At 68.5% G+C, this 114,778-nt stretch carries 97 protein-coding genes, 1 tRNA gene and 4 pseudogenes (1 of these 102 cut by a window edge); 63 read left to right on the forward strand and 39 right to left on the reverse strand.

What is annotated here, in order from left to right:
- Positions 1-91: 91 nt before the first annotated feature.
- From ACLJO0_RS40080 to ACLJO0_RS40095, 4 genes are all read left to right on the forward strand, one after another.
- Entirely contained in the window at positions 92-772 is a 681-nt protein-coding gene (locus ACLJO0_RS40080; protein WP_410585032.1) for an alpha/beta fold hydrolase, read from the forward strand.
- A gap of 480 nt (positions 773-1,252) precedes the next feature.
- Positions 1,253-1,675 (forward strand): hypothetical protein, encoded by a 423-nt coding sequence (locus ACLJO0_RS40085; protein ID WP_410585034.1) that lies wholly within the window; start codon positions 1,253-1,255, stop codon positions 1,673-1,675.
- 17 nt (positions 1,676-1,692) lie between these two features.
- Positions 1,693-2,019 (forward strand): sensor histidine kinase, encoded by a 327-nt coding sequence (locus ACLJO0_RS40090; protein ID WP_410585036.1) that lies wholly within the window; start codon positions 1,693-1,695, stop codon positions 2,017-2,019.
- A 34-nt stretch (positions 2,020-2,053) separates the two neighbouring features.
- Positions 2,054-2,302, forward strand: a complete 249-nt coding sequence (locus ACLJO0_RS40095) for a sensor histidine kinase (protein ID WP_410585038.1) — start codon at positions 2,054-2,056, stop codon at positions 2,300-2,302.
- A gap of 873 nt (positions 2,303-3,175) precedes the next feature.
- Here ACLJO0_RS40095 and ACLJO0_RS40100 read toward each other — a convergent pair.
- Positions 3,176-3,940, reverse strand: a complete 765-nt coding sequence (locus tag ACLJO0_RS40100) for an SDR family oxidoreductase (protein WP_410585040.1) — start codon at positions 3,938-3,940, stop codon at positions 3,176-3,178.
- 3 nt (positions 3,941-3,943) lie between these two features.
- Positions 3,944-4,837 (reverse strand): NAD(P)-dependent oxidoreductase, encoded by an 894-nt coding sequence (locus ACLJO0_RS40105; protein WP_410585042.1) that lies wholly within the window; start codon positions 4,835-4,837, stop codon positions 3,944-3,946.
- Positions 4,838-4,958: 121 nt separating this feature from the next.
- Between ACLJO0_RS40105 and ACLJO0_RS40110 the strand changes: the two genes are divergently transcribed.
- Both ACLJO0_RS40110 and ACLJO0_RS40115 read left to right on the forward strand, forming a co-directional pair.
- Positions 4,959-8,204, forward strand: coding sequence for a BTAD domain-containing putative transcriptional regulator (locus ACLJO0_RS40110; protein WP_410585044.1), 3,246 nt, complete (start codon positions 4,959-4,961; stop codon positions 8,202-8,204).
- A gap of 238 nt (positions 8,205-8,442) precedes the next feature.
- Positions 8,443-9,270, forward strand: coding sequence for an APH(3'') family aminoglycoside O-phosphotransferase (locus tag ACLJO0_RS40115; RefSeq protein ID WP_410585046.1), 828 nt, complete (start codon positions 8,443-8,445; stop codon positions 9,268-9,270).
- Between the two features lie 698 nt (positions 9,271-9,968).
- Here ACLJO0_RS40115 and ACLJO0_RS40120 read toward each other — a convergent pair.
- Positions 9,969-10,868: a hypothetical protein gene (locus ACLJO0_RS40120; RefSeq protein WP_410585048.1), complete on the reverse strand. Its 900-nt coding sequence runs from the start codon at positions 10,866-10,868 to the stop codon at positions 9,969-9,971.
- An 805-nt stretch (positions 10,869-11,673) separates the two neighbouring features.
- On the opposite strand from ACLJO0_RS40120, the gene ACLJO0_RS40125 reads away from it, so the two are divergent.
- Positions 11,674-11,871, forward strand: a complete 198-nt coding sequence (locus ACLJO0_RS40125) for a hypothetical protein (protein ID WP_410585050.1) — start codon at positions 11,674-11,676, stop codon at positions 11,869-11,871.
- Positions 11,868-12,376, forward strand: a pseudogene (locus ACLJO0_RS40130) (transposase); the annotation flags it as partial. The gene ACLJO0_RS40125 and the pseudogene ACLJO0_RS40130, both read left to right, overlap by 4 nt.
- 199 nt (positions 12,377-12,575) lie before the next feature.
- Here the strand turns inward: ACLJO0_RS40130 and ACLJO0_RS40135 are convergent.
- Together ACLJO0_RS40135 and ACLJO0_RS40140 are read right to left on the reverse strand one after the other, a co-directional pair.
- Positions 12,576-12,815, reverse strand: coding sequence for a hypothetical protein (locus ACLJO0_RS40135; protein WP_410585377.1), 240 nt, complete (start codon positions 12,813-12,815; stop codon positions 12,576-12,578).
- Positions 12,816-13,024: 209 nt separating this feature from the next.
- Positions 13,025-13,097: transfer RNA gene (locus ACLJO0_RS40140), tRNA-Ala, on the reverse strand.
- A 268-nt stretch (positions 13,098-13,365) separates the two neighbouring features.
- Here ACLJO0_RS40140 and ACLJO0_RS40145 point away from each other — a divergent pair.
- Positions 13,366-15,519 (forward strand): RICIN domain-containing protein, encoded by a 2,154-nt coding sequence (locus ACLJO0_RS40145; RefSeq protein ID WP_410585052.1) that lies wholly within the window; start codon positions 13,366-13,368, stop codon positions 15,517-15,519.
- Between the two features lie 104 nt (positions 15,520-15,623).
- A complete protein-coding gene (locus ACLJO0_RS40150; protein WP_410585054.1) occupies positions 15,624-16,178 on the forward strand; it encodes an HdeD family acid-resistance protein in 555 nt (184 codons plus the stop codon).
- Here ACLJO0_RS40150 and ACLJO0_RS40155 read toward each other — a convergent pair.
- Positions 16,165-16,890, reverse strand: coding sequence for a hypothetical protein (locus ACLJO0_RS40155; RefSeq protein WP_410585056.1), 726 nt, complete (start codon positions 16,888-16,890; stop codon positions 16,165-16,167). The two genes, ACLJO0_RS40150 and ACLJO0_RS40155, sit on opposite strands and share 14 nt — an antisense overlap.
- 25 nt (positions 16,891-16,915) lie before the next feature.
- On the opposite strand from ACLJO0_RS40155, the gene ACLJO0_RS40160 reads away from it, so the two are divergent.
- From ACLJO0_RS40160 to ACLJO0_RS40190, 7 genes are all read left to right on the forward strand, one after another.
- Complete coding sequence (locus ACLJO0_RS40160; RefSeq protein WP_125796083.1) at positions 16,916-18,571, forward strand: FAD-dependent oxidoreductase; 1,656 nt, start codon at positions 16,916-16,918, stop codon at positions 18,569-18,571.
- Positions 18,568-19,989, forward strand: coding sequence for an ATP-binding protein (locus ACLJO0_RS40165; RefSeq protein WP_410585059.1), 1,422 nt, complete (start codon positions 18,568-18,570; stop codon positions 19,987-19,989). The genes ACLJO0_RS40160 and ACLJO0_RS40165 overlap by 4 nt, the downstream gene beginning before the upstream one ends.
- Before the next feature lie 139 nt (positions 19,990-20,128).
- Positions 20,129-21,217, forward strand: a complete 1,089-nt coding sequence (locus tag ACLJO0_RS40170) for a hypothetical protein (protein WP_410585061.1) — start codon at positions 20,129-20,131, stop codon at positions 21,215-21,217.
- Positions 21,217-22,371 (forward strand): toxic anion resistance protein, encoded by a 1,155-nt coding sequence (locus tag ACLJO0_RS40175; protein ID WP_125785646.1) that lies wholly within the window; start codon positions 21,217-21,219, stop codon positions 22,369-22,371. The genes ACLJO0_RS40170 and ACLJO0_RS40175 overlap by 1 nt, the downstream gene beginning before the upstream one ends.
- Entirely contained in the window at positions 22,368-23,993 is a 1,626-nt protein-coding gene (locus tag ACLJO0_RS40180; RefSeq protein ID WP_410585063.1) for a VWA domain-containing protein, read from the forward strand. Before ACLJO0_RS40175 ends, ACLJO0_RS40180 begins: the two co-directional genes overlap by 4 nt.
- A complete protein-coding gene (locus ACLJO0_RS40185) occupies positions 23,990-24,583 on the forward strand; it encodes a hypothetical protein (protein WP_410585065.1) in 594 nt (197 codons plus the stop codon). Before ACLJO0_RS40180 ends, ACLJO0_RS40185 begins: the two co-directional genes overlap by 4 nt.
- 148 nt (positions 24,584-24,731) lie before the next feature.
- The gene (locus tag ACLJO0_RS40190; protein ID WP_410585067.1) at positions 24,732-25,826 is read left to right on the forward strand and encodes a peptidase inhibitor family I36 protein; all 1,095 of its coding nucleotides are present in this window, start codon (positions 24,732-24,734) and stop codon (positions 25,824-25,826) included.
- Between the two features lie 24 nt (positions 25,827-25,850).
- On the opposite strand, the gene ACLJO0_RS40195 is transcribed toward ACLJO0_RS40190, so the two are convergent.
- Positions 25,851-26,645, reverse strand: coding sequence for an LmeA family phospholipid-binding protein (locus ACLJO0_RS40195; protein WP_410585069.1), 795 nt, complete (start codon positions 26,643-26,645; stop codon positions 25,851-25,853).
- A 45-nt stretch (positions 26,646-26,690) separates the two neighbouring features.
- Positions 26,691-26,945, reverse strand: coding sequence for a hypothetical protein (locus tag ACLJO0_RS40200; protein ID WP_026467456.1), 255 nt, complete (start codon positions 26,943-26,945; stop codon positions 26,691-26,693).
- Positions 26,946-27,120: 175 nt separating this feature from the next.
- On the opposite strand from ACLJO0_RS40200, the gene ACLJO0_RS40205 reads away from it, so the two are divergent.
- Positions 27,121-27,825: a class I SAM-dependent methyltransferase gene (locus tag ACLJO0_RS40205; RefSeq protein ID WP_410585071.1), complete on the forward strand. Its 705-nt coding sequence runs from the start codon at positions 27,121-27,123 to the stop codon at positions 27,823-27,825.
- Here the strand turns inward: ACLJO0_RS40205 and ACLJO0_RS40210 are convergent.
- Both ACLJO0_RS40210 and ACLJO0_RS40215 read right to left on the reverse strand, forming a co-directional pair.
- Positions 27,812-28,441: a hypothetical protein gene (locus tag ACLJO0_RS40210; RefSeq protein WP_410585073.1), complete on the reverse strand. Its 630-nt coding sequence runs from the start codon at positions 28,439-28,441 to the stop codon at positions 27,812-27,814. The genes ACLJO0_RS40205 and ACLJO0_RS40210 overlap by 14 nt on opposite strands.
- Positions 28,442-28,448: 7 nt before the next feature.
- Complete coding sequence (locus tag ACLJO0_RS40215) at positions 28,449-29,930, reverse strand: M20/M25/M40 family metallo-hydrolase (RefSeq protein WP_410585075.1); 1,482 nt, start codon at positions 29,928-29,930, stop codon at positions 28,449-28,451.
- A gap of 85 nt (positions 29,931-30,015) precedes the next feature.
- On the opposite strand from ACLJO0_RS40215, the gene ACLJO0_RS40220 reads away from it, so the two are divergent.
- The gene (locus tag ACLJO0_RS40220) at positions 30,016-31,179 is read left to right on the forward strand and encodes a HEAT repeat domain-containing protein (RefSeq protein WP_410585077.1); all 1,164 of its coding nucleotides are present in this window, start codon (positions 30,016-30,018) and stop codon (positions 31,177-31,179) included.
- Positions 31,180-31,188: 9 nt separating this feature from the next.
- On the opposite strand, the gene ACLJO0_RS40225 is transcribed toward ACLJO0_RS40220, so the two are convergent.
- Entirely contained in the window at positions 31,189-32,226 is a 1,038-nt protein-coding gene (locus ACLJO0_RS40225; protein WP_410585368.1) for a DUF222 domain-containing protein, read from the reverse strand.
- Positions 32,227-32,501: 275 nt separating this feature from the next.
- On the opposite strand from ACLJO0_RS40225, the gene ACLJO0_RS40230 reads away from it, so the two are divergent.
- The 4 genes and pseudogenes from ACLJO0_RS40230 to ACLJO0_RS40245 form a co-directional block, all read left to right on the forward strand.
- Positions 32,502-32,954, forward strand: coding sequence for a hypothetical protein (locus tag ACLJO0_RS40230; RefSeq protein WP_410585079.1), 453 nt, complete (start codon positions 32,502-32,504; stop codon positions 32,952-32,954).
- Between the two features lie 7 nt (positions 32,955-32,961).
- Positions 32,962-33,729: an inositol monophosphatase family protein gene (locus ACLJO0_RS40235; RefSeq protein ID WP_410585081.1), complete on the forward strand. Its 768-nt coding sequence runs from the start codon at positions 32,962-32,964 to the stop codon at positions 33,727-33,729.
- 213 nt (positions 33,730-33,942) lie between these two features.
- Positions 33,943-34,428: an NUDIX hydrolase gene (locus tag ACLJO0_RS40240; RefSeq protein ID WP_410585083.1), complete on the forward strand. Its 486-nt coding sequence runs from the start codon at positions 33,943-33,945 to the stop codon at positions 34,426-34,428.
- 216 nt (positions 34,429-34,644) lie between these two features.
- A pseudogene (locus ACLJO0_RS40245) lies at positions 34,645-34,848 on the forward strand (GNAT family N-acetyltransferase); the annotation flags it as partial.
- A 298-nt stretch (positions 34,849-35,146) separates the two neighbouring features.
- Here ACLJO0_RS40245 and ACLJO0_RS40250 read toward each other — a convergent pair.
- On the reverse strand, positions 35,147-35,611 hold the full coding sequence (locus ACLJO0_RS40250) for a VOC family protein (RefSeq protein WP_410585085.1): 465 nt from the start codon (positions 35,609-35,611) through the stop codon (positions 35,147-35,149).
- Positions 35,612-35,699: 88 nt separating this feature from the next.
- On the opposite strand from ACLJO0_RS40250, the gene ACLJO0_RS40255 reads away from it, so the two are divergent.
- Complete coding sequence (locus tag ACLJO0_RS40255) at positions 35,700-36,728, forward strand: NAD-dependent epimerase/dehydratase family protein (protein ID WP_410585087.1); 1,029 nt, start codon at positions 35,700-35,702, stop codon at positions 36,726-36,728.
- A gap of 57 nt (positions 36,729-36,785) precedes the next feature.
- Here the strand turns inward: ACLJO0_RS40255 and ACLJO0_RS40260 are convergent, their stop codons facing one another.
- Positions 36,786-39,137: a LuxR C-terminal-related transcriptional regulator gene (locus ACLJO0_RS40260; RefSeq protein WP_410585089.1), complete on the reverse strand. Its 2,352-nt coding sequence runs from the start codon at positions 39,135-39,137 to the stop codon at positions 36,786-36,788.
- A complete protein-coding gene (locus ACLJO0_RS40265) occupies positions 39,134-40,276 on the reverse strand; it encodes a molecular chaperone DnaK (protein ID WP_410585091.1) in 1,143 nt (380 codons plus the stop codon). Before ACLJO0_RS40265 ends, ACLJO0_RS40260 begins: the two co-directional genes overlap by 4 nt.
- 295 nt (positions 40,277-40,571) lie before the next feature.
- Here ACLJO0_RS40265 and ACLJO0_RS40270 point away from each other — a divergent pair, with 295 nt between their 5' ends.
- The 5 genes from ACLJO0_RS40270 to ACLJO0_RS40290 all read left to right on the forward strand — a co-directional run bounded on the left by ACLJO0_RS40270 (position 40,572) and on the right by ACLJO0_RS40290 (position 46,979).
- A complete protein-coding gene (locus ACLJO0_RS40270; RefSeq protein ID WP_410585093.1) occupies positions 40,572-41,678 on the forward strand; it encodes an IniB N-terminal domain-containing protein in 1,107 nt (368 codons plus the stop codon).
- Between the two features lie 121 nt (positions 41,679-41,799).
- The gene (locus tag ACLJO0_RS40275) at positions 41,800-43,566 is read left to right on the forward strand and encodes a dynamin family protein (RefSeq protein WP_410585095.1); all 1,767 of its coding nucleotides are present in this window, start codon (positions 41,800-41,802) and stop codon (positions 43,564-43,566) included.
- A 31-nt stretch (positions 43,567-43,597) separates the two neighbouring features.
- Positions 43,598-44,806 (forward strand): GTPase, encoded by a 1,209-nt coding sequence (locus tag ACLJO0_RS40280; protein ID WP_410585097.1) that lies wholly within the window; start codon positions 43,598-43,600, stop codon positions 44,804-44,806.
- 68 nt (positions 44,807-44,874) lie between these two features.
- Entirely contained in the window at positions 44,875-46,440 is a 1,566-nt protein-coding gene (locus ACLJO0_RS40285; protein ID WP_410585099.1) for a long-chain-fatty-acid--CoA ligase, read from the forward strand.
- The gene (locus tag ACLJO0_RS40290) at positions 46,440-46,979 is read left to right on the forward strand and encodes a TetR/AcrR family transcriptional regulator (RefSeq protein WP_410585101.1); all 540 of its coding nucleotides are present in this window, start codon (positions 46,440-46,442) and stop codon (positions 46,977-46,979) included. Before ACLJO0_RS40285 ends, ACLJO0_RS40290 begins: the two co-directional genes overlap by 1 nt.
- Positions 46,980-47,058: 79 nt before the next feature.
- Here ACLJO0_RS40290 and ACLJO0_RS40295 read toward each other — a convergent pair whose 3' ends face one another.
- Positions 47,059-47,460: a PPOX class F420-dependent oxidoreductase gene (locus ACLJO0_RS40295; RefSeq protein WP_396555649.1), complete on the reverse strand. Its 402-nt coding sequence runs from the start codon at positions 47,458-47,460 to the stop codon at positions 47,059-47,061.
- A gap of 141 nt (positions 47,461-47,601) precedes the next feature.
- On the opposite strand from ACLJO0_RS40295, the gene ACLJO0_RS40300 reads away from it, so the two are divergent.
- The 5 genes from ACLJO0_RS40300 to ACLJO0_RS40320 all read left to right on the forward strand — a co-directional run bounded on the left by ACLJO0_RS40300 (position 47,602) and on the right by ACLJO0_RS40320 (position 53,443).
- Positions 47,602-48,819, forward strand: a complete 1,218-nt coding sequence (locus tag ACLJO0_RS40300) for a glycosyl hydrolase family 8 (RefSeq protein WP_410585103.1) — start codon at positions 47,602-47,604, stop codon at positions 48,817-48,819.
- Between the two features lie 270 nt (positions 48,820-49,089).
- The gene (locus ACLJO0_RS40305) at positions 49,090-50,058 is read left to right on the forward strand and encodes an ABC transporter substrate-binding protein (RefSeq protein WP_410585105.1); all 969 of its coding nucleotides are present in this window, start codon (positions 49,090-49,092) and stop codon (positions 50,056-50,058) included.
- Entirely contained in the window at positions 50,045-50,959 is a 915-nt protein-coding gene (locus ACLJO0_RS40310; RefSeq protein ID WP_410585107.1) for an amino acid ABC transporter permease, read from the forward strand. Before ACLJO0_RS40305 ends, ACLJO0_RS40310 begins: the two co-directional genes overlap by 14 nt.
- Positions 50,952-51,719, forward strand: a complete 768-nt coding sequence (locus ACLJO0_RS40315; RefSeq protein ID WP_125796055.1) for an amino acid ABC transporter ATP-binding protein — start codon at positions 50,952-50,954, stop codon at positions 51,717-51,719. The genes ACLJO0_RS40310 and ACLJO0_RS40315 overlap by 8 nt, the downstream gene beginning before the upstream one ends.
- Complete coding sequence (locus tag ACLJO0_RS40320; RefSeq protein WP_410585109.1) at positions 51,716-53,443, forward strand: aminotransferase class V-fold PLP-dependent enzyme; 1,728 nt, start codon at positions 51,716-51,718, stop codon at positions 53,441-53,443. The genes ACLJO0_RS40315 and ACLJO0_RS40320 overlap by 4 nt, the downstream gene beginning before the upstream one ends.
- A 333-nt stretch (positions 53,444-53,776) precedes the next feature.
- Here ACLJO0_RS40320 and ACLJO0_RS40325 read toward each other — a convergent pair whose 3' ends face one another.
- Positions 53,777-54,949, reverse strand: coding sequence for a macrolide family glycosyltransferase (locus ACLJO0_RS40325; RefSeq protein WP_410585111.1), 1,173 nt, complete (start codon positions 54,947-54,949; stop codon positions 53,777-53,779).
- A gap of 278 nt (positions 54,950-55,227) precedes the next feature.
- On the opposite strand from ACLJO0_RS40325, the gene ACLJO0_RS40330 reads away from it, so the two are divergent.
- From ACLJO0_RS40330 to ACLJO0_RS40355, 6 genes are all read left to right on the forward strand, one after another.
- Positions 55,228-56,724: an alpha/beta hydrolase gene (locus ACLJO0_RS40330; protein WP_410585113.1), complete on the forward strand. Its 1,497-nt coding sequence runs from the start codon at positions 55,228-55,230 to the stop codon at positions 56,722-56,724.
- Between the two features lie 84 nt (positions 56,725-56,808).
- A complete protein-coding gene (locus tag ACLJO0_RS40335) occupies positions 56,809-57,711 on the forward strand; it encodes an ABC transporter ATP-binding protein (RefSeq protein ID WP_410585115.1) in 903 nt (300 codons plus the stop codon).
- Positions 57,708-58,439 (forward strand): ABC transporter permease, encoded by a 732-nt coding sequence (locus tag ACLJO0_RS40340; RefSeq protein WP_410585117.1) that lies wholly within the window; start codon positions 57,708-57,710, stop codon positions 58,437-58,439. The genes ACLJO0_RS40335 and ACLJO0_RS40340 overlap by 4 nt, the downstream gene beginning before the upstream one ends.
- A 20-nt stretch (positions 58,440-58,459) precedes the next feature.
- On the forward strand, positions 58,460-59,089 hold the full coding sequence (locus tag ACLJO0_RS40345; protein ID WP_410585119.1) for a hypothetical protein: 630 nt from the start codon (positions 58,460-58,462) through the stop codon (positions 59,087-59,089).
- Entirely contained in the window at positions 59,086-59,409 is a 324-nt protein-coding gene (locus tag ACLJO0_RS40350; protein ID WP_034320046.1) for a transcriptional regulator, read from the forward strand. The genes ACLJO0_RS40345 and ACLJO0_RS40350 overlap by 4 nt, the downstream gene beginning before the upstream one ends.
- A complete protein-coding gene (locus tag ACLJO0_RS40355) occupies positions 59,396-60,718 on the forward strand; it encodes a DNA polymerase IV (protein ID WP_410585122.1) in 1,323 nt (440 codons plus the stop codon). The genes ACLJO0_RS40350 and ACLJO0_RS40355 overlap by 14 nt, the downstream gene beginning before the upstream one ends.
- A gap of 168 nt (positions 60,719-60,886) precedes the next feature.
- Here ACLJO0_RS40355 and ACLJO0_RS40360 read toward each other — a convergent pair whose 3' ends face one another.
- Entirely contained in the window at positions 60,887-61,306 is a 420-nt protein-coding gene (locus ACLJO0_RS40360; protein WP_410585124.1) for a hypothetical protein, read from the reverse strand.
- Positions 61,307-61,423: 117 nt separating this feature from the next.
- Here ACLJO0_RS40360 and ACLJO0_RS40365 point away from each other — a divergent pair, with 117 nt between their 5' ends.
- On the forward strand, positions 61,424-62,560 hold the full coding sequence (locus ACLJO0_RS40365) for a CapA family protein (RefSeq protein ID WP_410585126.1): 1,137 nt from the start codon (positions 61,424-61,426) through the stop codon (positions 62,558-62,560).
- Positions 62,561-62,617: 57 nt separating this feature from the next.
- Here ACLJO0_RS40365 and ACLJO0_RS40370 read toward each other — a convergent pair whose 3' ends face one another.
- Positions 62,618-63,643 carry a family 2 encapsulin nanocompartment cargo protein polyprenyl transferase gene (locus tag ACLJO0_RS40370; RefSeq protein WP_410585128.1) on the reverse strand — a complete coding sequence of 342 codons (1,026 nt, stop codon included), beginning with the start codon at positions 63,641-63,643 and terminating at the stop codon, positions 62,618-62,620.
- Positions 63,644-64,128: 485 nt separating this feature from the next.
- Between ACLJO0_RS40370 and ACLJO0_RS40375 the strand changes: the two genes are divergently transcribed.
- Together ACLJO0_RS40375 and ACLJO0_RS40380 are read left to right on the forward strand one after the other, a co-directional pair.
- A complete protein-coding gene (locus tag ACLJO0_RS40375; RefSeq protein WP_410585130.1) occupies positions 64,129-64,893 on the forward strand; it encodes a hypothetical protein in 765 nt (254 codons plus the stop codon).
- A gap of 13 nt (positions 64,894-64,906) precedes the next feature.
- Complete coding sequence (locus tag ACLJO0_RS40380) at positions 64,907-66,115, forward strand: DUF6923 family protein (RefSeq protein WP_410585132.1); 1,209 nt, start codon at positions 64,907-64,909, stop codon at positions 66,113-66,115.
- 1 nt (position 66,116) lies between these two features.
- Here ACLJO0_RS40380 and ACLJO0_RS40385 read toward each other — a convergent pair whose 3' ends face one another.
- The 5 genes from ACLJO0_RS40385 to ACLJO0_RS40405 all read right to left on the reverse strand — a co-directional run bounded on the left by ACLJO0_RS40385 (position 66,117) and on the right by ACLJO0_RS40405 (position 74,766).
- Complete coding sequence (locus tag ACLJO0_RS40385; protein ID WP_410585134.1) at positions 66,117-67,133, reverse strand: autoinducer 2 ABC transporter substrate-binding protein; 1,017 nt, start codon at positions 67,131-67,133, stop codon at positions 66,117-66,119.
- Between the two features lie 461 nt (positions 67,134-67,594).
- Positions 67,595-68,815 (reverse strand): glycoside hydrolase family 88 protein, encoded by a 1,221-nt coding sequence (locus ACLJO0_RS40390; RefSeq protein ID WP_410585369.1) that lies wholly within the window; start codon positions 68,813-68,815, stop codon positions 67,595-67,597.
- A gap of 94 nt (positions 68,816-68,909) precedes the next feature.
- Positions 68,910-70,295 carry an FAD-binding oxidoreductase gene (locus ACLJO0_RS40395; protein WP_410585136.1) on the reverse strand — a complete coding sequence of 462 codons (1,386 nt, stop codon included), beginning with the start codon at positions 70,293-70,295 and terminating at the stop codon, positions 68,910-68,912.
- Positions 70,296-70,442: 147 nt separating this feature from the next.
- Positions 70,443-71,678: a hypothetical protein gene (locus ACLJO0_RS40400; RefSeq protein WP_410585138.1), complete on the reverse strand. Its 1,236-nt coding sequence runs from the start codon at positions 71,676-71,678 to the stop codon at positions 70,443-70,445.
- A gap of 136 nt (positions 71,679-71,814) precedes the next feature.
- Positions 71,815-74,766: a BTAD domain-containing putative transcriptional regulator gene (locus ACLJO0_RS40405; protein WP_410585140.1), complete on the reverse strand. Its 2,952-nt coding sequence runs from the start codon at positions 74,764-74,766 to the stop codon at positions 71,815-71,817.
- Between the two features lie 144 nt (positions 74,767-74,910).
- On the opposite strand from ACLJO0_RS40405, the gene ACLJO0_RS40410 reads away from it, so the two are divergent.
- Entirely contained in the window at positions 74,911-75,567 is a 657-nt protein-coding gene (locus tag ACLJO0_RS40410) for a hypothetical protein (RefSeq protein WP_410585142.1), read from the forward strand.
- A gap of 43 nt (positions 75,568-75,610) precedes the next feature.
- Positions 75,611-77,182: an alkaline phosphatase D family protein gene (locus tag ACLJO0_RS40415; protein ID WP_410585144.1), complete on the forward strand. Its 1,572-nt coding sequence runs from the start codon at positions 75,611-75,613 to the stop codon at positions 77,180-77,182.
- 80 nt (positions 77,183-77,262) lie between these two features.
- On the opposite strand, the gene ACLJO0_RS40420 is transcribed toward ACLJO0_RS40415, so the two are convergent.
- Together ACLJO0_RS40420 and ACLJO0_RS40425 are read right to left on the reverse strand one after the other, a co-directional pair.
- Positions 77,263-78,267: a winged helix-turn-helix domain-containing protein gene (locus tag ACLJO0_RS40420; RefSeq protein ID WP_410585146.1), complete on the reverse strand. Its 1,005-nt coding sequence runs from the start codon at positions 78,265-78,267 to the stop codon at positions 77,263-77,265.
- 54 nt (positions 78,268-78,321) lie between these two features.
- The gene (locus ACLJO0_RS40425; protein ID WP_410585148.1) at positions 78,322-79,500 is read right to left on the reverse strand and encodes a glycoside hydrolase family 105 protein; all 1,179 of its coding nucleotides are present in this window, start codon (positions 79,498-79,500) and stop codon (positions 78,322-78,324) included.
- Positions 79,501-79,674: 174 nt separating this feature from the next.
- On the opposite strand from ACLJO0_RS40425, the gene folP reads away from it, so the two are divergent.
- On the forward strand, positions 79,675-80,541 hold the full coding sequence (gene folP / locus ACLJO0_RS40430; protein ID WP_410585150.1) for a dihydropteroate synthase: 867 nt from the start codon (positions 79,675-79,677) through the stop codon (positions 80,539-80,541).
- A gap of 13 nt (positions 80,542-80,554) precedes the next feature.
- On the opposite strand, the gene ACLJO0_RS40435 is transcribed toward folP, so the two are convergent.
- Positions 80,555-81,118, reverse strand: a complete 564-nt coding sequence (locus tag ACLJO0_RS40435) for a dihydrofolate reductase family protein (protein ID WP_410585152.1) — start codon at positions 81,116-81,118, stop codon at positions 80,555-80,557.
- Positions 81,119-81,259: 141 nt separating this feature from the next.
- On the opposite strand from ACLJO0_RS40435, the gene ACLJO0_RS40440 reads away from it, so the two are divergent.
- Positions 81,260-81,979 (forward strand): TetR/AcrR family transcriptional regulator, encoded by a 720-nt coding sequence (locus tag ACLJO0_RS40440; RefSeq protein WP_410585154.1) that lies wholly within the window; start codon positions 81,260-81,262, stop codon positions 81,977-81,979.
- A gap of 6 nt (positions 81,980-81,985) precedes the next feature.
- Here the strand turns inward: ACLJO0_RS40440 and ACLJO0_RS40445 are convergent, their stop codons facing one another.
- Positions 81,986-83,506 (reverse strand): sensor histidine kinase, encoded by a 1,521-nt coding sequence (locus tag ACLJO0_RS40445; RefSeq protein WP_410585370.1) that lies wholly within the window; start codon positions 83,504-83,506, stop codon positions 81,986-81,988.
- 216 nt (positions 83,507-83,722) lie between these two features.
- Between ACLJO0_RS40445 and ACLJO0_RS40450 the strand changes: the two genes are divergently transcribed.
- The 4 genes from ACLJO0_RS40450 to ACLJO0_RS40465 all read left to right on the forward strand — a co-directional run bounded on the left by ACLJO0_RS40450 (position 83,723) and on the right by ACLJO0_RS40465 (position 87,482).
- A complete protein-coding gene (locus ACLJO0_RS40450) occupies positions 83,723-84,781 on the forward strand; it encodes an ABC transporter substrate-binding protein (protein WP_410585156.1) in 1,059 nt (352 codons plus the stop codon).
- Between the two features lie 16 nt (positions 84,782-84,797).
- A complete protein-coding gene (locus ACLJO0_RS40455; protein ID WP_125785692.1) occupies positions 84,798-85,580 on the forward strand; it encodes an ABC transporter ATP-binding protein in 783 nt (260 codons plus the stop codon).
- Positions 85,567-86,460 (forward strand): ABC transporter permease, encoded by an 894-nt coding sequence (locus ACLJO0_RS40460; RefSeq protein WP_410585159.1) that lies wholly within the window; start codon positions 85,567-85,569, stop codon positions 86,458-86,460. Before ACLJO0_RS40455 ends, ACLJO0_RS40460 begins: the two co-directional genes overlap by 14 nt.
- An 89-nt stretch (positions 86,461-86,549) precedes the next feature.
- On the forward strand, positions 86,550-87,482 hold the full coding sequence (locus ACLJO0_RS40465) for an acyl-ACP desaturase (protein ID WP_410585161.1): 933 nt from the start codon (positions 86,550-86,552) through the stop codon (positions 87,480-87,482).
- A 247-nt stretch (positions 87,483-87,729) separates the two neighbouring features.
- Here ACLJO0_RS40465 and ACLJO0_RS40470 read toward each other — a convergent pair whose 3' ends face one another.
- Positions 87,730-89,367 (reverse strand): DEAD/DEAH box helicase, encoded by a 1,638-nt coding sequence (locus ACLJO0_RS40470; RefSeq protein WP_410585163.1) that lies wholly within the window; start codon positions 89,365-89,367, stop codon positions 87,730-87,732.
- Between the two features lie 275 nt (positions 89,368-89,642).
- On the opposite strand from ACLJO0_RS40470, the gene ACLJO0_RS40475 reads away from it, so the two are divergent.
- Both ACLJO0_RS40475 and ACLJO0_RS40480 read left to right on the forward strand, forming a co-directional pair.
- Positions 89,643-90,980 carry a serine hydrolase domain-containing protein gene (locus ACLJO0_RS40475; protein ID WP_410585165.1) on the forward strand — a complete coding sequence of 446 codons (1,338 nt, stop codon included), beginning with the start codon at positions 89,643-89,645 and terminating at the stop codon, positions 90,978-90,980.
- Positions 90,981-91,005: 25 nt separating this feature from the next.
- The gene (locus ACLJO0_RS40480; protein WP_410585167.1) at positions 91,006-92,736 is read left to right on the forward strand and encodes an acyl-CoA dehydrogenase; all 1,731 of its coding nucleotides are present in this window, start codon (positions 91,006-91,008) and stop codon (positions 92,734-92,736) included.
- A 282-nt stretch (positions 92,737-93,018) separates the two neighbouring features.
- Here ACLJO0_RS40480 and ACLJO0_RS40485 read toward each other — a convergent pair whose 3' ends face one another.
- Entirely contained in the window at positions 93,019-95,403 is a 2,385-nt protein-coding gene (locus ACLJO0_RS40485; protein ID WP_410585169.1) for a Tex family protein, read from the reverse strand.
- A gap of 161 nt (positions 95,404-95,564) precedes the next feature.
- Here ACLJO0_RS40485 and ACLJO0_RS40490 point away from each other — a divergent pair, with 161 nt between their 5' ends.
- Complete coding sequence (locus ACLJO0_RS40490) at positions 95,565-97,061, forward strand: chitinase (RefSeq protein WP_410585171.1); 1,497 nt, start codon at positions 95,565-95,567, stop codon at positions 97,059-97,061.
- A gap of 136 nt (positions 97,062-97,197) precedes the next feature.
- Here the strand turns inward: ACLJO0_RS40490 and ACLJO0_RS40495 are convergent.
- From ACLJO0_RS40495 to ACLJO0_RS40510, 4 genes and pseudogenes are all read right to left on the reverse strand, one after another.
- A pseudogene (locus ACLJO0_RS40495) lies at positions 97,198-97,401 on the reverse strand (cholesterol oxidase); the annotation flags it as partial.
- A 40-nt stretch (positions 97,402-97,441) separates the two neighbouring features.
- Positions 97,442-97,579: pseudogene (locus ACLJO0_RS40500) on the reverse strand (NAD(P)-binding protein); the annotation flags it as partial.
- The gene (locus ACLJO0_RS40505; protein ID WP_410585173.1) at positions 97,576-99,033 is read right to left on the reverse strand and encodes a flavin-containing monooxygenase; all 1,458 of its coding nucleotides are present in this window, start codon (positions 99,031-99,033) and stop codon (positions 97,576-97,578) included. The gene ACLJO0_RS40505 and the pseudogene ACLJO0_RS40500, both read right to left, overlap by 4 nt.
- 130 nt (positions 99,034-99,163) lie before the next feature.
- Complete coding sequence (locus ACLJO0_RS40510) at positions 99,164-100,267, reverse strand: winged helix DNA-binding domain-containing protein (RefSeq protein ID WP_410585175.1); 1,104 nt, start codon at positions 100,265-100,267, stop codon at positions 99,164-99,166.
- Between the two features lie 78 nt (positions 100,268-100,345).
- Here ACLJO0_RS40510 and ACLJO0_RS40515 point away from each other — a divergent pair, with 78 nt between their 5' ends.
- Positions 100,346-101,374 (forward strand): AraC family transcriptional regulator, encoded by a 1,029-nt coding sequence (locus tag ACLJO0_RS40515; RefSeq protein ID WP_410585177.1) that lies wholly within the window; start codon positions 100,346-100,348, stop codon positions 101,372-101,374.
- Here the strand turns inward: ACLJO0_RS40515 and ACLJO0_RS40520 are convergent.
- On the reverse strand, positions 101,301-101,966 hold the full coding sequence (locus ACLJO0_RS40520; RefSeq protein ID WP_410585179.1) for a TetR/AcrR family transcriptional regulator: 666 nt from the start codon (positions 101,964-101,966) through the stop codon (positions 101,301-101,303). The two genes, ACLJO0_RS40515 and ACLJO0_RS40520, sit on opposite strands and share 74 nt — an antisense overlap.
- Before the next feature lie 125 nt (positions 101,967-102,091).
- On the opposite strand from ACLJO0_RS40520, the gene ACLJO0_RS40525 reads away from it, so the two are divergent.
- Complete coding sequence (locus tag ACLJO0_RS40525) at positions 102,092-102,370, forward strand: hypothetical protein (protein ID WP_125796023.1); 279 nt, start codon at positions 102,092-102,094, stop codon at positions 102,368-102,370.
- Positions 102,371-102,403: 33 nt separating this feature from the next.
- Here the strand turns inward: ACLJO0_RS40525 and ACLJO0_RS40530 are convergent, their stop codons facing one another.
- From ACLJO0_RS40530 to paaI, 3 genes are read right to left on the reverse strand one after another with little or no spacing between them, the layout of a single operon-like run.
- On the reverse strand, positions 102,404-102,997 hold the full coding sequence (locus ACLJO0_RS40530; protein ID WP_126737382.1) for a TetR/AcrR family transcriptional regulator: 594 nt from the start codon (positions 102,995-102,997) through the stop codon (positions 102,404-102,406).
- Entirely contained in the window at positions 102,994-104,280 is a 1,287-nt protein-coding gene (gene paaK / locus ACLJO0_RS40535) for a phenylacetate--CoA ligase PaaK (RefSeq protein WP_410585182.1), read from the reverse strand. Before paaK ends, ACLJO0_RS40530 begins: the two co-directional genes overlap by 4 nt.
- Positions 104,277-104,666 carry a hydroxyphenylacetyl-CoA thioesterase PaaI gene (gene paaI / locus ACLJO0_RS40540; RefSeq protein WP_410585371.1) on the reverse strand — a complete coding sequence of 130 codons (390 nt, stop codon included), beginning with the start codon at positions 104,664-104,666 and terminating at the stop codon, positions 104,277-104,279. Before paaI ends, paaK begins: the two co-directional genes overlap by 4 nt.
- Before the next feature lie 219 nt (positions 104,667-104,885).
- Between paaI and paaZ the strand changes: the two genes are divergently transcribed.
- Genes paaZ through paaE form a run of 6 tightly spaced genes read left to right on the forward strand, consistent with a single transcriptional unit; the run spans position 104,886 to position 110,549 of the window.
- Positions 104,886-106,916 (forward strand): phenylacetic acid degradation bifunctional protein PaaZ, encoded by a 2,031-nt coding sequence (gene paaZ, locus ACLJO0_RS40545; protein WP_410585184.1) that lies wholly within the window; start codon positions 104,886-104,888, stop codon positions 106,914-106,916.
- Positions 106,913-107,857 carry a 1,2-phenylacetyl-CoA epoxidase subunit PaaA gene (gene paaA, locus ACLJO0_RS40550; RefSeq protein ID WP_410585186.1) on the forward strand — a complete coding sequence of 315 codons (945 nt, stop codon included), beginning with the start codon at positions 106,913-106,915 and terminating at the stop codon, positions 107,855-107,857. Before paaZ ends, paaA begins: the two co-directional genes overlap by 4 nt.
- Positions 107,854-108,138: a 1,2-phenylacetyl-CoA epoxidase subunit PaaB gene (gene paaB, locus ACLJO0_RS40555; RefSeq protein ID WP_410585188.1), complete on the forward strand. Its 285-nt coding sequence runs from the start codon at positions 107,854-107,856 to the stop codon at positions 108,136-108,138. The genes paaA and paaB overlap by 4 nt, the downstream gene beginning before the upstream one ends.
- A gap of 1 nt (position 108,139) precedes the next feature.
- Positions 108,140-108,997, forward strand: coding sequence for a 1,2-phenylacetyl-CoA epoxidase subunit PaaC (paaC, locus tag ACLJO0_RS40560; RefSeq protein ID WP_410585190.1), 858 nt, complete (start codon positions 108,140-108,142; stop codon positions 108,995-108,997).
- On the forward strand, positions 108,991-109,479 hold the full coding sequence (gene paaD / locus ACLJO0_RS40565) for a 1,2-phenylacetyl-CoA epoxidase subunit PaaD (RefSeq protein WP_410585192.1): 489 nt from the start codon (positions 108,991-108,993) through the stop codon (positions 109,477-109,479). The genes paaC and paaD overlap by 7 nt, the downstream gene beginning before the upstream one ends.
- Positions 109,479-110,549, forward strand: coding sequence for a 1,2-phenylacetyl-CoA epoxidase subunit PaaE (gene paaE, locus ACLJO0_RS40570; RefSeq protein ID WP_410585194.1), 1,071 nt, complete (start codon positions 109,479-109,481; stop codon positions 110,547-110,549). The genes paaD and paaE overlap by 1 nt, the downstream gene beginning before the upstream one ends.
- On the opposite strand, the gene ACLJO0_RS40575 is transcribed toward paaE, so the two are convergent.
- Together ACLJO0_RS40575 and ACLJO0_RS40580 are read right to left on the reverse strand one after the other, a co-directional pair.
- Positions 110,546-112,117: an ABC-F family ATP-binding cassette domain-containing protein gene (locus ACLJO0_RS40575; RefSeq protein WP_410585196.1), complete on the reverse strand. Its 1,572-nt coding sequence runs from the start codon at positions 112,115-112,117 to the stop codon at positions 110,546-110,548. The two genes, paaE and ACLJO0_RS40575, sit on opposite strands and share 4 nt — an antisense overlap.
- Before the next feature lie 365 nt (positions 112,118-112,482).
- Positions 112,483-113,661, reverse strand: coding sequence for a DUF222 domain-containing protein (locus ACLJO0_RS40580; protein ID WP_410585372.1), 1,179 nt, complete (start codon positions 113,659-113,661; stop codon positions 112,483-112,485).
- Between the two features lie 611 nt (positions 113,662-114,272).
- Between ACLJO0_RS40580 and ACLJO0_RS40585 the strand changes: the two genes are divergently transcribed.
- On the forward strand, positions 114,273-114,778 hold the beginning of the coding sequence (locus ACLJO0_RS40585) for a dihydrofolate reductase family protein (protein ID WP_410585198.1). Its footprint extends 583 nt past the window's final position; only the first 506 of its 1,089 coding nucleotides appear in the window; its start codon is at positions 114,273-114,275; its stop codon lies off the right edge, out of view.

Below are 114,778 nucleotides of genomic sequence, written 5' to 3' on the forward strand. Positions count from 1 at the left end.
GTCACGCCCAACGGCTGATTGACGGTCTTCATATCTCGGCTTTGCCTACCAGCCCTGGCTATGCACTCACATGCCGGAAGGAAATCCACCCGTGACCACTTATCTGCTTGTACCCGGCGCCTGGCACGGCGGCTGGTGGTACGACCCCGTAGTCCCCGCTCTCAAAGAGGCCGGGCACACCGTCGTCGCGCTCACTCCCATAGGCCTGGATCCGGACGCAAACCCGCCACAACAGGTGATCACCCTGGACGACCACGTGCACCAGGCCATCCAGGCACTACGGGCAGTTCCCCCAGAGGCGGACGGCAAGCGTGATGCCGTCCTCGTCGGCCATAGCTACGGCGGAAGCATCATCAGCGGTGTCGCGGACGCCGAATGCGACCGAATCCGAGCACTGGTCTATCTGGACGCCCTGATCCCCGAAAACGGGGATTCCAGCTGGTCGATGACCAACGACGAGGAGCACGCCTGGTACGTCGACGGGTCGGCCCGCACCGGAGTTTTCGTTGATCCCTTGCCGTTTTTCGATAAGCGGGCACGCCCGCACCCGCTGGCCACCCTGATGCAAGCCGCAAAACTCACGGGGGCATGGCGCGGCGTACCCGTCAAGCACTATGTCGAAGCAACAGGTTGGCCTGGCGAATCCCCGCTCGCGGCGATGACGGCGAAAGCACGCGCCGACGAACAGTTCACTGTGCATACCTGGGATACCGGACACAACTTCATGCACAACGCTTCAGAGCTCGTCCTGAAGCTCATCGTCGACCTCTAGCCGGAGCCCCTTCGCGCAGGTGCCGCGACCTCGGTGCAGACACGCTGGATGCGTTACCGACGGCTTGCTGGGATCGGACAGCCGCCCGATCCCGGCAAGGCCGGTGTCCCGCCGACCAAGTGCCACCGAACGTCTCTCATGCCGCCGAGCGGTCGTTCCCGTGAACGCACGCACATGCCGAGAATGGAGCATGCAGGGCACGCTTCGGTCTGGTTAGCGCGTGAATTCTGTTTCCGCTAGTTGTGTGAAGGCGCCGTTCCGCCCTCTCCCGGCCGGCGCTCGTCGACCCGCTCAACGCGACGACCGCGGGCGCGCGCGGCGGTATCGACTCACGCGCGACCGGCCCGTTCGCCCTGCCACCGGACGAACGAGTGCGGCTGCGCAGCATCGCCGACGACCAGGTCGCCTGCCTCGCCGGGTACAACATCCCCGCCCACGTCCAGATGAGCCCGACCGGACGGCCGAACGTGGTCGTCACCGGTGTCCCCGGGGCGGTACAGTGCCCACTCGCCGACCTCACCACGCCGACAGCGACCGAACGGCAGGCGCTACGCGAACTCACCGCGCTGGTCAAACGCTTGCCTTGCCCAGCAAGGAATCCAGCCGGTCGAAGTCACTCTCGACTACAGCTGGACGAGCGATTCCCCGGTCGTTGTCGGCGGTGTACAGGAGCAGTTCGACGCGTGCATCGGCTCGGCGCGCAAGGAGCAGCTGCGACGCTACACCGCACCGGCCGCGCTGTTCACGCTCGGCCAACCCGCGGGTACCGAGCCGTCCACCGCGTTCGAGCTTTCGGTCGGCCGTACGACCGGGATCGCCGCGCTGGTGCTGGTGTTCACCGTCGGCGTGAGCATCCTCGGTGCCACTCGGCTGGTCCGCCCGCTGCACGCCCTCACCGGCTGACCGAGGCCTTCAACGAGATGGCGAGCCAGCGGGCATGGCTTGAGCGCCAGCGCGGCGAGCTGGTCAGCGACGTCGCCCACGAACTGCGCAATCCGCTGGCCAACATCCGCAACCTCCTGGAAGCCGCACAGGACGGCGTGGTCGAACTCGACCCGGACCTGGTGTCGTCGCTGCTGGAAGAGGCACTGTTGCTCCAGCACGTCATCGACGATCTGCGCGACCTCTCCGCCGCCAAGGCGGGCGAACTGCGGCTGCATCCGGAACCGGTCGACCTGAGCGATTCGCTCGGTCAGGTCGTCGCCATGCATCAGACGTCAGCGGAACGACCCGGTACTGACCGCTGACCCGGTACGGCTGCGCCAGGTACTGGCCAATCTGGTGTCCAACGCGGTCATCGCGATCGCGGTGTCCGATACCGGTCCCGGTATCGCGGCCGACGACCTACCTCACGTGTTCGACCGCTTCTGGCGCGCGGAGAAGTCCCGCAGCCGCCAGACCGGGGGCAGCGGTCTGGGCCTCGCGATCGTCCGCGACCTGGTGGCGGCGCACCACGGCACGGTGACCGTCACCAGTCCGCCCGGCGAGGGCGCGACGTTCACCATCCGCCTCCCGGTCACGATGTCGTGAGTCCCGAAGGTGCCCCCAATGTGGCATTGGGGACACTCAACGTCCCCGATGTCACATTGGGGCATCACCACCAGCGCCTCCCATGGTGGCGGTGGTGAGCCCGCGCGCTGGGTCGGCATTTGGCTTTGTGGACTTGGCGCGGGTGGCCCACGCCGGGTTGCTGCTCGGCCCGTCGACCTCGACGTTATGGATGTACCAGTAGAAGTGGCCGCGGAACCTTTTGCCGAAGTGCAGTTCGTAGGTGCCGCGAACCTTGGTACTGAACAGTAACTGAAGTTCGCCGCGCCAATTCTCAAAGTGAGGCAGAACGAAAAAACCGCCCGACCTCGGCTCATCTGCCAGGTGGGCGGTATTTCGTATTGTGGAGCTAAGGGGACTCGAACCCCTGACCCCCTCACTGCCAGTGAGGTGTGCAAGGGCTTTCTACCTGCGGGAACGGAGAAACCGCAGGAAAAGCACTGCGGTTCAGTGTTGTTGGGTGGAGTTCGAGACCGTTCGAAACCGCCTTATGCCCCAGTTTTGCCCCAGGGAAATTCGTGTGAATGATGAGAGGCGATGTCGGGAGCGCGCGGCACGGCGCGGAAAAGGGTGGCTCCACGTCAAGGGGGAGGGAACGCGGAGCCGCCAGGAGAATCTTGGCACGATTGGGCGGCGAGCACCGGGTTGATGGCCTTCGAGATTGGCGACCCAGTCGGCATCTAAAGAGACGCATGGCTCTGCGAAGGGGCACTACCTGCTCCGGGCCCGACGGCAGGAGGGGTAGCTTGCCCCCCATCGCCCAGTGGACGATCAGTCTGTGTGACAGGGCTGGTCTCGACCACGACGTGCCGACTCGAGGGCGACCGGGAACTCGGCCGCCCTCGATGCCCGTCCTTACTGGGGTGCGGGGATTCCTTGGCCGATGCCGCCGTCGACGGTCAGTCTGGCGCCGGTGGTGAAGGTCGCGTCGAAGGCGAGGAACAGCACGGCCGTGGCGATTTCCTCGACGGTGCCGTGTCGCTGCATCGGAGTTGCCGCGTCTCCCATCTTCATAAAGGCGTCCCGGCTCTCGTCGGTCATGCCGACGATGCCCATGGTCGGGGTGTCGATGAAGCCGGGGCTGACCACGTTCACCCGGATGTTCCTGGGCAACAGTGCGCCGGCGATCCCTTTGGCGAACGCCCGGACGGCGGCTTTCGCTCCCGAGTAGACGGTCAGGGCGTCTGTTCCGCCTTCGTCGGCGATGGACGTGGTGAAGACGATCGAGCCGCCGTCGCGGATGAGGGGAGCGAGCCGTTGGGTGGTGAAGAACGCGCCTTTCGTGTTGGTGTCGAAGCTCTGGTCGTAGGACGCTTCGGTGACTTGGTCGAAAGGTTCGAGCCTGGCGAGTCCGATGTTGACGAACACGAAGTCGATCCGGCCGAGCTTGTCCTCGACGAGATCACCGAGCGCGTGGATGTCGGCCATGCTGGTGACGTCGGATCGGACCACGTGCGCGGCAGAGGACGCGAGTTCGGTACGTGCGGCTTCGATGTTCTTCTCGTTGCGGCCGGTCAGCACGACCTCCGCGCCACCGTCGAGGAGCGCCTTGACGACCGCGAGTCCCATACCGTGTGTTCCGCCGGCGACGACGGCCTTCTTGCCCGAATACTTGTTCAAGGTCTACTCCGTGGGTTTCTTGAGCAGCTCGACCATGCCGGCGAGATCGCGGCCGTGGGCGCGCCGGCCGATGAGGTCTCGCAGGGGGATGAGCAAGTGGGAGAGCAGGGCTTTGTCGACGTTCTGGGAGTTGCTGGCCGTGACGATGTTGGCGATCGCCACCGCCTGCATGTCCGGTGGGGAATCGGATTCCTCGACCGTCTGCGTGCTGGTGCCGTTCTGTTGGGCGAGCAGGGGGAGCGCGATGGTCGTCGCGGTCAGCCAGGGGGTCAGCAGGGATGAGGCGAACTCCGCCAGGTCTGCCTTCTCCGTGCCGACGAGGGCGAGTGCGTGGCTCGCCCCGGCGAACTGGCCGTACATCGCGCTGAGCAGGGCCAGGTCGTAGAGCGACGCCAACCCGGGGTCGGTGCCGACGTACCTGGCGGCGCCCAGCCGATTCAGCGCCTGCTCGTTCTGGTCGAGGACGGGCCGTGAGCCGCTGTAGAGGACGAGGGCTTCGGGCTGGCCGATCATCGGGGGCACGGCCATGATGCCGCCGTCGAGGTAGTCGGTGCCGTGCCGGGCTGCCCAGGTGGCGGTCTCGCGGGCTTGGTCCGGAGTGCCGTTGGTGAGGTTCACCAGTGCTCGACCGGCCAAGGTGTCGCCCACCGGATCGAGGATCTCGTGCAGGACCGGGTAGTCCAGCAGGCAGACGACCACCAGAGGGCTCGCCGTGACCGCCTCGGTGATCGTGGCCGCCCGCGTCGCGCCGTCCGCGACGAGGCCGTCGGCCTTGCCCGCGGAGCGGTTCCAGACGGTGGTGGGATGGCCGGCGGCCAGGAACGTGGCGGCCAGCGCCTTGCCCATCGCGCCGAGGCCGATGACCGTCACCGGGACGGGTGCTTCGTGTTCGTTCACGCGAACTCCATTCGGGTCTGTGAGCACCACCCTGGGAGGGGCCGCCCCGGGGCCGGTCTAGGTCCGGTCTAGGCCGGGTGCGCGTCGACCCGATCGGCTGCCGGCCGGTTACCGTGGTGTCGTGCGTTTCGGAGTGCTCGGTCCGTTGGCCGTGTGGACGGCGGACGGGACTCCGGTCGAGGTCGGGGAGTCGAAGGTCCGTGCGTTGCTGGCGGACCTGCTGATCCACGAGGGCCGTCCGGTGTCGGCCGATCGGCTGATCGACGATCTGTGGGGTGAGAGGCTTCCGCTCAACCCCAGAAAGACCTTGCAGACGAGGGTCTGGCAGCTCCGGCGGGCGTTGGAAGGCGCCGAGCCGGGAGGGCGTGACCTGGTGGTGTCGCTGCCACCCGGCTATCTGCTGCGGGTCGATCCGGCCATGGTGGACCTGGGTCGGTTCCGGGACCTGGCCGCGCGGGCGCGGATCAGCGACGACGCCCGCACCCGGGCTGAGTTGTTGTCGGAGGCCTTGCGGCTGTGGCGAGGGCCGGCGTTCGCGGACTTCCAGGACGCGGAGTTCGCCGGGCATCTCACTCGACGTCTCGAGGAGGAGCGGCTGGTCGTTCTGGAGGAACAGGCTGAGGCGAGGCTGGAGTCGGATGATCGGCTCGCCGCCGGGCTTGCCGCCGAGCTCCGCGAACCAGTGGCTCGATACCCCCTGCGGGAACGTCTGTGCGCGGTCTACATGCGTGCGCTCTACCTCGCCGGGCGCCAAGCCGAGGCACTGGCCGCCTACAGCGGGCTGCGGCACCGGTTGGCCGGGGAACTGGGCCTGGACCCCGGGCCCGAGCTGGCCGCCCTTCACCAGTCGATCCTGGAACAGGCCACCCATCTCAGCCATGCTTCCGGCGCGGCGCCGCGAACCAACTTGCCCGTCCCGCTGAGCGCCCTGATAGGCAGATCGGACGTCGTCGGCGCGGTGCGCTCGGAACTGGACACGGCCCGGTTGGTGACGCTGACCGGCCCCGGCGGCGTCGGCAAGACGCGGCTGGCCGTGGAGACGGCGGGCGGCCAGGTCGATGCCTTCCCCGACGGCGTCTGGCTGGTCGAACTGACCAGGCTGGATCGCCAGGACGATCCGCGGACGTCAGCGGAACTGACCGACCTGGTGGCCACGGTCCTCGGCCTCCGCGACGACGCCACGACCGTCCTGTTTCCCTCCTCTGGTCCCGTTTCCTCGCTCGAGCGGCTCACCGGCGCCCTGCGGACGAAGCAGCTCCTGCTGGTATTGGACAACTGCGAGCATGTGTCCGAGTCGGCCGCCGAACTCGTCGAACGACTGCTGTCGACAGCGCCTGGCCTGCGAATCCTGGCGACCAGCCGTCAGCCGCTCGCGGTCGACGGGGAACAGGTGTGGCCCGTGCCGCCGCTGGAGCCACCGGAGCCCGGGGCGGCGATCGAAGCCGTACGCGAGTCCAGCGCGGTCCGGCTGTTCCTCGCACGAGCGAGCGCCGCCGTGCCCGGGTTCGACCTGACCACGGACAACGCCGACGCCGTCGCCACGATCTGCCGACGGCTCGACGGAATTCCGCTCGCCCTGGAACTGGCCGCCACCCGGCTCCGGGCCTTGGGCGTGCGGGAACTGGCCGCGCGAGTGGACGACCGGTTCCGATTGCTGGCAGGCGAGAAACGAGGAGCGCCTGCTCGTCAGCGGACGTTGCGGGCGATGATCGACTGGAGCTGGGAACTGCTCACCGAGGCCGAACGCCTGGTGCTGCGCCGTCTTTCCGTCCATGCCGGAGGCTGCACCATCGAGGCGGCCGAAACGACCTGCGCCGGCGGGGGAGTACGGACGAGGGAGATCCTCGACCTGCTTGCCCGGCTGGTGGACCGCTCGCTCGTCGTCATGACCGAGACCGCGGACGGCCCCCGGTACCGGCTACTCGAATCCGTCGCGGCCTACAGCCACGAACGGCTCGACGAAGCGGGCGAGTCCGAACGGATCCGGCAGCTGCACCGCCGGTACTACGCCGAACTCGCCGAACGCGCCGAGCCGCACCTGCGAAGCCGGCATCAAAGACACTGGCTGAGGCGCCTCGACGCCGAGACCGCCGATCTCCACCGGGCGCTGGAAGACGCGATCCAGGACGACGAGGCGGAATCGGCGCTCCGGCTGGTCAACGCGCTGGGCTGGTACTGGTTCTTGCGTGGCAGGCTCGGCGAGGCACGCCGAATGCTGAACCTGGTAATGGGCCTCCGCGGGCCGGCGCCCGCCGCGACGAGGGCCGTGGCCGCCGTCTGGCGAGCCGGGATTACGCTGCTGATCCGCGATGCCACCGATCCGGACACGATCAGGCCGAGTCGTGTGCTGGAGACGCTGTACGACGCCGTCGCCGACCCGGCCGCGCGGGCCTGGGCCGAGTGGTTCCTCGGCTTCGCACAGAGTGGTTTCGATGCCCCGGCGACGGCGGGTGACCGGAACGACCGCCTTCTTGCGGCCTACCACGACGCCGGTGACAACTGGGGCCTCGCGGCCGTCCTGATCACACACACGTTCGCCACGACCAAGGGTGACCTCGCCGAAGCAGACCGGCTCGGCCGCCGAAGTCTGGCTCTTTTCGAAGAGCTCGGCGACCGCTGGGGGCAGCTGAAGGCCAGGCAGGGCCTTGCCACGTTGTCCGAAATCAGTGGTGGCTACGAAGAAGCCGCACGCCTTCGCCGAGAGGGTTTGCGCAACGCCGAAGAACTCGGTTTGTGGACCGAGGCGGCATACGAACTGTCCGGACTCGGCCGCAGCGCTTTGCTGGCAGGTGACTACGCCACAGCGAAGGAGTTCCATACCCGGGCGATGCGGCTGGCCGCGGACCAGTCCCACCAATGGGGCGTCCAACACGCCGAAGTCGGCCTCGGGCTCGGCGCACGCAGACAAGGCGACCTCGATACCGCCGAAACACATCTGCGAAACTGGCTCGACTGGTGCCGGCGCTGGAACGGAACCCCCGGCCTCGCACTGATCCTGGCCGAACTCGGCTTCATCGCGGAACAACGCGGCGACGCCGCGGCGTCGCTCGACCTCCACCTGGACGGCTACGCCGCCGCCCAGGCCACCGGCGACCAACGGGCGATCGCGCTCGCGCTGGAAGGACTGGCCGGAGCACACTCGCTCGCCGGTCACCACCACCGCGCCGCCCGCATGCTCGGCGCGGCCACCGCACTCAGAAAAGCAGCGGGAGCGCCACTACCGGCCGCCGAACACGGCGACATCGACCGGATCACCACCAGGATCCGGCACAACCTGCCCGAAAACGTCTTCGTCACCGAATTCGACCACGGTCGGAGAAATGACCCCGACGACGTCGTCGGACACACCACAACGCCGAATACCTAGCATCCGGCAAACGCTCCAGCTGGTAGCGGCAGCAGGAGAACGCACTACACGATCCTGTCGTGTCCGTAGGAGCGTCTTCGCTCGAGGGTGGGCTCGCGTTTTGCCGTCGGACCGCGCCTGTGCCGGTGGCGTTGCTGATTCGCAAGCATCGATATCTACGGTCTCTGGATCGAGGCGCGCGTACCCAGCGCTGCCTGATCCTGAACTTGGATCTCTGGGAACAGGCCGCTCCTCTACGATGATCTTCGTGCAGGGGTCACCGGTTCGTGAATGGGAGTTCTTGCTCTCCCGGCATCATCCCGGGGGGTGGGAGCCCGTCCTGAGCGGAGAGTCCGGCGCCTCGGTTTTCCGCAGCGCCGACGGCTCGCGGTATGCCAAGTGTGTCCTGGCCGAGCAGGAGGATCTGCTGGAACAGGAACGAAACCGGGTGGAGTGGCTCAGTGTCAGGGGTATCCCGGGACCCGAGGTGCTCGGGTGGGGCTCCGGCGCCGGCGGAGCGTGTTTAGTGACCAGCGCTGTCCAAGGAGTGCCCGCGGACAGCGTGTCGGCCCAAGACCTTCGTCAAGCGTGGCCGTCGATCGCTGACGGCGTGCGAGGTTTGCATGCCCTGCCGGCGAAGGACTGTCCGTTCAGCCGGAGCCTGGCGCAGATGTTCGCCATCGCCCAGGATGTCGTCGCCAGCGACAAGGTCAATCCGGAGTTCCTGCCGGTCGACCAGCAGCAGACGCCGCCCGCCGAGCTGCTCGCGCGGCTTGCCGGGCAAGTCGATCGCCGCCTCGTGCAAGAAGCCGGCGACACCGTCGTCTGTCACGGCGACCTCTGCCTGCCCAACATCATCCTCGATCCGGTCGCACTGAACTTCGCGGGATTCATCGATCTCGGTCGCCTCGGCCGGGCGGATCCCTATGCCGACATCGCTTTGCTGCTCGCCAGCGCACGCGAAAGCTGGGTCGACGAGAACCAAGCGATCGCTGCCAACGATGTTTTCGCCGGCAGTTACGGGATCACGCTCGACACCGACCGGCAACGGTTCTACCTCCACCTCGACCCCCTCACCTGGGGATAGCGAGCAAGACCGAGACCATCGAGGATCCGGGGCTCGGCCGCCGGAGCCAGGCGATGCGGGTGCCGGAGCTCCGGCCCCGAGTCGATACCGTACGGGATTAAAACACAGCACCGGGCCCTGAACAGGGAAAAACCACTTTGCTCGCGTGTTGAGCAAAGTGGCTACTCTGCGAACAAACCGCAGTTCAGAGCAACAAACCGAAAAATTTGGTGGAGCTAAGGGGACTCGAACCCCTGACCCCCTCACTGCCAGGTTCAAGCAAGGCGCTGACCCGAGGTTATCGAGAACCCGCTGGTCGGCTGGCGCAGTTGTGCTCTGTTCAACGCGGTTTATCGTTGTTGGACGTTGTTGTAGCGGACGGGATGCTCCAGGTCTGCTCCAGGAAAATTGATGTGAGAGTTGGTAGCAGCCAGTGGGTCGTTGCCGCTGCGGCGGACTCGAGACCACGTCGCTGTTAGCGTTCGGTGCCGGACCCGCCTAGCCGTCGCGTCCGGCTACGGTTGGCCAGCCTGACACGCGATTTCGCCTGGCGCCGCGACAACAACGCCCGCTCGCAATAACGGGTAGACAGCCCGCGTATCAAGTCCTGTCGTAGTGGACTGCTCGGTCGGCGCTCGTCGCGGCAGATCGTTGCGTTGACGGGCGTACTTCGCTGCAGCCGCCGGTCACTGGTTGAGAGGCGGGTTTGATGTCAACCGTCAGGCGTGTTCTATCCAGGGCAGCGTTCCCCACTGAACCGCAGACCAGAGTTCGCGAAAGGCGGCATCGTCCTTCGGCGTCGAGATCTGGCGAAGCGTCAGAAGCTGTCTCGCTGTCCAGCGAGCGTCCTCAAGGATGGTCCGCGTCCCGCCGATTCTTGCGAGGGAGCGCGTCGCGTCACCGCCGTGAGCAATTGCGCTGCGGACCTTGTATACCTGCTCGTAGCGGTCGAATCGAGCGGCGCGAGCGGCCGGGTCGCGTTCGAGCAGTGCGAATCGTCCCTTGCTAACGGCGCCCGGGACTGCATCTTTGCCTGTGAGTAGTGAGTCGAGCGCCACGCTGACGGCGAGCGCCGCGTCGTCTTCAGCATCGGCCCAGAACGCTCGTGCATACCAACGAGCGGCGACCCTGAGGCGCTGCGCGATTGCGTCATCTGCCACGAGGAGGTCGTCGAGCAGGGGAAGCAGTTCAGCGTCGAGCAATCGATCGAGTGGCATGGGATCAGCGCTCATCCAACGGAAGTCGTTGCCGGCACTCCAGCCCGTGATGGTTAGCACCTGAGCGGCGAGCTCGGCTGATCCACTCTCGGCGAGCAGGTCTCCCAATGTCCTGCGGTCCAGCGCTATACCACGCACGCCGGGTCGATTGGTCGCTCCACGCAACGAGTAGATGCCGTGTTCGTCAAGGCGGTCTGATAATAGAAGGACGAGTCCAATGGCGTCATCAAGGGTGCGCCCGAAGTCGTGATAAGCCAGATTTCCCTGTCGGCTGCTCGTTGCGGTTGCCACGACGAAGCCACCAAACTTGGCCAACATCTGTCGAGCGTGGTCCACGAACGCCTCTGTTTCCCATGCATCGAGGTTGAGCTCGCGTGCTACTGGTGTGGCGTCCTCTGGCATGTCAAATCTTGCAATCACGAGTTCCCCGATGGCATGTCAAATCTTGCAATCACGAGTTCCCCGAGTGTCGCTGGTTCCGTTGCCCAGGTCACATTCGCGAGCGCGGCGGCTATGCGGACCGCCGGGGGCTTCAGCAACTTCCGAACTGTAACTTCGAGGTCGAGCGAGCTGTCGGCTGACGCTGCTGCGAGGAGGGACAGGACAGTGGTCCACAGGTCCTCGTCCCGCCAAACCGCCCTGACGCGTTGGGCGCTCAAAAGTGCGCTCATGGCCTCCTCCAGCGCCGGCATGCCGCGATCTTCGACGGTGAGCGCACCTTTCCCGCCGTGAAACGCTCGCGCGGGCGATGCGCGATAGTCCGCCTCTAGCCACGCCCATCCAATGCGCGGATCGGCCCTCGTCTCGCGGATCGCCGCTTTCACACGTCCTAGGTGAGCCGCAATGTCTTTCTCAACGCCCATCCTCAGTCATATCGGATCTCGCTGTCAGGCGCGCGATTAGGGCCTCCCTCACCTCGGCATGAGCGCGCGAGTCAGTGTGACTTGATGGAGCGTCCGGCGTAGCGCGCGTCCGCTGGCTCGTCTGGTTGTTCGTACGAACCATGCGAAACACAGGACCCCGGCGGTCACGACTGTCCGCTTGGCTGCCATGTACCGCGACGATCAGGTGTCCCGCTCGATCGAGGACCTGCCAAAGCAGCCCGAGAAACCGCTGCATGTGGGCGATGTCATCGCAGTGACCCCGATCCAGGCCCGTCGGGTAGATGTTGTGTGTTCGGGGGCGGGCGAACTTCCTGGGGTGGACGGTGCGGCGATCTCTCCACATGGCGGAGGACCCGCACGAACTGATCGCGTTCACCGATTTCTGGGCTTGCGGGCTGGAGGAGTCGCAGTTCACCGTGAGTGAGGGCCCTTCCGTCGAGGCTTACGTCACCAGGTGGTCGGTGCTGGTGAACGATCTGACCGCCGAGCAACGCTGGCCGGGTTGGGGCGCCGCTGCTTGACGCTCTCGCCGGTGACCCGCAAGCACGGCCCGGACACGGTGCTGATCGTGGACGGCACCCTGGTTCCCACCCATGACCGCACCCTGTCCGCCTCCAGCAAGAACTACCGGTACTCGGTGAACATGCAGGTCGTCATCGACGCCGACCCCCGCCTGGTCGTCGCGATCGGCGACCCCACCCCGGGAAACCGCAACGACTGCCGCGCCTACACCGACTCCGGCGTCGATCAGCAATGCCGGGGCGCGAAAGGGAAGGCCGACGGCGGCTACCAGGGCAACGCGGAAGTGATCATGCCGTATCGCAAACCCGCGAGGGGCAACCGCCGTTACCGCAATGGAAAGAGGACCTCAACACCGTCCACAAAAGTGTCCGCGCCCGTGTCAAGCACGCCCTGGCGCACATGAAGACCTGGAACATCCTGCGCAACTGCCGCCGCAAACGCGACGGCGTCTCGCACGCCACCCGCGGCATCGCCCTCATGCACAACCTGACCATGACGGCCTGACGGCCGCTACGGCAGCAGACGCTCCGCCCTTACCCATATCCACCACCACACACGCCGGGAGCCCGGTGGGTCGGGAGCTCGAGCGCGGGCGGAGCGGCCGGCTCGCGCAGCCATCTCGCGAAGTCCGGTGGGCCGCACCGCAGCGGCGGGCGCGGGTGGTCGGGGTCCAGGCGATGCCAGCGGTTACCGCCGCCCGCCGTCACGTGTCGGCGAGTTCGGTGGTGATCTTGGTGTGCGGCCTGTTGTCCTGGGAGACGAGGAAGTCATCCAGTTCGTTCCGGTCGGGCGGCAGCTCGTCCACGACCGCGTATCGCCATGGCGAGTCCGGCCCGCGAGCCGGACCCTTGGTGACCTTCGTTCGATGCCGCACGGTGGCGAAGGTCGACTCGATCGGGTTGGTGGTGTGCAGGTGGGTCGCGGGTGGAACCCCGAGCAGCACTGGAGAATCTCCGCAGGAATACCCGGAAGGATGACCCAGCTGGGGCAGTTTTGGTGACCCCGTTTGAAACGGGGTCATGGGCGTGCCCCAGGTTTGCCCCAGTTACTGAACGGTAGCCGAAGTTCGGCGCGGCATTTCTCAAAGTGAGGACCCACGAAAAAACCGCCCTACCTTGGTCTATGTGCAAGGTGGGCGGTGTTTCGTCACTGTGGAGCTAAGGGGACTCGAACCCCTGACCCCCTCACTGCCAGTGAGGTGCGCTACCAGCTGCGCCATAGCCCCGAAGCGGGTTGTTCTCCGCATCTCGTGTGTCCATACATTACACCGCCCGCCGGGGCCGTTCACGCGGGGGTCACTCTGTGCTGCCTCGAGCCGCCGGATAGGCACTGACCTGCATTTTTGCGACTTATTTTTAGACGTGTATTGACTTCGCGTGTGACCGCCGTTACGTTTTCGTCCATCGTGACGCCGAGGTCCCCGCCCGCTACGCCGCGTCTCCACTGGGCTCCGCCTCAGCTCGTCCTGCCCGAATGACGCGGAGGAGGTCCTGATGCGGGCCAGAGCAGCCCTGATAGCCCTGTTTTCCCTGGTCGGAGCGCTGATCGTGGTGGCTCCGGCGGCGCAGGCGGCCATCGTTCCCGGTACCTGGTACACGGTGACGACCACCGGCGGGAAATGCGTGGACGCGCGTGCCGCCGGATCGGCGAACGGGACGGTCGTCCAGCAGTACGCCTGCAATCAGACCTTCTCCCAGCAGTGGCAGTTCCAGCCCACTTCGGGTGGCTACTACCGGGTCAATACGCGCAACGACCCGGCGCAGGTGTGGGACGTCGCCGAAGTGTCGACGGCCGACGGCGGGCTGATCCATCTGTGGGCCTACGGCGGCGGGAACAACCAGCAGTGGCAGCCGGTCGAGGAATCCGGTGGGGCGTATCACTTCGTGAGCCGCAACAGCGGCAAATGCCTGGACATCCCGGGCCTCTCGACCCAGGACGGCATCCAGCTCCAGCAGTACGCCTGCAACGGCACCGGCGCCCAGTCCTTCCGGCTCACCCCGGTCACCGGCACCGCGAACCCCGACCTCGGGCCGAACGTGCTCGTCTTCGATCCCGCTATGTCGCAGTCGGCGATCCAGTCCCAGGTCAACAGCGTGTTCTCGCGGCAGGAGACCAGCCAGTTCGGCTCGAACCGGACGGCGCTGCTGTTCAAACCGGGCTCGTACAACGTCGACGTCAACGTCGGGTTCTACACGCAGGTGCTCGGGCTCGGCCTCTCACCCGACAATGTGACGATCAACGGCGCGGTGCACGCGGAGGCCGACTGGTTCCAGGGCAACGCGACGCAGAACTTCTGGCGTGGCGCGGAAAACCTGTCCGTCAACCCGGCAGGTGGCACGGATCGCTGGGCCGTTTCGCAGGCCGCGCCCTACCGTCGGATGCATGTCCGCGGCAACCTGCAGCTCGACGACGGTGGCTGGTCCAGCGGCGGCTGGATGTCCGACGTGAAGGTCGACGGTCAGGTCCGGTCGGGCTCGCAGCAGCAGTGGATCTCGCGCAACTCGCAGTTCGGGAGCTGGAGCGGCTCCAACTGGAACATGGTGTTCGCCGGCGTGGACGGCGCGCCGTCGACGAGTTTCCCCAATCCGCCGTACACCGCGGTGAACACGACGCCGGTCGTGCGGGAGAAGCCGTTCCTGTACGTCGACAACGCGGGCGCGTATCAGGTCTTCGTGCCCGCCAAGCGCACCAACGCCTCCGGCATCACCTGGGGCACCGGCCAGCCGGGGTCCTCGCTGCCGATCAGCCGGTTCTTCATCGCGAAGCCCGGCACGACGGCGTCGCAGATCAACGCCGCCCTCGCCGCGGGCAAGGACCTCCTGATCACGCCGGGTGTCTATCACCTCGCCGAGACGCTCCGCGTCACCCGGCCGGACACCGTCGTGCTCGGCCTCGGCCTGGCGACACTGATCCCGGACAACGGCATCACCGCGATGACGGTGGCCGACGTCGACGGCGTCAAGGTCGCCGGCGTGCTGATCGACGCGGGTACGACGAACTCGAACACGTTGATGGAGGTCGGCCCGGCGAACTCCGCGCAGGATCACGCGGCCAACCCGACTTCGCTGCACGACGTGTTCTTCCGCGTCGGCGGGGCGGGCGTCGGCAAGGCCACGAACAGCCTGGTGGTCAACAGCGACGACGTCATCGGCGACCATCTGTGGATCTGGCGTGCCGACCACGGCAGCGGGGTCGGATGGAACACCAACACCGCCGACACCGGGCTGATCGTCAACGGTGACGACGCCACGATGTACGGCCTGTTCGTCGAGCACTATCAGAAGTACCAGACGATCTGGACCGGCGACCGCGGCCGGACGTACTTCTATCAGAACGAAATGCCTTACGACCCACCGAATCAGGCCGCCTGGATGAACGGCTCGACGCGGGGTTACGCGGCCTACAAGGTGGCGAACTCGGTGACGGCCCACGAGGCGTACGGGCTCGGCAGCTACTGCTACTTCAACGTCGATCCGAGTGTGGTGGCGGATCGCGCGATCGAAGCGCCGAACAACCCGAACGTCCGGTTCCGCAGCATGGTCGCCGTCTCCCTCGGCGGGAACGGGACCATCGCGCGGGTCGTCAACGACCGCGGCGGACCGGCGAACTCGGGATCGACGGTGGCCAACCTGGTCGCTTATCCCTGATACCCCGGTGCGCGCCGGGATGGCGGTCGCGGCGCGCACCGGTCCTTTCACCCCTACGAGTGGCGTGCCGCGCGTAAGCCCACCGGCGCTCCGATACTCGGGGCATGCCTCTCGTCGGTCTCACCGTCGTCGAACCCCGCCTGGCCTGGCCGCTCGCCGCCGTGCGCGGGGTTTTCGCCATCCTCTTCGGCGTTCTCGCGTTGATCTGGCCGGGAACGACCGTCCTCGCCCTCGCGATCCTTTACGGCATCTACGCGATATTCGACGGCATCGGCGGCATCATGCAGGCCTTCCGGCCGGGTGACGCCGCTCATCGTGCCGCCTACGGAGTCCTGGGTGCCCTCGGGATCATCGCCGGGGTCCTGGTCCTGATCTGGCCGGGGATCACGGTGCTCGTGCTGGCGCTGCTGGTCGGCTTCTGGGCGATCTTCACCGGCATCGTCGAGATCGTCGCCGCGATCCGGCTGCGCAAGCAGATCGAGGGTGAGGCGTTCCTCATCGCCGCGGGCGCGCTTTCGCTGATCGCCGGCATCGTGATCGTGTTCAACCCGATCGCCGGTGCCTACGGGATCGCGCTCCTGGTCGGGATCTATGCCCTGCTGTACGGCGTGATGCTGCTGGTACTGGCCTTCCGCCTGCGCAAACTCACGCGGGCCTGAACGCCTGTCGCAGCTGGATCCGCGCGCCGGCGCGGCGCAGGTTCGACAGGCTCGGCGAACCTTCCACCGTGGTCGCGACGGCGAAGCGGCGGCCTTCGCGGGCGGCCGCGGTCAGGCCGTGGAGGAGCAGCCGCGCCTGTGCTCCTTTGCCGCGATGAGTCCGCGGCGTGGCGGATCCGCCGAGGAGGACACCCGGTCCGTGCGTGCTCAGGGCCGCGGCGGAGATCGGCACACCGTCCTCGATGAGCAGCGACCGCCGGAGCCGCGGATCGGCGTGCTCGGCGGCGATGAACGACGTCACCGCGTCGCCGCTTTCGTACCCTTCCAGCAGGATGCGGAGGAAAACGTCGATGTCGGGTGCGTCGTCGACGTCCGCGTCCTCGGCCGCGAGTCCGGCGAGCGGAAGGATCGCGATCGGGCGGACACCGGCGGGCACGAGGCCGGTTCCGTGGGGGAGACCCGGCGGCAGCACCAGCGTCGGCGGGTCGCCGTCCCAGCACGACGCCCCGGCGAGCCGGACGGCCCGCGCCAGGTTGTCCTCGGTGATTCCGGAGATCGTGCGCAGGAACCGCAGCTCCGGTGCCGTGGCGATGACCACGAGCAGCCCGTCCTCGCGCCACGCGGAGAAGGTGCCGGGCAGCCCGGCCGCGGTGGCCGCCTCACCGGCGATGGCGGCACGGGCGTGGATCACTTCTTCGGCTTCGGTCAGCACGTCGCCAACGTAATAGGCTGATGCGGTGAGCCAGCCGATCCTCTTGACCGTCGACGACGATCCCGCCGTGTCCCGTTCGGTCGCCCGCGACCTGCGCAGAAGGTACGGGAAGGACTATCGGATCATCCGGGCCGATTCCGGCGCCGACGCCCTCGAAGCGCTGCGCGAGCTCAAGCTGCGCGGCGACGCCGTGGCCGCGATCCTCGCCGATTACCGGATGCCACAGATGGACGGCATCGTCTTCCTCGAGAAGGCGATGGACCTGTTCCCGCACGCCCGGCGCGCGCTGCTGACCGCCTACGCCGACACGGACGCCGCGATCCAGGCGATCAACGTCGTCGACGTCGACCATTACCTCCTCAAGCCGTGGGATCCGCCGGAGGAGAAGCTCTATCCGGTCATCGACGCGCTGGTGGAGACCTGGCGCGCGGTGGGGGAGCGGCCGGTCGACGAGATCAAGCTCATCGGCCACCGGTACTCGTCGCCGTCGTTCCACCTGCGCGATTTCCTGGCGCGCAACGCCGTGCCGTACCGCTGGTACTCGGTGGACGACGACGAGGGCCGCCGGATCCTCGACGCGGCGGACGCGGCGCCGCAGGACATCCCGGTGCTGGTCACGCCGGACGGCACGGTGCTGCGTCAGCCGTCCGGGCCCGAACTCGCCGACGCCGTCGGCCTGTCCACCCGGCCTGCGCAGGAGTTCTACGACCTGATCGTGATCGGCGGCGGACCCGCCGGGCTCGGGGCGGCCGTGTACGGCGCGTCGGAGGGGCTGCGCACCGTCATCGTCGAGCGCAAGGCGACCGGCGGGCAGGCGGGCACCAGCTCCCGCATCGAGAACTATCTCGGCTTCCCGGACGGCGTTTCCGGCGCGCAGCTCACCGATCGCGCGCGGCGGCAGGCGCTCAAGTTCGGCGCCGAGGTGCTCACCGCCCGTGACGTCGTCGGCCTCGAAGCGCGTGGTTCGGCGCGCGTGGTCATGTTCGGCGACGGGACCGAGATCGCCGCGCATTCCGTGGTGCTGGCCAGCGGCGTCACCTATCGGGCGCTGGAGGCTCCCGGGATCGCCGAACTCGCCGGCCGCGGTGTCTACTACGGCTCCGCCGCCACCGAAGCGCCCGAATGCAAGGGCGAGCACGTCTACATCGTCGGCGGCGCGAACTCGGCGGGCCAGGCGGCGGTGTTCTTCTCCAAACACGCCGCCGACGTCACCATCCTCGTCCGCGGCCAGTCGCTCGAAGCGTCGATGTCGCACTACCTGATCGAGCAGATCGCCGGGATCGAGAACATCCACGTCCGCACCCGGACCACCGTGGTCGAGGCGCACGGCGACGATCACCTCGAACGGCTGACCTTGTGCGAGAACGGTTCCACCACCGAGACCGTGCCCACCGGTCACCTCTTCATCTTCATCGGCGCGGCGCCGCGCACCGACTGGCTCGGCACGGAGATCCAGCGTGACGACCACGGTTTCGTACGGACCGGCCCCGATCTGCTCACCGACGGCGGTCCGCCGCCGGGCTGGCCGCTGGACCGCGACCCGCACTACCTGGAGTCGTCCATCCCCGGCGTGTTCGTGGCGGGCGACGTGCGGGCGGCGTCGGTGAAGCGCGTCGCGTCGGCCGTGGGTGAAGGCGCCATGGCGGTCACCCTGGTCCACCGATACCTGGAGGAGCAATGAGCGTTCTGCCAAGGGAGGAACTGCGCGGGCTCTTCCTCTTCGAGCACCTCAGCGACGAACAGCTGGACTGGATCGACGAGCACGCCAAGCTGGAGCAGTACAGCGGCGGCACCACGGTCATGCGCGAGGGTGAACCCGCCACCTGCTTCTACCTGCTGCTGTCCGGCGCGTTGCGGATGACACGGCTCGTCGGCGACACCGAGGTCGAGACGATCCGGTCCGATCAGCGCGGCGCCTACTGCGGCGCGACGCAGTTCTTCGTGCACCAGGAGACCGAACACACCTACGGCGCTTCGGTGCACGCGGTCAGCGACCTCACCTTCCTGACCTTGCCCGCGGCCGAGTTCGCCACCGAGTTCCGCCGGTGGTTCCCGATGGCGACACATCTGCTGGAGGGGATGTACCTCGGCTGGCGCAACAGCGACACCGTGATCGGTTCGCGGCGGCGGCTGCTGGCGCTCGGCGAGCTTTCCGCCGGGTTGACCCACGAACTCAACAACCCGGCCGCGGCGGCCGTCCGCGCGACGGCGTCGCTGCGGGAACGGGTCGCCGGGATGCGGCACAAACTCGCGATGCTGGCGAAGAAGAACGTCGACCCGTCGCTGCTGGAGCAGCTGCTCGAAATCCAGGAACAGCTGGTCAAACAGGTCGCCTCGGCGCCGAAGCTGTCCGCGATGCAGCAGGCCGACCGCGAGGACGAGATCGGCGACTGGTTCGACGGCCACGGCATCGACCAGGGCTGGGACCTCGCCGACATCTACGTCCGCGCCGGGCTGACCGTGCCCGATCTCGATCGCCTGCTGGATTCGGTGGGGGAGACCTTCCTCGACGGCGCCGTCCGCTGGCTGGCGTACGCGCTCGAGACCGAGATGCTGATGGGCGAGATCGAGGATTCGACCACCCGCATCTCGGTGCTGGTCGGCAAGGCCAAGCAGTACTCCCAGATGGACCGCGCGCCACACCAGTGGATCGACGTCCACGAAGGACTCGACTCCACCCTCGTCATGCTCGCCGGGAAGATCGGGCCGGGGATCCGGGTCGTGAAGGAGTACGACCACGCGGTGCCGAGGATCCCGGCGTACGCGGGCGAGCTGAACCAGGTGTGGACGAACATCATCGACAACGCGCTCGGCGCCATGGGGACCGAGGGCACGCTGACCCTGCGGACGTCCAGGGTGAACGATCACGTGCACGTCGAGATCGGTGACACCGGACCGGGGATTGCGGCGGAGGTGCGGCAGCGGATCTTCGAACCGTTCTTCACCACGAAGCCGGTGGGGCAGGGGACCGGGCTCGGCCTGGACATCTCCTGGCGCATCGTCGTCGAACGGCATCAGGGCGACCTCCGGGTCGATTCGGCGCCGGGTGACACGCGCTTCACCGTGTGCCTGCCGGTCTCGGAGCAGTCCGTGATCTGACTTTCCTTCCACCCCAACGGTTCGCCAGGAACTGACGACTTCTTTCGTTCATCGATCGTTCATTTCGAAATGGCTCACCCGCGCGTCAAAAGAGTCGAACGGGCTGAAAGATCGACCTGGTGAACGAGGGGGTGGGCCGATGAAACGTCGTCTGTCGATCGGCCTGGCAGTGGTGCTGCTACTGGCCGTGGTCGCCGTGATCGTCTGGGACCGCGGCGGTGACGAGAACACCGCGCGGGGGACCGATCTGACCACGGTGCGCGGCGTCATCGGATCGGAGAAGCTCGCGTTCTTCTCCGACAAGAGGGTGGCGGAAGCATTCGCCCGGCACGGGCTGAAGGTCGAGGTCGACACCGCCGGTTCGCGGCAGATCGCGAGTATGGACCTCGGGAAGTACGAGTTCGCGTTCCCGTCCTCGTCGCCGGCCGCGCAGCGGATCCAGCGCGACCACAAGGTGACCGGCGTGCACACGCCGTTCCAGTCGCCGATGGCGGTCGCGACCTTCGAGCCGATCGTGAACCTCTTGAGCGCCAACGGGATCGTGCGCAAGGGCGCCGGGGACTACCAGGTGCTCGACGTCGCGAAGTACCTCGAACTCGCGCAGCGGGGCACACGCTGGGACCAGCTCCCCGGCAACACCGCCTTCCCGGCCCGCAAGAACGTGCTGGTCACGACCACGGATCCGCGTGAATCGAACTCGGCGGCGATGTACCTGTCGATCGTTTCGTTCGTCGCCAACGGCAACAACGTGGTCAGCACGCCGGAAGCCGAGGCCAAGGTCCTGCCCGGCGTGTCGAAGCTGTTCATCGACCAGGGCTACACACAGAACAGCACCGAAGGCCCGTTCGAGGACTACCTCGCGGCGGGGATGGGCAAGACGCCGCTGGCGCTGATCTACGAATCGCAGTTCGTCGACCGGCTGGTCCGCGCGGACGGCTCGATCCGGCCGGACATGCGCCTGCTCTACATGGCGCCGACGGTGTACTCCAAGCACACGCTGGTCCCGTTGAAGCCGAACGGTGACCAGGTCGGCAGGCTGCTGGCGACCGACCCGGAACTGGGGAAACTCGCCGCCACCTTCGGCTTCCGCACCGGGGACCCGCGGTTGTTCGCCGACGTCGTCGCCGCGGCCAAGGCGCCGGTGCCGTCGGATCTGGTGGACGCCGTCGAGCCGCCGTCGTTCGAAACGCTGGAGCGGCTGCTCGACGCCGTGAAGAAGCAGTACTGATGGACGATTTCACGCTCACTCCACCCGAACCGGTGGAGGCGATCCCGGCCGAGCGGGCCGCGGGTCTGGTGACGCTCGCGCCGGAGGTCCACGCCGAGGTCGCGAAGCGCGCCGAGAGTTTCGCCCGGCGTCTCGAAGCGCTCGACGTCCGGTCCCCGGAGTTCACCCGCGTGCTGGACGAACTGCTCGCGGTCGGCGAGTCCGACATGCGGGCGGCGGCGACCGTCGCGGGCGCGCTGCTGGACCGCTCGTCGCGGGCGCTGGCGGAAATCGGGTCACCGCAGCAGCAGGCGACGGTCAGCCTCGCCGGGCTCCGGCGGGCCGTGGCGGAGATCGACCCGGCGAAACTGCCGATCACCGGCCGCAAACTGATGGGGCTGATCCCGGTCGCGGGCAGCGCGAAGAAGGCGCTCGACCGCTACCGCGCGGCCAACGAGCCGGTGAACGCGCTGGTACTGGACCTACGTGCGCGGCAGGACGTCCTGCGGCGGGACAACGCCGCGCTCAAGGGCGAGCGCGAGCGGCTGTGGGCGACGCTCGGCAAGCTCTCGGAAGCGGCCGCGTTCGCCGAGGCCGTCGACACCGCCGTCGAACGTCAAGCCGGGATCTTCGACTTCACCGATCCCGCTCGGGCCAAGTCGCTGCGGGCCGACGCACTGCATCCGATCCGGCAGCGGCACCAGGATCTGCTGACCCAGCTCGCGGTGAGCGCGCAGGGCTATCTGGCGCTGGATCTGGTGCGGCGCAACAACGACGAGCTGATCCGGGGGATCGAGCGGGCGGTGTCGACCACGGTCGCCGCACTGCGGGTCGCGCTGCTGGTGAGCGGCGCGCTCGCCGGGCAGCGCGACGTCCTCGACGAGGTCCAGGCCGTGCAGGCCACGACGGACGGGCTGATCCGGGCGAACGCCGAGATGCTGGAACTGCGCAGCGCCGAAATCCAGCGCGCGGGCAGTGATCCGGCGGTGGCGGTGGCGACGATCCGCGAGTCGTTCGAGCGGATCTATCGCAGCATCGACGCGATCGACGAGTTCAAGGCGGGGGCCGTCTCGACGATGGCGGCGACCGTCGAGGCGCTGTCCGGCGAGATCCGGCGAGCCGAAGACCATCTGCGCCGCTCTCACGAGACGGCGACGGCCGAGGGGGCATCGTGAAACGCTGGACGGTCTTGGCGGTCAGCGCGGTTTGCGCGCTGTCACTGGTTTCCTGCGATTCGAGCGAAGGTGAGACGCGTGGCCTTGGGGAGGCCGAACCGGGCACCTTGAGGGTGCTCGCGGGCAGTGAGCTGGCCGATATGCAGCCGCTGTTGGAGCAGGAAGCGGCGGCGACCGGGGTCAAGGTGAAGTTCCAGTTCACCGGGACGCTGGAAGGCACCGAGACGCTCGCGAACGGGAAGGCGGACGGCCAGTACGACGCCGTCTGGTTCTCGTCGAACCGGTACCCCGCGGCGGTTCCGGAGGCCGCGAAACGGCTGGGCGAGCAGGTGAAGATCATGAGTTCGCCGGTGGTGCTCGGCCTGTCCGCTTCGGCGGCGCAGCGGCTCGGCTGGACCGGACGGCCGGTGGGCTGGGGCGAGATCGCCGAGCAGGCCGGGAAGAAGGCCTTCACCTACGGCATGACCGATCCGTCGGCGTCGAACTCCGGCTTCTCCGCGCTCGTCGGGGTGGCGTCGGCGCTCGCGGGCGCGGGCAACGCGGTCGATGCGCAGCAGATCGCCGCCGTCACCCCGAAACTGACCGAGTTCTTCAGCGCGCAGGCGATGTCGGCGGGCTCGTCGGGCTGGCTTTCCGAGGCCTACCGGCGGCGGGCGAGCGGTCAGGATCCCGGCAAGAAGGTCGACGGACTGATCAACTACGAGTCCGTCCTGCTGTCGATGAACGCGACCGGGAAGCTCCCCGAACCGCTGACGCTGGTGTATCCCTCCGACGGTGTCGTCACCGCCGATTACCCGCTGACCCTGGTGCAGAGCGCGAATCCCGACGCGCGGGACGCGCACCGCAAGCTGGCCGAACGGCTGCGCACGCCGGACACGCAGCGCAAGATCATGGAGACCACGCAGCGCCGCCCCGTCGTGCCCGGCGTCCAGCTCGGACAGCAGTTCGCGCAAAAGGATCTCGTCGAGCTGCCGTTCCCCGCGACGCAGCAAGCGGTCGACGCGTTGCTGGGCGCCTACTTCGACAAGATCCGGCGTCCGTCGCGCACGCTGTACGTACTCGACACCTCGGGCTCCATGGCGGGGGACCGGATCGAGTCGCTGCGCACCGCGCTGATCGGGCTGACCGGCGCCGACGGTTCGCTGACCGGCCGGTACCGCCGGTTCCGCAGCCGCGAAGAGGTCACGATGCTGCCATTCGACACCGTGCCGGGCAGCCCGGAGACGTTCGTCGTCCCGGAAGGTGATCCCCAACCCACGTTGGACAAGATCAAGCGATTCGCCGAGGGCCTCGACGCGAACGGCGGGACGGCGATCTACGACAGCCTTCAGCGCGCGCACGACATCATGGGCCCTTTGGTCGCGCGCGACCCCGACCGGTTCACCTCGATCGTGCTGATGACCGACGGGCAGAACGCGAACGGCGCCAAGTTCGCGGACTTCCAGGCGAGGTTCCCGGCGCTGCCGGAGGCGGTGCGGCAGATCCCGGTGTTCACCGTGATCTTCGGGGAAGGCGACTCCGCCGAACTCGGCGAGGTCGCGAAACGCACCGGCGGCAACGTGTTCGACGCGCGCGGCGACGTCCTGCCCAAGGTGTTCCAGGAAATCCGCGGGTACCAGTGATCCGGTACCTCGGCTCCACGAAGAACCTCGCCGGCTGCGTCGGCGGGCTGATCGGGCTCGCGCTGTACCTGACCGGCGTCGTCGGCGCGCTGTGGCCGGTGGTGGTCGCCGGGCTGTACGCGGTGTTCGCCCTGCTCGCGCCGCCGGAACGGGTCCGGCTGGTCTCGGTGGCCGCCGAGGCCGAGGCCGGTCAGCTGCGCGCGGACCTCGGCTCGCTGGTGGACAAGGTGACCGCGCGGGCACAACGGATGCCGGAGTCCTCTGTGGACAGTGTCCGGCGGATCGCCGAAGTGCTCGAAGACCTGCTTTCGCGACCGGAGCGATGGGCGGCCAACCCGGACGTCCAGCACGCCGTCACCCGGCTGACACGGACGGATCTGCCGCTTTCCGTGGAGACGTACCTCAACCTGCCGTGGTGGTTCGCCGCCAAACGGCGCGCGAGCGGCGAGCCCAGTGCGTCCGACGAACTCCTGGCGCAACTGGAGCTGCTGGAAACCGAAGCGCATCGCATCGCGGAACGGTTCTACGCGGGGGATGTCCACCAGCAGGCCGATCACACGCGATATCTGCGGGAGCGGGGCCAGACGTAGTCCCAGTGAGAGAAACCCTTGCCCAGTAGGAACTCCAGGTGTCCCGATCACCGGTCGTTCTCCGTGGGCAAGCCGGGATCCTTGTGGTGGACTGCGTACCGTCGGCCCCGTCATGGCCGGCATTCCGTCTTCCCAAGGGAGTTCAGGCGTGCATAAGTACAGACAGTGGATGGCCGTGGTGGCCGCGGTGGTGGTGTGCCTCGCCGGCGGTACCCCGGCGAACGCCGAACAACGCGACGATCACTGCGTCGCCGACACAGCGACCGGAGCGATCCGGTGCTTCGACAGCCTCGGCGAATCGCTCGCCGCGGCGTCGGCAGGCGAGGTCGGTGCCTCCGCGACGGTGATCAGCGTGCTGTACGAACACGCGAACTTCGGCGGCGCGAGCGTCGCCGTCACCGGGTCCCCGTGCGTCGAGGGGACCAATCAGACCGTCGGCTTCCTCGGAAACTGGAACGACAAGATCTCCTCGTTCCAGACGTTCCAGAACTGCTACATCACGATGTACGAGCACGCCGAATACCAGGGCGAACGCCAGGAGTGGTACGCCAACGACAGCGGCAACTACGGGTCGAACATGAACGACCGCGGCAGTTCGGTGGTGTACTCGCGCGGGCCGTCCCGCGCCGAACTGCTCAAGGACTGTGGCCGCGCCACCAAGACCTGCAACGCCCACGTCGACCAGCGCGGCCAGGACTTCTACGGCGACTGGGGCCGGGTGGACACGGTCTACAACTGCAGCGCCAACAAGATCACCCAGGTGATCGGCAAACGCGACACCCGCAGCGGGAAGAACACGGTGTCGAACGAGATCAGCGTGAGCGCGGGCTTCCAGTTCCTCGTCGACTGGTCGGTCGCGTACAAGCGCACGTGGGGCCAGGAATGGGGCTGGGAGACCAGCGAGAGCGTCGAGACCCGGATCGAGGTCAACCCTGGCTACTGGGCGGGTCTGGACCGCTCACCGGTGATGCGAGTGGCCAGCGGCTCGTACGACATGTGGTACGACAAGCGCAAATGGGGTCACCATCAGTGGTATGTCTGGAACTTCAGCGGTGAAGGACCGGCGCCCGGTGTCGTGGGCCAGACCAGGACGGTCGGCAAGAAGATGACGTCGGACGAGAAGAAGAGGGTGTGCGGGAAGTCGGCCGGTCTCGTGCGGTCGTCCGCATCGTCGCGGTCGGAAAGCGCGGCCGCGCCTGCCGTGCCCGCGGTGCGCGTCGCGCAGGGATCGCTGCACAGCTAGCCAGGTGGTCCGGCTCGGCGGTCGTCAGCGGCCGCCGAGCCTCGGCAGGGTCAGGGTGGTCACCGCCGTCGTCACCCAGCCCAGCAGATCGCCGAGCGGGATGGTGGACAGCCTTTCCGGCCACTCCTCCGCCAGCGCGTGCAGGACGAGGTGGCCGTCGTGCGCCTCGACCGCGGTGAGCCGGATCCCTTGCGGGAGTTCCGGCAGGGGCAGCACGATCGGCTTGAGGCGGGACGGCGGGCCGAACCGGCGGCGTCCGATGTGGACGGCGATCGGCCGGAGGACGACGGCGCCGCCCTCCACAGTGGACTCCAGGGCGAGATGACCCCAGCGGGGCCGCTTTTCCCAGCGGACGTGGAAATGCCCGTCATCGCCGGGGGTCACGATGATGCCCGGCCGCGCCTCGGCCACCCGCGCCTGCAGTACTTCGGGCGAAACCCGGATCGCCATCCGCACCTGCTCGGGGATCGCGGCAGGGGACGGCAGAGAGCGGAGACGGACGTTCGACGCCAGCACGGTGATGCGTTCGAGCGGCGTCTCCGGCCAGTCGACGTCCTCCACGACGATGCGGACGTCGCCGATCCGCCCGGTGGCCGCCAGGCTGAGGCTGTCGGCCTGGTAGTCGAGTCCCGTCAGCGTGAGGCCGACGTCGTGCCCGTCCACCTTGGTCGTCAGCCGTCGCCCGACCAGCTGTTCGGTGACGGTCTTCAGCACCGCGGCCGGGGTCACGGGCACGTTCGGCAACAGCGCCCGCCCGGCGGCGGCCAGGCCGAACAGCTCGGGAAGCGGGTTCAGGTCGAACCATCTGCCGTCGCTCATCCGACCAGTGTCGCCGAACGGGACGCCGATCGCCGCCGCAGGGGGTCAGCGGGCCGCGAAACGGGCGATGACACCCGCCAGGATCACCCAGAACGCGGCGGCCAGGCCGTAGTCGAGAATGACCGCGAGATTCGGGTCACTCACCGGGAAAAGGCCCGGCCAGAACAAGGCCAGCGGTTTGGCCAGCGCCTGGATGAAGATGAAGAAACCGTTGCCCGCGTTGGCTCCTGCGAGCACCATCACCATGTACAGCAACTCGATGAAAGCGAACACCGCGCCGATGCCGGTGATGACCCGCACGGCGGTGTTGCTCCTACTGGTGGTTCGCCATCTGGACATATCGGAAAAGTTCCCGGATTCCGCCGTGACAAACGCTTCAGTGGTCAGATTGCGCCGATCGGCCGTACCTCGCGTACTGCCCGCAGGCGCGCTGTGACGGAGTGCTTACTAAGTGATATCGATTATCATTGCCAACATGACTGTCGGCGACTGGAATGACGGCTGGGAACGCCTGATGGCGAGATATCAGCCAGGGCGCGCGCAAGCGATCGAGCGGATGATCGAGCTGGTCGAGACGCGGTGCGAAGGTCCCGCGCCGCGCGTGCTGGACGTGGGAGGCGGCACGGGCACCCTCTGCTCCCGCCTGCTCGAACGCGTGCCCGGGGCGGAGGTCACTCTGCTCGATCTCGACCCGGTGATGCTGACGATCGCCGGCTCGTCCCTGCCGTCGTCGGTGCAGGTGGTCCGGGCCGATCTGCGGGAGCCGGACTGGACCGCCCTGCTGCCGGATACCGGCTACGACGCCGTTCTGGCGGTCATGGCGCTGCACTACCTGCCGCCCGGCCGGTTGACCGAGCTGTACGCCGAACTCGGCGGGCTCGTGCGGGCGGGCGGATTAGTGGCCAACGTGGACGACATGCCGGATGGGGAGCCGGTGGCGTCCACGGTCGAGGACGGCGAAGATCTCTGGGGCGCTTGGTGGAGCCAGGTCGCGGAGGACCCGGTGCTCGGCCCGGCGGTGGCCGAAAGGAACCGGCTGTTCGGAGAGTCACCTTCGGCCGAATGGCATCCTCCGGCCGAGTGGCACCTGCGGGCGCTGGAGGCCGGGCCGGTCGACGAGGCGGCCGTGGCGTGGCGGAACGGTGTCCAGGCCGCCGTGGTGGCGTTCAGGCCCCGGTGAACGGCGCTGTGCTCTCAGCATCGGGTGAGTTGTCCAGAGGTGCGCCGCGCCACTGCCAGCCGGCGCGGGAGGGACGTCCGGGGAGGTCCACCCGGTCCGTCGCCCACAGCAGCGCCGTCCAGGGGTCGACGCCGGCGGCGTCCACGTCCGGGAACATCCGCGCGAGCACTCGCGAACAGGCGTCACGTGGCGGGTCGAGGGTGACGGCGAGGCCTCTGGCCATGTCCTCGCCGTGGACCAGGACCTCGACACAGCCCATTCCGGTGAAACCCTCGAGGTCGGCGCGTCCGCTCGGGTGGTACGCGCGGACGTCCGGGTCCGTCGTGCGGAGCGTCGCGCCGAGGATGCCGCCGCCGACCGCGACGAACTCCAGCAGCTCCGACGGCGTCGCGGCCTGGTCGGCGACGGCTTCGAAGCAGACGAAACGCGGCGTGGACGGCCGGGCGATCAGCAGTCCCGCGTAGGAGATGAGGCAGTCGCCGAGATGCTCGGCCGTGCGCCAGGCGTTCAGTTCGCCGGTGCCCGGCGCCGATCGCCAGTCACAGCCCGACGCCTGACGCAGTCCGCTGACGACACTCGCCAGCGCCGCGTCGAGGTCGTCGGGCGTGATCGTCATCGTGGCATCAGCTCAAAGGTGTCGGAAACGCGACCGGACCGCGGCGGCCGTTCTTCCCGACCGCGCGCACACCGAAGAACACGTTGTCCTTCGACAGATCCACTTTAGCCTCGGTCGTGTCGCCGACCTTGATCGCGTGCGTCCAGTCGGGCGCCGTCGTCTCCCGCCACACGACCTCGTAACCGGCGAGATCCGGGTCTGTTCCGCGCCGCCACACCAGATCCGTGTCGTTCGTCAACCGGTTCGTCCGGATCCGGACGTCTTCGGGGGTGCCCGGCGCGGTCGCCAGCGACCACATCGTCGCGGCGTTGACCCGCGCGACCCTGGCGATGAACGGGAAATCGCAGAACTCCGGCAGATCGCCGAACCGCCGGCCGTTCTCCACCCGGACGTCCTGGTGCTGGTGCGCGTAATCCTCGTGCGGTTCGGTGAACCGCGCGGCCGGATAGCCCTGCTCCAGGAACGGGATATGGTCGCCGCCCCGCAGGTAGCGGTCGCGCCGGTGGATCACCCGCACGGCCATTCCGGTCGCGTCGTTCTCCGCGACCGAGCGCACGAACCGGGCCAGCTGACGGGACAGCGAGTCGTTTTCGCCACCGACCGCGCGCCGGATGTCCGCCTGCGCCGGGGTTTCCGACGTCGGCACCCCTTCGGCGAACAACCGGATCGTGCGCGGGTCCCTCGTGCCGTCGTCCGCCCGGCTCGAGCCGACGATGTCGTTGGTGAACACCGCCTGCACGTTCGTGCCCGCCGATTTGTACAGCGTGGCCATATGCCGCGCGCCGAACAGGCCTTGTTCCTCACCCGCGACCGCCGCGAACACGATGGTCGCGGCCGGACGGCGAGTGGCGAACACCCGGGCGAGCTCCATCGCGACGGCCACCCCGGAAGCGTCGTCGTCGGCGCCCGGCGCGTCCTTCGTCGCGTCGAGCGGATCGGAACACCGCGAGTCGTAGTGGCCCGACACGACATAGACCCGCTCGGGAGTGGTGGAGCCGCGCAAGGTGGCGACGACGTTGGTGATCGTGGTGGCGACAGGGATCCTGGGCGGAGCGGGCTGTTGCAGATACGACTGCGACTCGACCTTCATCCGGCCGCCCGACCGTTCCGCGGACTTCTCCAGTTCCGCGAAGATCCAGTCGCGGGCGGCGCCGATGCCGCGGACGGGATCGGTCTGCGAGGACAACGTATGCCGCGTCCCGAAAGCCGCGAGCCTGCGTACGGTTGCCTCGATCCGGTGTTCGTCGATCTCCCGCAGGATCGCCCGGAGTTCGGCGTCGGGTCGTTGCGGGGTGAGACGTTCGCCGGGGCCACGTTCGTCAGTGAGCCGATCGTCGGGCTCTTCGGCGCCGGCGGTCGAGGAGAGAGCGGTTGATGACAGCGCGGTTGATGACAGGGCGGTTGATGACAGCGCGGTTGATGACAGGGCGGCCGCCGAGAGCGCGGCCGACGTGGACAGGAAAACTCGTCTGGACCTTTCCTCAGCCATTCTCCGTTCCTACGCGCCTTGTGTTCGGGCGTCTACCCGCGAAAAGGATGAGCGCGGCGGACGGGGGATGAGGGACGATCACCGGGTGATCTTCGGGAGAAAGAAGTCCGTGGCCGAGGCACTCCAGGAAACGTTGGAGAGCCGGGGGCACCGTGTGGGCGTGCTCGTCGATGCGCTCGTGCGCGTCGACAAGTCCAGCGCTGCCGCTGAAATCGCGGCGGCCTTCGAGATGATCACTGAGACACCGGCGCTCATCGCGACTCTCGACGAGTACTGGCGGTACGAGCGGGCTCTGGATGACGTCGCCCGGACGCTCAGGGCCGGCAAGGTAGGACTGCTGACCACCGCGATCGCGGCTTCGTACCGCGACGGTCGGGTCCGGGAACTGGCGGTCACGAGACTGCTGGCGAAACCGTGCCCGGAGACACTTCCGTTCCTGCTTTTGCGCATGACGGACTGGGCGTCTCCGGTCCGCGACGTCGCCCGCGCGGGTGTCATCCGGCTGCTGCACGATGATCCGGCGACCTACTTGCGGCCTGCTGCCGAAACGATGCTTCACCTGGGGCGCCGTCGCCGCGGCGGCTTCGGCGTGCGACAGCTGTACGCGGCCGCTTACGACGTCCCGGTGACGGTGCTCGAGCAGCTGATGTGCTCGGTGAACCTCGCGGTGCCGAGGTTCGCGTTCGAGGTCCGGACCCGGCGGGGTGACCTCAAACTCGACGAGCTGATCCGGCTTGCTCTGACGAATTCCGACAAGGGCATCCGCGCACGAGCCGGTGAGGCCGTCGCACGCCAGGCCGTCTGGACCGGTCGCGTGGACGTCCTGCGCAAGCTGGCCGCCTGCCGCCACGGCGAGGTACGGATCAGCGCACTGACCGGACTCGCGCGCCTCGGTCACTGGGAGGAAATCGCCGGTCTGCTGGACGACCGTTCCACACTGATCCGCGCGCTCGCACGGGATGCCGCCCGGCGTACGGGCATCGACGCCGTCGTTTGGTACCGGTCCGCTGTTTCCGGTGCGAACCCTTCCCTGGGGGCCATCGCGGGACTTGCGGAGTCGGGGCGGGAAGAGGACGGACAGCTGCTGTACCCGTTGCTGAGGCACCCCTTGGCCAGAGTGCGAGCCCAAGCCGTTGGGGCACTGCGGATTCTGGATGCTGTTCCGGTCGATTCGGTGAGGTCGATGGTCGAGGATCCTTCGCGACGAGTGGTCAGGGCGGCTTTGAAGGCGTTGCGGACACGGGCCTGAGTTCGTTGCTCAGTCCTGAGGTTCGTCGTCCTCGGGACCTGGGCGTGGCTCGTGGAGCGGCTCTGGCGCCGTCTCGTAGGTATGGCCGCTCGGCGTGGTGATGATCATGCCGCCGTCGCCGGTGGGCACGGCCGACCAACCGGGTTCTTCTCGAAGCAGGTTGTGGCTTTTGCAGTGACTGTGGCAGTTGTACTGGTTGGTCTTGCCGTCGCGAGCCCAAGAGATGATGTGGTCGATCTCGGAGAATTCGGCAGGCCGGTGACAGCCCGGTTGTGTGCACTCGCGATCCCGCGCCATGATCAACCGTGCCAAGGAGGCCGGTGACCGGTACTTGTCGGCGCCGGCTTCGACCAGTTGGCCTGTGGCGGAGTCGGTGATCAGCCGCGACCAGGTCGAGTCGGGGTCAGAGGCGATCTCGCGGACCAGCCAATCGGGGATGGGCCCGTACCCGGCGAGTGTCGCGGGGTCGTTGCGCGCGCCGACGAGTGTCAAGAAATCGACATAGACATGGATGTGCGCACGCGGCTTGCCATGTCCGTCCTCGGCCAGCAGGCGTTCGGCGAAAATATCGGCGCGATGCTGGTCGAGAGTCCGGGATTTGTCCTTGCTCCGCCGGTCTCTCGCGGCCCGGCTCATTGAGGCGTAAATGGAACTGGCGACTTCCGTGGGAAGATGGCCGGCGAGCGTGGACATCGTCTCGTCGTTGTGTTCCAACGAGATATGCCGCAACGCGCGTTTCTTGGCGGCTCGTTCGCGATAGCCGTCGGGATCGAATTTCTGCACGGCGTGACTCACCGAGCCCCGGATCGCGCCGGGATCACGATCGGCGAGCCGATTGGTCAGCCAGGCGTCGACCTGTGCCGCGACTTCGTCCGATACTTCCCGCGTCAGCTGCATGACCTTGGAAGCCTTGTACAGGTCGATATCGCCACGCTCCAACGCCGCCAGCGTGTTCGGCAGGCGAGCGACGAGGGCGCAGGAGGTCTCGACGAGCAGGAACGCGTGGTTGCGGGTGACCGAGAAGCGCAAGGCGACCTCCTCGGTCACAGATCTTCGTGATCCACCGCGAACGGCGAAATCGGCTAACGCTCGAACCTGACGTCCCTGTGTCCGACGAAGCGAAACCTCTTCGTCGAACGCGGCGTCAAGAAAGCGAGCGGCTTTCGGGTTATGAGGGAGAGTTGTGGTCATGGCGTCGATCTTACTCGAACTGATGTTCGACCGCCAGCAAAGGCGTGATCGAATTTACGCGGAGAGTGAACGGGCGTCTCGTTCACCCCGGACCGTGACCGACAGCCCGGCTTGCCTGCTTGAATGGGTGAGTGAGCGAGGACTACCCGAGACTGCTGGAAGACCGAGAAGTACTGGTGGCGCGAGGAGTTGAGCGACGACAAGCGCGGCTGCGAGGCTGGCTTGACGGCTACGACGGGCCGCGACCCCTCTATCGGATCGAACTGTTCCTCGACCGTGACCGGTATACGGCCACCGCCATGGACATGTTCGAGTCACTCGTCCGGTTGCGTCGTCAGCTGGAACCCGGGGGTTGGGCGATCGCCGTTCAAGGGGCCCGCCGCGACACCTATCCGAGCGGGATGTGCAGGGATATGGGTGGTGGTATGCGAATCTACGTAATGCGGACCGGCAGCAAGACCTCGGCAGCCGACCTCGTCGACACGCTGGCCGATGCGGAGCTCGACCAGATAGTGACTGTTGCGGAACAGAGGACCCGGTATGCCGAATGGTGCGAATCGGCCACGGGTCGCCTTGGAATCTGACGCGGAGGTGGCGATCCGAGCCGCGGACGCCGCGTGCGAGGTGATCCGGCGATCCTACGGTCGCGCGATCGAACGGGTCGACAAGAGCGACGGCGATTTCGCCACCGCGGCCGATCTCGCCGCGGAGCGCGTGATCCGGGGAGTTCTGCGGGAGGCGCGGCCGGACGACGGGGTCGTCGGTGAGGAGTACGGCGCGGACGAGGAAGCCGGATCGCGGACCTGGCTGGTCGATCCCTTGTGCGGCACGATGAACTACGCGGTGCGGACCCAGTTGGTCGCGGTCAACATCGCCTTGCGTGCCGGCGACGACGTGACCGCGGCGGTGTCGGCGGACCCGTTCTCCGGAGAGGTGTTCTGGACCGGCGGGGCCGAGGCGTTCGTCCGTCGCGACGGACGTGACGAGCCCTTGGTGCCTGGGCCGGGCGGCGATCTCGTGGATCTCAACCTCGACCCGCCGTTTCCCAACGCCGTGTCCTTCCGCGCGGCACGGATGCTGATGGACGACGCGTTCACCGGACGCTTTCGCCCCCGCGTGGTTTCCACGACACTGGCGCTGGCCTGGGTCGCGGCCGGGCGGCGGGCCGCCTACGTCACCGATGGGCACCTGAAGGACAGTGTGCATTTCACCAGTGGCATCGCCTTGTGCCGGGCGGCCGGTTGCGTCGTGACCAACCTCGCCGGGGAAGCCGTCCACACCGGCGCTCAAGGACTTGTCGCGGCCGCCGATCCCGCGATCCACCGAGAGCTGATCGGCCTCGTGGCTGGCCGGTCGTGAGGAGTGAACGTCCACTCGGACCGGATCCGCACGTCGCCCGCCTGTCGGTCGGGATCGGCGCGGGTAACCTCGGCGGCGGCGGAACATTTCACGCCGTCATCTTCGAGAACGAGGGTGGGCACGCGTCCTCGCTGATCGACGACCCGTTCGAGCGCGGGCCGCAGGGCGGTTCGTCTCGTGTGCATTCTGTCGGTATTGCGGTGGAATGGCGTCATGGTTGAACTTCCGATCTGTGATCGTGCCGGCAACGCCTTGATCGAGTTTCGTTTCGTCACGGAAGAGGAATTGGGGCGTCTGGTCAAGCGGGTGACCGTGCCCGCGTCGTTGGTTGTCGTTGTCCACGCGGAAGCCGTCCTGATGATGTTCGATAGCCGGCGGAGGCAGTGGGAGCTTCCGGGAGGAATGCGGGAGACGGGTGAGAGCCCGCGCGAGGCCGCGGTACGGGAGCTGGGTGAGGAGACCGGCATCCACGGCGTGGACCTGTCATTCGCCGCCATGGCCGAGTTCGATCTCACGAAGCCGGAGCGTCGGGAACTCCTGGCCGTATATCGGGTTCGGCTCCAGGTCGTGCCTCGGATGACCGTCAACGATGAAGCGCTGGACTTTCGATGGTGGCCGCCATCGGAACCGGTGAGTGAGGATATGAGCCCGCTGGACGCGGAGATCGCCAGGCGCGTGGTCCAAGCAGCTACCGGCTGAATTCGCCGGGTCGTGCTGTCGTGCCGCGAAGCGCGCAGACATGCCGATGAGCGGTCGTGCTGTATCGGGTGCGTCGTGCTCGGCTGCCGTGGCAGGTTTGTCTCCGTGCCGGACGATCATCACGCAGCGACATCGAACAGGCCGAAGCCGGCGGTTCGTATCGTGCATCTGACCGGCCCCGTGTTCGACTCGCTCGCTCGCGGTGATCTGGCCGGAGTGACCGCGACCAGCCCGGTACCGCTGACGGCCTACCTGACCGGATCGGACCGGCGTGGGCTGTGGCAGAGGCGCGGCAGGCAGGTCGCGGCGGACTCCGGCAGCGCCGCCTGGGTCACCGGCATCATCTGGGACCGGCAACATCTACTGGCCGTCGGTACGGCCGGTTACCACGGGCCTCCCGACACATCGGGGATGGTGGAGATCGGCTACGCCGTCGACCCGGCACACCGGCGACGGGGTTACGCGCGGGCGGCTTTGGAGTCGGGGCCGCCCAGGAGCCGCAGGCACACACCGTCCGGGTCACGATCAGCCCCGGCAATACGGCCTCTTATCGGTTGGCATCGCAGTACGGCTTCGTCAAGGTCGGCGAACAGTGGGACGACGAGGACGGGCTTGAGATCATCTACGAGATCCCGGCGGATCGCCTGTAGCCAGGTTTCGAATCTCCGCTCTTGCCGCCGTGCGTGCGCTGACGTCCACTCGATCTCGGAACAGTCCCTCACGGTCCGGCGGCCGGGTCGTCGAGGTCGAGTGGCGGCATCGTCGCGGTCTCCTGGGCCCAGGTGTCGCGGAATCCCTGCTGGACCGCGAGATCGACCAGCTCGATCCTGGCCCCGATGCTGTCGAGCCGGTGGTAGGTGAAGGAGCGACCGTAGGGGCAGGAGTCGAACTCGATCGGCGCGCCTCGATCCGCCAGGCGCTGTTTGTCCGTCATGACGTCCTTGGACCAGTAGCCGATGTGGTCGAAGCGGGAACCGTCGGTCGCGTCCCACGGACTGCCGGCGGGTCCTTGGATCACCTCGAAGAACGGTGGCCCGTCGGTGGAGAACACGATGCTGTAGTCCCAGTTCCCGAGGGTGCCCGTACGGACTGGACTCCAGGTCACACCGAGAGTGCGGGTGAGGTCCTCGGTCGCCTGTCCGATATCTCGAACGACGAAGCACAGGTGGTAGAAGGCGTTCACCCGTCCTGTCTACCAACTCCGCGGTACACGAAAATTCGTGGCCGCCCACGAGCCTGGGGCGAGGGACGGACGGCGCTATCGTTGATCGATGTCGCGCGCAGTCGTTCTCGGCGGGACCGGGCTGATCGGTCGCGCCACCGCACGCCGGTTGCTGGCCGCCGGGTGGGAGGTGACCGTTGTCGGCCGAGACGCCTCGCGCATGTCCGAGGATGTCGCGGTCGCGGGTGGCCGGTTCGTCGCCGCGGACCGCGGCGAACCCGGCAGAGTCGCGGTGGCGCTCGGTGCGGGGGCGGATCTGGTGGTCGACTGTCTGTGCTTCACCGCCGAGCACGCCCGTGATCTGCTGCCGCTGCTGGACGACGTGGGGTCCACGGTGATGATCTCCAGCAAGGCCGTGTACGTCGACGCGGCGGGCAACCACGTGAACTCGGCCGCCGCGCCGGCATTCGACGGCCCGATCCGCGAGTCGCAGCCGACCATGGCCCCACGCGAGGATCTCGACTACCGCACTCGCGACGGCTACGGCGCCAACAAGGTCGCCGCGGAACGTGTCCTGCTCGACAGCGGACGTCCGGTCACCGTTCTGCGACCATCCAAAGTCCATGGCGAGGGGGCGACCGAACCCGGTGAATGGGTGTTCGTCAAACGCGTACTGGATCGGCGTGAGGTCCTTCTTCTGTCCCGCGGTGGCCGCGGCGTCGACCACCCGAGCGCGGCCGGGAACATCGCCGCTCTGATCGCAACCGCCGCGAACGACCCCGGCAGGCGTGTCCTCAACTGCGCCGACCCGGACGCACCCGACGCCCTCGACATCTCGCGGACCATCGCGAGATACCTCGGCCATCGGTGGGAGGAAGTGCTCCTCGACGACCAAGCCCCTGCCGGACTCGGCCTGCACCACTGGGACCGCATACCGGGTATCCGGCTGGACATGACCGCCGCCGGGCGACTGGGCTACCGGCCGTCCGGCGACTACGCCACCACCGTGACCGCCGAGCTGGACTGGCTGGTCTCCAGTGCGGGCCGGAACACCTCCCAGTCGCCGGGGTTCGACCACGAGTACTTCGCCCCGATGGTGAACTACGCCGCCGAGGACGACTACCTCGCCACGCGGTAGCTGGAGCCCGACGGAAAGCCACAGACCCGATCGGTCAGCTTCCCCGGAACGACCGGCTCAGCCCTCGCCCTCCGCAAGCAACTCCCGCAGCATGGCCAGCAGCTCCCGCCGGTCCCCGGCCCCGAGTTTCCCCCGGATCCGGGCCATGTGGTGCTCCACGGTCTTGCCTGAGATGAACAGTTTGCTCCCGGCCTGTTTGTACGTCAGCCCGTCGACGACCAGCCGGGCGACCTCCAGTTCGCGTTCGCTCAACGTGCTCAACCCGGTGGTGGTGGCGGGTTCCGGAGCGCGTCCTTGGAACTGGCGGGCCGCTTCGAGCAGCTGGACCATCGCCTTGCGGTCCGAGGTCCGGATCGCCGCTTGGCCCGCCAGGCGGGAAGCGTCCCAGCAGAGGCCGAGTTCGTGCAGTTCCGAGGAGGACGCGGTGATCTCTTCGGGGTCGAAGGTGCCGGTCAAGACCGCGAGCCAGCCGGTCGCGGCGGCGGCGAGTGCGGCCGGATAGCGTCCGCAGGACGCGAAATCGTCGAGTGCGGCCAGATGTTCCGCGGCCGACTTGTGATCCTCGACGGTGATGGCGGCGTGCAGTTCGTGCCAGCGTAAGGTTGCGGTCCACAGTGGAGGGTTGCCGAGCGCGTCGAGCACGGTGTGCGCTCGCTCGAGTTGCCCGGCCAGTTTGGCGCTCGCGCCGCCCCGTGCGGCCGCGATCGCGAGTTCTCCCAGCGGCAGCAAGGAATACAGGTCCGGCTGCTGCCGCATCGAAGCCTGATACGCCCGGTCCCACGAGCGTTGCAGGCCGGGAAGATCACTCGACCGCCGCGCCAGGCCCAGTTGCAGGGTGGCGGCGAAGAGTTCGTCGCGCGCTTCGAGACCGTCCGGTGGCATCAAGGCCCCGGCGGCCGTTTTGAGGTCGCCCGCGGTCATCGCGACCCAGCCGAGCAGCAGCCGATGCCGTTTCGCGAGCAGGTCGCCGCCGATCCGCCCGCTCACCGCGCGGCTCAACACCGACTCGGCCAGCGCGAGTTCGCCGGAATGCAGGCCCACCAACGCGGCGAGGGCCGCCGGGCTGTCCGGGAGCGGTGCCGGCGCCCCCGCCGATTCCAGCATCGAAGCCGCGCCCAGCAGGGCCGACAGGGTTTCGGCGCCGCAGCCGGAGACCGAACCGGTGATCGCGCGCGCCATCCGTGAGGCGGCGCCCGCGAACAGGGTCGGCACTTCGGGGGTTTCCAGCACGCCGCGGGCGGCTTCGAGTTTTCCGGTGCCCAGCAACGCGATCGCGGCGAACGCCTTCGAGCCCGCCCGGCCTGACCATTGGTACAGCTCCGCGCTGTGCGCCAGTTCGCCGCGATGCGCCAGCACGGTCGCCGCCACTTCGGCACCCGCGGCCCTGGCGTCCGTATCCGAGGTGCTGCCGAGCATCCCGTCGCCGAGCCGGAGCGCGGTGTCGAGATCCCCGGCCAGCGCCGCGGCGTGCGCCCAGCCGACGGTGAGCGCCGCGCCGCGCCCACCGGCCTCGGACGCGGCTTCGTAGAACCGCGCCGCGAGTTTCGTGTCGTCGGGCATCGCTTCACGCGCGGCCGCCTCGAAGGCCGCCGCCGCGCTCGCGCCCGAACTTCCCGTTCCCAGCAGGGATCGGGCGAGGTCCAGTACCGGAAGTCCGTCGCGCAGCTGGAGTTCCACCAGCCGCTGCAGCACCGTCAGCCGCCGCCCTGGCGACCCCCAGGTGCGGATGGCCTCGGCGGCGATCGGCAGCAGCACGTCGTCCTCGCCGAGGAGACCGGTCGCCCTTGCGCTGTCGAAGACTTCGGGCAGCCCTTCGCGATCGCGGTTGAGCAGGGCCGCCAGGAGATCTAGATTCCGGCCCGCGCCTGCCTCGGCCGCGATCAGGAACCGGTGGACGTCGTCGTCGAGCTGTTCCAGCTCACCGCGGAAGTCCGCGAGCCTGCCGGTGACCGCCCGCACCACCAGCCCCGGCACGCCACCGGTCCTGGCGTGGACGTCCGCAGCCGTGGCCGGGTCGCCGCCGGCGTGCTCGACGAGCCGCCGGACGTCGTCGACGCCGAACGCGCCCAAGGTCACCGCCCTGCCGAAGGAATCGGCGAGTGCGCGCAAGGTGGTGGTCCGCGCGGCGGGCCGGAAGGCCAGGACGACGGGTGCCGTCGTTTCCTCCGCCAGCGTCCTGATCTTCGCGATCTCGTCGTCGCCGAGCTGGTCGGCGTCGTCGACCAGCACCGCCTCGACCCCGGCGTGGTCGAAGTGGCGTCCGAGCAGGCCGAGCAGATGGGTCTTCCCGTGCCCGCCGGGGGCGACGACGGTGACCCGCACCGGGAGTTCCGGGGCGGTGGTCACCTCGTCGAGCAGGCGCCGGGCACCCGGATGGATGATGCCGGGCTTGTCGAGCAGTGCGTTCAACAGCGACCTTCGGGGGAGGAAGTCACGCCGGGGGTGCCCGGCGCGCACGAGCTCGAAGTGGTGGGAGGGGCTTCGGGACCCTTGTCTGCGGTGGCTTCTCGGGTGGTCAAGGTGAGCAGCAGCGTCGTCGCGGCCAGCACCACGATCGCGGCACCGGCCACGAGCGGCTTGCGTCGGCTGAGCAGTTTCGCCGCCCCGGTGCGTTCTGGCAAGGGGAACGGGGTGATGTCGACGGGCGGCCGTTCGGGCCGCTCGGTGAGCTCTCCTGGCACGTCGACCCGGGGAAGAAGGGTGGTTTCGACGGTCGCGACGGCGTTCGACGCCGGGCCGCCGGGTTGAGGAAGGTCACGTCGCGCGGCGATGTTGGCCGCACCGGTCGCCACCGTCAGCACCGGATCACTCGACGCGAAGACGGGGCACGGCGTCCGGCCGGGAACCGGTGGGGCGTCGCCACAGAGCACGATGCCCGCCAGCGCCTGCGGCGGGATCCCCGCGCCGTGCGCGAGTTCGAAGACCTTGCCGACGGCCTCGCCTGGCTCGACGCCCTCCACCGTTTTGACCGGCTGCCAGCCGTTGACGCCGGCCGCGGCGATCGTGACCACCGCGCCGTCGGGGCCGAATTCGCAGACACCGGCGGTGACGTCGCCTTGCGGGGCGAGGTACGCGTGCAGTGCGGCGATGGGCGCGGCGACCAGCGCGGCGCGGGGGAAGCCGGCTTCGGCCAAGGCCCGGCGCAGCAGCTCCCGGCGGAACGAACCCCAGCCGACGGGGTGGGTGAGCACGATGTGTTGCGGCTTCTCGCCGAAGCGTTCGGCCGCTTGATCAACCGCGGCGTCCACCAGGACCGCGCTGAGGGATTCGGCCGGGAACCGCTCGCCGCCGACGATCACGGGGACGTCGTCGCCGACCCGTTCGTGGAATCCGGTCAGCAGCCGGGCGGGCGCGGACCGGCCCGCTTCGACGGCGGCGTCCCCGGTGAGCAGGTAGCCGTCGTCGTCGAGGAACACCGCGGACGCCGCCGCCGGGCCGCGCGCGCCGAGCCACGACGGCTCGGGCACGCCCCAGCCGTCGCCGGTGTTCACACAGGTGGCGGCGGTGGTGCGGGTCGAGGCGATATCGATGCCGAGGACGTAGGGCAACGAGCATCCTCCTTCGCTTGACCAGCCCCTAAGGACCAAATAGGGCCACTCACCTGAACGGCTTGACCCGTCTGGGTGAGAGTTGGCATTAAACCCAACTGAATGCGTCTCGGTTAAGCCCCTAACGCCCTAACGATGTCATACCGATCCCCTATTGGCTGAGTGAGCGACGACCAGGAGTGATCCCCGATGTGCCCAGTGGCACCCGCTCACTAACTTCGGTGACCTGCGCTCAGCCGTGCCCTCCGGCCGCTGTGCCTGCCCCACCGACCTAGACCTTCAGGAGAGTCCTTTCATGGGTTCCGTCCAGACCCTGCACGACTTCACGCTGAACCTGCTGAACGACACCGCCGCCCGTGCGGCGTTCGCCAACGACCCGCAGCAGGTGCTGGCCGACGCCGGCCTCGGTGACATCAACGCCGCCGACGTGCACGAGGTCGTCCCGCTGGTGCTCGACTTCGTCCCGGTCGACACCGCCACCGACCTCACCGGAACCACCGCGGCCACCGCCGACAACCTGGCCGGTTTCGGCGGCGTCACCAACGCCGTCAACGGCACCGACGGCGAGTGCGCCGACGGCGTCCAGGGCGCGATCGACCAGCTCACCGCGCTGACCGCCGGCCTGCCGGTCGCCGTCCCCGGTGCCGACGCCCTCCCCGGCGTGCCGAGCCTTCCGGGCCTCCCCGAGGCCGGTCTCCCGGCCGTTCCGGGTCTGCCGGAGCTGGGTGGCCTGCCGGCCGTCCCCGCCGTGGGCGACCTGCCGGTCGACGTCCCGGGCCTGCCCGCCGTCCCGGCCGTCTCCGACGTGACCGACGTGTCGAACGCCGCCGCCGGCGTGACCGCGCTCGCGCAGAACACCGTCGGCAGCTTCGGCCTGACCGACGACCTTTCGCGTGGCCTCGACGCCGCCCCCGCCGCGCAGGCCGGTGACGTCGCCACCGGTGCCGTCGACACCGCGACCGACCTGGTCCACGACGTCCCGGCCGTGGACACCGCCGGTCTCCCGGCCGTCGACTCGGTTCCGGCCGTCGGCGACCTGGCGGGCGACCTGCCGCGCGCCGACGGTGTCGCGGGCGGTGCCCCCGACTTCCTGTCGACGGTCGGTGACCTCACCAGCGTCATCGGGCAGACGGGTGTCGCGGACGTCACCACCAAGGTGCACGACATCGCGAACAACTACGGCAACGGTGACATCGCCAACAACATCGCCCACAACAACGGCGACGTGACCGGCAACGTGGCCAACGAAGCCGCCAACGTCGCGAACCACGCGGGTGTCTCCGAGGTCCACGACACGGTTTCCGAGGTCGGCAACAACATCGGCCACACCATCGGCAACCTGAACGACGTGCACATCGGCACCGGCGACATCGGTTCGAACAACGACATCCACATCGGCTGATCCGAATATTTTTCAGTTCTGTGCCAGGGCCCCGCGACCGCACCAGGTCGCGGGGCCCGCACGCTCGTGTTGGCCCATGCCACATTGATTCCGCGCTTGGTTAAGGGAACACTGCATCCCCGTGACAGCCCCAGCCTGGCTCGACGTGCTCAACGAGACCTTGGACGCCTGTGCCGCCCACGGTCGCGCCGACCTGGCCGAACGCCTTCGGCGCAGACGTGACCAGCAGGCGCCGGGCACCCGGATCGCGGTGGTCGGTTTTCCCAAGCAGGGCAAGGGCTACCTGCTCAACGCGCTGCTGAACGCGCCGGTCTGCGCGGTCGGGGACGCGAGCACGCCCGCCGTGCCCACCGAGATCGGCTACGCCGCGGACCCCGCCGCGACGCTGATCGGGCACGCCAGGGAAAGCGTGCCGGTCGGGAACCTCGCCAAGGAACTCGAGGTACGGCCGCCCGGTTCACTGCGCCGGGTCGAAGTCGGCCTGCCGCGCGAACTGCTCGGCACGGGACTGGTGCTGGTGGACACCCCGGCGATCGGGGATCCCCGATCGCCGCGCACGGCCGCCACCCTCGACGTCCTCGCCGACGCGCACGCGGTGATCCTCGTCTCCGACGCGACGCAGGAACTCCAGCCCGCCGAACTGGCGCTGGCAAGGCATATCCGGACCTGGTGCCCCGCGTTGGTGCTGGCACTGACCAAGATCGACGTGAGCCCGGACTGGCGGGAACTCGCCGCCCGCAATCGCGCCGCGCTCTCCGAGACCGGTGTCGTCGCCGACGTCTTCCCCGTGTCAGCGACGGTGCGCCAAGCGGCCGCGAAGGCGGGTGACGCCGGCCTGAACGGACGGTCCGGTTTCCCGGAACTCCTGAACTGGGTGGGGGAACAGGCCGCGCGCCCGATCGAACGCACCCGTGCGCTCGCCGCCGCGGTGAGTGTGCGGGCGGCGGCGGTCGAACTCGTCGAGACGCTGCAGGCGCGGCTCAACGCCGTCTCCCAGGACAACGGGACCGATCAGGTCACCCTGCTGCACCAGGCACAACGGCGCACCGAGGAGCTGCGGCGGCAGAACGTCCGCTGGCAGAACCTGTTGTCGGACGAGATCACCGACCTGATCTCCGACGCCGAATACGATCTGCGCGAGCGGACCAGGGTGATCGTGCGCCATATCGACCGCACCTTCGACGAGGGCGATCCGGTGCAGATCTGGCCGGATTTCCAGACCTGGCTGGAAGAGAACCTCGCCGAAGCCGTCGAGACGAACTACAACTGGGTGTCCGACCGGGCGACGTGGATCGCGCACGCGGTCGCCACGAGTTTCGGGCCGCGCTACGGCCAGGCCCCGGAACTGCCGCTGACCGGGTCCGGAGTGGACTCGATCCCCGAGGTCGGCGCCCCCAAGATCGAGCGGTTCAAGATCGGGCAGAAACTCTTCACCGGCTTGCGCGGCTCCTACGGCGGCGTGCTGATGTTCGGCCTGGTCACCAGTCTCGCCGGGCTGCCGCTGATCAACCCGGTGTCCCTCGGCGCCGGTGTCGCTTTCGCCACCAAGAGTGTGCGCGACGAAGGCGGGATGCGGTTGCAGCGACGCCAGGCGCTGGCGAAGGCCGCGGCGCAGCGGCACGTCGACGACGTGTTCATCCGGTTCAGCAAGGAGATCAAGGACGAGGTCCGTCAGGTCCAGCGGCGGCTGCGCGATCATTTCGTCGCGTTGTCCGACGAACTCGCGGAAGAGCTGACCCGCCAACGGGAACTGATCATCGCGGGCTCCGCCGAACGGGACCGGCGCACCCAACGGGTCAAGAAGGAGATCGACCGGCTGGCCGCACTGCACCGGAAGGCGGGGGCGCTCGGCAGTGGCGCCGCGCCGCGCCGGGAGCTTTCGGCGTGACCGCCGACGTACTCTTTCCCGCGGAGGCGGCATGAACACCGCACTCGATGTCCGCGAACTCCTGAACGAGGCCGCGGCGCACTATCGCGGCAGGCCGCACGCGGTGGCGATGCTGCGGGAATGCCTGGAGCGACTGGAAGAACCGCTGCGGGTCGGCTTCGCGGGCACGCCGGGCACCGGCAAGTCCACGTTGGTCTCCGCGCTGGCGGAATGGCCGACCAGGGCCTTGCGTGAACTCGATCTGTTCGACACCCCGGCACCCGCCGAACACGTCGACGCGACGGTGCGCCTGGTGCGTCATCTCGAACCCGACGAACTCGCCGGCACCCGGCCGGTGGGCGGTTCGCCGTTCGCACGGCAGACGGCGGTGAATTCGGTGCTGGTGCTCGGCAGGGCCGACGAGGTCGGCGCGGGCCGGATCGACGCCTTGCTCACCGCGAAACAGCTGGCACGCCGGGCTTGGCGCGAGGACCCGGATTGCGCGGGGTTCCAGGGGGTCATCGCGGTCGCCGGGCAGCTGGGGTACGCGGGCCGTGCGCTGCGGGACGACGAATTCGAGGTATTGCGCGCGCTGGCGTCGGTCTCCCGGCCGGAGCTGGAGCGGTATCTGCTGTCCGTGGATTCCTTTGTGGACGATCCGTTCCCGGTGGGGGTCCCGCCGGAGTCGAGGAAACACCTGGTGTCGCGGTTCGGCCTCTACGGAGTCCGGCTGGCGATCACCCTGATCCGCACCGGTTGCGAGAGCAGGCTGAAACTTTCGGCGGAACTCGTGCACCGCAGCGGCCTCGGCGACCTGCGGGACACGCTCGCGGGGTGTTTCGTCGCGAGGGCCGACGCGCTGAAGGCACGCACGGCGGTGGTGCGGCTGGAAGGGCTGCTCGCCGCCGAACCGCTTCCGCACGGCGACCGGCTGGCCGCCCGCGTGGAGCGCTTCGCCGCTGCCGCGCATGACTTCCGTGAACTGCGGCTCATCGCCGGCATCCGCGGTGGCCGCACGGCGTTGTCCGGGGAGATCGCCGAGGAGGCGGTCCGGTTGCTCGGCGCGCAGGGACTCGCGCCCACCGAGCGGCTCGGTCTCGAACCCGACGTGGATCCCGCCGAGATCCACGCGGCCGCGGAAGACGCGCTCGTCCGCTGGCGGCAGGAGGCGGAGCGGCCCGATGCCGCGCACGCCGAACGCGCCGCCGCGCGGGTGATCGTGCGTTCGGTCGAGGGACTGCTCAGCCTGTTCGTGGCTTGACGCCTGCCGGCCCCGGAGTCACCATAGACCTCTCTATGGTGACTCTGACCAGGCGAAAGGGGTCCGGCATGCCCGAGGACGTGCGTCCGGATGTGCGGCTACTCGGTGAACTTTTCGCGCATTGGGCGAAGACGGCTCCCGAACGGGAAGCTCTCTCGTACCAGGGGCGGCGGCTCACCTGGGCCGAACTCGACGAGCGGGCGAGGCGGGTCACCGGCGCGCTCGCGGCCGCCGGGCTCGGCAGGGGAGACAGGGTCGCGTTCGTCGACAAGAACACGCCCGCCTGCCTGGAGGTGACCTTCGGCGCGTCCTCGCTCGGGGCGGCGAACGCGGTGGTCAACTGGCGCCTCGCGCCGGAGGAACTGGCGTACGTCCTCGGTGACAGCGGCGCGCGGATCGTCTTCGCCGGTCCGGAATCGCTGGCCGCCGTCGAGGCGCTGCGTGATCGGCTGCCGTCGGTCGAGCGCGTGATCGTCGTCGGCGGCGAAGACGACCAGTACGAGGACTTCCTGACCGGAGCGGCCCCCGCCGGGTTGTCACCCGAGGTCGGCGAACACGACGGCGCGCTGGTCATCTACACCAGTGGCACCACCGGTTTCCCCAAGGGCGCCGTGCTGACGCACCGGAACCTGCTGGCGCACAGCCGCAACGCCGGCGCGCAGTTCCCGATGGGGGAGGGCGACCGCAACCTGGTCGCGATGCCGCTGTTCCACGTCGGCGGGAGTTGTTACGCCGTCATCGGTTTCCACTACGGGCAGCCGACGACGATGACCCGCGAACCCGACGGCAGGTCCCTGCTGGGCGCGCTGGCCGAAGGTGTCACGCACGCGTTCCTGGTGCCCGCCGTGGTCGCCGGGATCATGCAGGCGGGGGAGCAGGCCGTCGCCGCGTTCTCGCGGTTGAAGTACCTCGGTTACGGCGCGTCGCCGATGCCGCTCCCGTTGCTGCGGAAGTCGCTCGCGGCCTGGCCGGACACCAGGTTCGTGCAGGTCTACGGCATGACCGAACTGTCGGGAGTGGTGACGGCGCTCGATCCGGAGTCGCATCGCGACCCGGCCAGGCCGGAACGGCTGGCGTCGGCGGGCACGGTGCTGACCGGTGTGGACATGCGGGTCGTCGACCCGGCGACGCTGGAGGACGCCGAGTCCGGGACCCCTGGTGAGCTGTGGTTCCGGACCGACCAGGCGATGGCGGGTTATCTGGGCAAACCCGAGGCGACCGCGGAGACGATCGTCGACGGCTGGGTCCGCAGCGGTGACGTCGGCAGGGTCGACGACGGTGGCTTCGTCTTCATCGAGGACAGGGTCAAGGACATGATCATCACCGGCGGCGAGAACGTCTACTCGCCCGAGGTCGAGCGGGTCATCGCCGAACATCCCGCGGTCGGCGAGGTCGCCGTCATCGGTGTCCCCGACGAGCGCTGGGGAGAACAGATCAAGGCGGTCGTCGCGCCCGCCCCCGGGCAGTGGGTCGACGCCGGCGAACTCGTCGAGTACTGCCGGGAACGGCTGGCGCACTACAAATGCCCGCGTACGGTCGAAATCGTGGAGGCGCTGCCGCGCAACGCGACCGGCAAGGTCCTCAAACGCACCTTGCGGCGCCCGTACTGGGAAGGGCGGGAAAGGGCCGTCTGATGCCGTCGATCGTCAGCCGCGAGAAGTACTTCGACGCGGCCTTGGACATCCTCGCCGAGTCCGGGTTCGCCGGCCTCAACGTCGGCACGCTCGGCAAACGCCTGGGCGTCACCAGTGGATCCTTCTATCACCATTTCGGCGGCTGGCCGGCTTTCGTCGGCGCGCTGCTCGAATTCTGGACGCAGCGGCAGGTGCGGATCCTGCGGGAACTGGACTTCGGTTCCGGCGGGCCCGAGGCGGACTTCGCCGCGCTGATGAGCCTGACGCGCGGCCTCAGACATCGTGCGGAGGCGGCCATCCGTGCCTGGGCGGCGAACGACGAAACCGTTCGCGTTGCGCAGAAACGCGTCGACGACACCCGGGTCAAGACGGTCGGGAAGGTGGTGGCCGAGCTGATCCCCGACCGGCGTCGCGCGGAGGTCGTGACCTCGCTCGGGCTGGCGATGCTGGTCGGGTATCAGCAGGTGGCCTCGGCTGGGGGATTCACCGACCTCGGCGAGATCCTCGACGAATACACCCGGCTGGTGATGCTGGGCTGAAGGGGACTTTCCCCGCATGGGACGTGGTGAAAGCGCCCTTCGCCGCGTGAGACGAGGGGAAAGTCCCCTTCAGCCCCCGTCAAGCGTTGCCGAGGACCCGGGTCACGGTGATCTCGATGACCACGCGTTCCGGATTCGGCTTGGGCTGCCGGTATCGCGCGGCGTAGCGGTTCTCGGCGTCGCGCACCGACTCCGGGTCTTCGCGCAGCACCGCGCGTCCCTCCAAAGTGGACCACCTGGGTCCGTCGAGCTGGCAGGCGGCGACCGGAATGCCCTTTTCGCCCGCTTCCTTGACCATGCGGGCCTTCTTGGACGAGCGGAACGTGATCACGCGGGCGATCCCGGCCTCGAAGTCCACCGTGACCCCGACCGCGACGACATGCGGGGTCCCGTCCGGCCGGACGGTGGTCAGGGTGGCGAGGTGCCGCTCGGTCCAGAAGTCCCGGAAGGTCTCGCCGCGCGCGCTCAGGTCGATCGTCATGCGGTCAACGCTAGGCCACCGTTCACGAAGGCGTCTTTTGAGGTAATAGTAAGGAAACTTTCTTAACTCTCTTGTTTTTGGCCGACCCGGATGTCACTCTCGGAACGCGCCGCCGCCACCAACGACGTTTCCGGAGGAGCCATGAGAAAGACCGTTCGGACAGTGCTGGCCGCGGCCGCGCTGACCGCCGGGCTGGTCGCCACGACCGCCCCCGCCACCGCGGTGACCACTCAGGGAACCCCTTACCTGCCGGGAGTTCTGCGCCCCACGGTGTCGCAGGCGACACAGGACGCCGCCCTCGCCAAGTACTACGACTACTGGAAGAAGAACTTCCTCACCACGAGGTGCGGGACGGGCACCTACGCGGTCAAGGCGCCGGACGCCGACCACGCCTTCGTCGCCGAAGGCCAGGGTTACGGGATGACCATCGCGGCGATGATGGCGGGCAAGGACTCGCAAGCCCGGACCGTCTTCGACGGCATCCTGAAGTTCGTGAAGGCGCATCCGTCGGTGATCGACAAGGACCTGCACGCCGCTGAGCAGAACGAAAGCTGCACGAGCGTCAACGGCAGCGACTCGGCGACCGACGGGGACCTCGAAATCGCCTACGGCCTGCTCCTCGCCGACAAGGTCTGGGGCAGCGGCGGTTCGGTGAACTACAAGGCCGAGGCGCTGCGGATCATCAAGGCGATCAAGCGCAGCGAGGTCAACCCCGACACCAAGTTCATGCGGCTGGCGGACTGGGCCGACAGCGGCAAGTACATCAACAGCTCCCGATCCTCCGACTGGATGCCGGGTCACCTCCGCGCGTTCGAGAAGGCCACCGGTGACTCGTTCTGGGGCCAGGTCCGGACCCGGCAGGAGAAGGCCGTCACCCAGCTTCAGCAGCAGTACGCGCCGAAGACCGGGTTGATCCCGGACTTCGTCGTCAACACCAACTCCACGCCGAAGCCCGCCCCCTTCGACTTCCTCGAGGGCAAGGACGACAAGTACAGCTACAACGCCTGCCGCGACCCGTGGCGGCTCGGCGTCGACGGCATCACCGTGTCGGGTAGCCCGGCGCAGGGCCAGGTCCGGAAGATGAACACCTGGATCCAGCAGAACACCGGCGGCGACCCGGCCAAGATCACCACCGGCTACCTGTTGTCGGGCGCCAAGATCCCGGGGCAGACGGGTCAGCACCCCTGCTTCACCGCGTCGTTCGCCATCGCGGCGATGAACGACCCGGGCAGCCAGGCCTGGCTGGACAAGCTGTGGACCTCGATCACGACGTGGTCACCGAACGCCAAGGACTACTACGGCACCGGCATCACCGTGCAGGTCCTGCTCATCCTCTCGGGGAACTACATCGCCGTCTGACGGTAAGGCAGAGGTGGCGCCTCCTCCTGGTCAGGGCCCTTCACTACATGTCGGGCTGAGCTCAGGCGCAAAACCCAATACATGAAGGACCCCTTCCTTGCGCCTAGGTGCAGGAAGGGGTCCTTCATGTACTTCAGGCATCACGCAAGAAGCGCCAGGGGCCTTCACGTGCGAAACGGACATCCACCGGACAAGATTTCAACTGCGAGTTGACCTCTTCAACAGCCAGTTGTAGCGTCGGCGACCATCCGAAGCCCGTGGAGGTCCTTCATGCCGTCGACGCCGCTCACCTTGACCCGAACCTGGCGCCTGGCCGTGCTCACCGGCGTGGCCGCGCTCGTCACCGCGGCCTGCGGAGGCGGGCCCGACGGTGCGGGCGGCCAGGAACCCGCGGCACCGGGGGCGCCCGCCGCGATCCCGGACACGACCGCGTTGATCGAGTCCGTCCAGAAGGACGCCGCCGTCGCCGGCACCCTGCCCGCGAAGTACGCGCAGGCCGGGATGCTGCACCTGGCCTCGAACCTGCAGTCCGCGCCCAACAACTTCTACGCCGCCGACGGCAAGACCCCGATCGGCTACGAGGTCGACCTCGCCAAGGCCATCGGCAAGAAGCTGGGCGTCACCGTGCACCACCAGGACATGGCGTTCGGTTCGCTGATCACGAGTCTCCAGTCCGGCCGCGTCGACCTCACGATGGCCGCGATGAACGACACCAAGACCCGCCAGGCGCAGATCGATTTCGTCGACTACTTCTCTTCCGGTATCACGATCATGGTCCGCAAGGGCAACCCGGACCAGATCGCCGGCCCGGACACGTTGTGCGGCAAGAACGTCGCGGTCGTGCAGGGGACGAGCCACCAGAAGTTCGCCGAAGAGCAGAACGGCAAGTGCACGCAGGCGGGCAAGCCCGCGCTGACCGTGACCGCGACCGATTCCGACACCCAGAACCAGAACCAGCTCCGCACCGGCCGGGTCGCCGCCATCCTCAACGACCTGCCCAGTGCGGTCTACATCTCGCGGACCGCGGGCGATGGCAAGTTCTTCGAGACCGTGCCCGGTGAGCCGATCAACGGCGGGCCGTACGGGATCGGCGTCAACAAGGAGAACAAGCCGCTGGCCGAGTCCGTCCAGAAGGCACTGCAGTCCCTGATCGCCGACGGCGGTTACGGCAAGATCCTGCAGGCCTGGGGTGTCGAGCAGGGCGCGGTCAAGGAGGCGAAGCTCAATGCCGGAAGCTAGGGGTTCGACAGCCGAGCCGCTGCCGATCGTCCGGCTGAGGCACTGGGGCCGCTGGGTCAGTGCCGTCGTCATCCTCGCGCTGCTGCTCCTGCTCGGGATCGCGCTCGGGAACGCCCAGATCCAGTGGGATTCCGTCCCGGAGTTCCTCTGGTACCGGGTGATGGCGGTCGGTCTGCTCAACACCGTGCTGCTCGCGGTGATCGCGCAGGGTTCGGCGATCGTCATCGGGATCGTGATCGCGCTGATGCGTCGCTCGGCGAATCCGGTGGCGCGCTGGTTCGCGGCGGGCTACATCTGGCTGTTCCGCGGGCTTCCGGTGCTGCTGCAGATCCTGATCTGGTACAACCTGGCGCTGGTGTTCGAGTTCATCTCGATCCCGCTGCCGTTCGGCGGGTACCTGCTGCACGAACAGACCAACGTGCTGATCACCGCGTTCACCGCCGCGCTGTTGGGCTTGGCGCTCAACGAAAGCGCGTACATGGCGGAGATCGTCCGCGCCGGGTTGAACAGTGTCGACAGTGGACAGACCGAGGCGGCGAAGTCGATCGGGATGTCGCCTGGCGCGACCCTGCGCCGCGTGGTGCTGCCGCAGGCGATGCGGGTGATCATCCCGCCGACCGGCAACGACTTCATCAACATGCTCAAGGGGACGTCGATGGCGTCGGTGATCGGCGTGACCGAACTGATCCACGCCGCCAACAACATCTCGTCCAACAACCTGCTGGTCATGGAGACGCTGCTGGCCGCCGCCGTCTGGTACATGGTCGTGGTGACCGTCGCCGGGGTCGGGCAGCACTACCTGGAGCGCGCCTTCGATTCCGAAGACCGGTCACGGAGCGCGTTCTCCCGTGCGGCCAAGGCCTTGCGCACCGCGCCGCTGGTGAGGAGTGAACGTGTCTGAGCCGCTGCTCAAAGCCGTCGGCGTCCGCAAGAGCTACGGCCACACCGAAGTGCTCGGCGGGATCGACCTCGAAGTCCACAAAGGACAGGTGGTCTGCCTGCTCGGCCCGTCGGGTGCGGGGAAGAGCACCTTCCTGCGCTGTGTCAACCATCTGGAGACGATCGACGCCGGACAGGTCTGGGTCGACGGCGAACCGATCGGTTTCCGGCTGCGCAACGGAAAACTGTACGAGCTGAAGGAACGCGAGGTCGCCAGGCAGCGGCGCGACATCGGCATGGTGTTCCAGCGGTTCAACCTGTTCGGCCACCGGACGGCGCTGCAGAACGTCATCGAGGGGCCGGTGCGAGTGCTCGGTGTCCCCGTGGGCGAAGCCAAAGAGCAGGCGCTCGAACTGCTCGACAGGGTCGGCCTCGCACACCGGGCCGACGCCTATCCTGCGCAGCTGTCGGGCGGGCAGCAGCAGCGGGTCGCGATCGCCCGGTCGCTCGCGATGAAACCGAAGCTGATGCTGTTCGACGAGCCGACGTCGGCGCTCGACCCGGAACTCGTGGGCGAGGTGCTGGCGGTGATGGGTACGTTGGCCGCGGAGGGGATGACGATGGTCGTGGTGACGCATGAGATGGGGTTCGCGGCCGAGGCCGCGGACGAGGTGGTGTTCATGGCCGACGGGATGGTCGTCGAGACCGGGCCGCCGGGGGAGCTCCTGAGCGCCCCGAAGCACGAGCGAACCAAGCAGTTCCTGGCACGGGTCCTCGCATGACGCGGATCTCCCCGCGGTACCTGCTGCAGTTCGACGAGCCTGCCGGGTACCTCGACTTCGCGCGGTTCGGCCCGCCGTCGCACGCCGTGCTCGACACGACGGCGAGCCTGCTCGACGCATCCACCAAGGCCGGTCCGTCCACTGTGGACGACCTGATGCGGCAGGAGACCAGGGCCAAGGCCGCCGCCGCGCGGCTTTCCGGCAGCGACACCGACCACACGGTGCTGTTGCCGCACACCAGCCTCGGCCTGTTCCAGGCGGCGTTCAACGCTCCAGGCGGTGAGGCGCTGGTGTCTTCGGCGGAGTTCCCGGCCAACACCTACCCGTGGGCGCGGGCCGAACAGGCGGGGCGGCTGACCGTGCGGCGGCTGCCACTCGGGAACGTCACGGCGGACGCGGTCAAGGCGGCGCTGACACCGGAGACGTCGCTGGTCAGCGTGAGCGCGGTCGACTTCCGCACCGGATATCGCGCCGATCTGGCAGCGATCCGGGAAGTGGTCGGCGACCGGCTGCTCGTGGTCGACGGGATCCAGGGCTTCGGGGTGACCGAGGCGCCGTGGGAGGTCGCGGACGTGCTCGTCGTCGGCGGGCAGAAGTGGTTGCGGGCGGGCTGGGGCACCGGTTTCGCGGTGCTTTCGGACCGGGCGCTGGAGCGGATGGAACCGATCCTGTCCGGCTGGACCGGCGCCCGTGACCCGGGACTGTTCGACGACGAGATCCATCCGGCCGACGAGACCGCGGCCGCCTGGTCGATCTCGAACCTGAGCCCGATCACGTCGGGCGCGTTCGCCGCCGCTTTGGAACTGGTCGAAGAGGCGGGCGTCGAGGCCATCGCCGCGCGGATCGGCGAACGCGTCGGCGAACTCGAAGAAGTCGTGAAATCCGCCGGGGGAGAGGTGGTTTCGGCGGTCGATCGGCGGGCCGGGATCCTCGCGTTCACCCTGCCGGGGCAGGCCGCCGAACAGGTCGGGGCCGCGCTGGCGGACGCCGGGATCGCCGCGACCGTGCGGCCGGAGCACGTCCGGCTGTCCCCGCACGCGTCCACTCCGGCGAGTGCGGCGGAACAGGTGCGGACTGCGTTGGAGCGGCTGAACAAACCGGTCACCGTGTTCTCCGGCCTTCCCGCGGTCGGAGTGGCGTCGAGCGACCTGCTCACCGCGCTCGTCCCGGCGGTGCACGCGCTCGCGGCGATGCTGGGGCCGGGCAACGAGGTCCTGCTGCACGACCTGAGCAGGCTGCCGGACTCGATCGTCGCCATCGCGGGCGACCTCACCGGTCGGACGGTCGGCGGGCCGATGACGGATCTGCTGCTGGGCCTCGTCCGGCGCGGCACCACGCAGGACCTGACGAACTACGAGACCCACGGCCCCGACGGCCGGGCGATCCGCTCCTCGACGCTGTTCCTGCGGGACGCCGATGGCGTCGCGATCGGCTGCCTGTGCGTCAACCGGCTGTCCGACGGTTCGCCGAAAGCCAACGGGCACGAACCCGAGACCTTCCCGCCGGACGTCGACAGCCTGCAGCGGTTCCTGGTCGGGCGCGCGGTGGCGAAGGCCGGGATCCCGGTGGACCTGATGAAGAAGCGGCACAAGGCGGCCGTGGTCCGCGAACTGGACGAGGCCGGGTTCTTCCTCATCAAGGATTCGGTGGACCACCTCGCCGGGGAACTCGACGTCACGCGGTACACGATCTACAACTACCTGAACGAGATCCGGGGCACCTGACGCTACTGCGCGCGCCATGAAAGGTCCTTTACTTGCAAATTTTGCAAGTAAAGGACCTTTCATGGCGTTCGGGTGGGGCTACCGGTCGTGAGTGGTAAACGACGGTTGATGCGGGGCCTTCATGTACTTCACGACCGGCCGCCGAGGTCACTACCGTCCCATTGTCACCAGGGATCACATCTGACGGTGGCGAAAGCCTCCTTCGCTACCGTCAGAGTAGGCAAGGAGGCCCTCACTACCAGGAGAACGCGTACGCAGAAGCAACACCGGCCCCACGCCACGACACCTTTGACTTTCCCCTCAATAGAACCGTCCTCACCACTCACGAGGGCGCTACTTCAGGAAGGACTCCACGGCGTCGGCCGCCCGGTCGATCCCGCCGTTCCCGCGCGTCTCGGCCCGGACCTCGGCAAGACGCGCAGCGACCGAGGGTGACCCGGCCACCCGTTCGACCGCGGCCCGCAGCACGGACGCCGTTACGTCCGAGGCCGCGAGTTCCTCACCGACGCCCAGTTCCGCCAGTTTCGCCGCGTTGCCGAAACCGTCGGTGGCCAGCGGGATCGCGACGGTCGGCACGCCGTACCAGAGCGATTCCGTGCTGCCGCCCATGCCGGCGTGCGTGATGAACGCCGACGCGGCCTCGAGTACCGCGAGCTGCGGGACGAACGGGCGCACCTCGATGTGCTCGGGCAGCGGCCCGAGCGCGGCCGGATCGGTCTGGCCGATCGAGATGACCACGTGCCAGTCCGAGTCGCGGAACCCGTCCACGCAAGCGCGGAACAGGTCCAGCTGGTCGGTGAACGCCGTGCCGAGCGACATCAGCAGGACCTTCCTGCCGTTCGACGGCGGCGTCCAGCTCCGGTCGGCGAGGCGTTCCGGGTCCAGCGCGGGGCCGACGAAGCGGACCGACGACGGCACCCGGTCGACGTTGGGCTGCATCGCCCTCGGCAGCAGCGCGAGCACCTGGGGCGGATGGGAGATCCAGTCCCAGGCATCGGCCTCGATGCCGTTCTCGTTCAGCCACCGGGTGAAAGTGGCGAAATAGTCCTTTCCGGACGGTGAGGTCCGGATCGCGGTCAGGATCTCGCCCATGTCCTCTTCGTAGCCTTCCCAGGCGACATAGGTCGGGGAAAGCTGCACCGCCGGAACGTCGTAGCGCCTGGCGAGCAGCGGCGCCGGAAGCCCGCCGATGTCGTACAGCAGCAGGTCCGGACGGTGCCGGTCGTAGAACTCGGTGAGCACGGGCATCGCCTGGATGCCCTCGTCGAGGAAGACCCGCATCTGCGACGCCGGATCCTCCGGCCACCCCGACTGGTCGCCGAGCGGGAGGATCGACGGATGCGGGACGACCTCCGCCCCGGTCGGTTCGATCAGCCCGGTGAGCGGTTCGCCCACGGCGTAGCTGACCCGGTGCCCGCGGGCGACCAGCTCACGGATGACGGCCAGCGACGGGTAGATGTGGCTCGGCGCGGTGCTGCCGATCATGGCGATATGCGTGTTCTGCATGATGTCCTGTCTGAATTCGTGATGGAACGTCAGACGGCGCGCGGAAAAGGGGCCACCCGGTCGCGGGCGGCCCTGCGGTCACGCCGTCTCAGGCGGTGCGCATGCGGACGTGGCAGATCATGATCGAGATCCTAGCGCGCCCCGCGCGGCCTCCCAACCGGTTAACGCGTTGCCCGGTTTGCCGCGATCGGGACCCGCCGTTTGCAGGGACCTTCGCCGGAGGGCTATCGCGGGTCATGGACGCGGATAGGGTCACCTTCGCAGGGAAGGGGAGAACCTTGAGACGTGTTCTCATCACCGCGCTGGCGTTGGCCACGGTCGCGGTGACCACGCCCGCCGTCGCCGCGGAAGAGGCGCAGCCCGCCGAGACGATCACTTGGGGCGCTTGTACCGACCAGACCTTGATCAACGCCGGTGCGGAATGCGGCTATCTGCCGGTCCCGTTGGACTATTCGAGGCCGCGCGGCGAGAAGATCCAGCTCGCGCTCAGCCGCATCAAGCACAAAACGCCCGACGCGCGGTACCAAGGCGTCATGCTCACCATCCCGGGTGGGCCAGGCGGTTCCGGGTTGCTGCTCGCGACCCGCGGGCCGCGCGTGCCGAACCACGCCGGTGACGCCTACGACTGGGTCGGTTTCGACCCGCGCGGTGTCGGCTCCAGCAAACCCGCGCTTTCCTGTATCCCGAACCACATGGACTACAACCGGCCGAACTACGTGCCGACGACGCGGCAGCTGGAGGAAACCTGGTTGCGGCGCTCGAAGTCCTACGCCGACGCGTGCGCGGAGAAGAACAGCCGCGCGCTGCTCGAGAACATGAAGACGACCGACACGGTCAAGGACATGGAAAGCATCCGCAAGGCGCTCGGCGCGGAACAGCTGAACTTCTACGGGTACTCCTACGGCACCTACCTCGGCCAGGTCTACGGGACACTGTTCCCGCGGCAGGTCCGCCGCATGATCCTCGATTCCACTGTGGACCCTCGCAACGTCTGGTATCAGGCCTTCCTGAACCAGGATCTCGCGTCCGACGTCAACCTCGGCATCTGGTTCGGCTGGGTCGCCTCGCACGACGACGTCTACCACCTCGGCAAGACCCAGGCTGCGGTGAAGCAAGTCTTCGACGCGCAGCTGAAGAAGCTGGCCGCGGCGCCGGCGGGCGGCTACATCGGTCCCGACGAGTTGCTGGACGTCTTCCTGCAGGCTTCGTACCGCCAGCTGAACTGGACGCTGCTCGGTGACGCGCTGGCGAAGTTCGGCAAGGGCGACTGGCAGACGATGAAAGGCCTGTTCGAGAGCTTCGGCGGGCGCGGCGACGACAACGGTTACGCCGTCTACCTCGCCGTCGTGTGCACCGACGTGAAGTTGCCGCCGAGCTGGCAGCAATGGAAGCGCGACAACTGGCGCACACATGAGAAGGCGCCGTACTTCACTTGGCAGAACGCTTGGTACAACGCTCCTTGCCTGTACTGGCCCGCGAAGCCGGGCAAGCCGGTGAAGGTCGATGGCTCGAAGGTGTCGAGTGTGCTGATGATCGGCGAGACGCTCGACGCGGCGACGCCGTACGAAGGCAGCCTCGAGGTGCGTAGCCGGTTCCCCGGCGCTCGCCTGATCGGTGAGCCGGGCGGCACGAGCCACGCCATCACCCCGCGCGGCAACGCGTGCGTCGACACCCGGATCGCCGGCTACCTGGCGACCGGGGCGCTGCCCGAACGCAAACCAGGGCGGACAGCCGACGTCGAGTGCGCGCCGCTGCCGCTCCCGGTACCCGCCTAGCTTCTGGGGTTTCCGCGACAGGGGACTTTGTGTTACAAAGTGGAAGTGAGCTTTGTGGTTCAGAGTGCTCGAAGGGGGAAAGTCATGGCGGACGCGTTCAGCCTCGAAGGGCTGGTGAAGCGCTTCGGTGACGTCCAGGCCGTCGACGACGTCAGCATGCGGGTCGCACCTGGGGAGGTGGTGGCGCTGCTCGGGCCGAACGGTGCGGGCAAGTCGACCACCATCGACATGCTGCTGGGGCTGACCAGGCCGGATTCGGGCCGGGTGCGGGTCGCCGGGCTCGGCGCGGCCGAGGCGATGGACCGGGGGATGGTCGGCGCGATGGCGCAGAACGGGACGCTGCTGAGGGACGCGACGGTCGCGGAACTCGTCGGCCTGTTCGCCTCGCTGCACCGGAATTCGCTGTCCGTCCGCGAGGTCCTCGAGCGCGCCGGAGTCACCGAGTACGCGAACCGCCGCTGCGGGAAGCTCTCCGGTGGCGAGCAGCAGCGGGTGCGGTTCGCGCTCGCGCTGGTCGGCGATCCGGACCTGCTGGTACTCGACGAGCCGACCGCGGCCATGGACGTCGACGGGCGGCGCCGCTTCTGGGCGTCGATGCGCGAGTACACCAGGACGGGCCGCACGGTGCTCTTCGCGACGCATTACCTCGCCGAAGCCGAGGACTACGCGGACCGCGTAGTGCTCATGCGGCACGGCCGCGTCGTCGCGGACGGCCCGGTCGGCGAGGTCCGGGCCGCGGTCGCCGGACGGGTGCTGCGCGCCGTCGTCCCGGACGCCACCGAAGCCGCGCTGGCCGCGTTGCCCGGGGTGTCGCGGGCGGTGCTGCGGGCCGGGCACGCGGAGCTGGGGTGCGCCGATTCCGACGCCGCCATCCGCGGCCTGCTGCGCGAGTTCCCGCTTGCCTCGAACATCGAAATCACCGCTGTGGGACTGGAAGAAGCCTTCATCGCGCTGACCGCCGATGCGGCCGAAGGAGCTTTGAAATGAACCTGAACTACCTGGCGCTGGAGATCAAGCGGATCGTCCGCAGCCCGCAGTTCGCCTTGTTCACCATCGGCATGCCACTGGCGATGTTCCTGTTGTTCGGCGGGATCTTCGGCTCCAGCGAGATCGCTCCCGGGGTTTCGACCGCGACCGTGACCATGGTGAACATGGCCGCGTACGGCGCCATGACCGCCGCGTTGTTCACCGGTACCCGTGTCGCCACCGAGCGCACCGACGGCTGGCAGCGCACCTTGAGGCTGACGCCGCTGCGAGCGCCGGGCTATCTGGGGGTCAAGGTGTCGGCGGGGATGTTCGTCGCGTTGCCCGTGCTGCTGGTGATCTTCGCGGCCGGGATGATCCGCGGTATCCGGCTCGAAACCGGGCAGTGGCTGACGATCTTCGGCACGCTCTGGCTCGGGACGCTGCCCTTCGCGGTGCTGGGCCTGATGATCGGCCTGTTCGGCAAGGGCGACACCGTCCAGGCGGTGACCGGCGCGCTGATGCTGCCGCTCGGCATGTTCGGCGGATTGTGGATCCCGCTGCAGGTCCTGCCCGGCTGGATGAACACCGCGGGGCACCTCATGCCGACGTATTGGCTCGGTGAAATCGGCCGCGCGCCGGTGCTCGGCGGATCGGGCACGGTGACCGCCGTCGGAGTGCTCGCGGCGTGGCTGGTGGTGCCCGCGCTCGTGGTGATGGCGAGGTTCCGGCTCGACACGGCGAGACTGTGAACCCGTGTTAGTTTTCCGAAGTGGCGGAGGATGAACGGGACGACGACGCGCGGTCGATGACGCCCGAGGAGTCGCTCGCGCTCATCGCCGCGCAGTCGGAGAAGACCCGGCGTGAGATCGGGCCGAATCCCGCGGTGCTGCTGGCCGTCTGGGGACTGGTGTGGCTGTTCGGCTTCGGGCTCGTCTACGTCTCCGCCCCGCCCACCGCGCTGATGCCGATGTGGGCCGCCGCGGCGATCGTCGGCGCCGGTTTCGTCGGGGCCATGGCGTATTCGGCGGTCTACGGCATCCGGGCGGGCCGCGGCGTGCGCGGGCCGTCCCGGCTCGTCGGGGCGATGTACGGGTGGAGCTGGATGATCGCGTTCGGCGGGCTGACGGTGGTGAACACCGCGCTGATCCGCCTCGGCCTCGACACCGAGCTGATCCCGTTGCTGTGGTCGGGGACCGCGCTCATGCTGACCGGACTGATGTACCTCGCCGGCGGGATGCTGTGGCAGAGCGGACTGCAGTACGGCCTCGGCGTCTGGATCATCGCGTGCGGTGCGGCGAGTGTGCTGGCCGGGGGACCGTACAACTTCCTCGTGCTGAGCGTCGCGGGCGGCGGTGGCTTCCTGGTGGCGTCGCTGGTCTTCCTGGTGCGGGCGCGATGAGCGAAGACGGGCTGCCCCAGCTCGATCCGGTGATCCACGCGCAGGCGCGGTTGCGGGTCACCGTCGCGCTGTCGAGCCTCGGGCCGGGCGACAGCATCACTTTCCCGCGCCTGCAGCAACTGCTGGACATGACACCGGGCAACCTGTCGACGCATCTGCGCAAACTCGAGGACGCCGGCTACGTCGAGATCACGAAGGCCTTCGAACACCGCACACCGGTGACGCTGGTCGAGTTGACCACCCGGGGCCGGGCCGCGTTCGAGGAGTACACGAAGGCCCTGCACCGTCTTCTCGAGGTCCCGGGCGATGGGCGCGCATGACCGGTGGGTCATCCACCTCGACATGGACGCGTTCTACGCCTCCTGTGAACAGCTGACCCGGCCGACCCTGGCGCAGCGTGCCGTGCTCGTCGGCGGAGCGGGCCCGCGCGGCGTGGTCGCCGGCGCGAGTTATCAGGCGCGCGAACACGGGATCAAATCGGCGATGCCGATGTCGCAGGCCCGGCGGCTGCTGCCGCCGACCGGGGTCATCCTGCCGCCTCGGTTCAAACTCTACGAACTGCTGAGCACCCAGGTGTTCGACCTCGTCGCCCAGTACGCGCCGGTGCTGGAACGGATCTCCCTCGACGAGGCCTTCGCGGAACCGCCTTCACTCGCCGGGGCTTCCTCGGCCGAGGTGCGGGAATTCGGTACGCGCCTGCGGGAGCACATCCGGTCCGAAATCGGCCTGGTGGCGTCGATCGGGGCGGCGTCGGGGAAACAGGTCGCGAAGGTCGCCTCGGATCTGGCGAAACCGGACGGCCTGCTCGTCGTCGACCAGGGCACCGAACGCGATTTCCTCGCGCCGCTGCCGACGAGGGTGCTGTGGGGGATCGGCCCGGTGGCGGAAGGGAAACTGCGCGCGATCGGCGTCCGCACACTGGGCCAGCTGACCGCGCTCTCCGACGCCGACGCGGTGTCCACTTTGGGCAGCGTGGTCGGCAGGGACCTGCGGCGGCTGGCCACCGGCGTCGACGACCGGCCGGTGTCCGACCGCGCGGAACTCAAACAGGTCAGCGCGGAGACGACCTTCGACCGCGACCTGATCGACCTGGTGAGCCTGCGCCGCGAGGTCCGCGACCTCGCCGTGCACGCCCACCGGCGGCTCGTCAACGCCGACCGGGTCGCGCGGACGGTGGTGGTGAAACTGCGGCACACCGACTTCAGCACGGTGACCCGCTCGGAAACGATGGCCTCGCCGACCGACGAATTCGACCAGCTCGCCTCCATGGCCGAACGACTGCTGATCGACCCGACCGAATTCGGCGGCGTACGGCTCGCCGGGGTCGCGTTCTCCGGGCTTTCGGTGCCGCATCAGGATCCGCTGTTCACCCTCTCGGTCCCGGCTTCGGACGTGCCCGTGGTCTCGCGCGCCCCGGCTCCGGCGCCGGTTCCCGTGGTGTCGTCGAGTTGGCGGCCCGGCGACGACGTCGTGCACGAGGAGTATGGAACCGGGTGGGTGCAAGGGGCCGGGCACGGGCGGGTGAGCGTCCGGTTCGAGACGCGGTCCAGCGGGCCGGGGGTGGCGCGGACCTTCCCACAGGAGGATCCGGCGCTGCGCAGGGGAGAACCCGGTGACTGCCTGGTCTGACCGGTTCACGCGTGAGTGCCTCTTTGCGAGCCGGCAGGTGCCCCCAATGTGGCATTGGGGACGTTGAGTGGGGGTGTGTGGAAATAGGGACGTTGAGTGTCCCTATTTCCACACGCCCCTCACTCAGCGGGCATCTCACGTCACGACCCCGCCTGGATGGACCGGCTCTCAGCCGCGGCAGACCGTCACGAAGTTCACGCTGGTCACCTTGACGTCGCGCGGGCAATTGCGGAAGCCGAACAGGCACCAGTTCCCGTCGTCGCCTTGCACCAGCAGCGCACCGTACGAGCGTTGCGCGTTTCGCTGATCGTTCAAGACGGCCATCGCGGCCTGTCCCTTTTGGTCCACGCTGCCGACGGTGACCGGTGTTTCGCCGGAGACCAGCTCGCCGGGGGCGGTCGGCTTGTCCGGCGCGCGCGGGCAGGTCAAGGCGATGAGGGCGGGGTTGTCGCCGTCGGTCATCGCGTTCGCGATCACTCCGGCCGTGCCGTCCGCCGTCGCCCTGTCGTTCGACGAACCGCACGCCGCGGTCACCCAGAACGCCAGCACGACGAAACCGACCAGACCTGACCGGGAGAGCGCAGTCATGGCGGAGATGATCCCAGGACCGCCGCGAACCGGGTGGTCTCGGTGACTTCGGTTGAATGTCGTACCCGATCGGCGTAAGGCAGGATGGGAAGAACTGTCACCCGATCGAGGGAATCGATGTTCAGCTCCCGCGCCCGTCAGACCACCGCCCTCCTCGGCGCCGCCGTCCTGCTCGCCGCCTGCAGCACCACGCCTGACCAGCAGGAACAGCAGGAACAGTCGCCCGCCGCCGAGGCGCCGCCGTCGAGCCGGGCGCCGGAGGGGTCGTTCACCGTGGTCGCGACCGGTGACGTGCTGATCCACCCCGCGCTGACCGACCAGGCCAAGGAGGACGGCGGCGGCAAGATCGACTACCGGCCGCTACTGGCCGGGATCAAACCGCTGATCTCCGGGGCCGACCTCGGCATCTGCCATCTTGAGACCCCGCTCGCGCCGAAGGGCGGCCCCTACAGCGGGTACCCGTCGTTCAGCGCGCCGCCCGAGATCGTCGCCGCGCTCAAGGACACCGGGTACGACAACTGCTCGACGGCGTCCAACCACACGATCGACCAGGGGGTCGACGGCGCCACCCGGACCCTCGACGAACTCGACGAGGCGGGGATCAAGCACACCGGTTCGGCCCGTTCGGCCGAAGAGGCCGAGAAGCCACTGATCGTCGACGTCAACGGCGTCAAGGTCGCCCAGATTTCGTTCTCCTACGGGTTCAACGGGATCAAGGTGCCCGCCGGTAAACCCTGGCTGGTCAACCAGATCGACGCCGAAGACGTGATCGCCGAGGCCAGGGCCGCGCGGAAGGCCGGCGCCCAGGTCGTCCTCGCGAGCCTGCACTGGGGCACCGAATACCAGCACGACCCGACCGCCGAGCAACGCTCACTGGCGAAGAAGCTGCTCAACGACGACTCGATCGACCTGATCATCGGCCACCACGCGCACGTCGTGCAGCCCTTCGAGCGGATCAACGGCAAGTGGGTCGCCTACGGCCTCGGCAACAGCGTCGCCCGGCATTCGGAGCCGAAGGGGTCGACCGAACAGGGCGCCGCCGCGCGGTTCCGGTTCGTGCGGGACGGCGAACGCTGGAAGGTCGACAAGGCCGAATACGTCCCGACGCTGGTCCAGCTCGGTCCGCCGATCCGGCTGCTCGACCTGACCGCGGGCCAGGGCGGGAACGCCGGCGCGGAAGCGCTCAAGGCCACCGACGAGGTCGTCCTCAGCCGCGGCGCCGGTGACCAGGGGCTGACCCGGCCCGGACACTGACCCGGCGGGACAAGGGTGGGCTCTTCCCAGCCCACCCTTGCCTTCCCACGCCCGCCGTCAATATCGTCGCCGCACCACCAGTTTCGCGAGGGCCGCGAGTTCGGCGCCTGGGCGGGGCACCGGATTCGAGACGGCGAGATGGTGCAGCGCGCCGGTCAGGAGCACGTCGGCCTGCTCCTGGCTCCACGTCCGGCCGCCCGCCCGTTCCACCAGCTCCGCCGCGTGGGGCAATTCCGCGGCGTCGAGGCTTTCCTTGCGGTACAAGGCATCCAGTTCTCGCCCGGCGTCCGTCCCGGAGTGGAGCGCGGCCACCACCGGCAGGGACTTCTTCCGGTTGGAAAGATCCGAGTGGACCGGTTTCCCGGTCACCGCCGGATCGCCCCAGATCCCGAGGAGATCGTCGATGTGCTGGAACGCCAGCCCGAGCGCCCTCCCGTACTCGGTCAGCCGGTCGACTTGATCCTGCCTCCCTTCCCCGGCGAGCGCGCCGAGCGTGCAGGACGCCCCGAGCAACGCGCCGGTCTTCCCCTCGGCCATGCGTACGCATTCGGCGGTGTCGACGTCACCGCGTTCCTCGAACTTCAGATCCGCTCTCTGTCCCTCCAGCAGGTCGATCACGGCCGTGCTGAGCACGCGCAGCGCGGTCTGCCCGAACGGGGACAGCACCTCGAAGGCCCGGCACAGCAGGGCGTCGCCGGCGAGGATCGCCGCGCCGGTACCGAAAACGGTCCAGGCCGTCGGGCGGTGCCGCCGGGTGGTGTCGGAGTCCATCACGTCGTCGTGCAGCAGGGAGAAGTTGTGCACCATCTCCACCGCGACCCCCACCGGGACGGCGATTTCGGCGTCCCCGCCGACGGCCTGCGCCGACAACAGCGCCAGCGCGGGCCGCAAGGCCTTTCCGCTGTCCGAAGTGGACGGTCGGCCGTGCTCGTCCCACCAGCCGAAGTGGTAGCCGGCGATGAGCCGCATCGATTCGGGCAGGCCGTCGACGGCCTCGCGCAGTGCCGGGTCGAGCAGGTTCCGGCTCCAGGTCAGCACTTCGACGGCGGGCCGGGCACCGGTATGGGTCTCGATGGTCGTCAACGGGCTCCCTTTCGGTCTCGCAGTCGACGGGATGACACAACCGGTGGTCGACCAGGTGAACTACTGAGACACAATTCGCGGATACCCATTCGAGTGGAGTGGGTGCAAAGTCAACATAGCAAGCGGTAATGCTCGGACAAACAACTCGATCGGGTCTACGAAGAGGTTCACCTGTTTGCCGGGCTGGCCCGAACGCGCCGCTCCGGGGCGGCCGTTCAGGTGCCGGAGCTACGGGAAACGTCGGTATACGGTCAGGTCGGTGACGTCTCGTGGTGGCTGCTCACCCGGTCGTGAAGCCGCGTTCTCCGACTGGTGACGGCCCTTTCCTGCGTGTATCGGAAATCGTTTCGCGGTACGGGAAATTGGGCCGAGAAGGTGACGATCGACTTAGGCTTATCCGCCACCGGTATGAATTGATTCAAGCGGTCTTTTCCCCTTGTCTCGGCGTGAACTAGTTTCAGCACTCTGCGCAGGGAAGGAGTCGAATGGGTATTTACCTGACCGGCATCGCCTGGGTCGTCGGCGCGGCGGCCTTGGCGGGATTCGTCGGCTACCTCGTCCGCCGGTTCGGCTGGGACGAAGGACGGCCGGACAACAACGACGCCGCCGGCCAGGTGTTCACCATCGTCGGCGGCCTGCACGCCGTCATGGTGGCGTTCATCCTGATCTCCCTCTTCGACTCCGCGAGCGGCGCGCGCGACGGCTCGTACCACGAGGCGGACAGTCTGGTCGCCACCGTCTGGGCCGCCGATTCACTGGGGACCGAGGTCAAGGACGAGGTGCGGAAGCTGAGCAGGGAGTACATCGCCACGGTCGAACAGAAGGAATGGCCGCAGATGGCCCGCGGCAAGGAGACCGTCCCCGACATCGGCTGGACGCAGCTCGACCAGCTGCGCAAGGCGATCGACAAGGCGGCCACGGACGACGACTGGCTCCGCGAGCGCAAGACCGAGGCGTCCACCCAGCTCTGGCAGGTCTACGAGGCCCGGCAGGAGCGGCTCAACGCGGTCGAGGGCGGCAAGGTCGGCGGCGTGGTCTGGTTCGCCCTGATCCTCGGCAGCCTCATCTCGGTGCTGCTGCCCAACCTGTTCGGCGGTACCCGGCTGGCCGCGCACCTGGTGATCGTGTCGACGCTGGCGGGCACGATCACGTTGCTGCTGTTCGCGATCTACCAGCTGCAGAACCCGTTCGGCGGCGGCGTGGGGATCCCGCCCGACGCCTTCACCGCCGCGCTGGCGCGGATCTCTTGAGCCGGTGCGCGCCGTGGACGGTGTGACGCGGACGGCGGCGACGGTGGCCGTCGCCGGGCTGGTGGGGGCGTCGGCGCTGCTGGCCCCCATGGCCGCGCGCGCCGCTGAGTCCTGCCTGGTGGTGCAGGCGGAGACCGGGTCGCACGGGAAGTCGAAGCTGCGCTGGATCGACGTCGGCTCGGGGGCAACGTCGAGAGTGACCGATTCGGGCTACCGGCTCAACGCGCTCGGCTACTCCGCGACGCGGGACCGGGTCTTCGGTGTCGCCGAAGGACTCAGCCGGGGCGCGCACGCGGTGTCGATCGATCGTGACGGCGACATCCAGGACCTCGGCCCGATCACCCGCGCCGGGAACCGGCTGCCGGTGTGGAGCCCGGTCGCGGGGGTGACCGCCGGCGCGATCGGCGGGAATTCCTGGTACCTGCTCAGGAACGGCACACTGTACACAGTGGACTTGACGCCGGGGGAGCGGTACCTGCGGGTGATCAAGACGGTGTTCCTGCGGCCGATCACCCTCGCCCACGACGTCAACGACTTCGCGTACCACAACGGACTGCTCTACGGCGTTTCCACCACGTGGCGCGGAAAAGGCGCCGTGATCACCATCGACCCGGCGTCCGGCAAGGTCCGCGAAGCCGAAGACGCGCGTTTCCCGCCCGCCGACGTCTACGGCTCGGTCGTGCTCGGCCGCGACGGTGCCCTGTACGCCACGGCGAACCGGATCGGCGGGCGCAGCGTGCTCTACCGGCTGGATCGCAGCGGGCAAGTGACCGTGGTGCGTTCGGGACCGCCGCTGGCGGGTTCGGACGCCGCGGGCTGCCTCACCGCGGCCGTGATCCCCGAGCCGCCGAAACCGGAACCGCCCAAGCCGACGCCTTCCCCTACGCCGACCCCGGCCCCCACTCCTGCTCCGTCTCGCACCCCGTCTCCCAGCGCGACTCCGTCGCCGAGCCCTTCCCCCAGCTCCAGCCCGACGCCTAGCTCCAGCCCGACGCCGACTCCTTCGTCGAGTCCGGCGCCCACTTCCACCGCCAAGATGGTCCCGCCGCCCGTCGCCGTGCCGAAACCGTCTCGTTCGGCGTCGCCGAGGGAACGGAAGGAAAAGGCGGAGGAGACCGATGCGCACGCCCGCACGAAGGAGAAACGGCGGTGGGGATTGACCGCACTGGTCCTGATCCTCGGTGGTGGCGCGGCGGTGGGTGCCGTCCGGCGGGGCCGGTGAGTCAGTACTTGAACTGGTCCACGTTCTCGCGCGTGATCAGCAGCGGGTCGCCCAGCAGCACGGTCTTCGTGTCTTCCTCGTACTTGATCGCCGGGAGTTCGAGATTGACCTTGTTCGACGGGCTGAGCGGTTTGCCCTCGGCGATCTGCTTACCCGCCCAAGCGGTGAGGTAGCCGAGCGATTCGACGTTCCACAGCACCGAAAGCGACGAGGAACCGTCCAGCAGGTACGGCTTGATCGCCTGCGGCGTCCCGACCCCGACGGTGAAGACGCGGCCGATCTTCTGCTGCGAACGGACCGCCTCGGCGACCCCGGGCGCGGACGTCGTGCACTCGCCGACCAGACCGGTCAGGTCCGGGTACTTGGTCATCAGCTCTTTGGCGAGCGCGGTGGCGGTGTCCTTGTCCTCGCCCGCGTAGACCGTCTCGACCAGCTGCGCTCCGGGATACTGCGAAGCGGTGTAGGCACGCTGGACGGCGATCCACGCGTTGAGGTTCTCGGCGGTCTCGCCACAGGAGACGATCGCGTACTTGCCCGCGTTCCCCATCTTCTTCATCAACGCGTCGGTGAGCGCCTTGCCGATGCCCTCCGGGGTCGCCTGGTTGACGAACAGTTCGCGATCGGTGCCGGGCGCGTCGGTGTCCGAAGTGATCACATGGACGCCTCTGGCGCGCGCGTCGGTGATCGCGGGCGCGATCGCCCTGGGATCGTTCGGGGCGATCGCGATGACGTCCACCTGCTGGTCGACGAGGCCGCGCACGATCGAAACCTGCGCCGCGGGATCCACCGTGGCCGGACCCGTCGAGGACCATTCGACACCGAGCTGCTTCGCCGCGGCCTGCCCGCCGGTGTTCATCGCCTCGAAGTACGGGATGCCCGCGACCTTCGGCACGAACGCGATCCGGATCGGCTTGGCCGCCAGCCCCGCCGGTTCCTCACCGGTGCAGCCGGTCAGCCCGAACACCATGCCCAAAACGAGCACAGTGGCAACGACGAGCGTCTTCGTCGGCCCTCGCATCTCCACCCCATAGTCACGGAACCACTTGAACCCAGCCGATCGGTCTGCGCGCGGTGGAGACCTCCGGCGAAACTAGGGTCTCCGGTTACCCCGGTCAACCGGATGAGCGCAAAGGGTTACGGAAGTGAGTTCATCGACCTGGCCTGATTACCGGGCCGGCCTACGGAGGTGACTTTGGGTGACTGTTGATGCCGGATTCTGTGGGCGCTTGATCAACGGAGGATCGGGGACGTTGAGTGTCCCCGATCCTCCGTAGACCAAGGTCCGAGGTCGGCGCCTTCGCGACCGAGCACTCACCGCCAGGTCAGGATCGCAGGTCGTGAAGGCCCCCTTCCCTCGGCTCAGCCGAGGAAACTCGACCTTCACACCTTCCCCAAGTACATGAAGGACCCCTTCCTGTACCTAGGCGCAAGGAAGGGGTCCTTCATGTATGACCCACCGGACCGAGCACTCACCGCCGGTCAGCCGCTCGACAGGTCGATCGCCTTGTCGATCTCCGACGGCATCAGTACCCGCAGGATGCCCTCCAGCAGGTAGTAATCGCCATAGGGCAAGGAAACCTCGACACCGTCCTCGGCGCGGCGGTTGCGGGTTCCTCGCGCCATGATCGCGTCGGCGCGGGTGGATTTCGTGGTCAGGCAGGTGTCGCACAACGCGGTGAGGATCCGGATCGCCGCCTCGCGGTACTGCGGCCGGTTCGCCACCTTCGCGAGGTCGAGCAGGCCGCACGCCATCACGGCGCCGGCGGAGGAGTCCTTGATGTCGTGCGGGGCCTGCGGCGCGAGGTAGTCCCACACCGGCACGTTGTCCGGGGTGAGGGCGCGCAGCGCGAAGTCGGCCAGGCGTTGCGCCGTCCGCAGGAACAGCGGGTCGCCGGAGCGCCGGTACATCGTGGTGAATCCGTAGATCGCCCACGCCTGACCGCGCGACCAGCAGGACGTCGGGCTGTAACCCTGCACGGTGTTCGGGCCGATCTCGGCGCCTGTGGCCGGGTCGAAGTCGAACACGTGCGGGGTGGAGCCGTCCGGGCGCACGAAAACCCGTTCGGTGGTCTTCGCGTGTGAGACGGCGATGTCGAGGTACTTGCGGTCGCCGGTCTGCTTGCTCGCGAAGGTCAGCAGGTCCAGGTTCATCATCGTGTCGACGATGACCCGGCCGGCGTTGCCCGGGGTGCCGAGCGCGCCCCATGCCCGGATGAACTTTCCTTTTTCGTTGTAGCGCTGGATGAGCGACGCGGCGGCGTTGAGCGCGCCGGTACGCCATTTCTCGTCGCCGGTGAGCCGCCAGCCGGTCACCCACGACGGGTAGAACAGGAATCCGAGGTCGTGGTCCCGCGTTTCGTGCTGACGCGGCGCGAGTTTTTCCGCCGAAGCCATGGCGAGGGTGCGGAATTGCGCGTCGCCGCTGTAGAGCGCGGCGAGCCACAAAGTGCCCGGCCAGAATCCGCCGATCCAGCCGCCGTTCTGCGAATAGGTCCATTTCTCGAACCGGGTGATCTCCGGAAAGGCCGTCACGCCGGGTGCGACGGCCCGCAGTTTGGTCACCGCGTAATCGGCCGTCCGGCGGAAAGTCCTCAGCCCGAAGGCTTCTTGCTCTGCCGCTGTGGCGGCCGGGGTGATCGCGGTGGCCGCGACGGCGGCACTGGCGGCGGTGGTCAACAGGGTTCGCCGGGAAACGCTCACAATGCCCGCCATTCGTCAGTGGGAAATGCGTCACGGGAGTTTCGCACGACGATTACGGACTTGTGAAGAGCGTTCACGGTTGTGAATAACCGCGTCACTCAGCGGGACGGATGTTCGCATTGTGCCGGAACACGTTGTCCGGGTCGTACACCGCCTTGATCGCGGCCAGCCGCGCGTACTTCGCCGCGCCGAACGCCGTGCGCACCCGGTCTTCGTCGTATTCGTTCATGAAGTTCAGGTAGCCGCCGTAGTTGCTGGAATGCGGCAGGAGTTCTTCCCACAGTGCCCGCGCCCAGTCGCGGTCTGCGGCCAGCTGTTCCGGCGTCGGGGCGGTGGCCGCGAAACCGAGGATGAAGCCGGGCGTGCGCGGCCCGCCGAACGCGGTCGCGTCGTCGTGCACCGTCGAGAACGTGTCCTGCAGCGGCACGATCGGCATCACGGTCGTCGGCGACGCCTTCTCCGGCAGGCGTGCGGCGATCAGGTCGATGACCTTTTCGGACAGGGAGTCGACGTAGAGCGACTTCTCGTAGGCGAGGATGCCCCGCGGTGCCGTCGGGTCGAGCAGCTTCTGCAGATCCGCGTACGGCATCGGCGTGACCAGTTCGAACGCCGCGGGCAGCCCGTCCCGGATCCGTTCGATCAGCGGGGCCTGCCGTTCGGGACCGTCGAAGCCGGCGACGACCAGTGCGAGACCCGGCGCGAGATGGTGCTCCGGCGGGACGAACGGCGCGGGCGGCGCGGTGAGCCCGACGAGCATGGAACCGGTGCCCGACGGCAGCGACGCGATCACTTCCTTCGCGAAGCGCAGCACCTCCGCCACGTTCTCCAGTGTCCAGAAGAACATCCCGACCTCGGTGAGGCCGACCCGGTGCAACCGGAACTCGAATTCCGTGACGATGCCGAAGTTCCCGCCGCCACCGCGCAGCGCCCAGAACAGATCCGGATGTTCCGCTTCGGAGGCCCGCAGGATCCTGCCGTCGGCCGTCACGACCTCCGCCGACAGCAGATTGTCGATGGTGAGCCCGTGTTTCGCGGTCAGCCAGCCGAAACCACCGCCGAGGGTGAGGCCGCCGACGCCGGTGTCGCTCACCGTGCCGCCGACGGTCGCGAGCCCGTACCGCTGCGTCGCCTCGTCGACGTCGGCCCAGACGGCGCCGCCGCCGACCAGCGCGGTGCGGGTGTCCGGGTCGACGGTGATCCGGCGGAGCCCGCCGAGGTCGATCATCACACCGTCATCGGCCACCGCGGAACCGCTGAAACTGTGCCCGCCGCCGCGGACGGTGATCTCGAGGTCCTTTTCCCGGCCGAAGGCCAACGCGGTGACGACGTCTTCGCGCGTGGCGCATTCGACGACCACCGCCGGACGCCGGTCGATGTCCCCGTTCCACACGGCGCGGGCGGCGTCGTAACCCGGATCGGCGGCGGTGACCACCGCGCCGGACAGCTTCCGGCGCAACGTGGTCGTCTCGGACGGATTCATGGGACCCCCTCAGGTCGTGGCTACCGCACAGTGTCGATCGCGCACGGCCCCGCTCAAGGTCCGCCGGCGCGGGCGAAAGGGCGGGCGAAAGGGCGAAAGCCCGGCGCTATGGGGTGCGCCGGGCCTTCACGTTCAGGGTTCAGTGGATCACGTGCACTTGGGCGCCACCGGCAGGTCCGATCCGGTCTGCAGGTAGGTGTCGGAGATGTAGTGTCCCGGGCCGATCCGGTCCCAGACGTTGCTGGTGCCGAACCTGCCGGTGACGGTCTCGCCCTCGACGTAGCATTCGATGTTGACCTTCGCGTAGTTCGCCGCGAGGCCCTTGATCGCCGCGCTGGTGCTCGCGGAGGCCCGGACGTTCATCGGGTCGCCCGCCGTGCTGACGACACCGGTCGGGCCGGAGCCGGTCCACAGGTAGGAGACGTTGACCCAGCCGTTGTCGGTCATCTTCAGGCCGTCCCAGAAGGTGCCGTCCGCGAGGTCGATACCCGCCGGGTTGGCCACCCTGCGGCCGAACTCGTCCTTGCCGCCGTTGTAGCCGTCCTGGTACGCGGCCTGCGCTTCGGGCTTGCCCTGCGGCAGGTTCTTCCACATCTGACGGGTGGCCGACGGGTTCCAGTAGTCGTCCTTGGTGTTCCACGGGCCGACGTCCCACACCGGCGCGTATTCGCAGCGGCTGTTGTCGGTGCGGCAGATGCGCACGGTGTAGTTGCCGGTGTTCTTCGGCGCCAGGCCGCGGCCCGAGGGGAGGGCGACGAAGTGGTCGCGGGACTTGATCACGTGCCCGTTGGCCGTGGTGCCGCCGACGAGGCCTTCGCGGGTGCCGTAGACCCGGTATGTCAGCGGGGCGGCGGCCGCGCCGATCGCGTTCACCTGCGGGCCGAGCTCACCCAGGAGGGTGACGTCGCTGACCTTCGCGGTCACGCCGTCGTTCAAGGTGCGCAGTCCGATGCGGACCTGGACCGTGGAGACCGAAGTGGACAGCTGGGCGGCGCCACCCTCGGTGGGCGTCCATTCGGTCCAGTCGTTGCCGTTGAGCTTGCCGCGGACGGAGACCTCGACCTCGGTGCCCTTCGGCGCGTCGGCGGTCACCTGGGCGGAGACCCGGTTCACCGGCTTCCCGAGCTTCTGCTCGGCCAGCAGCAGGTAGCCCTGGCTGCCGATGGAGTCGGGTTTTCTGTGCCAGGCGGCGTTTTCCAGGCTGAGCACGCCGCCGTCGCTGCGGACGTTGACGTCGTCGCCGTCCACAGTGGACAAGTCGGCGCGCCAGCTTCCTTCGGGTGCGGCGTTCGCCGGGCTGGCGGCCAGCGCGGTGACCGCCCCCGATGCCAGCACAGCCAGCACGGCCGCCATCACCCGGCGGGCCTTAACGGTCCGGTCCATTCCGGTCTCCCTTCGAGCACTCTCGGTTGCTATGAAGGGAGCTTCGCCGGACCGTGTACACGATCGATACAAACGCAATTCGGCACCTGGTTGCGGTGGGTGAAACCCGCAATCAGGTGCCGAATTGCGAAAAAGGTCAGGCGCTGGCGGAGTCGCCGTAAGAGGCTTCCGCCGATTCCTGCAGACGCGAAGCGAGCGCGGATTCCTGTGGCCGCGCGGAGAGTTCCCGCCACAGCGCCAGCGCGCGTTCCGAATACGTCCGCGACCGTTCGGGCTGGCTCAGCGCCTCGTGCAGTTCCCCGAGCAACTGCGACACCTCGGCCTCGGACCGGCGGTCCCCGTTGCGCCGGTGCACGCTCAGCGAATTGACCAGCAGCAGTTGCGCGTGGGCAAGGTCGCCGCTGTGCAGGTACAGCTCGCCGAGGTTCTGGTTCGCGTAGCCGACGCAATGGTCGTCGCCGAGTTCGTTGAAGATCGCGATCGCCCGGTCGACCCATTCCCGCGCGCCCGCGAGGTTGCCCTGATGCTGCCGCAGCATCGCGAGCCGCTTCAGCGCATGCGCCTCGCGATGCCGGTCGCCGATGCGCGCGGACTGTTCGAGCGCCTCGGTGAACCAGCGTTCCGCGTCGGGGTACCGGCGCCGCGCCAGCCACACCGCGCCGATCGCGATCCGCGCGACCGCCTCGCCGTGCGGATCACCGGCCGCCGCGAACTGGTCGAGCGCCGCGTGGCAATGCTCCAGCGCGACGGTGTCCTCGCCCTTGATCCGCAGCACGGTGCCGAGCCCGGCCAGCGCGATCGCCGCGCCCCGCGCGTCGCCGATCTTGTCGAACAGCAGTTGCGACTGCTCGAACGCGACCAGGGCTTCGGCGTAACTGTCCTGGTAGAGCTGGATCTGCCCGAGGTTGCGCTGGATGATCGCCTCACCGCGGACCTCGCCGGACCGGCGCGCGGCCGCCAGCGCGACGGCGTGCGTGTGCAGCCAGTCGTCCTGGTGCCCGCGCTGGTCGAAGTACGGCGCCAGCGCCGCGGCGAGCCGCCAGGCCAGCGCGTCGAGGCCGAGATCGGCGGCCAGCGAGACGGCGGCGACGCAGGTGTGCCGTTCGGCGGCGAACCACGCGGCCGGATCCTCGATCAGCTGCGCGGTCCCCGGCGGGAGGGCGGGCTGGACGGCGGTGTCGTCCCGGTAGAGCCCGAAGAAGTGGATCGGCATCCGGTCCGCGGCTTCGACCGCGAGCGCGAGATAGCCCTCCAGCACCCGTTTCGTGGCGTCGCGCGCTTTCGCCGGGACGTCCTGCGCACGCAGTTCGAGGGCGTAGCACCGCAACAGATCATGCAGGCGGTAGCGGGGTTCGCCGGTGCCGTCCGAGCCGCTGAGCTCGACCAGATGGGCGTCCACCAGCACGTCGAGGACGTCTTCACCGTGCGTGCGGCCGAGCAGGGCCGCGACCACCCAGCCGGGGAACTGGACCGAGCCGAGTCCGCCGAGGCCTCGGAACGCGGTCGCCGCCGACATCGGCAGGAGGTCGTAGCTGAGGGTGACACTGGCCCGGACGGCGAGATCGCCGACGCGGAGCTCGTCCAATCTTCGTCTCTCGTCCCGCAGCCTGTCCGCCAGCACGCGCAACGTCCAGCCCGGCCGGTGGGTCAGCTTCGCCCCGGCGACCCGGATCGCCAGCGGCAGGTACCCGCAGTGGCGCAGGATCGCGGCCGCGGAATCCGGCTCGGCGGCGACCCTGTCGGTGCCGACGATGCCTTCGAGCAGCGTCGCGGCCTCGGCTTCGGGCAGGAGTTCGACGTCGACCGGGGTGGCCCCGGCCAGATCCGGCATCCGCACCCGGCTGGTGATCAGGACCGCGCAGGAGCCCGCGCCGGGCAGCAGCGGCCGGACCTGCGCCGCGCTGCCGGCGTCGTCGAGCACGACGCACATCCGCAGGGTGGTGAGCCGGGACCGCAGCAACGCCGCGCGTTCGGGAAGCTCACGCGGCAGCCCCGCGTCGGGGACGCCCAGCGCGCGGAGCAGCTCGGCGAGCACGGTCATCGGGGGCCGGGGCGAGGACGACGTCCCGGCGAGGTCGACGTGCAGCTGACCGTCCGGGAAATCGTCGCGGACCGCGTGTGCCACCCGGATCGCGACGGAGGACTTGCCGATCCCCGGCGCGCCCGAAAGCACCACGATCGCGGGTGCCCCTTGTTCGCGTCGGTCACGGAAGAGGCTGACGAGATCGCCGACCACACCGTCGCGGCCGGTGAAGTCCGGCAGGTCGAGCGGCAGCTGGCAGACCGGCGCCATCGGCCGGGGGAGGGCGACGGCCACTGCGTCCGGGTTCACGGGCGGCGCCACGATCAGCGAAGCCCGCAGTTCCTTCAGTCGCGGGCCTGGTTCCGTGCCGAGTTCGTCGGCCAGCACCTTCTCGGCCGTTTCGTAGGCCTCGATCGCGTCGGCCGTGCGGCCGTCGGCCCGCAACGCGACGATCAGCTGCTGCCAGAGTTCCTCGCGCAGCGGATGTTCGGTGACCAGGCCGCGCAGTTCGGCGACGGCCTCGGCGGTCCGGCCGAGTTCGATCCTGGCCCGCAGCCGCTGTTCCTGGACCGCGAGCCGCAGTTCCGTCAGCCTGGCCACGGTCGCGCCCCAGCCGTGGTCGTGAGGAAGGCCTTCGAGTACTTCTCCGCGCCACAGCGCTTCAGCTTGATCCAGCAGGTCGAGAGCGGATTCGGCCTCCCCGCGGCCGAGCGCGGATTGGGCATGGGCGGCCAATTCGCCGAAGCGGATGTGGTCGATCTCCCCAGGTGCCGCCTTGAGGATGTATCCGGAGGCCCGGCTCCCGATGCGTTCCCCGAGCTCGGGATCGTGGTCGGCGAGGCGTTTGCGGAGTGAATGGACGTAGGTGCGGATGTTCGCCGCCGCCGAACGGGGCGCCGACGAAGGCCACAGGACCTCGATCAGCAGTTCGGTGGAGACGACGACGTTGGGCTGGAGCAGGAGAGCGGCCAGCAGCAGACGCGGTTTGGGGCCGCCGAGCGGCACCACCTGTCCGTCCACCGCCACTTCGAGCGGACCGAGAACGCGAAACCCGAGAATAGTCACCTAAACCGCCAATACGGCAGGAGCCCCATATCCGCCGATAATATTGCCGTCCCGCCATGGTTGGCTAGATCCATTCGCATGCATGTGCAGACACCTCGCCGGCGTTTGTACGTGATGTGTACGACGCCGGTCGACGCTGAAGCCATGAAGCGTTCAAGTGTCCGGCGGCTCGCCGGTTTCTTTCTCGTGCTGGTGACGGCGGGCGCCTTGGGCCTCGCCGGAGCCACTCCCGCACTGGCCGCGGCCACCGGGACCGTGAAGACGGCGGGTGATCCGCTGAACGTGCGCCGCGCCCCGAGTACCACCTCGACCGCGGTGCGCACGGTGGCCAACGGGGCCACGGTGACCATCGACTGCCAGACGATCGGGACCTCGGTCACCGGTCCGCTGGGCACCACGACGTTGTGGGACTACGTTCCCGCGCTCGGCGGTTACATCTCGGACGGATACGTCTACACCGGCTCCGACCAGCGGATCGCGCCCGACTGCGGGGTCGGTTCCGGCAGCGCCGAATGTTCCACCGGCGTCTGCGCGGGCGAGGGCCAGTTCCGTTCATCGGATGCTCATTTCCTCGTCTACGACAAGGACGCCGACGGCAAGTCCGCCGTGGTCGCCTACTGGCTGAAGGGTGGCGCCGGCCCCTTCTACGTCTGGGCCTCCGGCGGCAACGGCACCCACGTCGACAAGGCCGTGCCGGTCGCGAAGGGATCGTGGGTCTATTACAAGGTCTGCGTCGCCAACGCCGCCGCGAATCCGACCCTCGAAGCCTGTAGCGGTGGCATCACCGATTACGCCGCGTGAAATCCCTCCCCGTTCTTTCCCCACTTCGAAAGGTTGAATTCTCATGGGTCAGGTGAACCGGCGGGCGGTACTCCTCGGTGGAGCCGCGGCGGTTTCGGCGGCGGCCTTGTCGTCGACGTTGCCTTCATGGGCGAACGCCAGAACGATGGCGGCGGCGCCCGCCATCCACGACCCGTTCCAGCTCGGTGTCGCCTCGGGTGATCCCCTGCCGGACAGCGTCGTGCTGTGGACGCGGCTCGCTCCCGCGCCGCTGAACCCCGACGGTTTCGGCGGTATGCCGGACGCTTCGTACACAGTGGACTGGGAGATCGCGAACGACCAGGCGTTCTCCTCGGTGGTCCAGAGCGGCACCGCGACCGCGGCCCGCGCCTCCGGGCACAGCGTGCACATCGAGCCGGTCGGGCTCCAGCCGGGCCGCGAGTACTTCTACCGGTTCAAGACCAGCGGCTACATCTCGCCGGTCGGCCGGACCCGGACCGCCCCCGCCGCCGGTGCGGCGGTCGGCCAGCTGAAGTACACCTTCTCCTCGTGTCAGCACTGGGAGGAGGGCTGGTACCACTCGTACAAGGGAATGCTCGCCGACAATCCGGAACTGGTGCTGTTCCTCGGCGACTACATGTACGAGCGGAAGTCCGGCCGCGCCGCTGCAGAGCGGAACCCGCGCCGGCTGGCCTTCACCGACGACGTGACGACACTGGCCCAGTACCGCGCCCGGCACGCCCAGCACAAGACCGACGCCGACCTGCAGAACGCGCACGCGATGGCCCCGTGGGTCGTGGTCTTCGACGACCACGAGGTGATGAACAACTGGAACGGCACGGCCAGCCCGGCCACCGCGGACCGCAAGGCAGCCGGTTTCCAGGCGTTCTACGAGAACATGCCGATCCGGTCCACCGCCAAGCCGAGCGGTGCGTCGATCCGGCTGTACCGGCAGTTCGGCTGGGGCAACCTCGCCCGGTTCCACATGCTCGACACCCGCCAGTACCGCAACGCTCAGGTGCCGGACCCCTCCGGTTCGGCGGGGCCGTCTTGCACCGACATGCGGTCGACGTCGCGCAGCATCCTGGGCACCACGCAGGAGGCTTGGCTGCTGAAGGCGCTGGAGACGCATCCGGCGAAGTGGGACTTCCTCGGCCAGCAGGTCTTCTTCGCCACCCGTGACGGCGACGGCAACAAGGCGACCTGCGAGAGCCCCGACTCCTGGCAGGGCTACGAGGCCTCGCGCGACCGGATCGCGAAGGGCATCGTGGACCGCAAGGTGCCGAACCCGATCGTGCTGACCGGCGACGTCCACCGGCACTGGGCGGCCGACCTGCGCCGTGACTACTTCAACCACAGCGACCCGGTGTTCGGCTCGGAACTGGTGACGACCTCGGTCACGAGCAACAGCGACACCGCGACCGACCCGTCGTCCACCTGGCTCTCGAACAACCCGCACGTCAAGTACTGCCGGGGAAAGCGCGGCTACGTCCGGGTGACGGCGTCACAAACGCAGATGCGGGCCGACTTCATGACGGTTTCGGACACCAGCGAGTACGACTTCTCGAAGGTGACCCTTGCCGCGGACCGGTCCTACGTCGTCGAGGCGGGGAAGCCCGGGTTGCAGCGGGTGTGAGGGTCTCGTGAGCGTGGGCTGAAAGCGTCCTTCGCCTCGTCTGACGCGGTGAAGGACGCTTTCAGCCCACCGCGCGCGAGTCAGGAAAGCAGGTCCACCAGTGCGTCTCCGCGAGGCGTCCGGACGACGAGGACGACCTGGCCCTCGCGGTGCCGCTGGATCAGCCCGGCCGAAACGAGCTGTTCGCAGTGATAGGTCGCGGTGCTGGCGGCACACGACAGCAGATTCGCGATCTCCCCCATCCGGGCGGGCTTTCCCAAGTGTCGCAACAGTTTCGCCCGGTGGGCGCCGACCACGAGGTCGAGCCCTTCGACGCCGGGGGCGGTTTCGGGTCTACCGCTCTCGAGCAGGCCGTCCAGCCCCGGCAGCGGGTAGCCGATCCAGATGGCGTCCTCTTCGTCGAAGTTGGACACCACCGAACGGGCGCCCGCGACCATCGGGACGAGGATCAGTTTGCGGCCGCGCGTGGTGTACCGCGCCGGTTCCGCGTCGGGCAGCAGCAGACAGCCGTTGCTGAACCGGAAATGGGGCCGTAGCAGGCCGAGTACCGCATCTGTCCCGCCTCGGACGGAGGCGACGCCGATACGTTCGATTTCACGGTCGAGCAGGGGACGGGCCTTGGTCCAGAGGTTTTCGGTCGCCACTCTGGTCGCGGTGAAGGCGTCCGCGAGCGAGGCGACCCAGCGTCTCGGATGGTCGGCGGCCTGCCGCCACTGCGCGGGCAAGCGATCGCCGAAAACCTCCTCAAGGCCTTTCAGGACGTCGGTTTCCGTCAGGTCGCGCAGCATTTCCGCCTGGGCGGCGGCGGAACAGTCCTCGCCGGGGCTGATCGGGACGATGAAATCCGGCTGGACCGAGGTGCCCCGGCGGGCGAGCGCGCTCGCCGCGCGATATCCCTGTTCGGGGATCGCCGAGCCCACCTGACGGCGCCAGGCGGCGGGCATACCTCGGTCGTACCCGCCGACGACCTCGACGAGCATCGAAACCAGCGAAACGTGCGGGGAAACCGTCACCCCGATCGGGATCGTGCTGGTGTCACCGAGTTCGAGCCGGGTATAAGAAGCCGGGGGCGGCGTCTCGCGCATCCGGTCGTCCCTCCTGGGAGTGGGCGTCGCAGCACGCGATGTTAGCGCCTCCCGTCAATACCCGGCACTGCCGGGAAAACCCAGTTGCTCATTCATGATGAGGAACGCGCCGAGACCGTGGAAATCGTTGGTATTGCGTTTGCGTGCGTAGTAATACGCGGTGTCGCCGACATTGGTGCCTTCGGAGATGTTTGCGATATCGGTCAATCCGCCGGCTCCGGTCGAAACCTGGGAGAGGACCCCGCGGTAGCCCTTCGCGGCCACAGGTCCGTACTCCGCGCCGACGTAACCGCGCTCCACCGCCCGGGAGAGCAGGAAGGTGTACATCGCCGAAGCCGACGTCTCCAGCCAGTTGTCCTTGTCGCCGCCCCGGTCGACGACCTGGAACCAGCGGCCGGTGGACCGGTCCTGCCAGCGGGTGTAGCCCGCCGCGAGGAATCTGACGACGTCGACGAGCCGCTTTCGCCGCGGATGGTCACGGGGCAGGATCTCGAGCAGGTCGATCGCCGTCATCCCGAGCCAGCCGATCGCGCGGCCCCAGTGGTACTTCGAATGCCGCCCGGCGCCCGAAGCCCACGGTTCCGAGCCGTCCTCGTCGTAGGCGTGGTAGAGCAGGCCCTTGGCGGGCTCCTTGAGCCGGTCGAAGTAGACGCTGACGTTCTTCGCCGCCTCTTCGTAGCAGTAGGCGGCGTCGCCGAAGGTCTTGCCGTACAGGGCGAGGAACGGCTGCGCCATGTACACGCCGTCCGCCCACAGCTGTCCGACCCTGCTCGTGGCGTGGAACATCCCGCCGTCGGACGTCCGGGGATAGGACGGGAACCGGCCGCGCAGCTGCTCCGCCGCGGTCTTGTACTTCGCCTGCCCGGTTTCGGCGTACAGCAAGGGGAACATCTGCCCGGAGCGCATCGCGTCCAGGTTGGTGAAGCCGTTGGAGATCCCGCTTTCGGTGACGAAGCGGTCGTACCAGGCGAGGATGTAGTCGAGATAGGACTTCTCGCGGGTGCGCCGGTACACCAGGTACTGGCCGTAGAGGTAGAGGCCGCGGGTGTAGCCCCAGCCGCCGAGGGTGGCAGGCGTGAAGCGTTGCATCGTCGAGTCGACGATCGCCCGCGACCAGTCCACCGGCGCCGCGGTGGCCACGCCGGGCAGGGTGAGCGCGCCGAGGGCACCCGCGGTTCCCGCCAGTACCGTGCGCCGGGAAAGCCGTGCCGGGTGAAGAGGATCCGATGACATTCGAGGCCCTTCCTGCACCGGGAAACCGGGGAGGCGACTCGCCGGGCTGAACTTCCTTGCGGGACAACGTCTACTCGGGTGTTCGACGGCGAGTCAATGAATGCTCCCGGTGTCCGGGACGGTCCCGATGGGCGGCACTCTCCGCGGCGGCCTCCGCTCGCCTACGATCGGTGCGTGAACGAGCTGACCTTCCGCGGGCGTCGCGTCGCCCGGGACCGCGCCCTGGTCATGGCGATCGTCAACCGGACCCCCGATTCCTTCTACGACAAGGGTGCGACCTTCTCGGATCCGGACGCGCTCGCCGCCGTCGCCAAGGCGGTGGCCGAGGGCGCCGACATCGTCGACATCGGCGGGGTCAAGGCCGGACCCGGTGCGGAGGTCGACGTCGAGGAAGAGATCCGGCGGGTGGTCCCGTTCGTCGAGCGGATCCGCGAACTGCACCCCGACCTGGTGATCAGCGTCGACACCTGGCGTCACGAGGTGGGCAGGCGTTCGGCGGAGGCCGGCGCGGATCTGATCAACGACACCTGGGCGGGAGCCGATCCGAAACTGGCCGAGGTCGCCGCGGAGTTCGGCACCGGCTACGTCTGCTCGCACACCGGGAACGCCGTCCCGCGCACCCGCCCGTTCCGGGTGAACTACCCGGACATCGTCGCGGACGTCGTCGCGGAGACGACGGCGCACGCCGAGGCGGTCGTGGCACTCGGCGTCCCGCGTGCGGGGGTACTGATCGATCCGACCCACGACTTCGGCAAGAACACGTGGCACAGCCTGGCGCTGCTGCGGCACGCGCGGGAACTGGCCGACACCGGGTGGCCGGTGCTGATGGCACTGTCCAATAAGGACTTCGTCGGGGAGACGCTCGGCGTGGAGCTCGCGGAGCGGGTCGACGGGACCCTCGCCGCGACGGCATGGGCGGCGGCCGAGGGGGCGCGGGTGTTCAGGGTGCACGAGGTCGGGCGCACCCGGCAGGTGCTGGAGATGGTCGCGTCGATCCAGGGGGTGCGGCCGCCCGCGCGCGCGATCCGCGGGCTGGCCTGACACCCTCCCCGAATCAGGAGCTCTTCGGCTCCAAGTGCAGCGCGGTGATCCCGCATTCGAACGTCTTGGACCGCACCAGCCGCAGCGGCTGATTGCCGCCGAGCGCGGGGAACACCGGCAGGCCGGCGCCGATCGCGGTCGGGTTGACGAACAGGTGGATCTCGTCCAGCAGGCCCTTGGCGATCAGATCCGCCGCGAGCCGGGCGCCGCCCGAGGTGATGATGTCGCCGCCCGGCTGGTCCTTGAGCTTGTGCACGATCTCGGTGAGATCCCCGCCGGCCACGGTGGCGTTCTCCCAAGGCGACTCGGTGAGGCTGTTCGAGATCACCACCTTGGGCGTGTTGTTCATCTTGTCGATGGTCTCCTGCGTCTCGCCCTCCATGCCGGACTGCCAGGCCGGGATGAACCCTTCGGCGAGGTTGCGGCCCAGCACGATGCAGTCGACCGGGTCCCAGAGCGGGCCGACGTAGGCGTTGACGTCGTCGGTCCAGGGCATGGTCATCCAGTCCATCTCGCCTTCCGGGCCACCCATGTAGCCGTCGACGGTGGTCTGGACCTGCAGCTTGAACTTGCGCATGGCGCTGTTCCTTCCCAGTGAAGTATCTCTCGGACGCTCTTGTGTCCCCAGGAGAGCGATGTGTCCGCCGGACACATGGTGTACGTTAGACACATCCGAGACCGGATGACAAGTCCCGAATGTCCGAAAACGGAGTGCACGATGGCGACCTCGACGGGAGCCGGCCCGGACCCCGGTGCCGGTAGTACCGAGCTGCTCTGGGGGCTGTCCCAGCGCGAGCCGAAACCCACTCGCCCGGTGCTGACGATCGAGCGGATCGCCGACGCCGCGACCGGGATCGCCGACGCCGACGGCATCGCCGGCGTCTCCATGCACCTGGTCGCGAGCAAGCTCGACGTGACGAAAATGGCGCTGTACCGCCACGTCAGGAACAAGGCGGAACTGCTCGCGGTGATGACCGAACTGGCCATCGGCCCCGCGCCGGACCTCCTCGCGCTGCCCGGAGATTGGCGCTCCCGGCTCGAAGAATGGACGGTCCGGATGCGCGAGACCTGGCAGCGGCATCCGTGGCTGCCCGACGCCACGGTCGGCGTCCGGGCGACCGGGCCCCGGGAGATCGGCTGGACCGAATCCGCCGTCGCCGCGCTGGCGGGCACCGGCCTGACCGGCGCCGAACGGATGGACGCGGTCTTCCTGATCAGCGGGCATCTGCGCAACACCCATTCGACGAACAACGCCGGGACCCAGCCCTGGGAAGGCGACCGCGGCCTGCGTGGGCACGTCGCGGCGAACCCGGACATGTTCCCGGCGCTGCACGAAGCGGCGACGTCGATCGAAGACGCCCCCGCAGACAACGGTTTCGAGTTCGGGCTTCAGCGGATCCTCGACGGACTCGCCGCGCTCATCGAACGACGGCGCTGACTCGCGTCAGCCGTCCAGCGGGATGACGGCCGAAACCGTGGTGCCCGACCCGGGTTCGCTCGCGACGGTCAGTTCGCCGCCGAGCGCCCGGACCCGGTCGCGGAGGCCGTGCAGCCCGGAGCCGCCGTCGATGTCGGCCGTGCCGATGCCGTCGTCGTGGACGTCCACCCGCAGGCCGTCCTCCTTGACGCGGATGACCACGCGGACCTCGCGTGCCCGCGCGTGTTTCAAGGCGTTGGTGACCGCTTCCGAGACGACGAAGTACGCCGTCGCCTCGACGGCGCCGCTGAGCCGCGGCACGTCCGCCCCCGCGAGGTCGACGGCGAGCGGGACCCGGTCCAGCAGTGACCGGACCGCGGGGATCAGCCCGGCCTCGGTGAGGATCGCGGGCCGGAGCCCGCGCGCGAGTTCACGCAGTTCGGTGATGGTGGCCTGGAGTTCGTCGATGGTGCCGGTCAGCAGGGCCGCGACCGGCGACGTGAGGTCGCTCCCGAGCCGCCGTTCCGCCATCCTCAGCAGCAGCACGACACTGACCAGCCGTTGTTGCGCCCCGTCGTGCAGGTCCCGTTCGAGACGTCGCCGCTCGTCGTCGGCGGCGGCCACGATGCGGGCGCGCGACGCCTGGACCTCGACGAGGCGCTCCTCCAGTTCCGCGGCGAGCCGCTGGTTGTCCAGCACCAGCCCGGCGGCGGCGTTGAGCGCGTCGATCGACCGGCTGTCCTTCCACACCTCGTCGTCCTGCACGAGTGCGGCCAGGCCGGAACCGTCGCGTTCCAGCAGGAGCCGGATCATCTCCGCGTTGCCGACCCGCGCCCGCAGCACCCCGATCAGGAAGGCCAGCGGCCACAGACAGAACGAGATCCGGTAGACGTCCAGCAGCGGTCCGGAGAACGGATGCGCGGAGCCGAGCGCGCTGCCGACCGTGGTGCTCACCGCCCCGACCACCGCGATCGCGACGACGGGGGAGAGCAGCCGCCGCTGTGGAAGCCGTCCGGCGAGCCAGCGGTAGAGCAACACGACCAGCACCCCGGCGCCGATCAGCGCGCCGACCAGTTCCAGCAGCCGTTTGACCAGCTGTTCGGCTTCCGTCGAGGCGGCGACCGCGGCGAGGTTCTTCGGATCGTCGTTGACCAGCAGGCCGAGCACCGCAGCCCCGAGGACCACCGCGTACGCGGAAAGGACGAGCACCCGTTCCCAGCGGGACCGGAGCTTCCCGTGCGGGAAGACGACCACGAGATGGGCGATCACCGGACTGGACGCGGCGGTCAGCGCCAAACCGGCGGTATGCGCGAGCGGCTCGTCGGCGAACTGCAGGTCCTCGGCGAACAACGCGAGCCCGGCCAGCGCGATGAGCAGGCCGATGGGGTTCGAAGCGCGGCGCACGTGCGCGACGGCGCCGGCGAGGAGGAAGAGGAACCCGGTCGTGGACGAGAGGGTGGTGTCGAGCACGGTGTGCGTGCCGTCGGCGATCTTGAGCGTCGTCGCTACGACACCCATGCCGATACCGGCGGTCAGCACGCCCGCCATCGCGACGGTTCGAGGGTGCTTCACCACTAAGCGTGATTCGCCCGTTCGGCCCGAACCGTTACACCGGTCCTGAAATGTGGAACAGGAGTTCCGCCAGGTGTCAAGGATTCTCGGCATCTTTCCCGTCATTCGGATGGCGATGCAGGCACGTGGGTGAACATGCGACTCTCGCGCCACCACCCGAGCAGAGTCGTATCCTCCGAAAGGCGACCTTCCGTGCGCACCCACCACAGAGCCCGCTTACTGGCCGCGGCCTTCGCCGCCTTGACCTTGGCCGGCGGGATCACAGGGTGTTCGCGCGCCGATCGGGGCACCGAGGTGGAGCAGAAGAGCCAGGGCGCCGCGGGCGAGGTGCGCGTCGGCTACTTCCCGAACGTGACGCACGCGCCGGCGCTGATCGGGGCCAAGAACGGCTTCTTCGCCAAGGAACTCGGTTCGACGAAGCTCACCACCCAGACGTTCAACGCCGGCCCCGAAGAGGTCAACGCGCTGCTCGGCGACTCGCTCGACATCGCGTTCATCGGCTCCGGCCCGGCCATCAACGCCTTCACCAAGTCCAAGGGCGCCATCCAGCTGGTCTCCGGCGCGGTCACCGGCGGCGCACAGCTGGTGGTGAAGCCGGAGATCACCACGCCGGAGCAACTCGCCGGCAAGAACATCGCGACGCCGTCGCTGGCGAACACCCAGGACGTCGCGCTCAAGAAGTTCGTCGCCGAGAAGAAGCTGGCGGGAGTCAAGGTCACCAACCTCGACAACCCGAAGACGTTCGACGCCTTCAAGAAGGGCGAACTCGACGGCGGCTGGCTGCCGGAGCCATGGTCCTCCCGGCTCGTACTGGACGCGGGCGCGAAGGTGCTCCTGGACGAGAAGACCCTGTGGCCGGAAGGCAAGTTCCCGACCACGGTCGTGATCGTCCGCAGCGAATTCCTGCAGCAGCATCCGGAGACCGTCACCGCCATCCTCAAGGGTGAACTCGCCGCCATCGAGTGGGCGAAGACCAACCCCGCCGAGGCGAAGAAGGTGGTCAACGGAGAACTCAAGGCGCTCGCGGGCAGCACACTGAACGAGGCCGTCCTCGACCGCGCGTTCTCCGGCATCGAACTCGGCATCGACCCGGTGGCGTCGACCTTCACCCAGCTCGCGCAGGACTCGGTGACCGCGGGCGTGGTGAAGTCCGCGGTGGACCTCAAGGGGTTCGCCGATTTCGGCCCGCTCAACGCCGTGCTCGCGGAGCAGGGCAAGCCCGGCGTGAACGCGCCAGGGCTGACGAAGTGACCGGAGGGGATCAGCGATGACGACCACCTTGGAGCCCGGCCTGTCCACCGGTGTCGCCGTGCGGCTCGACGGGGTCCGGAAGGCGTTCGGGCCGACCGGCCGCGCCGTCGTGGCCCTCGACGGGATGGACCTGACGGTCGCCCCCGGCGAGTTCGTCTGTCTCCTCGGCGCCTCCGGCTGCGGCAAGAGCACGCTGCTGAACCTGGTCGCCGGCCTCGACCGGCCGACGTCGGGCACGATCACCCTCGAGACCTCCCGGCCGGCGGTCATGTTCCAGGAGGCCGCGCTGATGCCGTGGCTGACCGCGGCCCGCAACGTGGAACTGCCGCTGCGCCTCGCCGGTTTCAGCCGGTCCGAGCGTCGCGAAAAGGCGGCCGAACTGCTCGAACTCGTCCGCCTCGGCGGCGCGGGCGACAAGCGGCCGCACGAGTTGTCCGGTGGGATGCGGCAACGTGTCGCGCTCGCCAGGGCACTGGCCGCGACCCTGCGCGTCGGCGGTGACCCCGAGCAGTCGCTGCTGCTGATGGACGAGCCGTTCGCCGCGCTCGACGCCATCACCCGCGACGTCCTGCAGGGTGAACTGCTGCGCGTCTACCGCAGCACCGGCACGTCGGTGCTGTTCGTGACCCACGATGTCCGCGAAGCCGTCCGGCTCGGCCAGCGGGTCGTGCTGCTCTCGTCGCGGCCGGGCCGGGTCGTGCGGGAATGGCGCGACGTCCAGGCCTCCGACGCCGAAGAGCTGACCTTGGAGATCACCGGTCACCTCCGGGAGGTGATCAGTACCCATGCCGCGGCTTGACCGCCCTGACGTAGAGGCATCAGCGGCGGACGAGGCCGTCGGCGCGGGGCTCGACACACTCGACACCCCGATCGGGGAGCGCCGGGAAAACCGGGGGAAACGGTTCCTGCGCGGCTTCGTGCCGCCGTTGGTCTTCCTGGCATTGCTGGTCGCGCTGTGGCAGGCACTGTGGGCGGCCGCGTTCTGGCCGGAGTCGATACTGCCCGCGCCGCTCGCGGTCTGGGACGAACTCGTCGGCATCACCATCGACGGGGAGATCTTTGAATTCGTCTGGACGTCGGTGCACCGCGCGGCGCTGGGCTTCTTGATCGGCGTGGTCATCGGGACCCCGCTCGGCCTGCTGGTGGCGAAGGTCCGTCTCGTCCGCGCGGCCGTCGGACCGTTCCTGACGGGGCTGCAAAGCCTGCCGTCGGTGGCGTGGGTCCCGGCGGCGATCCTGTGGTTCGGGCTGAACGACGCCTCGATCTACTTCGTGGTCCTGCTGGGTTCGGTGCCTTCGATCGCGAACGGCCTCGTCGCCGGTATCGACCAGATCCCGCCGATCCTGCCGCGCGTCGGCCAGGTGATGGGGGCGAACCGGCTGTCGTCGGCCCGGCACATCCTGCTTCCCGCCGCGTTGCCCGGTTTCCTGGCCGGGCTCAAACAGGGCTGGGCGTTCTCGTGGCGTTCGCTGATGGCCGCCGAGCTGATCGCGCTGTCGCCGGCACTGGGCAAGGGACTCGGCGCGTACCTCAACGAAGGCTCGTCGTTCAACAGCATGGAAGGCGTGATCTCGGCGATCTTCCTGATCCTGCTGGTCGGCGTCGGCATCGAGCTGGCGCTGTTCCGTCCGCTGGAGCGTTCGGTCCTGCGTGCACGGGGGCTGACGGCCTCGCTTTAGCGTTCACCTTCCGGAGGTGGCAAACCTACGACACCGTAAGTTACGGTGTCGTAGGTAGGCGTTTTCCGTACCCTGGAAGGACGAAACGCATGACGGTCCCCGAAAGCACCCGGCTGATGCTCGAGCTGGAGGGAACGGTCGAGGAAAACCTCAACCGGCATCTCTCGGTCGCCAAGGAATGGATGCCGCACGAGTACGTGCCGTGGAGCGAGGGCAAGAACTTCGCCGAACTGGGCGGCGAGCCGTGGGATCCCGAGCAGTCGCGGGTGTCGCCCATCGCGCGGACCTCGCTGGAGGTCAACCTCCTGACCGAGGACAACCTGCCGAGCTACCACCGCGAGATCGAGCGGGCGTTCGGCCGCGACGGCGCGTGGGGCACGTGGGTGCATCGCTGGACGGCCGAGGAGGGCCGCCACGGCATCTGCATCCGCGACTACCTGCTGGTGACGCGCGCGGTGGACCCGGTCGAGCTGGAGCGGGCGCGGATGCAGACCATGCAGGCCGGGTACGACAGCGGCGACAAGGCGCTGCTGAACGTCTTCGCGTACGTGTCGTTCCAGGAGCTGGCGACACGGCTTTCGCATCGCAACACGGGGAAGTACACGCAGGATCCGATGTGCGAGAAGCTGCTCTCGCGAGTCGCGATGGACGAGAACCTGCACATGGTCTTTTACCGGAACCTGGTGCAGGCGTCGTTGGAGCTTTCACCCGACGCGATGATGCGCGCCATCACCGACGAGGTCGTCCAGTTCCAGATGCCGGGCGCGGTGATCCCGAGCTTCGTGCGGAAGGCCGCGCTGATCGCGAAGGCGGGTATCTACGACCTGCGGATCCACCACGACGAGGTGATCTGGCCGTTGCTGCGGCAGTGGAAGATCTTCGAGCTCGAAGGGCTCGGCGAGGTGGGGGAGAAGGCGCGGGACGAACTCGACCAGTTCCTCAAGGCCCTCGACACCCAGGCGTCCCGCTTCGAAGAGCGTCGCGCGGCCGCTGCCGCCCGCGCCGCCGCCCGAAACGCGTGATACGCCCCCGATCACGCGAGTTCCGCTCCTGGACACGCGAGTTACGCCTCCAATCACGCGAGTTACGCCTCCAGTCACGCCGACCCGGACTCGCCGATGCCGGGACGGAAGCCGGAACTTGCGTGATGGAAAGCGTAACTCGTGTGACTAGAGCCGTAACTCACGTGCTGGAAGGCGTAACTCACGTGACGGGAGGCGTAACTCGCGTGACGGCCGCCGGATCTTGCGTGGCGGCCGTCAGGGTGAGCTAGCGCGAGCGGCGCGAGCCGGCGCGGGTGCCCGAGGAGAACGCGGCGGCACCGCCCCGGCGGGCCGGAGCGCCACCGGACTGGGCCTTGCCCGCACCGGAAGCCCGGCGCGGCTGGGAGTCGGCGGCACCGCGACGGCCCTGGCCGCCGCCCTTGGGTGCGCCTTCGCGACGTCCGGTGGCCTCGGCCGCGCGACGGCCGCCCTGGCCGGCGGGAGCGCCGCCACGGCGGTCGCCCTCGGCGCGAGGCTGACGCGTGCGGCCCTCCGAGGAACCGCCGCGACGCGAGCCGCCACCGGAAGCACCCCTGCCACCGACGGAGGGGCCTCGGCCGCGACCGGCCCGGCTGCCGCGGCCACGGCCGCCTGCCGGACGGTCTTCGTCGTCACCCTTGCCCGGGATGGCTTCGCCGCTGGCGCTGACGCGCTTCGGTCGCATGTCCACGATCGGCTGCCGCGGCGACGCGGTGAACGAACGCTCGCCGGGCGCCAGCTCCGACAGCAGCGGGTGGCCGGGGCCGAGCTGCGTCGTGGTCGGCTTGATGCCTGCCTTGCGGGTGAGGTCGCGGACGTCCCCGACCTGCGCGTCGGTCATCAGCGTGACGACGGTGCCGGACGCCCCGGCCCGCGCGGTCCGGCCGGACCGGTGCAGGTACGCCTTGTGCTCGACGGGCGGGTCGGCGTGGATGACCAGCGTGACGTCGTCGACGTGGATGCCGCGGGCGGCGATGTCGGTCGCGACCAGCGTCTTCGCCGCGCCGGAGGAGAACGCCTCCAGGTTGCGCGTCCGCGCGGTCTGCCCGAGGTTGCCGTGCAGTTCGACCGCCGGCACGCCGGAGGCCATGAGCTTGCGCGTCAGCTGCTTGGCGCGGTGCTTCGTGCGGGTGAACACCAGCGTGCGGCCGGGCGCGGCGGTGAGGTCGATCAGCACCGCCAGCCGGTGGGTCTCCTCCAGGTGCAGCACGTGGTGCTTCATCGTCGAGACCGGCGACTGGGCCGAGTCGACGCTGTGCGTGACCGGGTTGTGCATGAAGCGCTTGACCAGCACGTCGACGCCCGCGTCGAGGGTCGCGGAGAACAGCAGCCGCTGCCCGCGCTCCGGGGTCTCGGCCATGATGCGCCGGACGTCGGGAAGGAAGCCGAGGTCGGCCATGTGGTCGGCCTCGTCCAGGACGGTGACCTCGATGTTGTCGAGCTTCACCTCGCCCGAACGCATGTGGTCGGCGAGCCTGCCGGGGCAGGCGACGACGATGTCGACGCCGTCACGCAGCCGGGTGATCTGCGGGTTGGGGCTGACACCGCCGAAGATGGTGGTGACCTTGAGGCCGAGCGGCTTGGCCAGCGGCACGAACGACGCCTCGATCTGGGTGGCGAGCTCGCGGGTCGGCGCCAGGATCAGCGCGCGCGGACGGCCGGGGCGGCGCCGGGTCGGGCCGGCGGCGAGCCGGGCCAGGACGGGCAGCACGAAGCCGTAGGTCTTGCCGGAGCCGGTGCGGCCGCGGCCGAGGACGTCGCGGCCCGCCAGCGAATGCGGCAGCGTGGCGGCCTGGATGGGGAACGGGCTGGTGACGCCCTGTTCGGCGAGCGAGTCCACGAGGGTCTTGGGCAGGCCGAGTTCGGTGAAGGTAGGTGTGCTCATAAGCGTGTGGGCACAGGTGCGCCCTGGTATCTCCGTAAGGATAGAAAGGGTTGTCCTGCCCGGCGCAGACCTCGGGGGGCCGCGGCGCGTGGTCTTCGACAACGAAACGCGGCCCGAGGCAGAACTGAGCGGACCGCGTTGTCCAGTGTACTGGGTCGTGATCTCCGGGGCTACGTGATATCGCCCGCACCGGTCCGCCGATGTTCGTCGGTTCGGACGAGCCGGACGCCGCGTCGCGGTGAAACGCTGGCCTGACCGGACGAAAGGGGACACGGGTGTCGAACGTTCAGGATCTGCGAAGCGTGCTCGAACAGGAGGCGCGCGGGGCGGGGGTCCCGGGAGCCGTGGTGGGGGTGACGCATCGCGGCGAGGAGTCGGTGTTCGCCACCGGAGTGTCCAGTGTGGACACCGGGCTTCCGGTCGATCCCGGCACCCTGTTCATGATCGGCTCCACCAGCAAGACCTTCGCCGCGGCAGCCGTGCTTGCCCTGGTCGAAGATGGTGTGCTGGACCTGGACCGGCCGGTCGTCGAGTACCTTCCCGATCTCCCCTTGGCGGATCCGGTGGCGCGGAAGACGGTGACGCTGCGCCATCTGCTCACGCATTCCGCCGGGTTCCTCGGCGACGTGGACTTCACCACCGGATGGGGTGACGACGCGCTGGCCCTCGCGATCGCGAAGTTCGGCGACCTGCCGCAGAACTTCGCGCCCGGCCACGTGTTCTCCTACTGCAACGCCGGGTTCCAGCTGGCAGGCCGGGTCGTCGAAGTGGTGGCGGGCGAACCCTTCGAGGACGTGGTCCGCGTCCGGCTGCTCGAACCGCTGGGCATGACCGAGTCGTATTACCTGCCGTGGGAGGTGCTCACGCGCCGTCACGCCGTCGGGCACGTGCTGCGCGACGGCGGACCGGCGGTCGAGCACACCGTGGGCCTCACCCGTGCGGACAGCGCGAGCGGCGGACTGTGGTCGACGGCGGGCGACCAGCTGAAATGGGCCCGGTTCTTCCTGACCGGCGAGGCCGAGGGCAAGCCGCCGATCAGCGAAGCCACCCGCGACCTCATGCGCGCGCCGCAGCGCAAGGCCGCGCTGCGGTTCGAAGAGGTCGGGCTGAGCTGGCTGCACACGACTCACGGCGCTGCCCGGCTGGTCCGGCACGGCGGCAACGTGAGCAATCTGCAGTTGTCGGAGTTCGTGACCATTCCGGAGGAGGACTTCGCCGTCACGGTGCTGACCAACAGCGCGGGCGGCTCCGCGCTGGGCGCGAAGATCGTCGACTGGTGCCTGGAGAAGCTGGTCGGGTTGCCTCCGCTCGCGAGCCCGCCGCCGGTGCCCCAGCCGGATATCGCCGAGTACCTCGGCCGCTATCAGACCGGTGACCTGGCGTTCGTGGTCAGCGACCGCGACGGCGCGCTGTGGGCTCAGCTGGTCGCCGAGATCGAGGACTTCCCTTCGCCGCCGCCGTTCGCGGCCGTCTTCGTGGGCGGCGACGCGATCGCCCCGGCCGCCGACACCCGCAAGCCCACCGCGCGTTTCCTGCGGAATGACCACGGGGAGGTGACTTCGATCGAGTTCGGTGGCCGGACGGCGAAGCGGCGCGCTACGGTTACCGGGTAGTAACTTCGGCTGACCAGGAGTGACCATGAGCGAAAAGGCGACCGCGTTGTTGCTGAACCCGGGTGGGTACGACCCACGGCAGTTCGACCCGGAGACGCGTCGCCTGCTGCGTGCCACCATCGAGTGGTTCGAACAGCGCGGCAAACGCAAACTCGTCGAGGACTACCACGACCGGACCTTCTACGCGGACTTCATCGAGTTCGCGGGCAAGGAAGGGCTCTTTTCGACGTTCCTCACTCCTGGCGCCAACGCCGAGGGGAACCCCGACAAGCGCTGGGACACCGCGCGGGTCGCGGCCCTGTCGGAAATCCTCGGCTTCTACGGCTTGAATTATTGGTACCCGTGGCAGGTCACCATCCTCGGCCTCGGCCCGGTGTGGCAGAGCGCGAACGAGGCCGCCCGCAAACGCGCGGCGGACTCGCTCGCGGCCGGCGGCGTCGCCGCGTTCGGACTGTCCGAAAAGGAGCACGGCGCCGACATCTACTCGTCGGACCTCGTGCTCACCCCGGACGGTGACGGCGGCTACCGCGCGAACGGGTCGAAGTACTACATCGGCAACGGCAACTGTGCGCGCACCGTGTCGGTGTTCGGTCGCATCGACGGCGTCGAGGGACCGGACCAGTACGTGTTCTTCTACGCGGACTCGGAGCACCCGAACTACCGCGTGGTGAAGAACGTCGTCCCGTCGCAGATGTACGTCGCCGAGTTCGAGCTCAACGACTACCCGGTGTCCGAAGAGGACATTCTGCACGTCGGCGCCGACGCGTTCTCCGCGGCGCTGAACACGGTCAACATCGGCAAGTTCAACCTGTGCTTCGGCGGCATCGGGATGTCGACGCACTCGCTGTACGAGGCGATCACGCACGCGCACAACCGGGTGCTCTACGGCAAGAAGGTCACCGATTTCCCGCACGTGCGCCGGGAATTCGTCGAGGCGTACGCGCGGCTCGTCGCGATGAAGCTGTTCTCCGACCGTGCCGTGGACTACTTCCGCAGCGCGAACGCGGACGACCGCCGGTACCTGCTGTTCAACCCGATCACCAAGATGAAGGTGACCACGGAGGCGCAGAAGGTCATCGGCCTGGTCGCGGATGTGGTGGCGGCCAAGGGTTTCGAGGCCGACACCTATCTCGCGATGTCCAAGAACGACATCGACGGCCTGCCGAAGCTGGAAGGCACGGTGGCGGTGAACCTCGCGCTGATCGCGAAGTTCGTGCCCGCGTACCTGTTCGCGCCGCAGGCCTACGAGCCGGTGCCGACCCGGTCCGACGCGGCCGACGACGAGTTCCTGTTCCGCCAGGGCCCCGCGCGCGGCCTGTCGAAGGTGCGGTTCCACGACTGGCGTGAGGCCTACGCCAAGGCCTCCGCGATCCCGAACGTCGCGCGGTTCACCGAGCAGGCCGAGGCGCTGGTGAAGCTGTTCACCGAAGCCGCGCCGGACGAGGCACAGCAGCAGGACATCGACTTCGGCCTCGCGCTGACCGAGCTGTTCACGCTGGTCGTCTACGGGCAGCTGGTGCTGGAGCAGGCGGAGATCACCGGCATCGAGACCGAGGTCGTCGACCAGATCTTCGCCATCCTGGTGCAGGACTTCAGCGTCACCGCGATCGATCTGCACGGGAAGTCGTCCTCGACCGAGGCGCAGCAGGCGCTCGCGCTGGCGTCGATCCGGAAGCCGGTCGTCGACGCGGCGCGCTTCGATCACGTCTGGTCACTGGTGCGGGACCTCTCGGGCGCCTATGCCATGGACCCGTGAGCTGAAAGGGACTTTCCCCGCATCTGACGCGGTGAAGGGCGCTTTCCTCGCATCGCATGCGGGGAAAGCGCCCTTCAGCAGCTTCTATTGAGGGGTAGGGCAAAGGGGCCTTCGCTACGCCGGTGCCGTCGCTGAGACCCATGGTCGAGATGCGTCGCGAAAGCCACTTTCGCGACGCCTGATGTCCCGAAAGTGGCTTTCGCGACACCGTCGCCCCACAGCCGCGGGCGAATCCCCGCGACCCGACACCTTTGCGTTACCCCTCGATAACGTGCCCAACTCTTACTTGCCGAAGCCGGCCTTCCGGAGCGCGTCCGCCATGGCGCCACCGCCGCCACCGGAGTTCCCGCCCCGGTTACCGCCGCCGCGTCCGCCCTGGCCGCCTTGACGCTGCCCGCCGCCCTGACGCTGACCGCCCTGGCCGCGGTCACGACCGCCGCCACCGCCGCCGCCCTGCTCGCGAGCAGGCTTGCCGGGCTCGTCGTCCAGCCGCAGGGTCAGCGAGATCCGCTTGCGCGGCACGTCGACTTCCAGCACCTTCACCTTGACGATGTCACCGGGCTTGACGACCTCACGCGGGTCCTTGACGAAGTTCTTCGACAGCGCCGAGACGTGCGCGAGCCCGTCCTGGTGCACGCCGACATCGATGAACGCGCCGAACGCGGCCACGTTCGTCACGACACCTTCCAGCCGCATTCCCGGCTTGAGGTCGCCGATCTTCTCGACGCCGTCGGCGAAGGTCGCGGTCTTGAACGCCGGACGCGGGTCGCGGCCCGGCTTTTCGAGTTCGGCGAGGATGTCGGTCACCGTCGGGAGGCCGAAGGTGTCGTCGACGAACTCCGTGGGCTTCAGCGCCTGCAGTGTCCGCGAGTTGCCGATCAGCGCGCGGATGTCCGTGCCGGTCGAGCTCAGGATCCGCCGCACTACCGGATAGGCCTCGGGGTGCACCGAGGACGAGTCGAGCGGGTCGTCGCCGTCCGGGATCCGGAGGAAGCCCGCGCACTGCTCGAAGGCCTTGGGGCCGAGCCGCGCGACCTCCTTGAGCCCGGTCCGCGTCTTGAACGGACCGTTCTCGTCGCGGTGCGCGACGATGTTCTCCGCCAGCGTCGTCGTGATGCCCGAGACGCGGGTGAGCAGCGGCGCCGACGCGGTGTTGACGTCCACGCCGACGGCGTTCACGCAGTCTTCGACCACCGCGTCGAGTGACCGCGACAGCGAGATCTCCGACAGGTCGTGCTGGTACTGCCCGACGCCGATCGACTTCGGGTCGATCTTCACCAGTTCCGCCAGCGGGTCCTGCAGCCGCCGCGCGATGGAGACCGCGCCGCGCAGCGAGACGTCCATGCCCGGCAGTTCCTGCGACGCGAACGCCGACGCCGAGTAGACCGACGCGCCCGCCTCGGAGACGACGGCCTTGGTCAGCTTCAGCTCCGGGTGCTTCTTGATCAGCTCGCCGGCGAGTTTGTCGGTCTCGCGGGACGCGGTGCCGTTGCCGATCGAGATCAGGTCCACCTTGTGCCGGGCGCAGAGCGCGGCGAGTTCGGCGATGGACTGGTCCCATTTGTTCGCGGGCTGGTGCGGGTAGATCACGTGGGTGCCGACGACCTTGCCGGTGTCGTCCACGACGGCGACCTTGACGCCGGTACGGAAACCCGGGTCGAGGCCCATCGTGGCGCGGGTGCCCGCCGGGGCGGCGAGCAGCAGGTCGCGCAGGTTCGCGGCGAACACGCGGACGGCGTCGTCCTCGGCCGACTGACGCAGCCGCATCCGCAGGTCGATGCCCAGGTGCAGCAGGATTTTCGTGCGCCACGCCCAGCGGACGGTGTCGCCGAGCCACTTGTCGCCGGGGCGGCCTTCGTTGGAGATGCCGAACTTGTGCGCGATGCGGGTCTCGTAGTCGGTCGGGCCGGTGCGCGGTTCTTCCGACGGCTCCTCGGACTCCATCGTGAGGTCGAGGATCTCTTCCTTCTCGCCGCGGAACATCGCGAGGATCCGGTGCGAGGGGAGCTTGCTGTAGGGCTCGGAGAACTCGAAGTAGTCGGAGAACTTCGCGCCCTCTTCGGCCTTGCCGTCGCGGACCTTCGACGCGAGGCGGCCCTGCGACCACATCTTCTCGCGCAGCTCGCCGATCAGGTCGGCGTCCTCGGCGAAGCGTTCCACGAGGATCGCGCGGGCGCCGTCGAGCGCGGCCTGCGCGTCCGCGACTCCCTTGTCGGCGTCGACGAACACCGCAGCCGCTGCCTGCGGGTCGGTGTTCGGGTCGCTCAGCAGCCCGTCGGCGAGCGGCTCCAGACCGGCCTCGCGGGCGATCATCGCCTTCGTCCGCCGCTTGGGCTTGTACGGCAGGTAGATGTCCTCGAGGCGGGACTTGGTGTCCGCCGCCATGATCGACGCTTCGAGCGCCTCGTCCAGCTTGCCCTGGCTGCGGATCGACTCCAGCACCGCGACCCGGCGCTCGTTGAGTTCCCGCAGGTAGCGGAGGCGTTCTTCGAGGGTGCGGAGCTGGGTGTCGTCCAGCATCCCGGTGACCTCTTTGCGGTACCGGGCGATGAACGGCACGGTCGATCCGCCGTCCAGCAGGTCGACGGCCGCCTTGACCTGCCCTTCGCGCACACCGAGTTCTTCGGCGATCTTCTGCTCGACTGTCTGCAGGCCCTGCACGCTCACTCCCACGCTCCTGAATCCGCCCTCGGGTGCTCTCGGACCCTGCATTCTGCCGCTCGTGCCGAGCCGACTTTCGTATGGCCTCCTCTAACCGAACCCTTGACAGTTGTATTGGTCTAGTCCATTTTGATGTGGCCGACATCACCCGTTCGTGGAGGCCAGCCGTGAAAGTGAAGCCCAAACACGCGTTCCTCGCCCTGCTGTCGTCACTGGCCGTGTGCCTGGGGGTGACTTTCGCGGTCTCGGGCAGTGCCTCGGCCGCCAACATCCTGACCAACCCGGGCTTCGAACTCGGGACCACCAGCGGCTGGACCTGCACCGGTGCGAACGCGGTGGTCACCACGCCGGTCCACTCGGGCACCCGCGCGCTCAGCGCCACTCCGGCGGGTCAGGACAACGCCCGCTGTTCGCAGAGCGTGGCCGTGAAGGCCAACACCGCGTACACGCTTTCGGCGTGGGTGCAGGGCAGCTACACCTACCTCGGCGTCACAGGCACCGGTACGGGTGACAAGAACACCTGGACCCCGGGCGGGGCCAGCTGGTCTCAGCTCTCGCTGAGCTTCACCACCGGCGCGTCCACCACGAGCGTCGAGATCTACCTGCACGGCTGGTACGGCCAGCCCGCGTACTTCGCCGACGACGTGAACCTCGACGGTCCCGGCGGCTCGCCGACCACGACCCCGACCACGCCGACGACGTCCACGAGCCCGACGACGACGACCACCGCCACCAGTTCGCCGACGACCACGACGAGCACCCCGCCGACCGGGAACCTGCCGAAGCACGTGATCACCGGCTACTGGCAGAACTTCTACAACGGCGCGAAGGCGCTCAAGCTCGCCGACGTCCCGACGAAGTACAACATCATCGCGGTGTCCTTCGCCGACGCGACGGCCACGCCGGGCGCGGTCACCTTCACCCTCGACTCGGGGCTGTCGAGCCAGCTCGGCGGCTACACCGACGCGCAGTTCAAGGCCGACATCAAGACGGCGCAGGCACGCGGGCAGAAGGTCATCCTGTCCGTCGGCGGCGAGAAGGGCACGATCCGCGTCGACTCCGCGGCCGCGGCCACGAACTTCTCCAACAGCATGAAGTCGCTCATCGCGACCTACGGCTTCGACGGCGTCGACATCGACCTGGAGAACGGCGTCAACGCGACCTACATGGCGCAGGCGCTGCGCAGCATCCACGCCGCGGGCGGCACCGTCATCACCATGGCGCCGCAGACGATCGACATGCAGAACCCGGCGGCGGAGTACTTCAAGCTGGCGCTGAACGTCAAGGACATCCTGACGATCGTCAACATGCAGTACTACAACAGCGGCACGATGCTCGGCTGCGATCAGAAGGTCTACTCGCAGGGCACGGTCGACTTCCTCACCGCGCTGGCCTGCATCCAGCTGCAGAGCGGTCTGCGGGCCGACCAGGTCGGGCTCGGCCTGCCCGCGTCGGGCTCGGCGGCCGGTGGCGGCTACCAGGCGCCCGGCAACACGGTCAACGCGCTGAACTGCCTGGCGAAGGGCACGAACTGCGGTTCGTTCAAGCCGGCGACGACGTACCCGACGATCCGGGGCGCGATGACCTGGTCGATCAACTGGGACGCCTCGCAGGGCTACGCGTGGTCGAACACGGTGAGCGCGGGCCTGGCGGGCCTCCCGTGATGATCCGCTAGACCGGGGCGGGGCACCGTCGTCGCGCGGGCGACGGTGCCCCGCCCTTTCCACACCCCGCAATTCGTCATCTACTTGCGATATTTGCGCCACGCAAAGATCGCAAGTAGATGACGAATTGCGGGGGTCAGAGCGGGCGCAGGGCGGCGGGGGCGTGGGGCGGCACGACGGGCTTGAGTGGGGCGACGGGGTTCAGGCGCCGGTAGGGTGAGCCGAGCGGCGGCCGCGGGTCGGCCTCGTCTTTGTTGGGCCACAACGACATCGCGCGTTCCGCCTGCGCGGTGATGGTCAGCGACGGGTTCACCCCGAGGTTCGCCGAGATCGCCGAGCCAGCCCAGTTTCGGGGCCCACAGGTACTTCCGCAGTTGCTACGACGTCTTCGCGAACTCGTCGTCGGCGAACCGGCGGCCGATCTCAAGCACGCCGACGCGATAGCCCTTCTCGGTGAGCCGCAACGCGGTCACGCTGCCGCCGAAGCCGGAGCCGATCACCAGCACGTCGTAGTTCATCGGGCTCCCGCCGTCCGGTAGTCGCCGAGGTCGAGCTTCTTCGTCCGCCGGTCGTACTCGGTGACCAGACCCGGCCAGTTCGTGCTCACGCGGCCGTTCTCCTGGCGGTACCAGCTGGCGCAGGTCGTCCAGACACTGTGCCCGAGCCGTCGCTGGATCTCCTCGTCGTACCGCTGCTCGACCTCCGGGACGACGTCCATATAGGACACTTCCGGTTTCGCGAGGTGTTCCACGGCTTGGCGGATGTAGCGGGCCTGCCGTTCGATCATGTAGATGATGGAGCCCGCGCCGAGGTTCGTGTTGGGCCCGTAGACGCAGAACAGGTTCGGGAAACCCGGCACGGTCATGCCGAGGTACGCCCGCGCGCCGCCCTTCCACGCGTCGGACAGCGCCCGTCCGCCGAGACCCTCCACCTTGAGCTCGCCGAGGAAGTCGGTCGCCGCGAAACCGGTCCCGTAGACGATGACGTCGGCCTCGTGTTCGACACCGTCCTCGGTGAGCACCCCGGACGGCGTGATCGCGCTGATGCGCCGCGTCTCCACGGCGACGTTGTGCTGCGCCAGCGCGGGCAGGTACTCGTTGGTGAACAGGATCCGCTTGCAGCCCAGCGGATAGTCCGGGGTGAGTTTCTCGCGCAGCGCCCGGTCTTTGATGTGACGGCGGCGCAGCTGGGCGGTCCGCAGTTCGAAGACCTTGGCCAGCAAAGGATGTTTGGTCATCGCGTAGGTCGCGTACTCGGCGAGGAGGAAGATCCGCAGCCTTCCGAGCAGCTGAGTGGCGGGCAGATGCCGGAACAACCGGTGCTGCCAGCGCCGGTAACGGGTGTCCCGTTTGGCCATGATGTAGGGCGCCGTGCGCTGGAAGACCGTCAGTTCACCCGCCTGGCGCTGGAGTTCGGGCACGAACTGGATCGCGCTCGCGCCGGTGCCGATCACCGCGACCTTCTTGCCGCGCAGATCGACGTCGTGGTCCCAGCGCGCGGAGTGGAAACTGGCGCCCTCAAAGGTTTCCTGGCCGGGGATGTCCGGCTGGACCGGCCGCGAGAGCTGGCCGACGGCGGGGACGAACACGGTGGCCTCGAACGTCTCGCCGCTTGCGGTCTCCACCCGCCAAAGCCCGCGCTCCTCGTCGAAGGCCGCGGCGGTGACGCGCGTGTCGAAGCGGATGTGCGGTTCGAGCCCGTAGCGGCGCACCACGCGTTTGAGGTACGAGTGGATGTCCGGTTGCAGCGAGAACCGCTTCGGCCAGTCGGGATTGGGCTCGTAGGAGAACGAGTACAGCGGCGACGGGATGTCGCAGCCGGCGCCGGGATACGTGTTCTCCCGCCAGACGCCGCCCGGTTCACCGGCGCTCTCCAGAATGGTGAAGTCGTCGAAGCCGGCGCGTTTGAGCTCGATCGCCGTCCCGACCCCGCCGAAGCCCGTCCCTACGATCAGCACGCTCGTCTTGCCCATGCCGACCGAAGTTACGCACCCGTCAGCCCTGGTGGAAGTGCACGACCGGCCACTCAATCGAGATTTTCGGCCACGCGCCTCCCGCAATTCGGCACCTGGTTGCGGTAGTTGGCAGTGCGAACTATCGCAATCAGGTGCCGAATTGCACGGAGTGGGACTCGGCCTTGGGGTGGGCCCAGGTCAGGAGGCGGTGGGCGGAGCTTTCGAGGGCGTCCAGATCGCGCTTCGGGACGCGCTCGAACGGCGTGATCACCACCGAAGCGGCCTTCTTCGCCGCCTTGATCTCCCAGAAGCCCTTCACGGACCCGTCGACCAGGATGGTGCCCTTGACCAGGCCGTTCTGCGTGATGACGACCTTGCGGTATTCGTCGCTGATCACGCGGGTGCGGTCGGCGTAGGACAGGACGGTCTGGTCGAACGGGCCCAGCAGCCGGGCGGGTGCGGGAGTGTCCGGATCGGGGCGAGAGGCTTCGGGAAGGTCGAAGAGTTCGCGTCCGTTCTCGTCGCGGAACGTCCGCAGTTCCGGCCGCAGCCGCTCGGCGACCTCGCCGAGCTTCGTGATCCCGGCCCATGCCTGCGCGTCCTGCACGCTGGCGGGCCCGAAAGCGGCCAGATAGCGGCGGAACATCGCTTCCGGCGACGGCGTCGCGTCCGGCTCGGCACCCAGCCAGTCCCCGGTGGTCTGATAGGTCGGCTGCCCGGACTTGCCCCAGACCCCGCGCGGCGGGATCTGCACCAGCGGCAGCAGCGCCCGCGCGACGTGCACCAGCGCCGACGGTCCCGCGCTGTCCCAGCGTTTCGCCAGTTCCGCGCCGAGTTCGGCGGACGACAGCGGCCGCTCGCCGAGCAGTTTGCGCGCGGTGCGGGCGATCTCCTGGTGGTCGAGGCCCTTGATCTCCGGGGTGAACTGGGTGTTGCCGTCCACCGAGCGGTCGTAGAGCGGCTGCACGATCGGCCGCCACGCCAGCGCGTCCGCCGGTTTCACCAGATGCACCGTGCCGCGCATGAGCGCGATCCGCACGACACTCTTGTCCAGCAGCAGGTTCGCCAGCTCTTCCTGGCGGAAGCCGTGCAGCCGCGTCCACAGCGCGAAGTACGGCGGATTCGGCGCCTGCGCCTGCAACCCGGCCAGCTGCTCGACCGCTTCGAGCGCGGTCATCTTCGAACGCCGGAGCAGCAGCTGCCGGTCCAGCATGGCGCGGTTCAGCGCGCGCCTGCTCAACGTGTCGGACATGCCGCTCACCCTAAACGGGATCAAGGACAGTTACGGTCCTCAATGCGCCGATCGCCGCCGCGATCCATAATCCCGGCCATGGAACTACCGCCGCCGGTGATCCGGGACTGGGACTACCCGCGCGGCACGGCGAGCATCGTGCTCATGGCGCGCTTCGCCGCCGAGAACGGCGTCACGGGGCTGGAGTCCTACGAGTACGCACCCGTGGACGGTCAGGTCGACGCGCGTCAGGAGCTCGCGGTGGTCCGGGCAGTGGTCCGCGGGCTCGGCGCCGGGGACGACGTCGCGCTGCGGCTGAGCAGGCGGTATCGCGTGAGCGCGTTCGGCATCTTCGGGTTCGCGTGCATCAGCAGCCCGACGCTCGGGGACGCGATGCGCTTCGCCCTGCGATACCTGGATCTGAGTTTCACCTTCTGCATCCCGCACGTGACCGTCGAGGCCGGGCTGCTCGGGCTGGCCATGGACGACAGTCGCGTACCGGGCGACGTCGCCCGCTTCCTGTTGCTGCGCGACCTCGGCGCCATCCACACCGTCATGCGCGACATCCTGCCGGACATCTCCCTGCGCTCCTTGGCCTTCCGCCACGATCGACCCTCCACAGTGGACGAATACGTGCGGACCTTCGGCCTGGCGCCGTCGTTCTCCGCGCCGTCGCACCTCGCCACCCTGGACCCACTGTTCCTCGACAAACCGCTGCCGCAGGCCAACGACCAGACGGTCGCGGTGTGCGCCGCGCAATGCGACCTGCTGGTGTCGCGGAAACGGGAACGATCCGGGATCGCGCAGCAGGTCCGGGAACGGCTGGTGCGGCTCGGCGGCGTCGACGCGGGGATGGAGGAGGTCGCGCGGCAGCTCGCGCTCAGCCCGCGCACGCTGCGACGGCGGCTGTTCGAGGCCGGGACCGGCTACCGCGCACTACTGGACGAGGTCCGTCAGACCCTGGCGGAGGAAATGCTCGACACCGGCGCGCTCAGCGTGGAGGACGTCGCGCTGCGGCTGGGCTACGCCGAGGCGTCGAGTTTCATCTACGCGTTCAAACGCTGGAAGGGGATGACGCCGGCGGCGTACGCCCGGCGGAACGCGTTGCGAGCACGGCCGGGTAGGTGACCCGCAACAGGTGCAGGATCGACTCGGTGAGGAAGACCCGCAGCTCCTCGCGGCCGAGCGTGCCGCGGATCAGCCATTCGCGTGACGCGGCCCGCAGCATCCCGCCGTACGAACGGATCATCGCGCGCAGTTCCTCGCGACCCTCGGTGACGTCGCTCATCAGCGCGGCCGCGAGCACGCGATCGGCGGCGATCTCGTCGGCCTCCCGCATGATCCGCTCGATCTCCGGATCGCGGCCCACCGCCTCCGGCCCGATCGCCGTCAGCCACGCCTGCTCGTTGCGCTCGACGACCTCGATCCAATGCCGGACGCTGATCGCGAGCCGCTCCTCGGCCGTCGTGTCGGGCAGGTTCTCGATCACCGGCGCCGGCACGATCATCATCTGCCGGACGACCTCCAGATACAGCTCCCGCTTGCCGCCGAAGTAGTGGTTGATCAGCGGCCTGGCCACCCCCGCGGCCTTCGCGATGTCCGAGGTCGAAACCGAGGCGTACGTGCCCGCGCCGAACAACCGCCGGGCCGCGGTCATGATCTCGGCACGCCGGGCGGCCGGTTCGAGGCGGCGCCGCCGGATCTCCGGATCGGTGCTCATGGGCCGAGCGTAACCGTTTCACGTGACCGCCTGCCGTTACTCATTCGGAACAACCCGTCGGTAACCCCAGGGGCCCTCGCCGCGACGTTCGGGGCGGGGGGACCGGGCGTTATGGGTAGGGACGAATGGCCAGTGCCGAACGCGAGCCGGTTTGCCGTACCGGCCGGTGGGTCAGTGTGCGGCTGCAGCATCGTGACGTCCGGATCCAAGGTGACAGCGGGGCGGAGTCCGTCTCGTACGCGGGGATCGTGATCACCAGTTTCGAGAACGGTGCCGAGGTCGGCGAACGCTGGATCCCGCTCGGGGTCGATCCGTCGGAGGCCGACGACGAACAACTCATCCAGCAGTTGCGCGACGCGCTGATCTGGCAGGCGCGACGGCCGCCCAAGGCCGCGGGGGAGTAGCGACATTGGGTACCTCGGCCCTGCCAGGCGCGGCTACTGGGTCCGAAGGCCGTCGAAGGCGATCTTGCACACCGCGTCCGCCAGTTCCGTCCCGGCCGAACCCCGTCGCGGCCGGTACCACTCGATGAGCGAGTTCACCATGCCGTACAGCAGTCGCGCGGTGACCGCGGGATCGATGTCGGGCCGCACGTCGCCTTCGGTTTCGGCCTGTTTCACCAGTTCCGTGACGAGCCGGTCGAATTCCCGCCGCCGCGCCAGCGCCGCGCGCTCGATCTTGGTGTTGCCGCGCACCCGCAGCAGCAGCGTCACGAACGGCAGCTGCTCGACCAGCACGAGGACACTGCCCCGCACCAGATGTTCCAGCTTCTCGATGGCCTTGCCCTCGAAGGATTCCGTCTCGGCGGCGACGGCGAACAGGCCGTTCAGCGCGCGGTCGACGGCGAGCCGCAGGAGTTCCTCTTTGCTCGGCACGTGGTGGTAGATCGCGGATTTCGTGATGCCGAGTTTGCGGGAGAGGTCTTCCATGCTGGTGCCGTCGTAACCGCGTTCGTTGAACAGTTTGACCGCGACCTGCAGCAGCGACTCGAGGTCGTAGCCGGGGCGCCCCCGGCGGGCGGGGGTGCTCAACCGCGGTCCCGTTCGTCGAGTACGCGGCGCATCTTGCCCAGCGACCGTTCGAGGGTGTCCGGGTCGACGACCTCGACGCCGACGCTCACGCCGACCCCGTCCTTGACCCCGGCGATCAGCCGGGCGGCGGCTTCGGCGCGCTGCTCGGTGGTCGCGTCCGGGCGGGCTTCGACGCGGACCGTCAGGTGGTCCATCCGGCCCTTCGTGGACCGGATCAGCTGGAAATGCGGCGCGAGCGCGGGGGTCACCAGCACGACTTCCTCGATCTGCGTGGGGAAGACGTTGACGCCACGCAGGATGATCATGTCATCGCTGCGCCCGGTGACCTTCTCCATCCGCCGGTACGCCGGCCGCGCGGTGCCCGGGAGCAGCCGGGTGAGGTCACGCGTGCGGTACCGGATGATCGGCAGCGCCTGTTTGGTGAGCGAGGTGAACAGCAGTTCGCCCTCGGCGTCGGTGGGTTTCTCGGTGAACGGGTCGATCACCTCGGGGAAGAAGTGGTCCTCCCAGATGTGCAGTCCGTCCTTGGTCTCGACGCATTCCTGCGCGACACCGGGGCCCATCACCTCGGACAGGCCGTAGATGTCGACGGCGTCGATGCCGACGCGTTCCTCGATCTCCGCGCGCATCTGCTCGGTCCACGGCTCCGCGCCGAAGATGCCGACCTTCAGCGAACTCGTCTGCGGGTCGACACCCTGGCGTTCGAACTCGTCGAGCAGCGTGAGCATGTACGACGGCGTGACCATGATGATCTCGGGTTTGAAATCGGTGATGATCTGCACCTGGCGCGCGGTCATGCCGCCGGACGCCGGGATCACCGTGCAGCCCAGTTTCTCGGCGCCGTAGTGCGCGCCGAGGCCGCCGGTGAACAGGCCGTATCCGTAGGCCACGTGGACCTTGTCGCCAGGACGCCCGCCCGCAGCGCGGATCGACCGCGCCATCACCGTCGCCCAGGTGTCGATGTCTTCGGACGTGTACCCGACGACGGTCGGTTTCCCGGTGGTCCCGCTGGACGCGTGGATGCGGCTGACCTGCGCTTCCGGCACGGCGAACATGCCGAACGGGTAGTTGTCTCGCAGGTCCTGTTTCGTGGTGAAGGGGAACTTCGCCAGGTCTTCGAGCGTCTCGCAGTCGTCCGGGTGAACGCCGGCTTCGTCGAACTTCCGTTTGTAGAACGGCACGTTGTCGTAGGCGTGCCGCAGCGTCCACTGGAGGCGCTTCAGTTGCAGCGCCTGGAGTTCGTCGATGGTCAGGTTCTCGGCGTCGTCGCTGAAGGCGCTCATTGTGATGCTTTCTGGATGGTGCGGCTGCGGCCGCGGAATTCGGCGACGACCTCCGGCCCCTCGGGGGTCTCCCGGTGCACGGTGACGTCGTAGATGCCGTTGCGGCCGTAGCGGGTCCGCTCGGTGGCGGTGGCGATGAGGTGGTCGCCGAGCTTGCCCGCGGCGACGAAGGAGATCTCCGCGCCGGCGGCGACGGTCGCCGGGCCGTGGCTGTTGCAGGCGCAGGCGAACGTCGTGTCGGCCAGCAGGAAGACGTAGCCGCCGTGGGCGATGTCGTGGCCGTTGACCATCGTTTCGGTGATCCGCATGGTGGCGACGGCGTGCCCTTCGGCGGCCTCGACCAGCTCGATGCCCAGCGCGTTCGACGCCTGGTCGTCGGCGAACATCGTGTGCGCGGCGTTGCCAGTCATTACGAGACCACCTGGTTACTGACCGAATGGACGGTTGTTAAAGGGTGCCGCAAGTAAAGGCGCGCTTCCGGGTGGATGTCAAGGATCCGCCGCCGTCCGGGGGTTTGCAAGACCCCGGACGCGAGCTACAGTGAATTACTGAACGGACGGTCTGTTAATCATTCAAGGTATCCAGCCACCACGAAGGGTCGCCCCATGGCATTGCTGCGCAGCTACGTCTCCGGCGGATGGCACACGGCGGACAAAGACGGCGTACCGCTGCACGACGCCTCGACCGGCGAGGAGGTCGCCCGGGTCTCGTCCGAGGGCGTCGACTTCGCCGCCGCCCTGGAGTACGGCCGCCGCGTCGGCGGCCCCGCGCTGCGTGAGCTGACCTTCCACCAGCGCGCCGCACTGCTGAAGGCACTGGCCTCCCACCTGCGTGAACACCGCGACGAGCTCTATGCGCTCTCCGCGCGCACCGGCGCGACCAAGACCGACTCGATGGTCGACATCGACGGCGGCATCGGCGTCCTGTTCGCCTACTCCAGCAAGGGCAAGCGCGAGCTGCCGAACGACACCGTCTACGTCGACGGCAACGTCGAGCCGCTGAGCAAGGGCGGCACCTTCGTCGCTCAGCACATCGCCGTGCCGCTGCGCGGGGTCGCCGTCCAGATCAACGCCTTCAACTTCCCCGTCTGGGGACCGCTGGAGAAGTTCGCGCCCGCGTTCCTCGCCGGGGTGCCGAGCCTCGTCAAGCCCGCCAGCCAGACCGCGTACCTCACCGCGCGGCTGGTCGAGATCATCATCGACTCCGGCATCCTGCCCGAGGGCACGTTGCAGTTCGTCGCGGGCAGCGTCGGCGACCTGCTCGACCACGTCACCGCGCAGGACCTCGTCTCGTTCACCGGCTCCGCGTCGACGGCGCAGAAGCTGCGCGCGCACCCCGCGGTCGTGCGCAACTCCGTCCGGTTCAACGCCGAGGCCGACTCGCTGAACCTGTCGATCCTCGGTCCGGACGCCAAACCCGGCACCACCGAGTTCGACCTCTTCGTCAAGCAGCTGACCACCGAGATGACGGTCAAGGCAGGCCAGAAGTGCACCGCCATCCGCCGCGCCTTCGTCCCCGCCGACCTGCTGGACGACGTCGCCGAGGCCGCGAGCGCGCGGCTGGCGAAGGTCACCATCGGCAACCCCACCGCCGAAGGGGTCCGGATGGGCGCGCTCGCGAGCCTGGAGCAGCGTGAGGAGGTCCGGCGGTCGCTCAAGGCGCTGCTGGACGTCGGCACGGTCGTCTTCGGCGACCCGGAGCAGGTCGAGGTCGTCGGCGCGGACGCCGAACGCGGCGCGTTCATCTCGCCGGTACTGCTGAAGGCCGACCCGGAGCGTTCCGAGCCGCACGAGGTCGAGGCGTTCGGCCCGGTGTCGACGCTGCTGCCGTACACCTCCACCGAGCAGGTCATCGAGCTCGCCGCACGCGGCGGCGGCAGCCTCGTGGGTTCCGTCGTTTCCGCGGACCAGGAGTTCGTGCGCGAGGTCGTCCTCGGCGTCGCGCCGTACCACGGCCGCCTGCTGGTGCTCGACGCCGACGACGCCAAGGAGTCCACCGGCCACGGTTCCCCGATGCCGCAGCTGGTGCACGGCGGTCCCGGCCGCGCCGGTGGTGGCGAGGAGATGGGGGGCATTCGCGGCGTGCTGCACCACATGCAGCGCACGGCCGTCCAGGGCAGCCCGAAGGTGCTCAGCACCGTCACCGGTCGCTGGGTCGCCGGGGCCCCGCGCACCGAAGGCGACGTCCACCCGTTCCGGAAGTCGTTGGCGGAGCTGAAGATCGGCGACTCCGTCGTCGCCGGGCCGCGCGAGGTCCTGCAGTCCGACGTCGACCACTTCGCCGAGTTCACCGGCGACACCTTCTACGCCCACACCGATCCCGAGGCCGCGGCGGCGAACCCGCTGTTCGGCGGGATCGTGGCGCACGGGTACCTCGTGGTCTCGTTCGCCGCCGGCCTGTTCGTCTCGCCGGAGCCCGGTCCGGTGCTGGCCAACTACGGCCTGGAGAACCTGCGGTTCCTCACCCCGGTCAAGGTCGGCGACTCGCTGACCGTGACCCTGACCGCGAAGCAGATCACCCCGCGCATCGACCAGGAGTACGGCGAAGTCCGTTGGGACGCCGACGTCACCAACGCCGACGGCGACTCGGTCGCCAAGTACGACGTGCTCACCCTGGTCGCCAAGGAGCAGTCATGACGGCCACGCTCCCCGAAGAAGACCTCGAACGGCACTTCGAAGCGACCATCGCGCGTGATCAGCGCATCGAGCCGCGCGACTGGGTGCCCGAGGGCTACCGCAAGACGATGATCCGGCAGATCGCGCAGCACGCGCATTCGGAGATCATCGGCATGCAGCCGGAGGGCAACTGGATCACCCGCGCGCCTTCGTTGCGGCGCAAGGCGATCCTGCTCGCGAAGGTGCAGGACGAGGCCGGGCACGGGCTGTACCTGTACTCCGCGGCGGCCACGCTCGGCGCCGACCGCGCGGACTTGACCGACAAACTGATCAACGGCAAGCAGAAGTACTCGTCGATCTTCAACTACCCGACGCTGACCTTCGCCGACGTCGGCGTGATCGGCTGGCTGGTCGACGGCGCCGCGATCTGCAACCAGGTTCCCTTGTGCCGCAGCTCGTACGGGCCGTACGCGCGCGCCATGATCCGCATCTGCAAGGAGGAGTCCTTCCATCAGCGGCAGGGTTTCGAACTGCTGATGACGATGATGCGCGGCACGGACGAGCAGCGGGAAATGGTGCAGGAGGCGGTGAACCGCTGGTGGTGGCCGTCGCTGATGATGTTCGGCCCGCCGGACGCGGATTCGCCGAACACCGCGCAGTCGATGGCGTGGAAGGTCAAACGGCACACCAACGACGAACTGCGCCAGCGTTTTGTCGACATGTCCATCCCGCAGGCGGAGGCGCTGGGTGTCACCTTCCCGGATCCGGAGCTGAAGTGGAACGCCGAGCGCGGGCACTACGACTTCGGCGCCGTCGACTGGGACGAGTTCAAGAACGTGTTGAAGGGCAACGGCCCCTGCAACGCCCAGCGCGTCGCACACCGGCGCCGGGCACAGGAAGACGGCGCGTGGGTGCGGGAAGCCGCCACGGCGCACGCGGCAAAGAAAGGGGCCTCGGCATGAAGCACGACTGGCCGTTGTACGAGGTGTTCGTCCGGGGCAAGCGCGGCCTGAACCACGTGCACGTGGGTTCGCTGCACGCCGCCGACGACAACATGGCGCTGCACCACGCGCGGGATCTGTACACCCGCCGCAACGAGGGCGTGTCGATCTGGGTCGTGCGCGCGTCGGACATCACGGCGTCCTCGCCGGACGAGAAGGACCCGTTCTTCGCGCCCAGCGGCGACAAGGTGTACCGGCACCCGACGTTCTACGACATCCCCGACAACGTTCCGCACATCTGACATGAGCTTCGACAACGCCTACGAGGCGATCACCGAGGAAAACGACGCGCGCTGGGCCTTCGGCACCGGGTTCGAGGATCCGCTGTCCGGTGTGGACACCACTGTCCCGTCCGGTGTGGACGGTGCGCGGCTGGCCGCGTACTGCCTGATGCTCGGCGACGACGCGCTGATCTTTTCGCACCGGCTGCAGGAGTGGTGCACGAACGCGCCAGAACTCGAGGACGAGGTCGCGATCGCGAACATCGCGCTCGACCTGCTCGGACAGGCGCGACTGCTGCTCGCCCGCGCGGGCAAGGCCGACGGCAGCGACCGCACCGAGGACTCGTACGCCTTCTTCCGGAGCGAGCTGGAGTACCGCAACGTCCGGCTGGCCGAACTCGACGGCGGGCATTTCGGGCATCTGATCGCGCGGCTGCTGGTGTTCTCGATCTGGCGGCTCGCCTTGCTCCAACGTCTCCAGGCCAGCGTGGACCCGGTGCTCGCGGCCATCGCGGACAAGGGTGTCAAGGAAGTCGCGTACCACCGCGACTACGCCGCCCAATGGGCCGTGCGCCTCGGCGACGGCACCGAGCTGTCGCACTCGCGGATGCAGGAGGGCCTGGACGCGGTCTGGCCGTACGTCGACGAGTTGTTCACGGCGCACGAAGTCGAGTTCGTCGAGTCGCCGTCGCTGCGCTCGGAGTTCGACGCGATCCTCGACCAGGTGCTGGCCGTCGCGAAGCTGACCCGTCCCGAAATCGGCGCCATCGCCGGGGTCTCCGGCCGGATGGGCCGCGACGGCGTGCACACCGAAGGGATGGGCTTCCTGCTGGCGACCCTGCAGAGTGTCGCCAGGGAACATCCGGACGCGACATGGTGACCGCGTACGCCGTGGCGGCCACGGTCACCGATCCGGAACTGCCGATGCTCACCCTCGCCGACCTCGGCGTGCTGCGTGAAGTGTCCGAATCCGACGGTCGGGTGGTCGTCGCGATCACCCCGACCTACACCGGCTGCCCGGCGATGGACACCATGCGCGACGACCTCGTGCACGCGCTCACCGGCGCGGGCTACGGCGAGGTCGAGGTCCGCACGGTGCTCCAGCCCGCTTGGTCCACGGACTGGATCACCGAGGACGGCAAGCGGAAACTGGCCGAAGCGGGCATCGCGCCGCCGGGGGCCGCGCCGCGCCGGACCGGTCCGATCCCGCTCACGCTGAGCGCGCCGGTGTCGTCGGTCCGCTGCCCGCGCTGTGGCTCGGCGGACACCGAAGAGCAGTCCCGGTTCAGCGCGACCGCGTGCAAAGCCCTGCGCCGCTGCCGGTTCTGTCTCGAACCGTTCGAACACGTCAAGGAGATCTAGTGACAGCGACCCTGCGCCGCACGGGCTTCCACACCCTCAAGGTAGCGTGCGTCCAGCGCCTGTGCGACGACGCCGTCGCGGTGACCTTCGACGTGCCCGAAGACCTCGCGGACACCTTCCGCTTCAAGGCGGGCCAGTCGCTGACCCTGCGCCGTGAGATCGACGGCCGCGACGAGCGCCGTTCGTACTCGATCTGCGCGCCCGCCGGCGCGGCACCGCGCGTCGGTGTCCGCGAAGTTCCGGGCGGCCTGTTCTCGTCGTGGCTCGTGCACGATGTGAAGCCCGGCGACGAGATCGAAGTCGCGCCGCCGACCGGCAGCTTCACCCCGGACCTGAACGTTTCTGGGCACCACGTGCTGATCGCGGCCGGATCCGGTATCACTCCGGTGCTGTCGATCGCGTCTTCGCTGCTCAGCGACTCCGATGCCACGGTGACCGTGCTCTACGGCAACCGCCGGACGGACACCGTCATGTTCGCCGACGACCTCGCGGACCTGAAAGACCGTCACCCCGCGCGGCTCGAACTCGTCCACGTCCTCTCCCGCGAGCCGCGCGAGGCCGAACTGTTCACCGGGCGGCTCGACGTGGAGAAGCTGCGGCGCCTGTGCACCGTGCTGATCCCGGTCGAGGACGTCGCGCACTGGTGGCTGTGCGGGCCGTTCGAGATGGTGACCGGCGCGCAGGAACTGCTGCGCTCGCTGGACGTCCCTGAAGATCGTGTCCACCAGGAACTGTTCTATGTGGACACTCCGCCAGAGCCGGTGCACCACATCGACCCGGCCGTCGTGGGTGCGTCCAGCGAGGTCACACTGGTCCTCGACGGCCGGTCGACGACGATGACGCTGCCGCGCAGCTCCTCCCTGCTCGACGGTGCGCAGAAGTACCGCCCCGACCTGCCGTTCGCCTGCAAGGGCGGCGTATGCGGCACCTGCCGGGCGAAGATCTGCGACGGCAAGGTGGACATGCGGCGCAACTTCGCCCTGGAGAAGGCCGAAGTCGACGCCGGTTTCGTGCTCACCTGCCAGTCGGTGCCGATCTCCGACGCGGTGACGGTGGACTTCGACGCCTAAGGGCTCAACTCCAGCCACCGGGTGATGCCGATGTCCTTGAGGAACGGCCGGTCGTGGCTTGCCACGATCAGCGTGCCCCGGTAGGCCAGCAACGCCTCGGTAAGGCGCCGCACGCTCGCCAGGTCGAGGTTGTTCGTCGGCTCGTCGAGCAGCAGCAGGCGCGGCGTGGGCTCGGTCAGCAACAGGGCTGCCAGCGCCGCCCGGAAGCGTTCCCCGCCGGACAGTGACGCCACCTCGCGGTCGGCCGCCTTGCCACGGAACAGGAACCGCGCCAGCCTCGCGCGGATCTCGTTGTCCGTGAGCGACGGCGCGACCAGCCGCACATTGTCCACAATGGACAGCGAATCGTCGAGGATGTCGATCCGCTGGGGGAGCAGCCTGGCGGGCACGAACAGTCCCACGTCACCCGACTCCGGCTGGAGTTCGCCGGTGATCGTGCGGAGCAGAGTGGTCTTGCCCGAGCCGTTGGGGCCGACGAGCGCGATCCGCTCGGGCCCCATGACGTGCAGGTTCACCGGCGGGCCGAAGCGGGGCACGGCGTCGATCCGCAGCACGTCCGTTCCGCGCGGAACCGTGGTCTCCGGCAGTTCGACGCGGATTTCGGCGTCTTCGCGCACCAATTCTTCGGCGGCCTTCAGCATCTCGACGGCGTTGTCCAGCCTGTCGGTGTGCAGATTCCGGTACTTGCCCGCGGCGATCTGCGCGTCCTCCTGACGTTTGCGCATCCGCACCTTGGGCTCGCGTTTCCGGTCCCACATCTGCTGGCCGTAGCGGGCGCGCCGGGCGAGTTTGATCCCGGCCTCGACCAGCTCCCGCTTCTGCCGTTTGACGTCCGACTCCGCAGCACGCACGTGCCGCCGAGCGGCTTCCTGCGCGACCTCGACGGCGTGCTCGTAGTCGTCGAGATTGCCGCCGTACACGGTGACCTCGCGCTCACGGACCTCGGCGATCCGATCGACCAGCCGCAGCAGTTCGCGGTCGTGCGAGACCACCACGAGGATGCCGCCCCAGCTCTCCACCTCGCGGTGCACGAGTTCACGTGCCCGCAGGTCGAGATTGTTGGTCGGCTCGTCGAGCAGCAGCGCGGCGGGACGACGCAGGAGCAGGGCGGCCAGCCCGAGCAGCGTGAGCTCGCCGCCGGACAGCTCGCCCGCCCGCTGGTCCAGACGGACGGTGTCAAGGCCGAGCCTGCCGAGGATCGCGTGAATGCGCTCCTCGACGTCCCAGTTGTCGCCGATGGTGGCGAAGTGCTCTTCGGTGGTTTCTCCACTCTCGACGGCCTTGATCGCCGCGCGGATCGCGGTGACGCCGAGCAGGTCGTCGACGCGGCGGCCGCCGTCGAGGACGAGGTTCTGGGGCAGGTACCCGAGTTCACCCGGTGTGGTGATGGAGCCTGTGGTGGCTCGCAGGTCGCCGGCGAGCAGCCTGAGCAGCGTGGACTTACCGGAACCGTTGGTGCCGACGAGGCCGGTGCGGCCGGCCCCGATGGTGAGCGAAAGGCGCTCGAACACCGGAACACCGTCCGGCCAGGTGAAGGTGACGTCGGAAAGCGTCAAGGAAGAAGACATGAGACTCCCTGCGAAGGAGGTGGATTACGGGCGCAGGTTCGTCTCAGAAGATCACCGCGACAGGCTAGCCGACCGTCGGCTTCGGTGCGACCGATTTTCGCCGGGCCTACTGTTGTCCGCCGCCTGTTGTCCGCCGCGGTCTCGCTGGGGCGCGAACACGGTCCGCGCGGGTTCGTGCTCACCATGGCTCACGGTGCCGGTGTCCGGCGCGGTGACGGTGGACTTCGACGCGTGAGGGTGACCTGAGCGAAGTGGGGGGTCGGTTGCCGTTTTGTGGCGACGGTGTGGTCAGGGGTGGTGGGCTGGTCGGGCGTGGCTTCACCGTGGCCGGGTGGGGGGTCGGTTGCCGTTTTGCGGCAACAGGGTCAGAACGGTGGTTCCTCGGTACGGGGTGTGTGCAGAGGCGGAGGCGTGCTGTCGTAGGTCTGGCCGGTCGGTGTGGTGATCGTCAGGGTTCCGTCCGGTGCCAGCCGGTAGATCCACCCGGGTTCGTCCTTGAGCCGATGGTCGCGGCGGCAGAAGTCGATGAGGTCGCCGGCGTCGGTGTTCCCCTGGAACTGCCACGGGATGGAGTGGTCGAGATCGCAGGCCTGAGCGGGCCGGTGGCACCCCGGTCTTCGGCATTCGCGGTCGCGGACCCGGACGAACTCGTCAAGACCGGCCGTCGGGCGATAGCGGTCCCGGCCGAGGTCGGCGACCTGACCTGACAGCGGGTCGGTGATGATCCGCCGCAGCACCGTGTTGGGTCCGCTCGCGATGTGCCGCGCCAGCGATGCCGGGATGTGGCCGTGTCCGGCCATTTCCGCCGGGTCGTCGTTGAGGCGGAGGTAGGTGAAGAGGTCCATGTAAAGGAATACTTCGGCGCGTTCACTTTTCCCGCCGCTGCCGCCCAACAGGAGGTCGAGGGCGACGTCGGCGCGAAGCTGGTCCAAAGTGCGGGTCTCGTCGCCGGTCTTGAGCGCGCGGGCCTCCCGGTTGATCCGGTTGTAGGCGGCGGTGACCTTCTCCACCGGGCCGTCCTCGATCTCCAGCGAGGCCACGCCCGCCTCACCCTGACTCACCACGAGCCGGCGGCCTTCGCGGGCCTGCTCGCAGCGCTTGTCCGCGCCCTCACGATCGACAGTCGTCGCCGCGTGGTTCGCCGCTTTACGGATCTGATCGGCATTCTTGCCGGGCAATCGGTCTTCCAGCAACGCGTCGGCGGCGAGCGCGTGCTCGTCGGACAGCCACGCTGTGGCCGTCACGACTTTCATCGCACCGAACCCGTCCACTTGGCCCTTGTCCATCAAACCAAGGGTGCGGGGCAGCCTGGTGGTCAACGCGTCGGCAGCGGCGACCAGCCCGGCCGCGTACTTGTCGCCCACCGACAGGGCGAACGCGACTTCCTGAGTGACGCTACGCGCGCCTTCGCGATGCCGGTTCAGCTGGGACAGGGCACGGTAACGGATCGCCTCCAGCCGGGCGATCCCCGCTGACGCCGCTTTCGCGAGGGCGACGGATTCGTTGTCGTCCAACGAATCCGCAGCGGTATTGATGACCTTCAGGTTGTCGGGATCGGTGATTTTCTCGAGGAGCGCCACAGCGGTGGCTCGGTAAGTGTCCACCCGACGAACTTACAACCCGCCACCGACAGTTCTGGATCATGCGACTGCCGCCACCGTCGTCGATATTCGGTAATGCCAGTCGTGGCAAGGGAAATCTGGGGTGTGCGCGCTTGGCGATGTTCGCCCGGTAGTGGTAAACGGTGCGCGGACGGGATTTCTTGAGGGCCTCCTTGCCTACTCTGACGGTAGCGAAGGAGGCTTTCGCTACCGTCAGATGTACTTCGGTAAGACGTGACTCGCGTGCCTGGCTGCCCCACTCGGGAGTGCGGAGCCTGAACACGCGAGATCCGGGTCTGAGCACGCGAGTGCGGTGTCGCGTCACCCGGCCCGCCGTCTCGCCCCAGCCACGACACGTTTGCCTTACCCCTCAATAGAGCTTCTCGTGTTGCCGGGTAATGGTCGCCGGCGTGTCGACCGTTATCGCGCTCCCCGGATCCCACGCCCAGCCATTGCCGAATTCCGGCAACGGAGGACTTGGCGCAAGCCCCGCCGCCCCGAGACACGGTCCGTCACCTCGGCGACCCGCGACCGGCCGGGGCATACTGGCGGGCGTGACCGAACGCCCTCACGTCCTGCTGTCCGCCGCGGTTTCGCTGGACGGCTACCTCGACGACGCGACCGACACCCGGCTGGTGCTGTCCAACGACGAGGACTGGGCCAGGGTGGACGGGCTGCGCGCGGCGTCGGACGCGATCCTCGTCGGCGCGAACACGGTTCGCGCGGACAATCCGCGCCTGCTGATCCGTTCGCCGGAGCTCGTCGCGGAACGGGTCGCGGCAGGCCGTCCGGAGCAGCCGGTCAAGGTCACCCTCACGCGGAGTGGCTCACTCGATCCGGCGGCACAGTTCTTCACCGTCGGTGACGCGGAGAAACTGGTCTACGCCCCGCCCGGGGTCGTCACGGGAGTGAAGGCGACCGTCGTCGAACTGTCCGGCCTCCGCGAAATGCTGGCGGACCTCCACGCGCGCGGCGTGCGGCGGCTGATGGTCGAAGGCGGGGGCGCGATCCACACCCAGTTCCTCACCGAAGGCCTGGTCGACGAACTGCACCTGGCCAT

It is taken from the genome of Amycolatopsis sp. lyj-108, assembly GCF_046549005.1.
In the GTDB taxonomy this organism is placed as follows: domain Bacteria; phylum Actinomycetota; class Actinomycetes; order Mycobacteriales; family Pseudonocardiaceae; genus Amycolatopsis.

What these genes read in the sequence shown, in the direction of transcription:
- ACLJO0_RS40090 (WP_410585036.1), top strand. Translation starts at nt 1,693, where the DNA reads ATGGCGAGCCAGCGGGCATGGCTTGAGCGCCAGCGCGGCGAGCTGGTC.
- ACLJO0_RS40115 (WP_410585046.1), top strand. Translation starts at nt 8,443, where the DNA reads ATGATCTTCGTGCAGGGGTCACCGGTTCGTGAATGGGAGTTCTTGCTC.
- ACLJO0_RS40120 (WP_410585048.1), bottom strand. Translation starts at nt 10,868, where the DNA reads ATGCCAGAGGACGCCACACCAGTAGCACGCGAGCTCAACCTCGATGCA.
- ACLJO0_RS40145 (WP_410585052.1), top strand. Translation starts at nt 13,366, where the DNA reads ATGCGGGCCAGAGCAGCCCTGATAGCCCTGTTTTCCCTGGTCGGAGCG.
- ACLJO0_RS40150 (WP_410585054.1), top strand. Translation starts at nt 15,624, where the DNA reads ATGCCTCTCGTCGGTCTCACCGTCGTCGAACCCCGCCTGGCCTGGCCG.
- ACLJO0_RS40165 (WP_410585059.1), top strand. Translation starts at nt 18,568, where the DNA reads ATGAGCGTTCTGCCAAGGGAGGAACTGCGCGGGCTCTTCCTCTTCGAG.
- ACLJO0_RS40170 (WP_410585061.1), top strand. Translation starts at nt 20,129, where the DNA reads ATGAAACGTCGTCTGTCGATCGGCCTGGCAGTGGTGCTGCTACTGGCC.
- ACLJO0_RS40175 (WP_125785646.1), top strand. Translation starts at nt 21,217, where the DNA reads ATGGACGATTTCACGCTCACTCCACCCGAACCGGTGGAGGCGATCCCG.
- ACLJO0_RS40195 (WP_410585069.1), bottom strand. Translation starts at nt 26,645, where the DNA reads ATGAGCGACGGCAGATGGTTCGACCTGAACCCGCTTCCCGAGCTGTTC.
- ACLJO0_RS40205 (WP_410585071.1), top strand. Translation starts at nt 27,121, where the DNA reads ATGACTGTCGGCGACTGGAATGACGGCTGGGAACGCCTGATGGCGAGA.
- ACLJO0_RS40210 (WP_410585073.1), bottom strand. Translation starts at nt 28,441, where the DNA reads ATGACGATCACGCCCGACGACCTCGACGCGGCGCTGGCGAGTGTCGTC.
- ACLJO0_RS40215 (WP_410585075.1), bottom strand. Translation starts at nt 29,930, where the DNA reads ATGGCTGAGGAAAGGTCCAGACGAGTTTTCCTGTCCACGTCGGCCGCG.
- ACLJO0_RS40240 (WP_410585083.1), top strand. Translation starts at nt 33,943, where the DNA reads ATGGTTGAACTTCCGATCTGTGATCGTGCCGGCAACGCCTTGATCGAG.
- ACLJO0_RS40255 (WP_410585087.1), top strand. Translation starts at nt 35,700, where the DNA reads ATGTCGCGCGCAGTCGTTCTCGGCGGGACCGGGCTGATCGGTCGCGCC.
- ACLJO0_RS40270 (WP_410585093.1), top strand. Translation starts at nt 40,572, where the DNA reads ATGGGTTCCGTCCAGACCCTGCACGACTTCACGCTGAACCTGCTGAAC.
- ACLJO0_RS40280 (WP_410585097.1), top strand. Translation starts at nt 43,598, where the DNA reads ATGAACACCGCACTCGATGTCCGCGAACTCCTGAACGAGGCCGCGGCG.
- ACLJO0_RS40285 (WP_410585099.1), top strand. Translation starts at nt 44,875, where the DNA reads ATGCCCGAGGACGTGCGTCCGGATGTGCGGCTACTCGGTGAACTTTTC.
- ACLJO0_RS40290 (WP_410585101.1), top strand. Translation starts at nt 46,440, where the DNA reads ATGCCGTCGATCGTCAGCCGCGAGAAGTACTTCGACGCGGCCTTGGAC.
- ACLJO0_RS40295 (WP_396555649.1), bottom strand. Translation starts at nt 47,460, where the DNA reads ATGACGATCGACCTGAGCGCGCGCGGCGAGACCTTCCGGGACTTCTGG.
- ACLJO0_RS40300 (WP_410585103.1), top strand. Translation starts at nt 47,602, where the DNA reads ATGAGAAAGACCGTTCGGACAGTGCTGGCCGCGGCCGCGCTGACCGCC.
- ACLJO0_RS40305 (WP_410585105.1), top strand. Translation starts at nt 49,090, where the DNA reads ATGCCGTCGACGCCGCTCACCTTGACCCGAACCTGGCGCCTGGCCGTG.
- ACLJO0_RS40310 (WP_410585107.1), top strand. Translation starts at nt 50,045, where the DNA reads ATGCCGGAAGCTAGGGGTTCGACAGCCGAGCCGCTGCCGATCGTCCGG.
- ACLJO0_RS40320 (WP_410585109.1), top strand. Translation starts at nt 51,716, where the DNA reads ATGACGCGGATCTCCCCGCGGTACCTGCTGCAGTTCGACGAGCCTGCC.
- ACLJO0_RS40325 (WP_410585111.1), bottom strand. Translation starts at nt 54,949, where the DNA reads ATGCAGAACACGCATATCGCCATGATCGGCAGCACCGCGCCGAGCCAC.
- ACLJO0_RS40335 (WP_410585115.1), top strand. Translation starts at nt 56,809, where the DNA reads ATGGCGGACGCGTTCAGCCTCGAAGGGCTGGTGAAGCGCTTCGGTGAC.
- ACLJO0_RS40340 (WP_410585117.1), top strand. Translation starts at nt 57,708, where the DNA reads ATGAACCTGAACTACCTGGCGCTGGAGATCAAGCGGATCGTCCGCAGC.
- ACLJO0_RS40350 (WP_034320046.1), top strand. Translation starts at nt 59,086, where the DNA reads ATGAGCGAAGACGGGCTGCCCCAGCTCGATCCGGTGATCCACGCGCAG.
- ACLJO0_RS40355 (WP_410585122.1), top strand. Translation starts at nt 59,396, where the DNA reads ATGGGCGCGCATGACCGGTGGGTCATCCACCTCGACATGGACGCGTTC.
- ACLJO0_RS40360 (WP_410585124.1), bottom strand. Translation starts at nt 61,306, where the DNA reads ATGACTGCGCTCTCCCGGTCAGGTCTGGTCGGTTTCGTCGTGCTGGCG.
- ACLJO0_RS40365 (WP_410585126.1), top strand. Translation starts at nt 61,424, where the DNA reads ATGTTCAGCTCCCGCGCCCGTCAGACCACCGCCCTCCTCGGCGCCGCC.
- ACLJO0_RS40375 (WP_410585130.1), top strand. Translation starts at nt 64,129, where the DNA reads ATGGGTATTTACCTGACCGGCATCGCCTGGGTCGTCGGCGCGGCGGCC.
- ACLJO0_RS40385 (WP_410585134.1), bottom strand. Translation starts at nt 67,133, where the DNA reads ATGCGAGGGCCGACGAAGACGCTCGTCGTTGCCACTGTGCTCGTTTTG.
- ACLJO0_RS40395 (WP_410585136.1), bottom strand. Translation starts at nt 70,295, where the DNA reads ATGAATCCGTCCGAGACGACCACGTTGCGCCGGAAGCTGTCCGGCGCG.
- ACLJO0_RS40400 (WP_410585138.1), bottom strand. Translation starts at nt 71,678, where the DNA reads ATGGACCGGACCGTTAAGGCCCGCCGGGTGATGGCGGCCGTGCTGGCT.
- ACLJO0_RS40410 (WP_410585142.1), top strand. Translation starts at nt 74,911, where the DNA reads ATGAAGCGTTCAAGTGTCCGGCGGCTCGCCGGTTTCTTTCTCGTGCTG.
- ACLJO0_RS40415 (WP_410585144.1), top strand. Translation starts at nt 75,611, where the DNA reads ATGGGTCAGGTGAACCGGCGGGCGGTACTCCTCGGTGGAGCCGCGGCG.
- ACLJO0_RS40420 (WP_410585146.1), bottom strand. Translation starts at nt 78,267, where the DNA reads ATGCGCGAGACGCCGCCCCCGGCTTCTTATACCCGGCTCGAACTCGGT.
- ACLJO0_RS40425 (WP_410585148.1), bottom strand. Translation starts at nt 79,500, where the DNA reads ATGTCATCGGATCCTCTTCACCCGGCACGGCTTTCCCGGCGCACGGTA.
- ACLJO0_RS40435 (WP_410585152.1), bottom strand. Translation starts at nt 81,118, where the DNA reads ATGCGCAAGTTCAAGCTGCAGGTCCAGACCACCGTCGACGGCTACATG.
- ACLJO0_RS40440 (WP_410585154.1), top strand. Translation starts at nt 81,260, where the DNA reads ATGGCGACCTCGACGGGAGCCGGCCCGGACCCCGGTGCCGGTAGTACC.
- ACLJO0_RS40445 (WP_410585370.1), bottom strand. Translation starts at nt 83,506, where the DNA reads ATGGCGGGCGTGCTGACCGCCGGTATCGGCATGGGTGTCGTAGCGACG.
- ACLJO0_RS40455 (WP_125785692.1), top strand. Translation starts at nt 84,798, where the DNA reads ATGACGACCACCTTGGAGCCCGGCCTGTCCACCGGTGTCGCCGTGCGG.
- ACLJO0_RS40460 (WP_410585159.1), top strand. Translation starts at nt 85,567, where the DNA reads ATGCCGCGGCTTGACCGCCCTGACGTAGAGGCATCAGCGGCGGACGAG.
- ACLJO0_RS40465 (WP_410585161.1), top strand. Translation starts at nt 86,550, where the DNA reads ATGACGGTCCCCGAAAGCACCCGGCTGATGCTCGAGCTGGAGGGAACG.
- ACLJO0_RS40470 (WP_410585163.1), bottom strand. Translation starts at nt 89,367, where the DNA reads ATGAGCACACCTACCTTCACCGAACTCGGCCTGCCCAAGACCCTCGTG.
- ACLJO0_RS40480 (WP_410585167.1), top strand. Translation starts at nt 91,006, where the DNA reads ATGAGCGAAAAGGCGACCGCGTTGTTGCTGAACCCGGGTGGGTACGAC.
- ACLJO0_RS40505 (WP_410585173.1), bottom strand. Translation starts at nt 99,033, where the DNA reads ATGGGCAAGACGAGCGTGCTGATCGTAGGGACGGGCTTCGGCGGGGTC.
- ACLJO0_RS40510 (WP_410585175.1), bottom strand. Translation starts at nt 100,267, where the DNA reads ATGTCCGACACGTTGAGCAGGCGCGCGCTGAACCGCGCCATGCTGGAC.
- ACLJO0_RS40515 (WP_410585177.1), top strand. Translation starts at nt 100,346, where the DNA reads ATGGAACTACCGCCGCCGGTGATCCGGGACTGGGACTACCCGCGCGGC.
- ACLJO0_RS40520 (WP_410585179.1), bottom strand. Translation starts at nt 101,966, where the DNA reads ATGAGCACCGATCCGGAGATCCGGCGGCGCCGCCTCGAACCGGCCGCC.
- ACLJO0_RS40525 (WP_125796023.1), top strand. Translation starts at nt 102,092, where the DNA reads ATGGCCAGTGCCGAACGCGAGCCGGTTTGCCGTACCGGCCGGTGGGTC.
- paaK (WP_410585182.1), bottom strand. Translation starts at nt 104,280, where the DNA reads ATGAGCGCCTTCAGCGACGACGCCGAGAACCTGACCATCGACGAACTC.
- paaI (WP_410585371.1), bottom strand. Translation starts at nt 104,666, where the DNA reads ATGTTCGCCGACGACCAGGCGTCGAACGCGCTGGGCATCGAGCTGGTC.
- paaZ (WP_410585184.1), top strand. Translation starts at nt 104,886, where the DNA reads ATGGCATTGCTGCGCAGCTACGTCTCCGGCGGATGGCACACGGCGGAC.
- paaA (WP_410585186.1), top strand. Translation starts at nt 106,913, where the DNA reads ATGACGGCCACGCTCCCCGAAGAAGACCTCGAACGGCACTTCGAAGCG.
- paaB (WP_410585188.1), top strand. Translation starts at nt 107,854, where the DNA reads ATGAAGCACGACTGGCCGTTGTACGAGGTGTTCGTCCGGGGCAAGCGC.
- paaC (WP_410585190.1), top strand. Translation starts at nt 108,140, where the DNA reads ATGAGCTTCGACAACGCCTACGAGGCGATCACCGAGGAAAACGACGCG.
- paaD (WP_410585192.1), top strand. Translation starts at nt 108,991, where the DNA reads ATGGTGACCGCGTACGCCGTGGCGGCCACGGTCACCGATCCGGAACTG.
- ACLJO0_RS40575 (WP_410585196.1), bottom strand. Translation starts at nt 112,117, where the DNA reads ATGTCTTCTTCCTTGACGCTTTCCGACGTCACCTTCACCTGGCCGGAC.